At 72.0% G+C, this 112731-nt stretch carries 103 protein-coding genes, 1 tRNA gene and 1 pseudogene (2 of these 105 running past the window's edge); 56 read left to right on the forward strand and 49 right to left on the reverse strand.

Features of this window, described 5'->3' with window-relative positions; all coding sequences use genetic code 11:
- From ACBJ59_RS19210 to ACBJ59_RS19230, 5 genes are all read left to right on the forward strand, one after another.
- Positions 1-372, forward strand: partial view of an SLC13 family permease gene (locus ACBJ59_RS19210; RefSeq protein ID WP_375111571.1) — the 3' end only. The gene continues 960 nt to the left of window position 1, outside the view; the window shows 372 of its 1332 coding nt (coding positions 961-1332); the start codon falls outside the window, past its left edge; it ends in the stop codon at positions 370-372.
- Between the two features lie 98 nt (positions 373-470).
- Positions 471-608: a hypothetical protein gene (locus ACBJ59_RS19215; RefSeq protein ID WP_375111572.1), complete on the forward strand. Its 138-nt coding sequence runs from the start codon at positions 471-473 to the stop codon at positions 606-608.
- 132 nt (positions 609-740) lie between these two features.
- Complete coding sequence (locus tag ACBJ59_RS19220; protein ID WP_364123660.1) at positions 741-1052, forward strand: EthD family reductase; 312 nt, start codon at positions 741-743, stop codon at positions 1050-1052.
- A 273-nt stretch (positions 1053-1325) separates the two neighbouring features.
- Positions 1326-1709, forward strand: coding sequence for a hypothetical protein (locus ACBJ59_RS19225; protein ID WP_375111573.1), 384 nt, complete (start codon positions 1326-1328; stop codon positions 1707-1709).
- A gap of 227 nt (positions 1710-1936) precedes the next feature.
- Entirely contained in the window at positions 1937-2980 is a 1044-nt protein-coding gene (locus tag ACBJ59_RS19230) for an NBR1-Ig-like domain-containing protein (protein ID WP_375111574.1), read from the forward strand.
- 12 nt (positions 2981-2992) lie between these two features.
- Here ACBJ59_RS19230 and ACBJ59_RS19235 read toward each other — a convergent pair whose 3' ends face one another.
- Positions 2993-4015 carry an RNA polymerase subunit sigma-70 gene (locus ACBJ59_RS19235; RefSeq protein WP_375111575.1) on the reverse strand — a complete coding sequence of 341 codons (1023 nt, stop codon included), beginning with the start codon at positions 4013-4015 and terminating at the stop codon, positions 2993-2995.
- A gap of 208 nt (positions 4016-4223) precedes the next feature.
- On the opposite strand from ACBJ59_RS19235, the gene ACBJ59_RS19240 reads away from it, so the two are divergent.
- From ACBJ59_RS19240 to ACBJ59_RS19260, 5 genes are all read left to right on the forward strand, one after another.
- On the forward strand, positions 4224-4832 hold the full coding sequence (locus tag ACBJ59_RS19240; RefSeq protein WP_375111576.1) for a dihydrofolate reductase family protein: 609 nt from the start codon (positions 4224-4226) through the stop codon (positions 4830-4832).
- A 3-nt stretch (positions 4833-4835) separates the two neighbouring features.
- Positions 4836-5423, forward strand: a complete 588-nt coding sequence (locus ACBJ59_RS19245) for a dihydrofolate reductase family protein (RefSeq protein ID WP_375111577.1) — start codon at positions 4836-4838, stop codon at positions 5421-5423.
- A gap of 290 nt (positions 5424-5713) precedes the next feature.
- On the forward strand, positions 5714-6352 hold the full coding sequence (locus ACBJ59_RS19250; protein WP_375111578.1) for an HNH endonuclease family protein: 639 nt from the start codon (positions 5714-5716) through the stop codon (positions 6350-6352).
- A gap of 133 nt (positions 6353-6485) precedes the next feature.
- On the forward strand, positions 6486-9017 hold the full coding sequence (locus ACBJ59_RS19255; RefSeq protein WP_375111579.1) for a hypothetical protein: 2532 nt from the start codon (positions 6486-6488) through the stop codon (positions 9015-9017).
- 9 nt (positions 9018-9026) lie between these two features.
- Positions 9027-9713: a TetR/AcrR family transcriptional regulator gene (locus tag ACBJ59_RS19260; protein WP_375111580.1), complete on the forward strand. Its 687-nt coding sequence runs from the start codon at positions 9027-9029 to the stop codon at positions 9711-9713.
- 119 nt (positions 9714-9832) lie between these two features.
- Here ACBJ59_RS19260 and ACBJ59_RS19265 read toward each other — a convergent pair whose 3' ends face one another.
- A complete protein-coding gene (locus tag ACBJ59_RS19265; protein ID WP_375111581.1) occupies positions 9833-10384 on the reverse strand; it encodes a hypothetical protein in 552 nt (183 codons plus the stop codon).
- A gap of 59 nt (positions 10385-10443) precedes the next feature.
- Entirely contained in the window at positions 10444-10977 is a 534-nt protein-coding gene (locus ACBJ59_RS19270; protein WP_375111582.1) for a hypothetical protein, read from the reverse strand.
- 114 nt (positions 10978-11091) lie between these two features.
- Here ACBJ59_RS19270 and ACBJ59_RS19275 point away from each other — a divergent pair, with 114 nt between their 5' ends.
- The 3 genes from ACBJ59_RS19275 (at position 11092) to ACBJ59_RS19285 (ending at position 13504) form a co-directional block, all read left to right on the forward strand.
- Positions 11092-11457, forward strand: coding sequence for a hypothetical protein (locus ACBJ59_RS19275; protein ID WP_375111583.1), 366 nt, complete (start codon positions 11092-11094; stop codon positions 11455-11457).
- 208 nt (positions 11458-11665) lie between these two features.
- On the forward strand, positions 11666-12886 hold the full coding sequence (locus ACBJ59_RS19280; RefSeq protein ID WP_375111584.1) for a hypothetical protein: 1221 nt from the start codon (positions 11666-11668) through the stop codon (positions 12884-12886).
- Positions 12887-12982: 96 nt separating this feature from the next.
- Positions 12983-13504, forward strand: coding sequence for a snapalysin family zinc-dependent metalloprotease (locus ACBJ59_RS19285; protein ID WP_364123638.1), 522 nt, complete (start codon positions 12983-12985; stop codon positions 13502-13504).
- 190 nt (positions 13505-13694) lie between these two features.
- On the opposite strand, the gene ACBJ59_RS19290 is transcribed toward ACBJ59_RS19285, so the two are convergent.
- A complete protein-coding gene (locus tag ACBJ59_RS19290; protein ID WP_375111585.1) occupies positions 13695-16136 on the reverse strand; it encodes a glycoside hydrolase family 3 N-terminal domain-containing protein in 2442 nt (813 codons plus the stop codon).
- A 250-nt stretch (positions 16137-16386) separates the two neighbouring features.
- On the opposite strand from ACBJ59_RS19290, the gene ACBJ59_RS19295 reads away from it, so the two are divergent.
- The 4 genes from ACBJ59_RS19295 (at position 16387) to ACBJ59_RS19310 (ending at position 21596) form a co-directional block, all read left to right on the forward strand.
- Positions 16387-17337: a polysaccharide lyase family 1 protein gene (locus ACBJ59_RS19295; RefSeq protein ID WP_375111586.1), complete on the forward strand. Its 951-nt coding sequence runs from the start codon at positions 16387-16389 to the stop codon at positions 17335-17337.
- 116 nt (positions 17338-17453) lie between these two features.
- Entirely contained in the window at positions 17454-19922 is a 2469-nt protein-coding gene (locus tag ACBJ59_RS19300) for a polysaccharide lyase 8 family protein (protein WP_375111587.1), read from the forward strand.
- A gap of 118 nt (positions 19923-20040) precedes the next feature.
- Entirely contained in the window at positions 20041-20202 is a 162-nt protein-coding gene (locus ACBJ59_RS19305) for a hypothetical protein (RefSeq protein WP_375111588.1), read from the forward strand.
- Between the two features lie 11 nt (positions 20203-20213).
- Entirely contained in the window at positions 20214-21596 is a 1383-nt protein-coding gene (locus ACBJ59_RS19310; RefSeq protein ID WP_375111589.1) for a glycosyltransferase, read from the forward strand.
- 7 nt (positions 21597-21603) lie between these two features.
- Here ACBJ59_RS19310 and ACBJ59_RS19315 read toward each other — a convergent pair whose 3' ends face one another.
- Complete coding sequence (locus tag ACBJ59_RS19315; protein ID WP_375111590.1) at positions 21604-22194, reverse strand: TetR/AcrR family transcriptional regulator; 591 nt, start codon at positions 22192-22194, stop codon at positions 21604-21606.
- An 84-nt stretch (positions 22195-22278) separates the two neighbouring features.
- On the opposite strand from ACBJ59_RS19315, the gene ACBJ59_RS19320 reads away from it, so the two are divergent.
- Both ACBJ59_RS19320 and ACBJ59_RS19325 read left to right on the forward strand, forming a co-directional pair.
- Positions 22279-23304, forward strand: a complete 1026-nt coding sequence (locus ACBJ59_RS19320) for a saccharopine dehydrogenase NADP-binding domain-containing protein (protein WP_375111591.1) — start codon at positions 22279-22281, stop codon at positions 23302-23304.
- Complete coding sequence (locus tag ACBJ59_RS19325) at positions 23301-24140, forward strand: NAD(P)H-binding protein (protein WP_375111592.1); 840 nt, start codon at positions 23301-23303, stop codon at positions 24138-24140. Before ACBJ59_RS19320 ends, ACBJ59_RS19325 begins: the two co-directional genes overlap by 4 nt.
- 47 nt (positions 24141-24187) lie before the next feature.
- On the opposite strand, the gene ACBJ59_RS19330 is transcribed toward ACBJ59_RS19325, so the two are convergent.
- From ACBJ59_RS19330 to ACBJ59_RS19350, 5 genes are all read right to left on the reverse strand, one after another.
- Positions 24188-25903: an ABC transporter family substrate-binding protein gene (locus tag ACBJ59_RS19330; protein ID WP_375111593.1), complete on the reverse strand. Its 1716-nt coding sequence runs from the start codon at positions 25901-25903 to the stop codon at positions 24188-24190.
- Positions 25900-27969 (reverse strand): dipeptide ABC transporter ATP-binding protein, encoded by a 2070-nt coding sequence (locus ACBJ59_RS19335; RefSeq protein WP_375111594.1) that lies wholly within the window; start codon positions 27967-27969, stop codon positions 25900-25902. Before ACBJ59_RS19335 ends, ACBJ59_RS19330 begins: the two co-directional genes overlap by 4 nt.
- Positions 27966-28805: an ABC transporter permease gene (locus ACBJ59_RS19340; RefSeq protein ID WP_364136263.1), complete on the reverse strand. Its 840-nt coding sequence runs from the start codon at positions 28803-28805 to the stop codon at positions 27966-27968. The genes ACBJ59_RS19335 and ACBJ59_RS19340 overlap by 4 nt, the downstream gene beginning before the upstream one ends.
- A 1-nt stretch (position 28806) precedes the next feature.
- Positions 28807-29784, reverse strand: a complete 978-nt coding sequence (locus tag ACBJ59_RS19345; protein WP_375111595.1) for an ABC transporter permease — start codon at positions 29782-29784, stop codon at positions 28807-28809.
- A 355-nt stretch (positions 29785-30139) separates the two neighbouring features.
- Positions 30140-31120 (reverse strand): phosphotransferase family protein, encoded by a 981-nt coding sequence (locus ACBJ59_RS19350; RefSeq protein ID WP_375111596.1) that lies wholly within the window; start codon positions 31118-31120, stop codon positions 30140-30142.
- Between the two features lie 122 nt (positions 31121-31242).
- Here ACBJ59_RS19350 and ACBJ59_RS19355 point away from each other — a divergent pair, with 122 nt between their 5' ends.
- From ACBJ59_RS19355 to ACBJ59_RS19380, 6 genes are read left to right on the forward strand one after another with little or no spacing between them, the layout of a single operon-like run.
- A complete protein-coding gene (locus ACBJ59_RS19355) occupies positions 31243-31959 on the forward strand; it encodes a FadR/GntR family transcriptional regulator (RefSeq protein ID WP_375111597.1) in 717 nt (238 codons plus the stop codon).
- Positions 31960-31992: 33 nt separating this feature from the next.
- Positions 31993-32757, forward strand: a complete 765-nt coding sequence (locus ACBJ59_RS19360; protein ID WP_375111598.1) for an enoyl-CoA hydratase/isomerase family protein — start codon at positions 31993-31995, stop codon at positions 32755-32757.
- Position 32758: 1 nt separating this feature from the next.
- Complete coding sequence (locus tag ACBJ59_RS19365) at positions 32759-33949, forward strand: CaiB/BaiF CoA transferase family protein (RefSeq protein ID WP_375111599.1); 1191 nt, start codon at positions 32759-32761, stop codon at positions 33947-33949.
- Positions 33937-34971, forward strand: coding sequence for a hypothetical protein (locus tag ACBJ59_RS19370; protein WP_375111600.1), 1035 nt, complete (start codon positions 33937-33939; stop codon positions 34969-34971). Before ACBJ59_RS19365 ends, ACBJ59_RS19370 begins: the two co-directional genes overlap by 13 nt.
- Positions 34968-35672, forward strand: a complete 705-nt coding sequence (locus tag ACBJ59_RS19375) for an SDR family NAD(P)-dependent oxidoreductase (RefSeq protein WP_375111601.1) — start codon at positions 34968-34970, stop codon at positions 35670-35672. Before ACBJ59_RS19370 ends, ACBJ59_RS19375 begins: the two co-directional genes overlap by 4 nt.
- Positions 35669-36718: an aldose 1-epimerase family protein gene (locus tag ACBJ59_RS19380; protein WP_375111602.1), complete on the forward strand. Its 1050-nt coding sequence runs from the start codon at positions 35669-35671 to the stop codon at positions 36716-36718. The genes ACBJ59_RS19375 and ACBJ59_RS19380 overlap by 4 nt, the downstream gene beginning before the upstream one ends.
- Here ACBJ59_RS19380 and ACBJ59_RS19385 read toward each other — a convergent pair.
- On the reverse strand, positions 36715-37554 hold the full coding sequence (locus tag ACBJ59_RS19385) for an amidohydrolase family protein (RefSeq protein WP_375111603.1): 840 nt from the start codon (positions 37552-37554) through the stop codon (positions 36715-36717). The two genes, ACBJ59_RS19380 and ACBJ59_RS19385, sit on opposite strands and share 4 nt — an antisense overlap.
- 52 nt (positions 37555-37606) lie before the next feature.
- Between ACBJ59_RS19385 and ACBJ59_RS19390 the strand changes: the two genes are divergently transcribed.
- Positions 37607-40021, forward strand: a complete 2415-nt coding sequence (locus ACBJ59_RS19390) for a glycoside hydrolase N-terminal domain-containing protein (protein WP_375111604.1) — start codon at positions 37607-37609, stop codon at positions 40019-40021.
- 223 nt (positions 40022-40244) lie between these two features.
- Here the strand turns inward: ACBJ59_RS19390 and ACBJ59_RS19395 are convergent, their stop codons facing one another.
- Positions 40245-41369: an FCD domain-containing protein gene (locus ACBJ59_RS19395; protein WP_375111605.1), complete on the reverse strand. Its 1125-nt coding sequence runs from the start codon at positions 41367-41369 to the stop codon at positions 40245-40247.
- A 161-nt stretch (positions 41370-41530) separates the two neighbouring features.
- Between ACBJ59_RS19395 and ACBJ59_RS19400 the strand changes: the two genes are divergently transcribed.
- From ACBJ59_RS19400 to ACBJ59_RS19435, 8 genes are all read left to right on the forward strand, one after another.
- Positions 41531-42802, forward strand: a complete 1272-nt coding sequence (locus ACBJ59_RS19400) for an ABC transporter substrate-binding protein (protein ID WP_375111606.1) — start codon at positions 41531-41533, stop codon at positions 42800-42802.
- Positions 42799-43731, forward strand: coding sequence for a carbohydrate ABC transporter permease (locus ACBJ59_RS19405; protein WP_375111607.1), 933 nt, complete (start codon positions 42799-42801; stop codon positions 43729-43731). Before ACBJ59_RS19400 ends, ACBJ59_RS19405 begins: the two co-directional genes overlap by 4 nt.
- Entirely contained in the window at positions 43728-44537 is an 810-nt protein-coding gene (locus ACBJ59_RS19410) for a carbohydrate ABC transporter permease (RefSeq protein WP_375111608.1), read from the forward strand. The genes ACBJ59_RS19405 and ACBJ59_RS19410 overlap by 4 nt, the downstream gene beginning before the upstream one ends.
- A gap of 2 nt (positions 44538-44539) precedes the next feature.
- Positions 44540-46447 (forward strand): hypothetical protein, encoded by a 1908-nt coding sequence (locus ACBJ59_RS19415; RefSeq protein WP_375111609.1) that lies wholly within the window; start codon positions 44540-44542, stop codon positions 46445-46447.
- 84 nt (positions 46448-46531) lie between these two features.
- On the forward strand, positions 46532-47299 hold the full coding sequence (locus ACBJ59_RS19420; protein WP_375111610.1) for a hypothetical protein: 768 nt from the start codon (positions 46532-46534) through the stop codon (positions 47297-47299).
- Between the two features lie 41 nt (positions 47300-47340).
- A complete protein-coding gene (locus tag ACBJ59_RS19425; RefSeq protein WP_375111611.1) occupies positions 47341-49110 on the forward strand; it encodes a right-handed parallel beta-helix repeat-containing protein in 1770 nt (589 codons plus the stop codon).
- Positions 49111-49205: 95 nt separating this feature from the next.
- Complete coding sequence (locus ACBJ59_RS19430) at positions 49206-49403, forward strand: hypothetical protein (RefSeq protein WP_375111612.1); 198 nt, start codon at positions 49206-49208, stop codon at positions 49401-49403.
- Positions 49400-49972 (forward strand): hypothetical protein, encoded by a 573-nt coding sequence (locus ACBJ59_RS19435; protein WP_375111613.1) that lies wholly within the window; start codon positions 49400-49402, stop codon positions 49970-49972. Before ACBJ59_RS19430 ends, ACBJ59_RS19435 begins: the two co-directional genes overlap by 4 nt.
- A 4-nt stretch (positions 49973-49976) precedes the next feature.
- On the opposite strand, the gene ACBJ59_RS19440 is transcribed toward ACBJ59_RS19435, so the two are convergent.
- Positions 49977-50846, reverse strand: coding sequence for a hypothetical protein (locus tag ACBJ59_RS19440; RefSeq protein ID WP_375111614.1), 870 nt, complete (start codon positions 50844-50846; stop codon positions 49977-49979).
- 93 nt (positions 50847-50939) lie between these two features.
- A complete protein-coding gene (locus ACBJ59_RS19445) occupies positions 50940-51098 on the reverse strand; it encodes a hypothetical protein (protein WP_375111615.1) in 159 nt (52 codons plus the stop codon).
- A gap of 298 nt (positions 51099-51396) precedes the next feature.
- Here ACBJ59_RS19445 and ACBJ59_RS19450 point away from each other — a divergent pair, with 298 nt between their 5' ends.
- The 3 genes from ACBJ59_RS19450 to ACBJ59_RS19460 all read left to right on the forward strand — a co-directional run bounded on the left by ACBJ59_RS19450 (position 51397) and on the right by ACBJ59_RS19460 (position 53465).
- Positions 51397-51666: a GntR family transcriptional regulator gene (locus ACBJ59_RS19450; protein ID WP_375111616.1), complete on the forward strand. Its 270-nt coding sequence runs from the start codon at positions 51397-51399 to the stop codon at positions 51664-51666.
- 945 nt (positions 51667-52611) lie between these two features.
- Positions 52612-53091: a hypothetical protein gene (locus ACBJ59_RS19455; protein WP_375111617.1), complete on the forward strand. Its 480-nt coding sequence runs from the start codon at positions 52612-52614 to the stop codon at positions 53089-53091.
- A gap of 17 nt (positions 53092-53108) precedes the next feature.
- On the forward strand, positions 53109-53465 hold the full coding sequence (locus ACBJ59_RS19460) for a VOC family protein (protein ID WP_375111618.1): 357 nt from the start codon (positions 53109-53111) through the stop codon (positions 53463-53465).
- Between the two features lie 22 nt (positions 53466-53487).
- Here the strand turns inward: ACBJ59_RS19460 and ACBJ59_RS19465 are convergent, their stop codons facing one another.
- Positions 53488-54018 carry a hypothetical protein gene (locus ACBJ59_RS19465; protein ID WP_375111619.1) on the reverse strand — a complete coding sequence of 177 codons (531 nt, stop codon included), beginning with the start codon at positions 54016-54018 and terminating at the stop codon, positions 53488-53490.
- A 53-nt stretch (positions 54019-54071) separates the two neighbouring features.
- Here ACBJ59_RS19465 and ACBJ59_RS19470 point away from each other — a divergent pair, with 53 nt between their 5' ends.
- On the forward strand, positions 54072-54227 hold the full coding sequence (locus tag ACBJ59_RS19470) for a hypothetical protein (protein ID WP_375111620.1): 156 nt from the start codon (positions 54072-54074) through the stop codon (positions 54225-54227).
- Between the two features lie 1563 nt (positions 54228-55790).
- Here ACBJ59_RS19470 and ACBJ59_RS19475 read toward each other — a convergent pair.
- Both ACBJ59_RS19475 and ACBJ59_RS19480 read right to left on the reverse strand, forming a co-directional pair.
- A pseudogene (locus ACBJ59_RS19475) lies at positions 55791-55946 on the reverse strand (DapH/DapD/GlmU-related protein); the annotation flags it as partial.
- Positions 55947-56381: 435 nt separating this feature from the next.
- Positions 56382-59690, reverse strand: coding sequence for a glycoside hydrolase family 2 TIM barrel-domain containing protein (locus ACBJ59_RS19480; RefSeq protein ID WP_375111621.1), 3309 nt, complete (start codon positions 59688-59690; stop codon positions 56382-56384).
- Positions 59691-60176: 486 nt separating this feature from the next.
- Here ACBJ59_RS19480 and ACBJ59_RS19485 point away from each other — a divergent pair, with 486 nt between their 5' ends.
- Positions 60177-62204 carry a serine/threonine protein kinase gene (locus ACBJ59_RS19485; RefSeq protein ID WP_375111622.1) on the forward strand — a complete coding sequence of 676 codons (2028 nt, stop codon included), beginning with the start codon at positions 60177-60179 and terminating at the stop codon, positions 62202-62204.
- Here ACBJ59_RS19485 and ACBJ59_RS19490 read toward each other — a convergent pair.
- Positions 62192-63478, reverse strand: coding sequence for an SLC13 family permease (locus ACBJ59_RS19490; protein ID WP_375111981.1), 1287 nt, complete (start codon positions 63476-63478; stop codon positions 62192-62194). The two genes, ACBJ59_RS19485 and ACBJ59_RS19490, sit on opposite strands and share 13 nt — an antisense overlap.
- A gap of 153 nt (positions 63479-63631) precedes the next feature.
- Positions 63632-64090, reverse strand: a complete 459-nt coding sequence (locus ACBJ59_RS19495; RefSeq protein WP_375111623.1) for a CBS domain-containing protein — start codon at positions 64088-64090, stop codon at positions 63632-63634.
- 257 nt (positions 64091-64347) lie between these two features.
- Here ACBJ59_RS19495 and ACBJ59_RS19500 point away from each other — a divergent pair, with 257 nt between their 5' ends.
- On the forward strand, positions 64348-65397 hold the full coding sequence (locus ACBJ59_RS19500) for a histidine kinase (RefSeq protein ID WP_375111624.1): 1050 nt from the start codon (positions 64348-64350) through the stop codon (positions 65395-65397).
- On the forward strand, positions 65394-66044 hold the full coding sequence (locus ACBJ59_RS19505) for a response regulator (protein ID WP_375111625.1): 651 nt from the start codon (positions 65394-65396) through the stop codon (positions 66042-66044). Before ACBJ59_RS19500 ends, ACBJ59_RS19505 begins: the two co-directional genes overlap by 4 nt.
- A 31-nt stretch (positions 66045-66075) precedes the next feature.
- On the opposite strand, the gene ACBJ59_RS19510 is transcribed toward ACBJ59_RS19505, so the two are convergent.
- The gene (locus ACBJ59_RS19510) at positions 66076-67182 is read right to left on the reverse strand and encodes an NAD(P)/FAD-dependent oxidoreductase (protein ID WP_375111626.1); all 1107 of its coding nucleotides are present in this window, start codon (positions 67180-67182) and stop codon (positions 66076-66078) included.
- Positions 67183-67274: 92 nt separating this feature from the next.
- On the opposite strand from ACBJ59_RS19510, the gene ACBJ59_RS19515 reads away from it, so the two are divergent.
- On the forward strand, positions 67275-67622 hold the full coding sequence (locus ACBJ59_RS19515) for a helix-turn-helix domain-containing protein (RefSeq protein WP_364122293.1): 348 nt from the start codon (positions 67275-67277) through the stop codon (positions 67620-67622).
- Between the two features lie 7 nt (positions 67623-67629).
- On the opposite strand, the gene nrfD is transcribed toward ACBJ59_RS19515, so the two are convergent.
- The 9 genes from nrfD to ACBJ59_RS19560 all read right to left on the reverse strand — a co-directional run bounded on the left by nrfD (position 67630) and on the right by ACBJ59_RS19560 (position 77652).
- Positions 67630-68532, reverse strand: a complete 903-nt coding sequence (gene nrfD / locus ACBJ59_RS19520) for an NrfD/PsrC family molybdoenzyme membrane anchor subunit (RefSeq protein ID WP_375111627.1) — start codon at positions 68530-68532, stop codon at positions 67630-67632.
- The gene (locus ACBJ59_RS19525; RefSeq protein WP_375111628.1) at positions 68525-69352 is read right to left on the reverse strand and encodes a 4Fe-4S dicluster domain-containing protein; all 828 of its coding nucleotides are present in this window, start codon (positions 69350-69352) and stop codon (positions 68525-68527) included. Before ACBJ59_RS19525 ends, nrfD begins: the two co-directional genes overlap by 8 nt.
- Before the next feature lies 1 nt (position 69353).
- The gene (gene fdhE / locus ACBJ59_RS19530; RefSeq protein WP_375111629.1) at positions 69354-70139 is read right to left on the reverse strand and encodes a formate dehydrogenase accessory protein FdhE; all 786 of its coding nucleotides are present in this window, start codon (positions 70137-70139) and stop codon (positions 69354-69356) included.
- Positions 70139-72562, reverse strand: a complete 2424-nt coding sequence (gene fdnG, locus ACBJ59_RS19535; protein ID WP_375111630.1) for a formate dehydrogenase-N subunit alpha — start codon at positions 72560-72562, stop codon at positions 70139-70141. The genes fdhE and fdnG overlap by 1 nt, the downstream gene beginning before the upstream one ends.
- 12 nt (positions 72563-72574) lie before the next feature.
- The gene (locus tag ACBJ59_RS19540) at positions 72575-73150 is read right to left on the reverse strand and encodes a hypothetical protein (protein WP_375111631.1); all 576 of its coding nucleotides are present in this window, start codon (positions 73148-73150) and stop codon (positions 72575-72577) included.
- Positions 73151-73245: 95 nt separating this feature from the next.
- Positions 73246-73896, reverse strand: coding sequence for a hypothetical protein (locus tag ACBJ59_RS19545; RefSeq protein WP_375111632.1), 651 nt, complete (start codon positions 73894-73896; stop codon positions 73246-73248).
- 118 nt (positions 73897-74014) lie between these two features.
- Positions 74015-75913, reverse strand: a complete 1899-nt coding sequence (gene selB, locus ACBJ59_RS19550) for a selenocysteine-specific translation elongation factor (RefSeq protein WP_375111633.1) — start codon at positions 75911-75913, stop codon at positions 74015-74017.
- The gene (selA, locus tag ACBJ59_RS19555; RefSeq protein WP_375111634.1) at positions 75904-77544 is read right to left on the reverse strand and encodes an L-seryl-tRNA(Sec) selenium transferase; all 1641 of its coding nucleotides are present in this window, start codon (positions 77542-77544) and stop codon (positions 75904-75906) included. Before selA ends, selB begins: the two co-directional genes overlap by 10 nt.
- Positions 77545-77559: 15 nt before the next feature.
- A tRNA-Sec gene (locus ACBJ59_RS19560) sits at positions 77560-77652 on the reverse strand.
- A gap of 22 nt (positions 77653-77674) precedes the next feature.
- On the opposite strand from ACBJ59_RS19560, the gene selD reads away from it, so the two are divergent.
- Both selD and ACBJ59_RS19570 read left to right on the forward strand, forming a co-directional pair.
- On the forward strand, positions 77675-78733 hold the full coding sequence (selD, locus tag ACBJ59_RS19565; RefSeq protein WP_375111635.1) for a selenide, water dikinase SelD: 1059 nt from the start codon (positions 77675-77677) through the stop codon (positions 78731-78733).
- Between the two features lie 87 nt (positions 78734-78820).
- The gene (locus tag ACBJ59_RS19570) at positions 78821-79360 is read left to right on the forward strand and encodes a hypothetical protein (protein ID WP_375111636.1); all 540 of its coding nucleotides are present in this window, start codon (positions 78821-78823) and stop codon (positions 79358-79360) included.
- A gap of 5 nt (positions 79361-79365) precedes the next feature.
- Here the strand turns inward: ACBJ59_RS19570 and ACBJ59_RS19575 are convergent, their stop codons facing one another.
- Positions 79366-80253, reverse strand: a complete 888-nt coding sequence (locus tag ACBJ59_RS19575; protein ID WP_375111637.1) for a MurR/RpiR family transcriptional regulator — start codon at positions 80251-80253, stop codon at positions 79366-79368.
- A gap of 156 nt (positions 80254-80409) precedes the next feature.
- Here ACBJ59_RS19575 and ACBJ59_RS19580 point away from each other — a divergent pair, with 156 nt between their 5' ends.
- The 5 genes from ACBJ59_RS19580 to ACBJ59_RS19600 all read left to right on the forward strand — a co-directional run bounded on the left by ACBJ59_RS19580 (position 80410) and on the right by ACBJ59_RS19600 (position 84914).
- Positions 80410-81786 (forward strand): MFS transporter, encoded by a 1377-nt coding sequence (locus ACBJ59_RS19580; RefSeq protein WP_375111638.1) that lies wholly within the window; start codon positions 80410-80412, stop codon positions 81784-81786.
- On the forward strand, positions 81783-82214 hold the full coding sequence (locus ACBJ59_RS19585) for a GAF domain-containing protein (RefSeq protein ID WP_375111639.1): 432 nt from the start codon (positions 81783-81785) through the stop codon (positions 82212-82214). The genes ACBJ59_RS19580 and ACBJ59_RS19585 overlap by 4 nt, the downstream gene beginning before the upstream one ends.
- Positions 82211-83416: an amidohydrolase family protein gene (locus ACBJ59_RS19590; RefSeq protein ID WP_375111640.1), complete on the forward strand. Its 1206-nt coding sequence runs from the start codon at positions 82211-82213 to the stop codon at positions 83414-83416. The genes ACBJ59_RS19585 and ACBJ59_RS19590 overlap by 4 nt, the downstream gene beginning before the upstream one ends.
- A 51-nt stretch (positions 83417-83467) precedes the next feature.
- Positions 83468-84262, forward strand: a complete 795-nt coding sequence (locus tag ACBJ59_RS19595) for an alpha/beta hydrolase (RefSeq protein ID WP_375111641.1) — start codon at positions 83468-83470, stop codon at positions 84260-84262.
- 73 nt (positions 84263-84335) lie between these two features.
- Complete coding sequence (locus ACBJ59_RS19600) at positions 84336-84914, forward strand: hypothetical protein (protein ID WP_375111642.1); 579 nt, start codon at positions 84336-84338, stop codon at positions 84912-84914.
- 100 nt (positions 84915-85014) lie between these two features.
- Here the strand turns inward: ACBJ59_RS19600 and ACBJ59_RS19605 are convergent, their stop codons facing one another.
- Entirely contained in the window at positions 85015-85686 is a 672-nt protein-coding gene (locus ACBJ59_RS19605) for a GntR family transcriptional regulator (RefSeq protein ID WP_375111643.1), read from the reverse strand.
- Positions 85683-85991: an aldehyde dehydrogenase family protein gene (locus ACBJ59_RS19610; RefSeq protein WP_375111644.1), complete on the reverse strand. Its 309-nt coding sequence runs from the start codon at positions 85989-85991 to the stop codon at positions 85683-85685. Before ACBJ59_RS19610 ends, ACBJ59_RS19605 begins: the two co-directional genes overlap by 4 nt.
- Positions 85992-86060: 69 nt before the next feature.
- On the opposite strand from ACBJ59_RS19610, the gene ACBJ59_RS19615 reads away from it, so the two are divergent.
- Complete coding sequence (locus ACBJ59_RS19615) at positions 86061-87224, forward strand: acyl-CoA dehydrogenase family protein (RefSeq protein WP_375111645.1); 1164 nt, start codon at positions 86061-86063, stop codon at positions 87222-87224.
- A 6-nt stretch (positions 87225-87230) separates the two neighbouring features.
- Here the strand turns inward: ACBJ59_RS19615 and ACBJ59_RS19620 are convergent, their stop codons facing one another.
- The 3 genes from ACBJ59_RS19620 to ACBJ59_RS19630 form a co-directional block, all read right to left on the reverse strand.
- Positions 87231-88295, reverse strand: a complete 1065-nt coding sequence (locus ACBJ59_RS19620; protein WP_375111646.1) for a C45 family autoproteolytic acyltransferase/hydolase — start codon at positions 88293-88295, stop codon at positions 87231-87233.
- A complete protein-coding gene (locus tag ACBJ59_RS19625) occupies positions 88295-88555 on the reverse strand; it encodes a hypothetical protein (protein WP_375111647.1) in 261 nt (86 codons plus the stop codon). Before ACBJ59_RS19625 ends, ACBJ59_RS19620 begins: the two co-directional genes overlap by 1 nt.
- A 273-nt stretch (positions 88556-88828) precedes the next feature.
- Positions 88829-89494 (reverse strand): lytic polysaccharide monooxygenase, encoded by a 666-nt coding sequence (locus ACBJ59_RS19630; RefSeq protein WP_364122219.1) that lies wholly within the window; start codon positions 89492-89494, stop codon positions 88829-88831.
- Between the two features lie 369 nt (positions 89495-89863).
- Between ACBJ59_RS19630 and ACBJ59_RS19635 the strand changes: the two genes are divergently transcribed.
- Entirely contained in the window at positions 89864-90439 is a 576-nt protein-coding gene (locus ACBJ59_RS19635; protein ID WP_375111982.1) for a Uma2 family endonuclease, read from the forward strand.
- Between the two features lie 56 nt (positions 90440-90495).
- Here ACBJ59_RS19635 and ACBJ59_RS19640 read toward each other — a convergent pair whose 3' ends face one another.
- The 3 genes from ACBJ59_RS19640 to ACBJ59_RS19650 are packed head-to-tail and all read right to left on the reverse strand — an operon-like array spanning position 90496 to position 93457.
- Positions 90496-91191 (reverse strand): helix-turn-helix transcriptional regulator, encoded by a 696-nt coding sequence (locus ACBJ59_RS19640; RefSeq protein WP_375111648.1) that lies wholly within the window; start codon positions 91189-91191, stop codon positions 90496-90498.
- The gene (locus ACBJ59_RS19645; protein ID WP_364122211.1) at positions 91188-92306 is read right to left on the reverse strand and encodes a hypothetical protein; all 1119 of its coding nucleotides are present in this window, start codon (positions 92304-92306) and stop codon (positions 91188-91190) included. Before ACBJ59_RS19645 ends, ACBJ59_RS19640 begins: the two co-directional genes overlap by 4 nt.
- Positions 92303-93457 carry a sensor histidine kinase gene (locus ACBJ59_RS19650; RefSeq protein ID WP_375111649.1) on the reverse strand — a complete coding sequence of 385 codons (1155 nt, stop codon included), beginning with the start codon at positions 93455-93457 and terminating at the stop codon, positions 92303-92305. Before ACBJ59_RS19650 ends, ACBJ59_RS19645 begins: the two co-directional genes overlap by 4 nt.
- 316 nt (positions 93458-93773) lie before the next feature.
- Here ACBJ59_RS19650 and ACBJ59_RS19655 point away from each other — a divergent pair, with 316 nt between their 5' ends.
- The 3 genes from ACBJ59_RS19655 to ACBJ59_RS19665 all read left to right on the forward strand — a co-directional run bounded on the left by ACBJ59_RS19655 (position 93774) and on the right by ACBJ59_RS19665 (position 96457).
- Positions 93774-94538 (forward strand): protein phosphatase 2C domain-containing protein, encoded by a 765-nt coding sequence (locus ACBJ59_RS19655; protein ID WP_375111650.1) that lies wholly within the window; start codon positions 93774-93776, stop codon positions 94536-94538.
- Positions 94539-94564: 26 nt separating this feature from the next.
- The gene (locus ACBJ59_RS19660; RefSeq protein WP_375111651.1) at positions 94565-95356 is read left to right on the forward strand and encodes an SAM-dependent methyltransferase; all 792 of its coding nucleotides are present in this window, start codon (positions 94565-94567) and stop codon (positions 95354-95356) included.
- 111 nt (positions 95357-95467) lie between these two features.
- The gene (locus ACBJ59_RS19665; protein ID WP_375111652.1) at positions 95468-96457 is read left to right on the forward strand and encodes an endonuclease/exonuclease/phosphatase family protein; all 990 of its coding nucleotides are present in this window, start codon (positions 95468-95470) and stop codon (positions 96455-96457) included.
- 39 nt (positions 96458-96496) lie between these two features.
- Here the strand turns inward: ACBJ59_RS19665 and ACBJ59_RS19670 are convergent, their stop codons facing one another.
- Positions 96497-98824: a beta-glucosidase gene (locus tag ACBJ59_RS19670; protein WP_375111653.1), complete on the reverse strand. Its 2328-nt coding sequence runs from the start codon at positions 98822-98824 to the stop codon at positions 96497-96499.
- Positions 98825-99142: 318 nt separating this feature from the next.
- Between ACBJ59_RS19670 and ACBJ59_RS19675 the strand changes: the two genes are divergently transcribed.
- A complete protein-coding gene (locus ACBJ59_RS19675; protein WP_375111654.1) occupies positions 99143-100573 on the forward strand; it encodes a vanadium-dependent haloperoxidase in 1431 nt (476 codons plus the stop codon).
- 173 nt (positions 100574-100746) lie between these two features.
- Here the strand turns inward: ACBJ59_RS19675 and ACBJ59_RS19680 are convergent, their stop codons facing one another.
- Positions 100747-100935: a hypothetical protein gene (locus ACBJ59_RS19680; protein ID WP_364122190.1), complete on the reverse strand. Its 189-nt coding sequence runs from the start codon at positions 100933-100935 to the stop codon at positions 100747-100749.
- A 159-nt stretch (positions 100936-101094) separates the two neighbouring features.
- Between ACBJ59_RS19680 and ACBJ59_RS19685 the strand changes: the two genes are divergently transcribed.
- Entirely contained in the window at positions 101095-101649 is a 555-nt protein-coding gene (locus tag ACBJ59_RS19685; protein ID WP_375111655.1) for a DUF6461 domain-containing protein, read from the forward strand.
- Between the two features lie 272 nt (positions 101650-101921).
- On the opposite strand, the gene ACBJ59_RS19690 is transcribed toward ACBJ59_RS19685, so the two are convergent.
- The 9 genes from ACBJ59_RS19690 to ACBJ59_RS19730 form a co-directional block, all read right to left on the reverse strand.
- Positions 101922-102665: a class I SAM-dependent methyltransferase gene (locus ACBJ59_RS19690; RefSeq protein WP_375111656.1), complete on the reverse strand. Its 744-nt coding sequence runs from the start codon at positions 102663-102665 to the stop codon at positions 101922-101924.
- Positions 102666-102755: 90 nt separating this feature from the next.
- Positions 102756-103799, reverse strand: coding sequence for a LacI family DNA-binding transcriptional regulator (locus ACBJ59_RS19695; protein WP_375111657.1), 1044 nt, complete (start codon positions 103797-103799; stop codon positions 102756-102758).
- Positions 103800-103804: 5 nt separating this feature from the next.
- On the reverse strand, positions 103805-107761 hold the full coding sequence (locus ACBJ59_RS19700) for a carboxypeptidase regulatory-like domain-containing protein (RefSeq protein ID WP_375111658.1): 3957 nt from the start codon (positions 107759-107761) through the stop codon (positions 103805-103807).
- A 52-nt stretch (positions 107762-107813) separates the two neighbouring features.
- The gene (locus ACBJ59_RS19705) at positions 107814-108527 is read right to left on the reverse strand and encodes a cupin domain-containing protein (protein WP_375111659.1); all 714 of its coding nucleotides are present in this window, start codon (positions 108525-108527) and stop codon (positions 107814-107816) included.
- Entirely contained in the window at positions 108524-109426 is a 903-nt protein-coding gene (locus tag ACBJ59_RS19710; protein WP_375111660.1) for a PmoA family protein, read from the reverse strand. The genes ACBJ59_RS19705 and ACBJ59_RS19710 overlap by 4 nt, the downstream gene beginning before the upstream one ends.
- A complete protein-coding gene (locus ACBJ59_RS19715) occupies positions 109423-110514 on the reverse strand; it encodes a Gfo/Idh/MocA family protein (RefSeq protein ID WP_375111661.1) in 1092 nt (363 codons plus the stop codon). The genes ACBJ59_RS19710 and ACBJ59_RS19715 overlap by 4 nt, the downstream gene beginning before the upstream one ends.
- Positions 110515-110548: 34 nt before the next feature.
- Positions 110549-111832: an ABC transporter substrate-binding protein gene (locus tag ACBJ59_RS19720; RefSeq protein WP_375111662.1), complete on the reverse strand. Its 1284-nt coding sequence runs from the start codon at positions 111830-111832 to the stop codon at positions 110549-110551.
- A 22-nt stretch (positions 111833-111854) separates the two neighbouring features.
- A complete protein-coding gene (locus tag ACBJ59_RS19725) occupies positions 111855-112682 on the reverse strand; it encodes a carbohydrate ABC transporter permease (RefSeq protein WP_375111663.1) in 828 nt (275 codons plus the stop codon).
- Positions 112675-112731, reverse strand: partial view of a carbohydrate ABC transporter permease gene (locus tag ACBJ59_RS19730; RefSeq protein WP_375111983.1) — the 3' end only. It continues 846 nt past the right edge of the window; only the last 57 of its 903 coding nucleotides appear in the window; its start codon lies beyond the right edge, outside the window — the gene reads right to left on this strand; the stop codon is at positions 112675-112677. Before ACBJ59_RS19730 ends, ACBJ59_RS19725 begins: the two co-directional genes overlap by 8 nt.

The following is a 112731-nucleotide window of genomic DNA, read 5'->3' on the forward strand; positions in this document are numbered from 1 at the left end:
GACTACGTCGGCTCGGCGGTGGCCGCGATCGGCATCCCGCTGCTGGTGGCGCTGCTCATCTGTTACGTCGGCGGCGTCGTGTCGGCCTTCGCCTCGACCGTGGGCATCCTGGGCGCGCTGGTGCCGCTGGCCGTGCCGCTGCTGTCGCAGGGCACGCTGGGGCCGATCGCGATGATCGCGGCGCTGTCGGTGTCGTCGGCGATCGTGGACGTCAGCCCGTTCTCCACGACGGGCGCGCTGCTGGTGGCCAACGTCCGGGGCATGCCGCGGGACGACTTCTACCGCAGGCTGCTGGCGTACGGGGGTGTGATCGTGCTGGTGGGGCCGCTGGCGGCCTGGGCCGTCCTGGTGGTGCCCGGCTGGCTCGGCTGACCGGGGACGGTGGCGCGGGAGCGCTCGGCCCACGAGATCATTCCGTGGTCGCGAACCGCCAGGTTTCCCCTGCATTCGCCGATCGCGGAGGAACCCCCTTGAGGAAACGTCTCGTCGCCGCCACCGTCCCGGTGGTCCTGGCCGCCGCGCTCACCGGCGGCGCACAGGCCCACGCCACCGCCACCGCGGGGTCGACCAGGACGGCAAGAAGGTCGAGGAGACGTTCCACCCCGTGACCGACACCCGCTACACCGGCTGGGGCACGAAGGTGAAGATCGTGCTCTGAAACGGCCGCCACCAGGGCCCTTTCGCGCGGGCGCCGGCGGGGGTTTCATCGAAGGGCACATCCCCGACCATGGAGGCGGACAGTGGCTTTCCAGCTCATCGTGCTCTACCACCACCCCGAGAGCACCGCGGCCTTCGACAAGCACTACGACGAGACGCACGCGCCGCTCGCGGCCCGGCTGCCCGGGCTGCGGGCGTACACGGTCATGCGGCCCGCTCCGGCGCAGGGCGCGCAGCCGGCGTACCACCTCGTCGCCGTGCTGACCTTCGACGATCAGCAGGCGTTCAACACGGCCATGGCCGGCGAGGAAGGCCAGGCCGCCGTCGCCGACCTGGCGAACTTCGCCGGAGCCGGCGTCACCATGCTCACCGGGCCGGCCGGCGCGGTCCTCTGACGACGCGGGCGGGTCGCACGGCTCATTCCATACGCGCCGCGATCCGCCCACGGTGTACGCGAGGCTTTCATCGGCCACGGCCCGGCCGTCACTGAATTCCGGCACCACGGCCACCATTTCCCCCCGCCGCTGACCTGGGCATTCGATTGTCCAAAGGCCGATGGAAAATGCTCGGACAATTGTCGGACGGCAATTGCTTGGCACCGTGTCCGGCGGCAGGCAAAAGTGTTGGGCAGAAAGAACGGCAAGCCCAACGAAATGGGGGGAAGTCCCATGAGAATTCGTACGAAGGCCACGTTCGCCATGGCTTCCATGGCTGCCACGATGCTCACCTGCTCGGCGGCGGCCACGGCGGCGCCCGTCACAGCGGCGCCCGTCACGGCAGCCCCGGCCGTCTCCGCGCAGACGCAGCTGAGCGCGCTCGACGTCGTCCGGGGAAAGACGCGGTGCTTCAGCTACTCGTACGGCGACGACGGCACCACGAGCGTCACCGTCTACTTCCACAACCGGTGCAAGCACTCCCGGGGCATCAAGATCCGCGTCGCGCAGGCCAAGGACGCCTGCATCTGGGTGCGTGGCGGCGACTTCGACAAGAAGAAGTTCAAGGGCGCGCACCCGACCGTCCAGTCCATCAAGGAAGTCTCCCACTGCGGCTGACGCCTGATCGCCCAGGCGTCCGCCGCTCGGGGCGCCCTGGGGTCTCAGGTGAGGCGGTTTTGCGGTGGCATCCGCGTCGCCTGGGGCTCCGGGGTCCCGCTCTCCACTTATGACGTGGTTGTCGCCCCTTGACGGATCGTTCACCGGAGATGGCTTTGGTAACCTCCTTTGGTCTTGGCGTGGTGCGGCGCAGGCCGTACGAAGCGGTCGACCGAAGCAGAGGTGGGATGGCGGAGTCGCCCGGATCGCAGGACGAGGGCACGGGGGCGCGGCGGGGGCGCCGGCCGATCCGGCCGGATCCTGAGTCCGGCCCCGTCGCGCTGCTCGCGCACCGTCTCTGGGAGCTCAAGGAGCAGGCGGGTGACCCGTCCTTCGCGGACATGGCCTCCCGCCTCGGGGCGGCGGCCTCGAAGTCGTCGCTGGCCGCGGCGGCCCGGGGCAGCGCGCTGCCGAGCTGGGAGACGACGTGGGAGTTCGTCCGGGTGCTGGCCGTCGACCGGCTGGGCCGGGATCCGGCGGAGGTCCGGCGCGAGTGGCGGGCGTACTGGGAGCAGGCCGCGAACACCGCGTACGCGGAGAATGAGGCCCCCATGCCCGAATCCCACCCATCCTCCCCTGACAGCCGTCCACCGGCCGGGGACGTCGGCCCCAGAGGTGGCCCGCACGGTGGCCCGCACGGTGGCCCGCACGGTGGCCCGCACGGTGGCCCGCACGGTGGCCCGCACGGTGGCCCGCACGGTGGCCCGCACGGTGGCCCGCACGGCGGCCCACACGGCGGCCGCCGGCCGTCCGGCAGGAGGACGGCCGTGCTGGCGACGGTCACCGGCGTGGTCGGCGTCGCCGCCGTCCTCGTCGGCTGGGTCCTGCCGATGATCATGGAGAACGCGAAGAGCGAGCCCGACCCCCCGGCCGTCCCGTCCCCGTCCGCCTCGCCGCACGACGACTCCGCCTTCGAGGGCGACGTGACATACCCGGACGGGACCGTGGTCAAGGGCGGCACGTCCTTCGACAAGACCTGGCGCCTGCGCAACGCGGGCAACGTCCCGTGGCAGGGGCGCTATCTCACCCGCATGAACGACACCCCGTGCAAGGCTCCCAAACGGGTCGGGATCGGCCCGGTCCTGCCGGGCGAGTCCGTCGACATCACCGTACGCGTGCGCGCCTCCGAGACCCCCGGCCGGTGCAAGATCTTCTGGAAGATGACCGACGAGGACGGCACCCCGCTGCTCGCCGCGAAGAAACCCATCTTCCTCGACGTCACCGTCGCCTGACCGCTTCCCTCATCAGGTCAGGACGGCCGGCAGCCCGAACCGGGCGAACAACGACGGCTGCTCGAAGGCGGCGACGTCGACCAGCGCGCCCTGGTCGAAGCGCAGCAGCGTGAGCACGAACGGCACGAACACGCTTTCGCCCGGACGGCGTACGTAACCGGCGACGCCGGGCTGCCCGTTGGCCGGGATCGGCAGCAGCCGCCAGCGGCCGAGGGAGTTCATGCCGCGGCGCAGCGCGGCGGCCACGTCGTCGCGGCCGCGCCATTCGCCGACCCGGGAGATGGCCAGCCGGATGTCGTGGCGGAGCACCGCGATCAGCATCTCCGGATCGGCCTGCTCGTGGGCCTCGATGTAGGTCTGCAGCAGCCGGCGTTGCCCCGGGTCGGACCGGGCGGCCGGCGCCCACTCCAGCCGCCCGCCCGGCCACTGGTCGCGCAGCGTGGCGCGGGCGCGTTGCAGCGCGCTGTTGATCGCGGGGACGGTCATGTCGAGCAGGCCGGCGGTCTCCGCGGCCGACCAGCCGCCCACGTCGCGCAGGATCACCACGGCCCGCTGGCGCGGCGGCAGCAGCTGGATCGTCGCCAGGAAGGCCAGCGACATCGTCTCCCTGTTCACCGCGACCGCCTCAGGGCCCGGCTGGTCGTCGGCCAGCTCGTCCAGCAGGTGGTCCGGATAGGGCTGCAACCAGGGCATCCCGGCGACCGACGGGCCGAGGCCGACCGACGGCCCCGGCGATGCGGGCACGGCCCGGCGGGCGTCCCTGCGCAGCGTGTCCAGGCACGCGTTGGTGGCGATGCGATACAGCCAGGTGCGTACGCTCGACCGGCCCTCGAAGTCCTCCCGGGACCGCCAGGCCCGCAGCAGCACGTCCTGGACATGGTCCTCGGCCTCCTCGAAGGAGCCGAGCAGGCGGTAGCAGAGCACGTGCAGCTCGCGGCGATGGCGGCGGACCAGCTCGGCGAAGTCGTCGGCCTCCGGTCCCGACGACGGGACCTCCAGGTCCGCGGCGCTCCCGGCCTGCTCGCTCGCGCCCACCGTTCTCCTCACACCCGGCCAAGGGATCACCACCGTACCGTGCGCGCCGCCACCACAAGGCGCACATTAACCGGACATTTCACGATCCCTGGCTATTTTCTCCGCGGACCGATGAGTTCTTCCGGACGGCACGTCAGTACCGACGACACCCGCCCCACCGTGGCCGCCCGTCCGGCGCGGCGGCCACCTCTGACGAAGGAGCCGGAACATGCCGATCACCGACAGCAAGGTCGTCCTCTACATGTCCATGTCCCTGGACGGCTTCATCGCCGGCCCGGACGACAAAGTGGGTCGAGGACTCGGGACAGGCGGCGAGCGGCTGCACGACTGGGTGCCCGCGAGCGGCGGGGACCCGCGTTCGCGCCGGCCCGCCGACGGGGCCGGCGCCACCGTGTTCGACGAGCTGATGGCCACGGGCGCGGTGATCACCGGTCGGCGTACCTTCGAGCTCGCGGGCGGCTGGGCCGGTGACCACCACGACGGGGTCCCGATCTTCGTGCTGACCCGTGCCGCGCCCGGCGAGCCCGCGCCGGGGCACGCGCGATACGTCACCGACGGCATCGCGTCCTGCGTCGCGCAGGCCAGGGCCGCGGCCGGTGGCCGGGACATCCTGCTGCACGGCGCCGCGACCGCACGGGCGTGCCTTCGCGCCGGGCTGCTGGACGAGATGGAGCTGCAGCTGATCCCCGTGCTGCTCGGGCAGGGGCGGCGGCTGTTCGAGGACATGCCGCCCGACCACATCGAGCTCGAACCGCTCCGCGCCCTGGACGGGCCGGACGCCCTGCACCTGCGCTACCGCGTGCGATCGGAGGCCTGACCGATGGCGATCATCCGGCTGTACATGACCATGTCCCTGGACGGCTACGTCGCCGGGCCGGACGACAGCGCGGACGCGCCGCTGGGCATCGGCGGGTTCCGCCTGTTCGACTGGCTCGACCGGCGCGCCGAGCCGGGGCCGAGCGGCCAGGTGTTCAACGAGGCGATGTCCACCCGTGCCGTCGTCTCGGGCCGCCGTACGTACGAGCTGGCCGGCCGCTGGCAGGGCGACCACCACGACGGCGTACCGATCTTCATGCTGACCCACGACGTCCCGGACGACCCGCCGCCCGGCAGCGTCCGCTACGTCACCGACGTGGTCGAGTGCGCCGAGCAGGCGCGCGCGGCCGCCGGGGACGGCGACGTGATGGTGCACGGCGCCGGAGCGGCCCAGGCGCTGCTGCGCGCCGGGCAGCTCGACGAGCTGGAGCTGCACGTCGTACCGGTCCTGCTCGGGCAGGGGCGGCGGCTGTTCGACAACCTGCCGGCGGAGCGCGTGGAGCTCGACCTGGTCCGCCGGTTGAGCACGCCCGATACCGAGGCGCCCGCGCAGCGCGTCACGCACCTGCGCTACCGCGTCCGCCGCCCGTGACCCCGTGCCGTCGCCGCCCGTCGCCGCCCGTCGCCTCCCGTCGTGCGACGGCACCACCCTGTCGCACCGCCCTTCTGACCCGCCGGTGAACGCCGTCCCAACCTTGACGGACTCACCGGTAGCGCCATGACGACCAATGTCAGGAATCGATCAACACCTTCCCGGCAGCTCGGCAAACCTGGCCATATATGGACCAAGCGGACGCTGGCACCGTCGAGATGCCCGCCCTCCTCGCTCCCTGACCGGTAGTTGCGCCGGTCCGAGGACGGCGGCAGAAGGGCCGATCCCCCATGCATCGCGACCGCGCGTTACCCGCTGCCCTGACGCTCGCCTGCACCGCCGCCCTGACCCTGACGATCAGCACCCAGCCCGCCGCCGCCATCCCCCCGAACATCCCCTCCGCCTCCACCGCCGCCTCCCGCCTGGCCGCGCTGACGGTGTCCGCCGAGTCGCACGGCAGCACGTACAACCGGGACCTGTTCCCGCACTGGACCACCGTCAGCGGCACCTGCAACACCCGCGAGGAGGTGCTCAAGCGGGACGGCACCGGCGTCGTGACGGACTCCTCCTGCGCGGCCACCTCCGGCTCCTGGTACAGCCCGTACGACGGCGCCACCTGGACCGCCGCGAGCGACGTGGACATCGACCACATGGTCCCCCTGGCCGAGGCGTGGGCCTCGGGCGCGTGGTCCTGGACCACCTCCCGCCGCCAGCAGTTCGCCAACGACCTGGGCGGGCCGCAGCTGTGGGCCGTGACGGACAACGTCAACCAGTCGAAGTCGGACCAGGACCCGGCGCAGTGGCAGCCGCCGCGCACGGCCGAGCGCTGCCGGTACGCCCGCGCCTGGATCCAGGTCAAGTGGTACTGGGGCCTGACCACCGACAGCGCCGAGAAGTCGGCTCTGAACAGCATGCTCTCGACCTGCTGATACCCGCCACCGGGACCCGGCCGGCATGGCCGGGCCGGGTCCCGGTGCGGCGAGGTTCCGGCGACCCCCGTCGCTGGATCACAATTTGCACACATCAAACGACAGAGAGCGACCAAGCGGTAAAGATGTCGCCGTGCCCTTCCGAAAGCCCCGATGGCAGACCGTCACCGTCGTAATGGTCGGCGTGGCGCTGGCCTCCCTGGTCGTCCTGGTCGTCACCGCGGTGCGGCCCGAGGCCGAGGTCAGCCTCGCCGACGCCGTCGCCGTCCTGGTGGCCGCCGCCACGGCCGTGGTCGCGACGGCCGTCTGGAGCCACCGCTCGGCCACGACCGCCCCGACCCGCGCCGAGGCGGACGCCGCCGCCCAGGAACTGGCCGAGCTGGTCGATCGCCAGTGGCGGGCGGAAGCGCGCCACCGCCTCCTCCACGACCCCGAGCCGATCCCGGTCCTCTGGCGGCTCACCGCCGACGAGAAGGTGATGAGCCCGGCCCGGCTGGTCACCGGCACGGCGGAGCCGGCGACCTTCACCGGCAGCGCGACCGACATCGCCGCCCTCGCCCGCGCCTTCCAGGCGCTGCCCCGGCACTGCCTGGTCATCACCGGCGGCCCCGGCATGGGCAAGACCACCCTGGCCGTGCAACTGCTGCTGCAACTCCTGGCCACCCGCGCGGCCGACCTCGCCGGGGCGGAGCCCGGCGAGGTCGTGCCCGTGCCGGTGCTGCTGCCGGTCAGCGGATGGGACGTCGACGCGTACCCCCGCCTGCACGACTGGCTGGCGGTGCGGCTGGCCCAGGACTACCCGTCGCTGGCGGGCGCGCGAGCGCGCTCCATACCGGCGGGCGTGCGGACGGGCCCCCTGGGCGTCCGGGTCCGCCGCCGCCTCGGGACCGCGGCCACGCTCGCGTACGACGGTCACATCCTGCCCGTCCTGGACGGCCTGGACGAGATCGGCGGGAGCGCCCGCGCCAAGGTGATCAGTGCGCTCAACGCCTCGCTCACCTCCCGCGACCAGCTCATCCTGACCAGCCGGAGCGTCGAGTTCGGCACCGCCGTCCGCCAGGCGGGCCGCCCGCTGACGGGCGCCGCGGTCATCGCGCCCAAGCGCCTGAGCCCCGAGACGGCCGCGGGCTACCTGCGAGACTGCCTGCCCGCCACGCCCACGGAGCCCTGGCAGAAGGTGCTGGCCGCGCTGTCCGCGCGTGCCGCGCCGGGCCTGACCGCGCTGGCCGGCACTCCCCTGGGCCTGTGGCTGATCCGCACCGTCTACGTCGCGCCCGGCGCCGACCCCTCGCCGCTGACCGGCCACGTGGGGGCCGACCTCGGCACGCTCCGTACCCACCTGCTGGACCGCCTCATCCCCGCGCTGATCGAGACCCGCCCGCCCAGCGCCGACCCCGCCGACCACTTCCGGCCCCGCCGCCGCCTCGACCCGGACGACGTACGCCGCCACCTGGGACACCTCGCCCGCCACTTCCACGCCACCCGGGACATCGCCTGGTGGCGCATCGCCCGCACCGCGCCCCGGTTCCCGCTCGTGGCCTGGCCGGTGATCTGGGTCTCGACCGTGATCGTGTGCATGGCGCTGTGCGCGCTCGTGTCCGGGGTGGCGGCCGGCGTGGTGCCGGGGCCGGGGACCGGGCCGCTGTTCGGGATGTTCACCGGGCTGATCGACGGGTCGGTCATCGGCCTGGGGTTCGGGCTCGCGATCGGCGTGGCGGCCCTGCTCGGGACGGCACGCGACCGACGGGCCGGGAGCGGCGGCCGAACGGTCGGGAGCGGCCGGACGAGCCGGGGTGCCCGCCTGCGCTCGCTCGCGCGTCATGTCGGGGTGCGGCTCGCGGCCGGGGCCACGTTCGGGCTGGTGTTCGGGGCGATCATCACCCTGGTCGACTCGTTGCTCACCGGGCTGCTCCTCGGGATCAGCACCGGCTTCGCGGTGGCGCTGGCGATCCACGGTTCGTGGCTGGACGAGACGCCCGGCCACGCGGACCTCCGCCTGCGCCGGCGAGGGGCCATCACCGCTCTGGGCCGGGGCCTCGCGCACGGCCTGGTGTTCGGGCTGACAGCCGGGATGGCGTTCGGGCTGGTGCTCTTCGTGGCGATCGGCGTGCTGATCGGGATGACGGACCCGCTCACCCACGGGCTGCCGTTCGCCCTCAGGGGCGGCCTGGTCTTCGGGCTGGTCTTCGGGGTCGCCGTCGGCCTGATCAAGTGGGCGGAGCAGCCGAAGCTCGTCTCCTTCAGCACGCCCCGCAGCACCTGGCGCGCCGACAGGACGCTCACGCTCTTCCGCGGGGTGGCGATCTCGCTGATGTTCGGGCTGGTGATGGCCCTGACCGCGGGGCTCTGGCTGCGGGAGGGGACCACCACCTCCGTCGCGGTGATGACGGAAGTGGTGATCGAGGGCGGCCTGCAGTTCGGGCTGGTGTACGGGCTCGTCGCCGGCCGGCACCATGCCTGGCTGGCGTGCCTCGTGGCCATGGTCCGCCTGGCCGTCACGGGGCGGCTGCCCTGGCGCGTCATGCGCTTCCTCGACGACGTGCACCGGCTCGGCCTGCTGCGCACGGTGGGCCCGGTCTACCAGTTCCGCCACGCCGACCTGCACGACCACCTCGCCGCCACCGCCCCGACCCGCCGTCACCGCCGACCGTCCGGCACCCGCTAGGTTGTCCTCATGCCGCGCGACACGTTGACCCGGGAGCAGATCGTCCGGGCCGCGGTGGCGGTGCTGGACGCGGAGGGCGTCCACGGCCTGAACATGCGACGCCTGGGCACCCAGCTCGGGGCGGCGGCCACGGCGATGTACTGGCACGTCAAGAGCAAGGACGAGCTGGTCGTGCTGGCCGCCGACCACGTGTGGGGCGAGATCGAGCTGCCGGATCCCGCCGCGATCGGCTGGCGGGCGGCCGCGGCCGCGCTGGCCGCCGGCGCCCACGGCATGATCAGCCGGCACTTCTGGATCGTGCCCGCCATGAGCACCCACCTCGTGTACGGCCCCGGCAAGGCCCGCTACGACGACCACTGCCTGGCCGTCTACGAAACCGCCGGGTTCGCCCCCGCCGACGCCGACCAGGCGGCGGCCACGGTGCTCATGTTCGTGGTCGGCGCCGCCCACGGCGAGGCCGGTGAGCTGGCCTGGCGCGCCCGGTTGCGCCGGACCGGGGCGGACGAGGAGCAGCAGTTGCGCGACACCGTCGCGCGGATCGAGGAGATAGCGCAGCAGTTCCCCCACCTGCGCGCCCGCACCATGCCGTCGGTGTACGAGGCCGCGGCCCTCCCGGACGAGGACACGTTCGCGTTCGGCCTGAACGCCATCCTCGACGGCCTGGAAGCCCGGCTGGCCGCCGGCGGCACGCCCTGACGGCCGACGGCCAAGGCAGCCGCCCCCAGTCCGTTCTCCCATCCCCGCTCGCCGGCCGGCTCGCGATCGAGCGCCTCATGCGGGGACGCGAACCATCGGTCGGCGGCCCGGAGCACGCGCTAACCGCCGAAGTACACGCCGGCGGCGGGGGTGGCCAGCAGGACGATCACCAGCAACGAGCCCAGGGTGGTGAGCGCGAAACGGATCAGGATCACGGGCCGGAGCCAGGCGGGGAACGCCCGCGCGGCCGCGTCCGCCACGGCCCCGCCGTCGAGACCCCGTACGGCCGGATCGGCCGACCGCCGGAGAACGGCCACGACGACCCGGCGGGCGAACACCTGGCTGCCGGTTACCAGCCCCCCGCCGGTGAGCAGCAGCCCGGCGGCACCCCACGACAGGATCCGTCCAGCACTGACACCGCCCAGGACGAGCCCGCCCAGCGCGAGCAGCACCACCGCGATGGACACCGGGAACATCAACTCCAGCACGCTCTCCGCGAACTTGATCCGATGCTTCGCCAGAGCCTCGGCCGGAACTCCGTGCCTGGCCAGGACCCCTTCGGCGGCGCGCTGTACGCGGTCCCCGTGGGTGTGGACGGCGAGCGGGACGGCGAGAAAGGTCGCCGCGAGCAGAAACTGCAACGTCGCGGCGACGACGACGGGAACCGGCATGTGAAGAGCCTCCTGGGCGACGACATCTGACTTGAACTTTGTTCAAGCAAGTCCCGACCCTAGGCCGTACTTGAACAATGTGCAAGTAGTTGACCGCCGGAGCCGTCGCGGGCGCTGGCGCGTTCGAGGGAGTCGTGGAAGTCGGGGTCGTCGTAGGCGACCAGCTCCACCCGGCTGGTCAGGCCGTAGAGGCGCTCCTCGCTGAGGCGGGCGATCTGCGGGGTGAGGCGGGACTGCGCCCAGCCGGCCCCGGCCTGCGTCGCCGTGCGCAGCACCGCCGCCGCGCCGACCAGCGCCAGGCTGGGCAGCGCCGCCACCACGCGGTCGGGCGTCGGGCCCTCGCTGAACAGGGCGGTCAGCACGCCGGTGGTGGCCAGCAGGCCGAACGCGGTGAACACACCGCCGAGCAGGTTGAGCACGACCGTGGCCACCGCGTCGCGCGGGCTCGCCTGCCAGGCCATCCGCAGCGCCTGGGAGACGAGCGAGGGCAGCCTCCTGGCGATGGCCAGGAAGCCCACCTCCGCCATCTTGTCGGTGTGGGCGTACCAGTCGGGGACGGAGATCTCGCCGAGTTCCAGCGGCTCGTTCTGCATGCACTGAGTGTGCGCGCGGATACCTACAGTTTTGAGTGGCGCGAGGGGGCGGATCCGGTGGAACGAGATGGAACGCCTCCAAGGCGAGGCTTTCGACCCCGGAAGGAGTCACACATGTCGTCGACGGACGAACCGCGACGGGAGCTCAAGAAGGAGTTCCCCTGGGGGTACGGCGTCCTGTGCGTGCTGGCCACCACGCTGATGGCCGCGCTCATGACGCAGCAGCGCGGCCTCGTGCCGGGGATCGTGGCCGGGGCGGCGATCGGCGCGATGACGCTGCCCTCCGTCGTGTCCACCGCGCACGCCAACGCCTGGGCCGCCCGCCGCCCCCTGATCGGCGCGGCGATGTACACCGTGGCCTTCTTCCTGGTGTTCTCGCTGTTCCCGGGCTACACGCTGATCCACTCGGCGGCGGTGGGCGTGGTGGCGGGCGTGCTGTTCGGCCTGTTCCTGTACGTACGCAACCGCCGCAGCACGTGAACCCCGGTCGACAAGGGGCTGTCATGTAAGTTTCACGGCTTGTTGACGACCCGATTTGAACGTTGCAATACTCCGCACGAATCAGCCGCCGCATTGCCCCGGTTCGCCATCCCACTCGCGCACGTCATCCCAGGTCAGACGCTTGACGCTTAATGAATCGATTCAGCGGCCGGGGACAGGTGGCCCACCCCCACCACAGGAGCGGAGTATGCGAAGCACCAGCAAGCGCCGGATCGCCCTCACGGCCGGGCTCACCGCGATGGCGCTCATGACGGCCGGTCTGTCCGGCGCCGCGGCGCAGGGCCGTACCGGCGGCTCCGGGACCGGAGGCTCAGGCACCGGCAGCTCGGGGACCGGCGCGACGGGCGCGCGGACGCTGGCGTGCGGCGACGGCTCGTACAACGCGGAGGCGGTGCTCAGCGGCAGCACCTGGACCGCCCGCAACGGCGGCAGGACCGTCTACACCGGCACCAGCATGCTCTCGGCCATGCAGGCCGCCGTGGGCAGCCTCACCGCGGGCCGCACCGCCAAGCAGCGGGTCGTGGTGCGCGGCTCGGGCTCGATGAGCGCCGGCTCGCGGCTGTCCCTGCCGAGCTACACGGTCCTGGACGTCTGCGGCACCGTCAACGTGACCGGCTCCGGCTCCGGCGACCAGGCCGTCGTGTACGCCAGGGGCGTGACGGACGTCGAGGTCCAGCACCTGAACGTCACCGGCGCCCCGCTGTACGGCATCTTCGTGCGCAACGGCGTCAACATCACGCTCGGCCAGATCGACATGCGCCTGTCGGGCGGCCTGGGCATCCGGATCGACAACCACGGCGACCGCAGCGTCCGCACCAGGAACGTACGCGTCGACAACGTCTACGTCTCGGGCACCGGCACCCACGGCGTGGAGACGTACGGCGTGGACGGCCTCACCGTCGGCACCGTCACCGCCCGCAACACCGGCCACTCCGGCCTGCTGCTGAACGACACCGTCAACGCCACGGTGAACACGGTGGACGCCCAGGGCGCAGGCACCGGCACCGGCTACGCCGCCTTCCGCATGGCCAACAGGAACGGCCGGATCGGCAGCGGCTACCCCACCAACATCCGTGTCAACCAGGTGATCGCGCGCGGCGGTGGACGCGGCGTCTTCTGCGTCTCGGAGAGCGGCGGGGCGGTCATCAACCGCGTGGACATCGCGCAGACCGGCAACAACGCCATCCTCATCGAGAACTGCTACAACGTGAACATCGCCGCCCAGAGCGGCACCGTGACCGGCCCCGGCGACATCCGGCTGGCGGCCCGCTCGGAGTTCCCGAACACCTCGGACATCGTCATCCAGAACCTGACGGTGACCAACTCCGCCATCACGGAGAACCCGTGCGGCGTCAACACGACCTTCAGGAACAACACGCTCGTCAACAGCCGGCAGACCATCTGCTGAGGCCATATCACCGTGATAGGGGCAATCTGACACCTCTCCGGGAGTCACGGGGTGCGCATACCGTCACAGCACCCCCTAACTCCCGGAGGAGGATCCGTGTCAAGACCCCTTCGCTTCATCCTCTCCGTCGCCCTCAGCCTGGCGTTCCTGTGCGTCACCGCGCCCGCGCAGGCCACCGCCCTGGTCACGGTGCTCAGGTACGACGCCTCCAGAGCGGCCGAGTTCGTCACCACGGTGGACCAGGCCGCCCAGGTCTGGAACTCCAGCGTGGTCAACGTCCGGCTCGTCCGGGGCACCCCGGCCCACTTCGTCGTGTACGCCGACAACGGCTGGCCCCGGGCCCTGCCCACCAGCCTGGGCCGCGGCACGATCTGGATGGGCCGGCAGGCCGTCAACCAGGGCTACGACCGGTTACGGATCGCCACCCACGAGATCGGCCACATCCTGGGCCTGCCCGACCGGCGCACCGGGCGCTGCTCCGACCTGATGTCCGGCTCGAGCGCCCCGGTGAGCTGCACCAACGCGACCCCCAGCGCCGCCGAACGGGCCGAGGTGGACGCCAACTTCGCCGGCGGCACCCCACAGGTCGACTTCGGCCGCCTGCACGTGAACCGCTGACCCGGGCCCCGCCCCGAAGCGACCCACCCACCGCACGCGCCCGGCTGCGGTGCAAGAGCGGCGGGTGGGTTCAGGGGTGGCGGGCGACCGGCCACCCCGGCCCGCCCGCCACCCCTCACAGCGCCGCCCCCAACCGCGCGGGCAGCGCGGGGCCGCCCCGCCGCCCCTCACGGCGCCGCCCCGTCGCCGACTACGTGCAGGTGTAGCCGGAAGGCAGGGCGGTGCTGGTGTTCGGGCGGCTGGCCTGGAAGCCGAAGGAGGTGGTGGCGCCGGCGCTCAGGGAGCCGTTGTGCGGGGCGTTGCGGGCCGTGACGGTCTGGCCGGTCACCGTCAGGGTGGCGTTCCAGTGGCCGGTGAGCGTGTGGCCGGCGGGCAGGGTGAACGTGACCGTCCAGCCGTTCCGCGCCGACGTGCCGGTGTTGGTCACGGTCGCCTGGATGACGTACCCGTTGCCCCACTGGCTCTGCGCGGACGGGGCGACGGTGCAGCCGCCCGTGCCGCCCCCGCCGGTCGTCAACGTCACCGTGCCCGAGCGGGGCGAGCGGTTGCCGGCCGCGTCCTTGGCGTACACGGCGAAGGTGTAGGACGTGTTCGCCGCCAGGCCCGTGAGCGCGGCCGAGGCGGTCGCGGACGAGGCCGCCGCCGTCTCGGCCGTCCCCTGGACGCGCACCACGTCGTAGCCGGTCACGCCCACGTCGTCGGTGGCGGCGGCCCAAGTGAGGGTGGCCGAGGAGGAGGTGACGGCGGAGGCGACCGGCGTGCCGGGGGCGGTGGGCGGGCTGGTGTCGTCGCCCGTGGGCTCGTACGCCAGCCCGTACCCCTGCGCGAACAGCGGCGTCTTGCCGTCGCCCGCGTTGATCGGCTGCTGGGAGGCGGCGCTCATCCAGGTCATGGGCAGCTTGCCGGTCGGCTGCACGGCCCCGAACAACACGTCGGCGACGCCCTGCCCCTCGGTGCCCGGCAGCCAGGCGGCGACCAGGGCGTTCCAGCCGGACAGCTGGGAGGCGATGTCCAGGGGCCGGCCGGAGACGAGCACCACGACGACCGGCACGCCGGCGGCGCGCAGGGTGGCGATGGTGTTCAGGTCGGTGGTGTCCAGGCCCAGGCCGCCGGGGCGGTCGCCCTCGCCCTCGGCGTACGGGGTCTCGCCGACGACCGCGATCGCCACGCGGTAGGAGCCGTCGATCCCGCTGCCGTCCCGGCTGTAGGTGACGGTCGCGCCGGACCCGACGGTGTTCCTGATGCCCTGGAGGATCGTGGTGCCGGGGGTGATGTTCCCGGACGAGCCCTGCCAGGAGACCGTCCAGCCGCCGCTCTGGTTGCCGATGTCGTCCGCGCTCTTGCCCGCCACGAAGATCTTGCCGCCGGTCCTGGCGAGGGGCAGCAGGCCGCCGGCGTTCTTCAGCACGACCTGCGACCTGGCCACCGCCTCGCGGGCCAGCGCCCGGTGCGCGGAGCTGCCCACGCCCGCCGTGTACGACCGGTCGGTGAGCGGCTTCTCGAACAGCCCGAGCTCGAACTTCTTGGTCAGCACGCGCCGCACCGCGTCGTCCACCCGTGCCGTGCTGACCCGTCCGGCCTGCACCTCGGCGCGCAGGAGGTCGATGAAGCGCCGCCAGTCGGTGGGCACCATGGCCATGTCGATGCCGGCGTTCACGGCGGTGCGCACGTCGAGGGCGGACATGCCCGGGGCGCCGTCGATCTGGTCGATGCCGTTCCAGTCGGAGACCACGAAACCGTCGAAGCCCAGCTCGCCCTTGAGCACCGTGGTGATCAGGTACTGGTGGCCGTGCAGCTTGGTGCCGTTCCAGCTGCTGAACGAGATCATGACCGAGCCCACGCCGCGCTCCACGGCGGCCTCGAACGGCGGCAGGTGGACGGCCCGCAGCTCCGCCTCGGAAAGTTGCGTGTCGCCCTGGTCGGTGCCGCCGGTGGTGCCGCCGTCGCCGAGGTAGTGCTTGGCGGTGGCCAGCACGGAGGCGGGCCCGTTCAGCGCCGTGCCCTGCAGGCCGGTCACGATCGAGGCCATCGACGAGGGCAGGTCCGGCGTCTCGCCGAAGGACTCGTACGTACGCCCCCAGCGGTCGTTGCGCGCCACGCACAGGCAGGGCGCGAAGTTCCAGTCGATCCCGGTGCCGGCCACCTCCTCGGCCACGGCCCGCCCGATCCGCTGGGCCAGGGCGGGGTCGCGGGTGGCGCCGAGGCCGATGTTGTGCGGGAAGATCGTGGCGCCGACGACGTTGTTGTGCCCGTGCACGGCGTCCACGCCGTAGACGAGAGGGATGCCCAGCGGCGTGGCCAGGGCCGCGTTCTGGAACCTGTCGTACATGTCCGCCCAGCCGGTCGCGGTGTTGGGCGACGGCGCCGAGCCGCCGCCGGACAGCACGGAGCCGAGCCGGTAGGCGGTGATGTCGGAGTCGCTGACCGAGCCGCGCTCGGCCTGCGTCATCTGCCCCAGCTTCTCGTCCTGCGACATCCGGGACATGAGGTCGGCGACCCGGGTCGGGACGGGTAGGGCGGGGTCCTGGTAGGGGAAGGCGGCCATGGCGGTCGCCGGGGGCGCGAACAGGCTCGCCGCGACGAGCGCCAGCGCCGCCGCCCTGCTCGTCCATCTTCTGCTGGGGTTGCTCATCGCAGGCTGCTCCGGCTCGGCTCGAAGGGGTTTGGGAGCGCTCCCACAAGCACTCTAGGCGCCATCCCGCGACTTTCCCGGCCCCGCCGTCCGCCCCCTTCCGGACGACCTCCCGCACCAGCGGAAACGAGCCGCGAGCCGGTGAAACTTTCATCGCCGCTTTACCGCTTTCGAGACGATGTCGATAATGCGCTCAGGAAAGCGCTTTCCGAAGGACCGACCGACAGTTCCCCAGCGAGCGGAGAGCACCATGCCCTCGAGATGGATGGCCGCCCTGGCAGTGGCCGCCGCCCTCGTCCTGCACCCCCTCGGCGCGGAGGCGGCGGCCGACGCGCCGACCGGGTTCGCGGCCGTCAACGCGCTCGGCCAGAACGGCACCACCGGCGGCGCCGGCGGCCGGACCGTGACCGCCACGAACGCCGAGCAGTTCCTGGAGTACATCGACAGCCTCGAACCCCTGGTCATCCAGGTCTCCGGCACGATCGCGATCACCAGCAAGCAGGGGGTGCGCCCCAACAAGACCATCGAGGGCGTCGGGAACACCGGGCACATCACCGGCGGCGGCCTGGACTTCTACCGGTCGTACAACGTGATCGTCCGCAACCTCCGCTTCACGGACGCCGAGGACGACGCGGTCAACATCGGCCAGCAGTCGCACCACATCTGGATCGACCACAACACCTTCTCCGGCGCGGTGGACGGATCGGTGGACATCGTGCGGGGCGCCGACTACGTCACGGTCTCGTGGAACCACTTCGACCACGCCGACAAGGCGATGCTGATCAGCCACTCCGACGGCGCCGCCGGCACCGACGTGGGTCACCTCAAGGTGACGATCCATCACAACTTCTTCGACCACAGCCGCCAGCGGCACCCGCGCATCAGGTTCGGCGAGCCGGTGCACGTCTACAACAACTACTTCCTCGGCAACGAGCTGTACGGCGTGGCCTCCACGGAGAACGCCGGGGCCGTGGTCGAGGGCAACTACTTCGAGAACGTGCCGCACCCGCTCTACTCGGCCGGCGGGTACGCCGACAGCGGCCCCGGCCGGGCCGTGCAGCGCAACAACATCTTCGTCAACTCCGGCACCCCCGAGGTGGCCGGAACCGTGGTCGAGCCGCGCACGTACTACGGATACACCGTCGATCCGCCGCAGAACGTCCCAGCGGCGGTGCGAGCGGGCGCCGGAGCCCGCCTATAGGGCATGAATCGGTCAGTAGTCGATCAATGCCCTTGACGTCGGCCCCGCTTGCGGGGTGATCGCTCTATATCGTCCCCGATGTCCGCAAGTAAGCACGATCGGCCTCGGGGGTCCTCATGGCGGGTGGATGGACGCGGCGCGCGCTCCTGCGTGCCGCGGGCGGGGCGGCGCTGGTCCCGGGGCTGCCCGCCCAGGCCACGGCGAAGGCCACGGCGAAGGCCACGGAAGCGGGCGCCCCGAAGTACGCGGAGCTGCGGGCGAGGTGGCGGACGCTGCTGCTCGGGGACGGCTTCGACCGGAAAACGGAGCCGTACCGGAGCCGGCTGGCCGAGCTGGGCCGGGCGGCTGCGGGCCACCGCGCGCGGATGACCCCCGAGCGGGGCGCGCTCTGGCGCGGCCTGGGATACGCGGGCTCGGACGAGCTGCCGCACGTGTCGTCGGGGCACCTGTACGAGAGCTTCACCAGGCTGCGCGTCATGGCCGAGGCGTACGCGCAGCCCGGCACCGGCGTGACCGGCCAGACCGAGCTGGGCCGGGCCGTGCTCGCGGGCCTGGACCACCTGCTCGCCGACGTGTACCACCCGGGCACCACCGCGTACGGGAACTGGTGGCACTGGCGGATCGGCGGCCCGCAGGCGCTGCTGGACACGGCGGTGCTGATGTCCGGGCGGCTGACGGAACGCCGGGCGGACGCCTGCTGCGCGGCGGTGGACGCGTTCGTCCCGGAGTCGGCGGTGGCCCGATACGAGGGCAACAGCACGGGCGCCAACCGGGTCGACCTGTGCCGCGTGCTGGCACTGCGCGGGGTCCTCGGGGGCGAGGGCGCGCGGATCCAGCTGGCCAGGAACGCGCTGGCCCCGGTGTTCGTCCCGGTCACCTCGGGCGACGGCTTCCACGCCGACGGCTCCTTCCTCCAGCACTCCTGCGTGCCGCACGTCGGCGGCTACGGCGCGGTGCTGCTGGGCGGGCTCGGGATGCTGGCCGCGCTGCTGCGCGGCTCGGACTGGGACCTGAACGGGCCGGAGCTGCGGGCGTTCCTCGGCGTGGTGGAGCGGGCGGTGCCGCCGTTCGTGTACAACGGGCTGGTCATGGACAACGTGGCCGGGCGCGGCATCAGCCGCGGCGGGTCGCCGGGCCGGCCGGACGACCACCGGCGCGCGCACGGCCTGCTCGCCTCGATGGCGCTGCTGGCCGACGCCATGGACGATGCCTCGGGTGATGCCGCGGACGATGCCTCGGGTGATGCCGCGGGCAAGGAGCGCGCGGAGCGCTGGCGGGCCATGGTCAAGGGCTGGCTGGAGCGCGGCCGGCCGGTGGCCGACAACCGGTCCCTGGGCATCGCCCGCGTGGCGCGGCTCCGGGCCGTGGCCGCCGCGAAGGTCCAGGCGGCGGCCGAGCCGGTGGAGCACCGGCTGTTCCCCGGCATGGACCGGGCCACCCACCGGCGGCCGGGCTGGGCGGCCTCGGTGAGCATGGCGTCGCGGCGGGTGGCGCACTACGAGTACGGCAACGGGGAGAACGCGCGCGGCTGGCACACGGGGGCCGGCTGGTTGTCGTGGTGGGGGGACGGGTTCGGGGAGGAGCAGTACGCGGACGCGTTCTGGGCGACCGCGGACCCGTACCGGCTGCCCGGGGTCACGGTCTCCACCAAACGCCTGGCGGACGGGGAGGGCGGCGAGTGGACGTTGCCCCGGCCGGACGCGGCGTGGGCAGGTGGCGCGACGGACGGGGAGTTCGCCGCGGTGGGGCAGGACCTGCGGGGGCTGGGCGGCACGCTGGCGGCCAGGAAGGCGTGGTTCTTCCTGGACGACTGCGTGGTGTGCCTGGGCGCGGGCATCACGTGCGCGGACGGGGTGCCGGTGGAGACGGTCGTGGACAACCGCAACCTGGGCGCGCGCGGCAGCGCCTTCGTCCGCGTGGACGGTGAGCCGGCGGGCGCCGCCCCGGGACGGCCGGCGCGGCGGCCCGGCGTCTCCTGGGCCCACGTCATGGGGCACGCCGGGTACGTCTTCCTCTCCCCCGCCGACCTGAACTTCCTGCTCGAGGAGCGGACAGGCTCCTGGCGCGACGTCAACGCCGGCGGCTCCCCCGCCCCGATCACCCGCCGGTACCTGACCATGTGGCTCGACCACGGCCCCGACCCGGCCGGCGCCTCCTACGCGTACGCGCTGATGCCCGGCGCCAACGTGGAGACCACCCGCGCCCGCGCGGTGGACGGCCGGGTGGAGGTCCTGGCCAACACGGCGGCCGTGCAGGCGATCAGGGTCCCGGAGCTGGGCCTGACCGCGGCGAACTTCTGGGCCCCCGGCCGGGCCGGCGGGATCTCGGTGAGCGCTCCCGCATGCGTGCTGGTCCGCGAGCGGTCCGACGGCACCGCCCTGCTGTGCGTCTCCGACCCGCCGCGTCAGGCGGCCGCGCTCGCCGTCACCTGGGAGCACCCGGTGCGCGCCGTGGTCTCCGCGCCGCCGGTCGTCACCGCCACCACAACGGGCCGGTCCTTGGGCCTGACGTTCGCCGACCTCCGGGGTACGGCCGGCGCCACCCAGTCGATCACCGTTGCCCTTGCTCCACCAGGAATTGAATGACATGCCGGTTTTTCGGGGAAATTGAGCGCTTGCAAATGCCTTTAAGTGGCGTGGGGATTACCAGAAAGTCCCTCCGGCGAAATTCACTGCGTTTATTCATGTCACCCAAGGAGGCCATATGGCATACGGGTCCCTGGCGGGCTTCGGCAGTGGCGTCGCCGTGGCCGCGCTGGCGGGCGGGCATCCCTGGCTGGTCGGGCTGTGCGTCACGCTCGTGCTGGCCGGCGCCTTCCTGGTGCGCTCCAGGTTCCGGCGCGGGCGGGGACCACTGTGCCCCTGACCGCTGGGCCCGTGACCGCGGCGGGAATCACCGCCCGGTACGCCGGTCACCGGAAACTGCTGGTCCTGGGGGCGCTTCCGGTCGCCGGATACGCCGCCTGGGGCATCGCCCATCTGGCCGCGCTGGCGGGGGCCGCCGACGGGCGCCCCCACGACGTGTCGGTCGCCTGGCTGACCTCCTTCCTGCTGTTGTGGTGGCTGCCGCTGGCCTGGTTCGAGCGGCCGGTCCGGGTCCCGCCCGGGCGGCGGGGGCCGCTCGCCGCGCTGCGGGTGACCGTCCAGGTCCCCGTCTACAACGAGGACCCCGAGGCGCTGCGCGCGTGCCTGCGCTCGGTGCTGGCGCAGAGCCGGCGGGTGAACCGGGTGCGGGTGGTGGACGACGGCTCCGCCGACCGGGTGACCGGGGAGCCCATCACGTACGACGAGGTGCGCCGCGAGTTCGAGGCCCAGGCCGCGGTGCGGGGCATCGAGACGACCTGGGACCGTACGGAGAACCGGGGCAAGCGCTTCGCCCAGATGCGCGCGCTGGCCGAGGACGACGGGGACATCTTCCTCACCCTGGACAGTGACTCCGTGCTCGACCGGCACGCGGTGCGGGAGGGGCTGGCGCCGTTCGCCGACCCGCGGGTGCGGTCGGTGGCCGGGCACGTGCTGGTGCTGAACCGCGCGGCCAACCTGCTCACCCGGATGACCTGCCTGGTGTACCTGCCCTTCACCCACGGCCTGCGCAGCGCCCAGTCGGTGCTGCGGAGCGTCACGATGAACTCCGGCGCGCTGGCCTTCTACCGCGCGGACGTGGTCCGCCGGGCCGCCGGCGCCTACGAGAACGAGCGCTTCCGCGGGCGTCCCATGCAGATGAACGACGACTCCATGCTCACCCTCTACTCGCTGCTCGCCGGCCGCACCGTGCACCAGCCGTCGTCGCTGGTCTTCACGTTGGCGCCCGAGCGGCTGGACCACTACGCGAAGCAGCAGCTGCGCTGGATGCGCGGCATCACGGTGCGGCACCTGTGGTGGTTGCGGTACCTGCCGCTGACCGGCGTGGTCTTCTGGACCACGGTGGCGGAGTACCTGCACCTCCTGCTCGCCCTGGCCATCCCGATCGTGCTGGTCGCCGACCCGGCCTGCCGGGCGCACCTGGGTGAGCTCTCGGTGGCGGCGGCGCAGATCGGGCTGGCCATGAACTACCTGATGGCGCTGCGGCTGTTCACCGTGCGCCGGAGCGACGAGAGCACGGGGGCGCGGCTGCTGCTGTTCGCGCTCGCGCCGCTGGCCTCGGTCTGGCGGCTGCTGGTGCTGCGCCCGCTGTACCTCTACGCGGTCCTGACCTGCTGGCGGGTCAACCGCTGGGGCACCCGCGGCGGCGTGGAGGTCTCGCTCGCCGCCTCGGTGTAGCGCCCGGTCACACCCTCAGCGCGGCCAGGAACCGGTCGGCCTCCGCGGCGATCCGCGGCAGGTCGGCCGCCGGGTCCTCGGACCGGGCCAGCAACATGCCGCCCTCGCACAGCGCGCCGAAGACGAGCTGCGCGCGGGCGGCCAGGTCGCCGTCGGGGGCCTGCCCGGCCGCCACGGCCACGCGCAGCCCGTCGAGCAGGACGCGCAGCATGTGGTCGTGCTCGATCTCGCGGACCCGCTCCCAGCCCAGCACCGAGGACGCGTCCAGCAGCACGATCCGCCGGAACCGGGGGTCGAGGCAGTGCTCCAGGAACGTGCGGCAGCCGCGCCGCAGCGCCGCCCACGGGTCGCTCTCCTCCGCGGCGACCCGCAGGAGCCGGGCGTCGACCGCCTCCAGCTCCGCCACGAACGTGGCCAGGAACAGCTCCGCCTTCCCGCCGAAGTGGTGGTAGGCGGCCCCCTTGGTGACCCCGGCCGCGGCCGCGACCGCGTCGATCGAGGTGGGCGCGTATCCGTGGGTCCCGAACAGCTCACGTGCGGCCAGCACCAGCCGCCCCGTGGTCTCGTCCGAACGTTCTGCCTGGGTACGGCGGATCATCGTGCTCCCCATTGACTTACATACTCGCGGTACGTAACTTCGAGACTAGTTACGTACGCCGAGTATGCAACATGGAGGTGAGTCATGTCCTCACCGCACTTCGCCGTCTACGGCGCCACGGGCCACACCGGGCGCCTGGTGGCGGCCGAGCTGCTGGCCCGCGGCCGGGAGGTCATCCTGGCCGGCCGCGACGGCGGCGCGCTCAAGGTCCTGTCCGACGAGCTCGGCGGGGCCCCCACGCACCAGGCCGCGATCGACGACCCCGGCGCGTTACGGGAGCTCGCCGGCCGGGCGGCCGTGCTGATCCACTGCGCCGGCCCGTTCACACACACCGGCCGGCCCCTGGCCACCGCCGCGGCCGAGGCCGGCTGCCACTACGTGGACCACGCCCTGGAGCAGCACCACACGAAATGGATGTTCGACGCCATGCGGGAGCCCGCGCGGCGGGCGGGCATCACCATGCTCACGGCGACCAGCTTCTACGGCGGGCTGGGCGACCTGCTCGCCGGCGCGGTGGCCGCCGGCATGACCGGGATCGAGCGGGTGATCACCGCGTACGCGGTGAGCGGCTGGCGCCTGACGACGGGGGCCAGGAAGACCGCCGAACTGCTGTTCGCCGACACCCAGCGGATCACGTACACCGACGGCGCCCAGCACGTCGGCTACGTCGAGCCGCGCAACGCCGTCTTCCCGTTCCCGCCGCCGCTCGGGCCGCGCACGATGATCGCCCCCGTGCCGTTCTCCGAGGTCGTCACCGTGCCCAGGCACGTGGCCACGCCGCGGGTGGAGGCGCAGCTCACGGCGCACACGTTCGAGGAGGAGCAGGCGTTCTCGAGCGAGCACGTGGACGCGGCCACCCGGGCGGGCTCCGCCTTCACGGTCGCCGCGCAGGTGATCGCGGCGGGCGGCGGCCGGGCCGGGCAGGCGCGCGGGCACGACCTGTGGCGCATGAGCGCCCTGACCTCCGTCGAGGCCGCGGTCCGGCTGGCCGGCGGCCAGGGCCCCGGCCCCGGCGTGTTCGGCCCGGCCGAGGCGTTCCCCGCCGAGGCGTTCCTGCGTGACCTGGAGCGGCTCGGCCTGTTCACCCTCAACCTTCCGGAGGAGAAATGATCCTGGTGACGGGCGCGGCCGGAGGGCTGCAGGGATCGACCGGGCGGCACGTCGTCGACCTGCTGCTGGAGCGCGGCGAGGCGGTGCGGGCGTTCGTGCGCTCCGACGACCAGCGGGCCGCGGAGCTGCGCAAGCTCGGCGCGGAGGTGGTGGTGGGCGACCTGCGCGAGATCTCGTCGGTGCGGCCGGCCATGCGCGGGGTCACGCGGGCGTTCTTCACCTATCCGGTGACGGCCGGCCTGCTGGACGCCGCCGCCGCGTTCGCCGCGGCGGCCAGGGAGGAAGGCGTGGCACGCGTCGTCGAGGTGTCGCAGCTCGACGCCTCGCCCGAGGCGGCCACGCCCCGGATGCGCCGGCACTGGGTGGCCGAGCAGGTCTTCGACTGGGCCGGGGTGGGCGCGGTGCACCTGCGGGCCGGGGTGTTCTTCGAGAACCTGGCCGTCGTGGTGGCCGCCGCCGGGCGGCTGGCGCTGCCGCTGGGCGCTCCGGACACGTGGATCCCGCTGGTCGCGGGCCAGGACGTGGCCCGGGTGGGCGCGGGGCTCCTGCTCGATCCCGCTCCGGCCGATCCGGTGTGCCTGGTCAACGGGCAGATGGCGACGGTGGGCGAGGCGGCGGAGGCGTTCGGGGTGGAGTACGCCGACGTGCCGCCGGAGGCGTGGGCGGCGCGGGCGATGGAGGTGTACGGCGACGAGGTCGCCGTCGAGCACCTGTCCCACCTGTGGGCGCTCTTCCGCTTCATCGGCCACGGCGACCACCCGCTCTACCGGGTCACGGAGAGCATCGAGCGCTACGGCGGCCGGCCGCCGATGACCCTGCGCGAGTTCACCGGATAAGCGAAGACCCCCGGCCGGAGACGGCCGGGGGTCATGCCAGGACGGGATCAGCCGGTGAAGCCGACGGCCGTCCAGTCGTAGTACTTGTAACCGCGAGCGCCGAAGTTGGCGAGCGTCTTCTTGGCCGCCCAGATGTCAGGACGCTGGTACAGCGGGATGGTGTGCACCATGTCCCAGATCAGCTTGTCCGCGGCGTTGGCCAGCTCGATGGCCTTGGCCGGGTCCATCTCGTCCACGGCCGCCTGGATGGCGGCGTCCACGGCCGGGTCACTGGCCTTCGGGAAGTTGCTCTCGGAGCCGGTCTTGTAGATCTGCGGCATCGAGCCCAGCGGCAGCGGCGTGCCGATCCAGGAGAACGGCACCAGGTCGAAGTCACCCTTGATGATGAAGTCGTTGAAGAACTTGTCGACGGGGACCGGGCGGATCGTGACCTTGATCCCGGCCTCCTTCAGCATGGCCTGGGTGAGCTCACCCTCGGTCTGCGAGACCGGGGTCGCCGTCGGGATGACGAAGCTCAGCGCGAGCTCCTTGCCGTCCTTCTTGCGGTATTCACCCTCCTGCTTCCAGCCGGCCGCGTCGAGCAGCTGCTTGGCCTTCTCCAGGTTGTACTTGCCGAGGTCGCCGGAGTTGTCGACGTAGCCCTTGTGGTTGTTCATGAAGACGTGGTTGCCGAGCGTCTGCAGCGGCCACTCCATGTCCTTCAGGTCGGACTGGGTGATCACGTCACGGTTGATCGCGTACTGGACGGCCTGGCGGACCGTCTTCTCCTTCAGGAACTCGCTCTGGTTGTTGACCGTGATGTGCCGCCAGTTCGGGCTGAGCGCCTTGCGGATCTCGGCGTTCGGCACCTCCTTGGCGCGCTTCAGGTCGGCCGGGGCACCGGCGGCGATCTCCACGGCGTCGATCTCACCGTTGGCGAACGCGTTCACCTCGGCGGCCGGGTCGGGGATCGCCCGGTAGATGAGCTTGTCGAGCTTGGCCTTCTTGCCCCACCACTTGTCGTCACGCACGAGGGTGAGCGTCTTGGTGCCCTCGTCGAGGGACTCCACCTTGAAGGGACCCGCGGTCGCCGGGATCTTCTGGTTGTAGTCGTTGTCGTACGCGTCGGGCGACGAGATGTGCTCGGCCGGGAACAGGTGCGAGGTGCCCCGGTTGAACAGGCCCTGCCACTCCGAGTACGGCTTCTTGAAGGTGATGACGGCGACCTTGTCGGAGTCACCCTTCTCGACCGACTCGATCTTGTCCCAGCCGTCCGTGGAGGCCGGCTTGAACTTCTTGTTCTCGCCGTTGTTGGCCTTCCACGCCGCCTCGAGGTCCTTCCACGTCATCGGCGTGCCGTCCGACCACGTGGCCTTCTCGTTGATCGTGTAGGTGACGACCTGCTTGCCCGACGACATGTCGTTCTTCACGTCGGTCAGGTAGTCGGGGTTCGGCGTGAAGGTGGCGTTCTCGTCCGCCATCATCAGCTGGGGCATGATCGGGTCCAGCATCGTCGCCGTGTCGGCCTGGTTGCCGTCGACGTGGTTGCCGTTCCACTGCGTCGGCCACTGCCCGATGGACAGGGTGAGCGTGCCGCCGTCCTTGACCTGCTCGTACGGGACGGGGTTGATGCTGATGGACGGGGTTTCCGCCATCTGCTGCTGAGCCTGCTTCGACTGCTCGGTGCTCGGCTGCTTGTTCTCGGTGCCGCCGCCTCCGCCACAGGCCGCCACGGCCATGGCCAGGACCGCCAGCCCAGCGGCCGCACGGTAACGAACCTTCACTCTTCCTCCTGATTGTCCGAGGCCGTGATGACCTCGATCTCCTCCGCGTAGTGGCAGGCTGCGCCGTGGTCCACGGCGTTCGCCAGCCGGGCAACCGAGGGCTCCTCGTCCACACAACGCCGCCGTTCCGCCTCACTGAGCTGGGCGAACTTGGGGCAACGGGTGCGGAATCTGCACCCGGACGGGGGGTCCGCCGGGCTCGGCAGGTCGCCTTCGAGCAGGATCCGCTTGCGGGTGCGCTCCATCTCGGGGTCGGGCAGCGGGATCGCCGAGAGCAGTGCCTGCGTGTAGGGGTGGGCGGGGTGGTCGTAGACGTTCTCGACCGTCCCGATCTCGGCGATCCTGCCCAGGTACATGACGGCCACCCGGTCGGCCAGGTGCCGGACCACGGCCAGGTCGTGCGCCACGAACAGGTAGGACAGGCCCAGCCTGTTCTTCAGCTCCTCCAGCAGGTTGATCACGCCCGCCTGGATGGACACGTCGAGCGCCGACACCGGCTCGTCCAGCACCAGCAGCTTCGGCTCCAGCGCGAGCGCGCGGGCGATGCCGATGCGCTGGCGCTGACCGCCGGAGAACTGCTGCGGGTAGCGCTCCGCGTGCTCGGGCGCGAGCCCGACGAGCTGCAGCAACTCGGCCACCTTGGCGGACACGTCCTTCTTGCCGTGCGCCCGCAGCGGCTCGGCGATGATGTCGCCGATCGGCATGCGGGGGTCGAGGGCGGCCATCGGGTCCTGGAAGACGATCTGCAGGTCGCCGCGGAGCGCCTTGCGCCCCGCCTTGTCCAGCGTGGCGCTGTCCCTGCCGAGCACGACGACCCGGCCGCCCTGCGGCGGCTGGAGCTGCATGATCTGCTGCAGCGTGGTGGTCTTGCCACAGCCGGACTCGCCCACCAGGGCCAGCGTCTCGCCCTCGGCGATGTCGAGGCTGATGCCGTCCACGGCGAACACCGTGCCGACGCGGCGCTTGAAGACCGCGCCCTTCATCAGCGGGTAGTGCCGGATCAGCTGGTCGAGCTCCAGGACGGTGGCGCGCTCGGTGCGCGGCACGCGGACCACGTCGTTCGGCGGGATGACCGGCACCGGGAACACGTCGGCCCCGGTCAGGCCCTTGTGCTCGATCTCGTGCGAGCGGATGCAGGCCACGTGGCGCCCGCCGCCGAAGGGGGTCAGCGGCGGCTCCTCGTCGTCGCACATCTCCACCTTCATCGGGCAGCGCGGCGCGAACGGGCAGCCCGGCGGCAGCGACGCCGGCGACGGCGGGTTGCCCTCGATGGGGACGAGCGCCCCCTCCTCGCCGTCGATCCTGGGGATCGAGGCGAGCAACCCCATCGTGTACGGCATCCGCGGCCGGTAGTAGATGTCGTCCACGGGCCCCTGCTCGACCGGCCGGCCCGCGTACATGACCAGCACCCGGTCCGCCATGCCCGCGATGACGCCCAGGTCATGGGTGATCATCACGATGCCGGCGCCCGTCTCCTGTTGCGCGGTCTTGAGCACCTCCAGGACCTGCGCCTGGATGGTGACGTCGAGCGCGGTGGTCGGCTCGTCGCAGATCAGCAGGTCGGGGTCGTTGGCGATGGCCATGGCGATCATCGCGCGCTGCCGCATGCCGCCGGAGAACTCGTGCGGGAACGCCTTGGCCCGCAGGTTCGGGTTCGGGATGCCGACGAGGTCGAGCAGCTCCACGGCCCGCTTGGCGGCCTTGTCCTTGCCCATCTTCTGGTGGACGCGCACGGCCTCGGCGATCTGGTCGCCGATGGTGAACACGGGCGTGAAGGCCGACAGCGGATCCTGGAAGATCATGCTGATCGCCTTGCCGCGCACCTTGATCAGCTCGTCTTCCTTCAGCCCGAGCAGCTCCTGGCCGTGCAGCTTGACCGACCCGCTGACCGCGGCGTTGCGCGGCAGCAGGCCCATGACGGCCAGCGAGGTCACGGACTTGCCGGAGCCGGACTCGCCCACGATGCCGAGCACCTCACCGCGCTCGACCTCGTAGCTGACGCCGCGCACGGCCTCGATGCCGCCGGGGAAGGTGACGGTGAGGTCCCTGACCTCCAAGATGCTCACGAGTTGCTCCCCGGGTCGAGTGCGTCACGCAGGCCGTCGCCGATCAGGTTCACGCTGAGCACCAGGGCGACCAGCAGGCCGGCGGGGAAGGCGAACAGCCATGGGTAGCCGGTGGCGTTGCCGGAGCCCTGCGCGATGAGCGTGCCCAGCGAGACGTCGGGCGGCTGGATGCCGAAGCCGAAGAAGGACAGCGCCGCCTCGCCGATGACCGCGCCACTGACGTTGAGCGTGGCGTCGATGATCAGCAGCGAGGACAGGTTGGGCACGATGTGCCGGAAGATGATCTTCCAGCGCGGGATGCCCATGTAGACGGCGGCCTGGACGTACTCCCGCTCGCGGAGCGAGAGCGTCATGCTGCGCACCACCCTGGAGGTGATCATCCAGGAGAACGCGGCGAGCAGCACCACGAACCAGATCCAGGAGCCGTCCCGCAGCCGCGGCGAGATGATCGCGATGACCAGGAAGCTCGGGAGGACCAGGAGCAGGTCCACACCCCACATGAGCACCTTGTCCACCCAGCCACCGAAATATCCGGCGAACGCGCCCACGATGGCCGCCAGGCCGGTCGAGATCAGCGCCACCAGCAGGCCGATGACGATGGACTTCTGCATGCCGCGGAGCGTGACCGCGTACATGTCCTGGCCGATCGACGTGGTGCCCCACCAGTGGTCGCCGTCCGGCGGCGACAGGAAGGACAGGAAGTCCTTGTCGGTCCACTCGTACGAGCCGAAATACGGCCCGACGTACGCCAGCCCCACCAGCAGGACCAGCGCGATGAACCCGTAGCGGGCCTGCTTGTTGCGCAGCAGGCGCCTGAGGACGACTTTCGAGCGCATGTCAGCTCACCCGCACCCGAGGATCGAGGGCCGCGACCAGGAGGTCCGAGAGGAAGGCGGCGGCCAGGATGCACACGGCCGCGAAGAAGGTGACCGCGGCGACGGAGTTGACGTCGTTCTGGTTGATCGAGTCGACCAGCCAGGCGCCCATGCCGTGCCAGGCGAAGATCTTCTCGGTGAAGGTGGCTCCGGTGAACATCGTCCCGAACGCGAAGGCGAAGTACGTGGCCGAGGGGATCAGCGCGGTGCGCAGCGCGTGCTTCGTCAGCGCCGTCCTGCGGCGCAGGCCCTTGGCCATGGCCGTGCGGACGAAGTCCTGGCCGAGCACGTCGAGCATCATGTTGCGCTGGATCCGGCTGTAGAAGGCGATCGAGCCGAGGCTGAGCGAGATCGTCGGCAGGATCAGGTGGTTCAACCGGTTGACGAACTGGTCCCAGCCGGACAGGCGCGGGTTGTACTCGCCGGTGTACTCGATCAGCGTGAACCCGAGCCCTCTGTTCAGGTTGTACGTGGCGATCGCGAGCAGCGTCGCCAGCACGAACACGGGGATCGCCATGATCACGAAGGAGCTGACACCTATTAACCGGTCACTGGGCTTGTACTGCTTCACCGCGGAGAGCGCGCCCAGCGCCACACCCAGGGCGAAGCCCACGATCGTGCCGATGAGCAGGAGCCGGAGGCTGACCATGATCCGACGGCCCATCTCGCCGTTGACCGAGCCGCCGTTCCAGGTCCTGCCGAAGTCTCCGGTGACGACGCCCTTCGCCCAGGTCCCGTAGCGAACCAGCACGGGGGTCTTGTCGTTCAGGTTGTAGGCATCGAGTGTGGCGTCGATGACGGACTCGGCGACCGGGGGCTGGCGGCCCTCGTACGCGGCTCGCGGGTTCATGGTGGTGGCCGCGAGCATGTACGCCAGACTGGCCGCGATGGCGACCAGGATCACGTTTATTGCCAACCTGCGGAGCAGGTACTTGCCCATTACTCTCCGTTCGCGCTGACCGAGGGCGCGAGCTTCCGGATGGAGAGAAGCGCCCCCTCAACGAAAACCCATCCCGCCTCGTGAAATTCACTTGTCGGCGGGATGGCGATCAACGCGCAGAATATAAGCAAAGATATAACAGTCAGAAACTGGGGAATATAACAGTCAGGTCACTCACAAAAGATCGCCGACCCCTGTCAGCCCCCGGCAAACAGCGGCTCTACCTGCGGAAACTCCCCCTACCACATGGCCGCGAACGCCACCCGCAGAAGCGTCTGTGTCACAGGATCCGGACATAAATTGACGGCCGGCCCGGGTGATCCACATCATATTCGGTGGCGCGTGAGTGTGAGTGTCAATCGATCTCGGCGAGCACGGCGGCCACGGCGTCATAGGACTCCCTGACCCGCTCGGCGTGTCCGTGGCGGTGCCGCTCCAGCCGGACGGCGCCGAGATGGCGGATCTCGTAGATCGACGAGCGCCACGCCGCCGCCGGAGCGCGGTCCGGCTCGCCGTAAGCCTCCCAGAACGCCAGGCGCTCGTCCTGCCTGGCGGCGGCCATCCGGATGGTCCAGTCGGCGGCGGGGTCGCCCCACCAGGTGCGGTCCAGGTCGAGCACCCCGGTGACCGTGGGCTCGGGGGCCTCGGCGGCGATCATGACGTTGACCGTCCACAGGTCTCCGGTGAGCAGGCGGGGCTCGGTGATCTCGTCCAGCACGTCGTGCCGGTCGGCCGCCAGGTCGGCGGCCTTGCGCAGGTCGGCGCCATCGAGGCCGGCGTTCTCCAGGTCGGCCGCGATCTCGGTCAGGGAGCCCGTGACGGCCTGGCTCCAGGTGTCGTACCGGGGGTCGGCGACCGGGCCGAACCGCGGGCCCCGTACGTCGTGCACGGATCGGGTGATCTCCCCCAGGCGGCGGTAGAAGCCCGTCCAGAGCGGGCGCGGGTAGCCGGGCAGGCGCTCCGGGGCGGGGACCCCGTCGAGGAGCGTCTGGACCAGGTAGTCGCGGCCGATCAGGTCGTGCGACCAGTCGGCCGCCACGATGCGCGGCATGAGCGGGGCGATCACCGAGAGGTACGGCACGGTGGCGTACTCGTTGCGCATGAGCTGCCGCTCGGAGGCGAACTGGCGGGCCGGCTCCGGCGCGAACCGCACGACCACCGGGCGGTCCTGCCCGGCGACGGTGACCTTGTAGGTGTTGTTGTACATGCCGAGGCCCAGCTCGACGGCGGAAAGGGCGTCCCGGCCGAAGACGCGGCGGCTGATCTCCTGGAGGTGGCGGGCGGTCACGGGCTGCTGGAACGCCTCGCCGGGGCGCTCTATCGGCTGGAAGTCCATCGCGCCATCATGCCCGAGGCGCGGAGGAAGAAGTCGCCCCCGATCACTTCATCAGATGAAAATCTAACTTCATCCGATGAAAGGCTATGAAAACCGGCGCGCCCGGGATAGCGTGCGGAGCCGTGGCAACTGATCCTCAGCGGGACTCGGCCCGGCACGTCCAGGTCGTCCAGGCCCTCGGCGCCCGCATCGTCGGCGGCTCGCTCGCTCCCGGCACGGCCATCCCCATCGAGGAGGAGCTGGTCGGCGAGCTCGGTGTGGGCCGCTCCGCCGTGCGGGAGGGCGTGAAGGTCCTGGCCGGCAAGGGCCTGCTGGAGACCAGGAGGAGCGCGGGCACGATCGTGCGCCCCCGCGAGTCCTGGAGCCTGCTGGACGCCGACGTGCTGAGCTGGCGGTTCGAGCCGGAGCCCCGGCCCGAGGACATCCGGGTGCTGGCCGACCTGCGGGTCGCGCTGGAGCCCGGCGCCGCCAGGGTGGCGGCCGAGCGGGCGGACGCGGCGGCCGTGCGGCGCATCGACGAGGCGCTGGCCGCGCTCTACGCCACGGCCGACGACCCCGAGCCGTTCATCGAGGCCGACCTGGCCTTCCACCAGGCGGTCTTCGCCGCCGCCGACAACGACCTGCTGCTCTACGTCTACGAAATGATCAGCATCGCCCTGCGGTCCGTGCGCCAGGTGCACACCCGCTCGGTGGCGCACAACAAGGAAACGCTGCCCGGTCACGAGCGCGTGGCCCAGGCGATCAGGCGCCGCCACCACCGCAAGGCCGAGGAGGCCATGCGCACGGTGGTCGAGGTCGCCCGCGCCGACGCCGAGCAGCACGTACGTCTCTGCTGCTAGAAGCTGTCACCAGCTGTGAGAAAAGAGCTCCACTTGGACGTCCTCCTCGACGTCGACGGCCCGGTCGCCGTCGTCACCCTCAACAGACCCGCCAAGCTCAACGCCATCACCCCCGACATGGCCGCCGCGCTGCGCGCGTGCCTCGCCCGGGTGGACGCCGACCCGGACCTCCGGGTGGTCGTGCTCACCGGGGCGGGCGAGCGCTCCTTCTGCGTCGGCAGCGACATCCGCGAGCTCGACGAGTACGCCACCCCGTGGGAGTTCCGCAACCGGGGCGACTACGGCGACGCCGTACGCGCCCTGCGCAAGCCGATCATCGCGGCCGTCAACGGCTACGCCTACGGCGGCGGCCTGGAGCTGGCCATGGCCTGCGACATCCGGCTGGCCGCCGAGACCGCCACGTTCGCGGCGCCGGAGATCAAGCTGGGCTGGATCGGCGGCAGCGGCCAGTCCGCCCTGCTGGCGCACGCCGTCGGCCCGACCAACGCGGCCACCATGCTGCTCACCGGCGACCCGGTCGACGCCGCCCGCGCGCAGGCGTGGGGGCTGGTCACGGACGTGCACCCGCAGGCCGAGCTCATGAAGGCGGCCAGGACGCTGGCCGGCACCATCGCCAGGCGCCCGCCGATCGCCGCCCAGACCGCCAAGGCCAACCTCAGGGCGGCCTACTCGATGCCGCTCGACCAGGCCATCCAGTACGAGCGCGACCTGCAGACCGTCTGTTTCGCCACCGCCGACGCGGCCGAGGGCAGGGCCGCCTTCGCCGAGCGCCGCGAGCCCGTCTTCGAGGGGCGCTGACATGGGCGTGCTCGACGGCTACCGCGTGATCGACCTGTCCATCGCGATGGCCGGCCCGCTGGCCGCCATGCGGCTGGGCGACCTGGGCGCGGACGTGGTCAAGGTGGAGCCGGTGACCGGCGAGTGGCAGCGGCACGCCCCCGCGGGCGGCGCCGCCGGCAACCGGGTCAACGCCTCGTTCCTGTCGCTCAACCGCAACAAGCGCAGCCTCGCCGTCAACCTCAAGTCCGACGAGGGCCGCGAGATCGTGCACCGGCTGGCCGCGACGGCGGACGTCTTCCTGCAGAACTACCGGCCCGGCGTGGCCGAGCGGCTCGGCATGGACTACGACACGATCAGCGCGCTCAACCCGTCCATCGTGTACGTCTCCATGTCCGGCTACGGCGAGACCGGCCCGTACATCTCGCGCCCCGGCCAGGACCTGCTGCTGCAGGCCATGAGCGGCGCGATGCTGAGCACGGGCCGCGAGGGCGACCCGCCCGCGCCCGCCGGCTCGTACGCGATCGACGCCATCACCGCCTACAGCGCCTTCGAGGGCGCGCTGGCCGCGCTGCTGCACCGCGAGCGCACCGGCGAGGGCCAGCGGGTGAGCGTCAACATGCTGGACGCGGCCGTCGCCGTGCAGATGCAGGAGCTGTCGATCTACACGGTCGGCGGGGTGCCGCAGCGGCGCGGGCGCGAGCCGCACGGCCACACCTACATCCGCGCCCCCTACGGCGTGTTCGCCACCAAGGACGGCTTCATCGCGCTCGGCATGCCGCGGCTGGACGGCCTGGCCGTGGCGCTGGACCTGCCCGAACTGGCCGCGATGGACGGGGACGCCGACGGCCACACGCGGCGCGACGAGATCACCGCGCTCGTGGCCGCCCGCCTGCCCGAGCGCACGACGGCCGAGTGGCTGGAGATCTGCGCCCGCCACGACCTGTGGGCCGGCCCCGTGTACGGCTACGCCGACCTGGTGAACGACCCCCAGGTCAAGCACAACGGCTCGTTCGTCACCTACGAGCACCCCACCGAGGGCACGGTCACCACGCCCGGCTTCCCGTACGGCCTCAGCGCCTCCCCGCCCCAGGTGCGCAGGGGTGCCCCGCTCGTGGGCGAGCACACCAGGGAGCTGCTGGCGGAGCTCGGCTACTCCGGGGAGCGCACGGCCGAGCTGGTGGCGGAGGGCGTGCTGGCATGCGAGGGCTGACCTGGGACCACCCGCGCGGCTACGCCCCGCTGGACGAGCTGACCCGGCTCGACCTGGCCGGGGACAACCCGTACGGGCCGGTCCCGGAGCCGATCGAGTGGGACCGCCAGCCGCTCGAAGGCTTCGAGTCGGAGCCGATCGCGAAGCTGTGCGAGACGTACGACGTGCTGGTGATCGACCATCCGGGGCTGGGCGCGGCGGTGGACGCGCTGGTGCCGATGGAGGAGCTGTTCGCGCCGGAGGAGCTGGCCGGGCTGCGGTTCGCGGGCCGCTCCTACGAGAGCTACCACCTGGACGGCCGCCAGTGGGCGCTGCCCCTCGACGCCGCCACCCAGGTGGCCGCGGCCCGGCACGGCGTGACCGTGCCGGGGACATGGCCGGAGGTGGCGGAGCCGGCGCGCGGGACGCGGATGGCGCTGTGCCTGGGCGGGCCGCACGCGTTCCTGATGTTCTGCGCGCTGTGCTCGGGCGACTTCCTCGACCGGCAGGCGGGCGAGCGGGCGCTGGAGCTGATGGCGGAGCTGCTCGCGTCGGCCGACCGGGACGTGTCGCTGCTCAACCCGATCGGCGTGCTGGACGCGATGGCGGCGGGGGCCGTGGACTGCTGCCCCCTGCTCTACGGCTACGCCGGTTACCCGCTGGCCTTCTCCGACGCGCCCGCCTGGCCCGGACAGGCGCCGGGAAGCGTGCTCGGCGGCACGGGGCTGGTGGTCTCGCGGCGGCGGGCCGGGGAGATCCGCGAGGCCGTCCGCGCCCACCTGCGCCGCCTGGTGTCGGAGCCGGTGCAGACCGGGCTGTTCCCGGCCACCGGCGGACAGCCCGCCGCGGCCGCGGCCTGGGCGAGCGGCGGCTTCTACCGCGCCACCCGGGCCACCATGGACGCCGCCTGGATCAGGCCGCGCTTCCCCGGCTACATCGCCCTGCAGGAGCGGTCGTCGGCGCTGATCCGCGACGGGCTGCTCGCGAAGAAGCCCGCCCGCGACCTGCTCACGGAGCTGCACGAGGAATGGAGGAACACATGACCACGGCGCTCGTCACCGGCGCCGCCGGCGCGCTCGGCCGCGCGATCGTCCGCCGCCTGACCGCCGACGGCCACCAGGTCGCCGCGCTCGACGTGGACGCGGGCGGCCTCGAAGGCGCGCTCAACCTCAAGTCCGACCTGCGTGACCCGGCGGCCATCGAGGCCGCGTTCGCCGAGACGGCCGCGCGGCTCGGCGACGTCGGCATCCTGGTCAACAACGCGGCCGTCTACCCGGCCCGGCCGTTCCTGGAGGTGCCGCCGGCCGAGTACGACGACGTCGTGGCGGTCAACCAGCGCGCCTACTGGCTCTGCGCCCAGCACGCGGCCCGGCACATGACCGGGCTGGGCGGCGGCGCCATCGTCAACATCGCCTCGATCACCATGCACGGCGGCTGGTCGGACCTGGCCGCGTACGTGTCCACGAAGGGCGCGGCGGCCGCCCTCACCAGAGCGCTGGCCCGGGAGCTGGGCCCGCGCGAGATCCGGGTCAACTGCGTCTCCCCCGGCGCCTTCCCGACGGCGGCCGAGGAGATCCACGAGGACCCCGAGGCGTACAACCGGATGGTCCTGGAGCGGCAGTCGCTCCAGCGGCGCGGCACGCCGGAGGAGCTGGCGGCCGTGGTGTCGTTCCTGACCGGGCCGGACGCCTCGTTCGTCACCGGGCAGAGCATCGAAGTCAACGGAGGGTGGGTGATGGCATGAGGCCGAACCGCAGGCGGCTGGCCGAGCTGACGGGCGACCTGAGCGCGGCCGGCGGCGTCCGGCTGGTGACGCTGGGCGACGGGGTCGAGCGCGGGATCAGGACGCTGGAGTTCAGGACCGGCACCGGGCTGGCGTTCGACGTGCTGGTGGACAGGTGCATGGACATCGGGCACGCCGAGCACGCCGGGCGGTCGTTCGGCTGGCGCTCCCCCACCGGCTTCCGGCACCCGGGGCTGCACGAGAACGGCGACGAGGACGGGCTGTCGTGGCTGCGCTCGTTCTCCGGGCTGATCGTCACGGCGGGGCTGGACCACACGCTGTTCGGGGGCGAGGTGCCCGCCGACGGCTACCGGTACCCGCCGCGCGAGTCCGTACGTCACGGGCTGCACGGCCGCGCCGGCAACCTGCCCGCCCGGCTGAGCGGCTACGGCGAGCGGTGGGACGGCGAGCGCTGCGTGCTCTGGGCCGAGGGCGAGGTGCGCCAGGCCGCGGTGTTCGCCGAGAACCTGCGCCTGGTCCGCCGGATCGAGGCCGACCTCGGCGGCGACGAGATCCGGCTGGTGGACACGGTCACCAACGCCGGGTTCGAGCCGGCGCCGCACATGTACCTGTACCACATCAACCTGGGCTGGCCACTGCTCGACGAGGGCGCCCGGTTGGAGGCCGACATCCGCGAGACGCTCTGGCAGAGCGACAGCGTGGCCGAGCAGAAGGCCGACCACGTCACCTTCCCCGGGCCGGTGCCGGGGTTCGTGGAGCAGGTGTACGAGCACGCGCTCGTCCCCCGGCCCGACGGGCTGCACCGCGTGGCCGTGGTCAACGAGCGGCTGGGCATGCGGGTGGCCGTGGAGTGGCAGGCCTCCGAGTTCCCGTACTTCTTCGAGTGGCTGAACCTGCGCTCCGGCAACTACGCGGTCGGGCTGGAGCCGTCCACGCACCACGTGTCGGGCGACGCGGCGGCCCGGCAGGACGGCAGCATGATCTGGCTCGGAGCGCAGGAGTCACGCACGTACCACACGACGTTCCGTGTCGAGTCCGCGTCCTAGAGCCGGCTCTGGAGCCGGTACGCCCGGCGCGCCGTCCCGGCGAAGACGTCGGCCCGCTCGCTCTCCGACAGCCCGGCGCACAGCTCGTCCGCGGCCCCGGCGACCCGCTCGTACCCGGCCGCGAGCAGGCAGACGGGCCAGTCGGAGCCGAACATCACCCGATCGGGACCGAACTCCTCCAGCACCACCTCCGCGAACGGCCGCAGGTCCGCCACCTGCCAGCCCTCCCAGTCGGCCTCGGTGACCATGCCGGACAGCTTGCAGTAGACGTTCGGCCGGGCGGCCAGCTCGCGGATCCGGCCGCGCCACGGCTCCAGCTCGCCGGCCGCGATCGGCGGCTTGGACAGGTGGTCGAGCACGAACGTCAGCTCGGGCAGGGCGGTCACCGTGTCGATGGCGGCCGGGAGCTGGTGCGGCAGGGTGAGCAGGTCGTACGCGAGCCCGGCGGCGGCCACGGCGGCCAGCCCGCGGCGCACGTCGGGCCGGTTGAGCCAGGCGGGGTCGGGCTCGGACTGCACCCCGTGGCGCACGCCCACCAGCCCCGGCGGCAGGGCGGCCAGCGTGCCGGCGACGTCGGGCGCGGTCAGGTCGATCCATCCGACCACTCCGGCGACCAGCTCGGACCCGGCCGCCAGGGCCAGGAACTCGCGGGTCTCGCCGAGGTCGGGCAGCACCTGCACCAGCACGGTCGCCTCCACGCCCGCGGCGGCGGCGGGGCCGGCCAGGTCGTCGAGCGTGAACGTGCGGCGTAGGGGTGCCAACTTCGCGGAGTCCAGCCAGGCGTGCGGGCGGACGGACAGGTCCCAGACGTGGTGGTGGGCATCGATGCGACTCACAGCACGCAAGTTAGCAGACATCCCATGTATTCCCCCAGGAACAGGAGCAACCGTGACCAACGACGGCTACACACGGCGAGGCGTACTCACCACCGGGTTAAGCGCCGCGGCCGGATCCCTGCTCGTGAGCGGCGTCGCCGCCGGCCCGGCCCGGGCGGGCACGCAGGGCGACCCGCTCACCCTCTGGTACGCCCGCCCGGCCGCGCAGTGGCTGGAGGCCCTGCCGGTCGGCTGCGGGCGGCTCGGCGCGATGGTCTTCGGCGGCGTGGAGAGCGAGCGGCTGCAGCTCAACGAGGACAGCATCTGGGCCGGCGGGCCGCACACCTACGACAACCCCGAGGCGCTGGCCGCCCTCCCGCAGATCAGGCAGTGGGTGTGGGAGGACAGGTGGCAGGCGGCGCAGAACCTGGCCGACCAGAAGTTCCTGGGCAGGCCCAGCGAGCAGGCGCCGTACCAGGTGCTGGGCGACCTCACGCTGACCTTCCCCGGGCCGGCCGAGTTCACCGACTACCGCCGCGAGCTCGACCTCACCAGGGCCGTCACGACCGTGACGTTCGTCCGTGACGGCGTGCGGCACACCCGCGAGGTCTTCGCCAGCAACCCCGACCAGGTCATCGTCGTCCGGCACACGGCCGACAAGCCCGGCTCGGTGACGTTCCGGGCGGCCTTCTCCAGCCCGCAGACCTCGACCGCGTCGTCCACCGGCCGCGCCACGATCGCGATCGACGGGATCAGCGGCGACACCCAGGGCCTGAAGGGCGAGGTCCGCTTCCGCGCGCTGGCCAGGGCCGAGGCGAAGGGCGGCACGGTCACCTCCGACGGGGGCACGCTGGACGTGGCGGGCGCGGACGAGGTCACGCTGCTGATCTCCATGGGCTCCAGCTACCGCAGCTTCAAGGACGTCGGCGGCGACCCGGAGGAGGTGGCCGGGCGGCATCTGGTGCGGGCGAGCGGGCAGCCGTACGAGGTGCTGCGGCGCAGGCACGTACGCGACTACCAGGAGCTGTTCGGGCGGGTCGAGATCGACCTGGGCACCTCGGAGGCGGTCGCGCTGCCGACCGACGAGCGCATCGCCCGCAGGCAGCTCGACACCGACCCGCAGCTCGCCGCCCTGTACTTCCAGTACGGCCGCTACCTGCTCATCTCCTCCTCCCGCTCCCCCGGGTACGCCGCCAACCTCCAGGGCATCTGGAACGACTCGCTCACGCCCGCGTGGGAGTCGAAGTACACCATCAACATCAACTGCGAGATGAACTACTGGCCGGCCGCGCCCGGCAACCTCATCGAGTGCATGGACCCGCTGTTCGACCTGATCAAGGATCTGGCGGAGACGGGCGCGCAGACCGCGCGCACGCAGTACGGGGCCAAGGGCTGGGTGGCCCACCACAACACCGACGGCTGGCGCGGGACGGCGCCCGTGGACTTCGCCTTCTACGGCGTCTGGCCGACCGGCGGCGCGTGGCTCTGCCTGACGTTGTGGGAGCACTACCTCTACACCGGTGACGAGCGGCGGTTGCGCGAGCACTTCCCGCTGATCAAGGGCTCGGTGGAGTTCTTCCTGGACACGCTGCAGACCGACCCCAGGACCGGATACCTGGTGACCAACCCGTCTCACTCGCCCGAGGTCGGCCACCACGAGGACGGCGGCGAGAACGTCAGCATCTGCGCGGGCCCGACCATGGACATGCAGATCCTGCGGGACCTGTTCGGGGCCTTCGAGGAGGCGTCGGAGGTGCTCGGGGTCGAGGCCGGCATGCGGGCCCGGGTCAAGGAGGCGCGGGGGCGGTTCGTGCCCAACCAGGTGGGGCACCTCGGGCAGATCCAGGAGTGGCAGGAGGACTACCGGGGCGACGCCGCCCTGTCGCGCAGCCGGCACATCTCGCACCTGTGGGGGCTGTTCCCGGGACACCAGATCGACCCCCGCCTGTCCCCGTCCCTCGCCGCCGCCGCGCGGCGCACCCTGGAGCTCCGGGGGGAGGCGGGGGCGGGGTGGTCGCTGGCCTGGAAGATCAACTTCTGGGCGCGGCTGCTGGACGCGGCGGAGGCGTACAAGCGGCTGGGGAACCTGCTGGTGCCCGCCCGTACGGCGCCGAACATGTTCGACCTGCACCCGCCGTTCCAGATCGACGGCAACTTCGGCGGCACCTCGGGGATCACGGAGATGCTCCTCCAGAGCCACGGGGACCAGGTGCACCTCCTCCCCGCCCTGCCGGCCGCCTGGCCCGCCGGGTCGTACCGTGGCCTGCTCGCGCGGGGCGGCTTCGAGCTGGACGTGGAGTGGGCCGGCGGTGCGCTCCGGCGGGCCCGCATCCGCTCCACCCTCGGCCGCCGCCTCACCCTCCGCACGGCCGGGGCGGTCACGGTCACCGAACACGGCCGCCCGGTCAAGGTGGAACGACCGGAGGCGGGGGTGGCGGTGCTCGAAACCCGCCGCGGGGCGACGTACGAGGTCACCCCGTCGGCCTGACGGCACCTCAGCCACCCCGGAGACCGCAACTCACGCCCACCTTGCCCCCCATCCCCCGCCCGATCGCCACGCCACGGCGCGAAGCATGCACGCCCCCGCAGGCGGGGAGCCAGCCCAGCTCCCAGCCCGCGGTGGGCGCGAAGCCTGCGCGCGCACGCAGGGTGCCGCACGTGCGGGCGCGGAGGCGTGGGCGTGGGACGGCGAAGGGGGCGACGGCGGGTGGCTACGGTGGCGGGGCCGCGCCGGATCCCGGGGTCAATCCCGCGCCCGATCCCGGGTCCGGGGTCGGGCGGGGGCGGGGGCGGGTGCGCGAGGCCTCGCCCCGGGCGTGGGCGGCGAAGAGGCGGGCGGCCTCGTCGGGGTCGCCGGAGGCCAGGGCCGCCACCAGGTCCTCGTGGTGACCCGCCATCGCCGACCAGTCCCCGTCGTACAGCGGGTTGCCCACCACGTGCAGGCTCCACAGGTTCGACTCGATCGTCCGCCACAGCCGCAGCAGGAAGGAGTTGCCGCAGGCCGCGCACACCCGCCGGTGGAAGGCCAGGTCCGCGTCGCGGAAGGCGCCGATGTCGCCGTCACCGGCCGCCTTCCGCATGGCCAGCACGTCGGCCGAGAGCTGCCGCAACGTGTCGGGCTGGATGCGGGCGGCGGCGCCCCTTGCGGCATACTCCTCCAGCAACACCCTGATGTCGCGAACCTCCCGGGCCTGCTCGTCGGAGATCTCCGCGACGTAGCTGCCCCGGTTGGGATAGGAGATGACCAGCCCCTCGTGCGCCAACCGCTTGATCGCCTCCCGCGCAGGAGCCTGGCTGGTGCCGACCCGGCGCGCGATCTCGGCCTCCACCAGCCGCTGCCCCGCCACCAGCTCGCCCGAGACGATCCAGCCGCGCAGCAGCGCGTAGACCCGGTCCGACAGCAGCTCCCTGGGCAGCAGCCGGGCGGCGGGGGGCGCGACCTGCTGCTCCTGCCAGATGCGCGCCACCGTGGACTGCGACAGCCCGAGCTGGGCGGCCATGGTCCGGGTGGAGGGCACGGCGGCGCCCCCGGCCGCGGCGGCGATCACCCGCTCGGCCTCCTCCCGCTCCGCGCTGCGCGGCCGCCCCGGCCGGGGCGCGTCCGAGAGGCCGTCGAGGCCGCGCTCCACGAAGCGGGCCCGCCATTTCGCCACGGTCGCCGGGCTCACCGCCAGCCGCGTGGCGACCTCCTTGCGGGGCAGCCCGTCGGCGCACGCCAGCACGATGCGGCTGCGCAGCGCCAGCCCTCCCCCGGACTCCCGGGAGGCCCACTCCCGCAGGGTCGACAGCTCCTCGGCGCCCATTACCAGCCGGTTGTCGGCTTCACGTCCTGCCACGCGCCCACCTTAACGTATTTATGACTCAGCAACCCGCTGTACACGTATTTGTAGCGTCGCATTTCCCCTTGACGGGCCCATGTGACCAACGTATTAAATAATCGCTAATCGAGTAACGACCCATTAAAAGGCGTCGCAGATCTCGCCCCCTTGGAGGTGCGATGCGTTCCCCCCGTCCATCCCTCGCCCTGACCGCCGCCGGCTTCCTGTTCCTGCTCACCGGCTGCGGCGGGGGCGGCTTCGCCGGCGACTCCCAGGCACAGCAGAGCGAGGGCGGCCCGGTCACCGTCCGGATGCTGGTCAACATCAGCCCGAACCTCACCCAGGCGTACTGGGACGGCCTGGTCAAGCCGTTCGAGCAGGCCAACCCCGGCATCGACGTCAAGATCGAGGCGCCGACCGGCAAGGGCGTGGCCGACACGCTGCCGCAGCAGCTCGCCGCCGGCAACGCGCCCGACGTGGTCGAGACGCTGATGGCGGACGAGACGCTGGCCAAGCAGATGCTCGACCTGACCGACCAGCCGTGGACGAAGGACACGCCGCTGGCCGAGCAGGCCAAGCTGGGCGGCAAGGTCTACTCGGTCGGGGTCGGCATCCAGGCCCAGTCGCTGGTCTTCTACAACAGGGCGGCCTTCGACAAGGCCGGGATCAAGACGCCGCCGACCACGTTCGACGAGTTCGACGCGGCCATGGGCAAGCTCAAGGACGCCGGCTACCTGCCGCTGCAGACGGGCGGCGACTTCCTCACCGGCCTGCAACTGCTGCAGCTGTCCAACCCGAGCCGGGCGCAGACCCACCCGGCCTGGCAGCAGGACATCAAGGCGGGCAAGCTCAAGGCGGGCGAGTCGCTGCTGCCGTACCTGGAGCGCTACCGCACCTGGATCGACAAGGGGTACGTCGACAAGAACGCCCTCGGCATGAAGTACGCCGACGCCGAGACCGCGTTCCTGTCGGGCAAGTCGGCCATGTACGTCATGGGCAGCTGGTTCACCGCCACCGAGGCCAAGGCCGAGAAGGACTTCGAGGTCGGCGTCTTCCCCGCCCCGGTCGACAAGGGCCAGACGTACCCGGGCCCGCAGGGCGCCACGCTCGCGGCCCCGTACATGATCCTCAAGTCCACCCCGCAGAAGGACGCGGCGCTCAAGCTCGTCCAGTGGCTGGTCACCGATCCGGCGGCGGTCAAGAGCCAGCTGGCCCAGGACGGCAACTTCCGCACCGGCGTGGAGCGCGAGTTCACCCCGCTGGAGAAGCAGGTGCAGGAGATCCTGGACAAGGCTCCCCAAGGCGTCCCCCAGGGCGAGGGGTACGGCGACGCCACCCTCCCCAAGGGCTTCAACGCCGCCTGGAACACCGAGGTCCAGGGCCTGTACGTGGGCAAGTCGCCCAAGGAAGTGGCCGAGGGCGTGGACCGCTGGCTGGCCGGACGCTCATGACCCTCACCCGGGAAGCACCCACCGTCGCGACGGCGCGGCCGGCGCCCCCCAGAAGGCGCGGGTTCGACGGGCTGGCCAACACCCTCATGGTCGCCCCGGCCACGATCCTCTACGTCGTGATGCTGATCGTCCCGGTCGGCCTGGCCCTCTACCTGAGCCTGACCGACTGGGACGGCTTCAGCGCCGACCCCGCCTTCGTCGGCGCCGCCAACTACGCCGACCTGCTGAGCGACCCCGAGCTGCGGCGCGCCTCGCTGGTCACCCTGCTGGTCGCGGCGGCCGGCACGGCCGGGCTGAACCTCCTCGGCCTCGGCTTCGCCCTCCTGGTCAACGGCGCCTCGAAGGCGAACACGTTCTTCCGGATCGTGCTGTTCTACCCGCACGTGCTCAGCGCCCTGGTGGTCGGCTTCCTCTGGTCGGCCATCCTCGGCACCACCGGTGCGGTCAACAACCTGGTCACCACCTGGGGCGGCGAGGTGATCCCGTTCCTGTCGGACCCGACCTGGGCCACGGTCACCATGATCGCCGTCCTGGTGTGGGCCGGGTTCGGCGTCAACGTGGTCCTCTACCTCGCGGGCCTCCAGGCGGTGCCGCACTCGCTCGTCGAGGCGGCGCGGATCGACGGGGCCACGCGCCGGCAGGTGTTCAGGAACGTGACGCTGCCCGCGCTGGGCCCGTCCGTGACCGTGAACATCGTGCTGTCGCTGGTGACGCTGCTGAAGACGTACGACCTGGTGGTCTCGCTGACGGCGGGCGGCCCGGCCGGGCAGACCCAGACCGTCGCCTACCTCATCCTGTGGAACTCCTTCCACGACGCCCGCCTCGGCTTCGGCTCCGCGCAGTCGGTGATCCTGATGCTGGTGACGGCGGCGCTGGCGTTCGTGGTGACGAGGCTGCGCAGGCGCGGCGAGCTGGCGGTGCACCAATGACGAGAAAGACCTTCCTCTGGGCGACCGTCGCCTTCATGCTCATCCCCCTGTACGTGCTGACCGTCAACGCGTTCAAGGGCCAGCAGGACATCCTGGCCAACCCGTTCGGCCTCGGCGGCCTGACCCTCGAACCCCTGGGCAGGGCGCTGACGAACCCGCAGTTCAACGTGGTCAAGGGGTACGCGATCACGCTGCTGTTCGTGGTGGCGGTCAACGTGCTGTCGGTGGGGCTGGCCGCCCCGGCCGCATACGTGATCGCGCGCAGCCCCAGGCGCCGCTTCCGCCTGCTCATGCTCTTCTTCCTGGCCGGCACGTTCATCCCCGGCCAGGTGCTGGTCATCCCCGTCGTGTACGTGCTCAAGACCCTGGGCCTGATGGGCACCATCCGCGGGTTCGTGCTGTTCGAGACCACGCTCACGCTCCCGTTCTCGATCTTCCTGTACGCGGGCTACATCGCCACCATCCCGGCCGTGCTCGACCAGGCGGCGGCGGTGGACGGGGCGGGCCGGCTGCGTACGTTCTGGCAGGTCGTCTTCCCGCTGATGCGGCCCGCGGTCGCCACGATGGTCATCCTCAACACCTTCTCGGTGTGGAACGACTTCGTGAACCCGCAGATCATCCTGGGCCCCGGCAGCGGCCTCTACACCGTCACCACCGGCGTCTACGCGGCGGTCAGCCAGTACTCCACCGACTACACGGTCGTCTTCCCGACGCTGCTGCTGGCCATCGCACCCCTGCTCGTCTTCTTCGTCTTCATGCAACGGCACATCATCAGCGGCCTCACGGCAGGAGCCACGAAAGGGTGATCATGCGCGAGATCAGAGCGACGGTGCCGCTCGGTGTGCCGCCGGCCTGGGCGGTGCTGGAGCGCAGGCTGTTCGACGCCCTCGACGAGGCGTGGCGGGCCTTCGCCGCGCGCTACTGCGGCCCCGACGGGCGGCTCGTCTACCACGGCCCGGCCGCGGACCGCGACGGGGCCGACGACTTCTACGAGGCGTTCTTCAACTGGCCGACGCTCTACCAGCTCGGCGGCGCCGACGACCTGCTCGACGCCGCCAAGCACCACTGGGAGGGCGTCACCGCGCAGCTCACCGAGCTGGGTTACCTGGTCGACGAGTACGAGCGCGGCTACGACTGGTTCCACCAGGGCGAGTCGATGCTGCTGTTCTACGGCATCTGCGCGGCCGACCCGCGCGACGAGCGCTTCCGCGAGCGGGCCCGCCGCTTCGCCGACCTGTACCTGCCCGGCTCGGCCAACTACGACCCCGAGCACGACATCATCCGCGCCCCGCACAACGGCGCCGGCGGCCCCCGCTACGGCCTGCAGCGGGAGTGGGCCTCCTACCACGCCGACCTGGTCAGCATGCGGCCGTTCGGCCTGCCGCTGCGCGACCTGCCGGGCATCACGGAGTGGCGGGACCTGGCCGACCCGAGCAACGCCGCGCGGATGGGCGCAGCGATGAGCGAGCGCATCGGCCGCGGCGACGTGGCCGTCAACCTGGCCGCGACCAGCCTGGCCGTCAACGCCTGGCTGTACGACGGCGACGACCGCTACCGCGACTGGGCGCTGCGCTACATCGGCGCCTGGCAGGGCAGGGCCGAGGCCAACGGCGGGATCCTGCCCGACAACGTGGGCCCGTCCGGCGTGGTCGGCGAGCTGCACGGCGGCCGCTGGTACGGCGGCAACTACGGCTGGCAGTGGCCGCACGGCCTCTACAGCGTCGGTGCCGCCGCCGCGATCGCGGCGGTCAACGCCCACCTGCTGACCGGCGACGACGACGCGCTCGCCATCGGCCGCGACCCCCTGGAGATCGTGTACGGCCGCGCGACCCGGGCCGCCGTGACCGAGACGGACATGAGCATCAGCGACCGCTGGCTGGCGGAGCTGGGCGACGAGGCCGGCAAGCCCACGATGCTGGTGCCCAACCGGCACGACGACCACGGCTGGTTCGACTTCCAGCCCCCGCAGCTCGGCCTGCCGGTCTGGCTCTGGCACATGACCCTCGCGCAGGGGGACGCCGACCGGCTCGACCGGGTACGCCGGGGCTCGGGCTACGACTGGACGACGGTGCGGCCGTTCCGCAACAAGGAGGAGGCCGGACACGAGGCGCCCTGGCTGGAATACCTGCGCGGCGCCAACCCCGCCTTCCCCGAGCGGATGTTCACCACCGCGCTCGGCCAGGTGCAGCGCCGCATGGCGCTCATCGAGACGGACGCGGCGGACCTGGCCACCGTCCACGTGCACCACTGGCAGCGGCTCAACCCCGTGGTCACCGAGGCGCTGCTGCAGCTCGTCACCGGCACCCCGCAGGTGCTCTACAACGGCGGGCTGCTGCCGGCCCGGCTGGCCTACTTCGACGCCGACCGCCACCGCCCGGGGCTGCCCGAGGACGTGGCCGCGCTGGTCGGCTCCGTACGCCCCGACGGCACCGCCGTGGAGCTGGTCAACCTGAGCCTCAGCCGGACCCGCAGGGTGATCGTGCAGGCCGGCCAGTTCGGCGAGCACCGCATCGACCGCGCGACCGTCACCGCCCACGCGGACGACGGCTACCCCGGCGACCCGCGCGCCTACACCGCGCCCTCCGTCACCGAGACCGAGCAGGAGGTGACGGTGGACGGCCCGCGCCTGCTCGTGGAGCTGCCCCCCGGCCGCCGCATCCGGCTCGACCTGCACACGACCGCGCGCGTCCACACGCCGTCGCACCAGCACTACTGACCCGCGCGAGCACCACCGACCCGCACCAGGACCACTGACCCGCGCGAGCACCACCGACCCGCGCCGGCACTACTGAGGAGTTACATGGACGACGCCATCTGGGATCTGCCCGTTCGCGGGAAGCTGCCCGCCGAACCCGATCCCGCCCTCGTGGAGAGACTGTCCCGGATCAGCTCGGCCACCGCCTGCGCCAAGTTGCACGCGCAGGGCATCCGGCGGACCTTCGTCGAGGGGCCGCGTCCCATCGCGGCGGGGCAGAAGGTCGCCGGCCGGGTCCGCACGCTGCAGTTCATGCCGCAGCGCGAGGACATCGCCTCCGGGCTCGGCCAGGAGTACGTCGAGCGGCACACGGCCCTGTGGCACGTGCTGGAGGACATCCGGCCCGGCGACGTGCTCGTCGTGCAGGCGTACGGCAGCGCGTACACCGGCTGCTTCGGCGACATGCTGGTGCGCTACTTCAAGCGCAAGGGCGGCGCCGCCATCGTCGTGGACGGCCGGATCAGGGACCTGCCCCGGGTGAGCGGGCTCGGGGTGCCGATCTGGTGCACGGGCGCCACCCCGCACTACGCCTCGCAGGCGGAGCTCTTCCCGTGGGCGTACGACGTGCCGGTGGCCGTCGGCGGCGCGCTCGCGCTGCCCGGCGACCTGTGCGTGGCCGACGACGACGGCGCCGTGGTGGTGCCGCTGCGCCGGGCCGGCACGGTGCTCGACGCCGCCGCCGACCACGAGCAGTGGGAGCGCTACAGCCGCGCCCGCATCGAGGAGGGCGGGGCGCTTTCCGACTACTACCCACTCACCCCCGAGACCCGCGCCGACTTCGAACGGTGGCGGGACATTAAGGAGAGCCAGTGATCCTCAGGTCCGTAGGCGCGGTCGTCTTACTGGTAGGCGGCTTGACGACCCCCACGCCGTCGGCGGCCCGGCCCAACTGCGACTACTACGTCTCCACCGCGGGCACCGACCGCGGCGACGGCAGCGCCAGGAGCCCGTGGAAGACCATCGAGCAGGCCCGCGACGCGCTCAGGGCCAAGAAGAACCACCAGAACTGCGACATCGTCGTCAACGTCAAGGCCGGCGACTACGTGGTGGACAAGACCATCGAGTTCACCGAGGCCGACTCCGGTCAGAACGGCCACAGGATCACCTATCGCAGCGCGGACGGCCCGGGCAAGGCCCGCCTGCTGGGTGCCAGGCCGGTGACGGGATGGCAGAAGTACAAGGACAACATCTACAAGACCAAGATGGATCGTACCTTCTACACGCTGTTCGAGGACGGCAAGCGCGCCACCACCGCCCGCCACCCGAACCGGACCAGCGACGACCTGTGGTCGCCGTACCTGTTCTCGGTGCTCGGCGAGCCGGAGAAGGAGGCGGTGCGCCAGTGGCTGTACTTCAAGCCGGAGGACGTGCCCAAGGAGTGGGACGCCGACTTCGACCGGAACTCGCAGATCGTGGTGTGGTCGGGCGGCTCGTGGAGCTGGTTCACCGACACCGTGCCGCTGGGCGGCGCCGACTTCCGCAAGAACTTCTTCACGCTCAACCACTGGGCCAGGTACGCGTTCGTCAACAGCCGCAGCGGCTCGCGCTACTTCCTGCAGAACACGCTGCGCTTCCTCGACCAGCCCGGTGAGTACTACTTCGACTTCGCCAACAGCGAGGTCTACTACTGGCCGCGCGGGTCCATCGACCAGGTCGTGGCCCCCACGGTGAGGACGATCCTCTCGCTCAAGGGCAGCACCCCCGACCAGCGCGTGCAGAACCTGGCCTTCGACGGCCTGGCCCTGCAGTACAGCGACTTCGTGGACTGGTATCGGGCCGGCTGGATCAGCGAGGGCGACTCGGGCTACGAGCACAAGTACCCCGTCTACGACCGGCAGATCGAGATGCCGCGCAACCGGTTCGGCATGATCACGCTGACGAACACCCGCGACATCGACCTGACCGGGCTCAACCTGTCCGACAGCGGCTACATGGGCATCTACCTGCTCTTCGCCAACGAGCGGGTCAAGGTCTCGGACAGCCTGCTGGAGAACATCGGCGCCGACGGCATCAAGGTCGAGGGCGGCTATCCCGGCGAGGGCGACATCTCCGGGCACCACACGATCACGAACAACTACATCCACCACGTCGGCGAGCTCGTGCCCGGCGACGCGTCCGGCATCGAGCTGATGAGCACGGGCAACAACACGGTCAGCAACATCAACGTCAGGCACAGCGCCAGGTACGGCATCAGCCTGGAGGTCCGGCCCGAGATCAAGCCGGCGGACAACTACGCCCGCAACAACTCCTTCTCCTACATCAAGCTGGAGGAGACCGGCCTGGACAGCGGTGACATGGGGGCCTTCTACACCTACGGCGTCAGCAACGTCGAGCCGCACCCCATGGACAACCACGTCAAGCAGATGGTGATCACGGACGTCATCAACGACCCGGCCGGCGCCATGCCGGACAGCGGCACCCGGGGCGTGCACATGGACGCCGGCGGCTGCGGCTTCACCTTCGACAACATCGAAGTGGGCAAGGTCAGCGACGACAAGTACCAGAGCTACCAGTGCAACCAGGTCACCAACGCGAACTGGGCCGCGGGCTTCGACGCCTCGAAGATGGAGTACGACAAGATCGGCGTGACCGGCGCGTTCCCGTACCCGATCCCGAGCAAGTGAGCTGACGACCCGGCCACTGACCGGGGCGCCGGGCCGGCCGTCCCGGCGCCCCGTCCATCCGGCCACCCCCGCAGGACGGGCTTCCTGGAGCGCCCGTGAACGACCCGACGCACCACGGCCCCCCTTCCCCCCACCCTCGCCGCCTATCGCTGACCCGCCTCGGCTTCCTCGCGCTCGGCACCGCCACCACCGTCACACTCGCCCTCGCCCCCTCCCCCGCCACCGCGGCCGGCCCCACCGGCGACTGGTTCGCCCGGCCCCCAACGAGCACGGCCGAATCCGCCTACGCGTGACCCTGCAACCGGCCCAGGCCCGGATCATCGCCATCGGCCGCCCCAGCCTGTTCGGCGACAGAACCGGCACACGCCCGCACGTGGTGACCACAGACGCGGACGCGGTGAGATTCGACGGCCGCCACCTGACGATCCGCGCCACGCACGCCGCCGCCTGCACCACGACTCTCTCCGACGGCCGCTCGATCACCAGCGCCATCGGCCCGGTCCCCTCCCCCATCCCCCTGACCTCATGGCACCTCACGGTGAAGGACTGGCGCCCGGTCTCGAAGATCGCCCACTCCCTGACCCTCGACCCCCTGGTCCCCTGGTCGGCGATCCCCGAACTGGCCGACGCGTCAGGCGTAGGGACGTACACCACAACCGTCGACCTGACCGACACGTCGGCCTACCTGGAGCTGGGCGAGATCACGGACACTTGCCGGGTCCGCGTCAACGGCCGCCCCCTCGCCCCGGTGGACCAGATCCACCCCGTCATCGACCTCGCCGGAGTGCTGTCACGCCAACCGTACGGCCTCCTCGGCCCGGTACGACTGGTGCCGTACGCGGAGGCCGAGGTGCAGACCTGAGCCGCTAAGGATGCTCTTCGAACAGATCCTGAACAGTCCGCGCGGTAACCGCACGAGTGGCCCAGGCTTCAAGCTGAGCGAGGTCGGTGCAGCCGGCGATGCGGTCGCGGATGTCATCCGGCACGTCGAGTCCACGCGTGGCCAGCACAAGCAGAACCACCTTGGCCTCTCCCCTGGCCTCGCCTCTGGCTTCCCCTCTCGCTTCCCCTCTGGCCTCGCCTTCTTTGAGGCCACGGCCATAGTGTTCACGGGCGAAGGGACTGTAGACCGGCCAGGCTGTGGACGTCATGATCTCCTCCAGGAGACACCGGATCTCGGGCGCCGCCATGCTGTAGGCGTATTCATAGTACTTCGTAGCGTGTTCATCAGGGGCGTCGCGCAGCGCTGCCGCGAACGATTCGACCACCTTGCGCTCGCGGCCGTGCACCATGACAGACATGACCGCGAGCCCCATGTGGGCGACCGCCTCCTGCGGGTCGGTGATGGCAGGAACACCGTCCGGCCCCAGCACCCGGGCCCGCAGCCGAAAGCCGTCCACCCCCGTCTCGATCGGCTGCGCATAATAGGTGGCTGCCGCACGGTCGGGACAGACGACCAGGACGGTGACGTTGCAATCGAGGAGTAGCCAGACCGCTGCGGCATAACGGGCAAGCTGCCGGGGATCCTTGGAGGTGCCCTGCTGGATCTCCACGATGACGGCGTGCGCGGGGCTCTGCGGTGGCCCCAGGGTGAGGACCAGATCGGCCTCGATGTCGTCGGAAGGACGGGTGTTGAACGTGCGTTCCTCCTGCCGGATCAGCGGAGTGTCGGGCAGTTCCACACCCAGCTGGTCACGCAGAATGTCCACCGCCAATTGAGGGCAGTCGGCGAACATCTGAACGAGAGCGTCATGTCGGGGGGACGGCATGACGCTCATTGTTACACGTGCGTCACGTTGTGTGACGGATGCTTCCTCGAACGTGCTCGGCTACCGTGCATCCCCTTCAAGAAGGTCGTTCCACAGCTGCTTCGCCTCCGCCGCCCCCGCCCACGGGCTCTCACTGATCCGATCACCGCCGCCCACCTTCTCCGTCCGGCGAATGCAGCCCTTGCCGTCCGCCGTGCACAGCGCGTACACCTCGGTCATGCACTCGCACGTATGACTCCGCACCCTGATGGCGCAGTCTCTGGGCGCCGGCTCCGACCAGTCGATCGCGACGCATCCCTCCTTCGGCGGCTTCGGATGCGGGCCGTGAAATCCCTCCATGTCCATGCGAACCTCCCAGGTCATCGTTCGATCACGCTGCGGAAAGGAAGCGCTCCACCACAACGTTTGTGGTTGTCTCGCTACAAGAAGACATCCTAAGACCTCTTAAGACTTCAGGAAGCGTCTTGGGAGGTAGCCGTTCGTTACAGCAAGTCATGGGTCCCGTAGGGTCTGGCTCATGGCTCTGCAGGATAAAAGCGACCGAATCGACCATGATGGACCGAAGCTGGTGTGGCAGCAGGTCGCCGAGGACGTCGAAGCCGAGATCGCTTCCGGCAAGCTCCTCCCCGGCGCCAAGATGCCGGCCGAGCTTGAGATAGCGAGCCAGTACGGCGTGTCCCGGGTCACCATCCGCCGCGCCATCAAGGAACTGGCCGAACGCGACCTGCTCATCGTCGTCCACGGCCGCGGCACCTTCGTCGCCCACGGCGCCACTCCATCGACGTGACAACCAGACAGACCGGAGGAGTTGCAGGCCCGCGATCGTACGGTCCGCCGTCGCCGTGGACAGCGCTTAGCCTTGCACCGTGAGTGGCGAACGCGGGCGCGCGCTGCGCCGGCAATACCCGGAGCTGGCCTCCGACCTGGCCAGGTTGTTGACCGAACACGGCGAAGCAGGCTTGGCCGACCTCGTCGCGCACCTCAGCGAGTCCAGCACCGAGGGCATGCGGGATCTCGTCAACGGGCTGCGGCGAGACCGGCGGGCCCACCCTTATCGCGGACTCAGGGAATACTCCCGCCACATCCGGGACGTGCTCGACTATGGCCGGCGCGCACTGCAGGACGGCCACGCGGATGCCGTACGCGACCATCTTCGTCGCGCCGTCGAACGCGTCACCGACGCGCTCACGAGTATGGACGACTCCTCCGGGATCGTCGGCGACGACCTGTCCGAGCTCATGAGTTTGTATGCGAGCACCTGCACGGCCGCCCCGCCGCCCGCGCCACGTCTGGCTGCCTGGCTCGTGGACATGAAGCTCGACGGCCCCGGCTGGCCGGCGATACGGCTTCGCGACCTCGCCCCGGCACTCGGCCCGGACGGGCTGGCCGAGTGCGCCCGCCTGGTCGACGAGCGCCGCTCCGCGACCGACCCCGATTCGTGGACGGCCACTTGGGGCATCCGGGACATACGCGAACAACTCGCCGAGCTCAGTGACGACGTCGACTCCTACGTCGCCGTGCTCGCGGAGGATCTGCGGAGCACCGCCCAGTTCGTGACGATCGTGACGGCGCTGCACGGGAGCGGGGTGCGCCTCCGACGCCGAACACTGGGCGCGTCGCGGCCTCGCCGAATCAGCCCATCCCACCGACTCGGAGAAGCTCCGCGACCTGCTGGTCGGTCGGGCGGCGGGTCGGGGTGCCGTGCGAAGACGTGCTGTTCCAGGACTGCGACATGCGGTACCGGTACGGGTCCGTCGCCGTCGGCACGGACACGACCGGCGGGTTCGGGAACGTGTTCATGCGCCGCTACCGCTGGGGCGGGCTGGGCCGCTATTTCGGGCTCTACATCAAGACGAACTCGGTGCGCGGCGGCTTCGTGGAGAACGTCTTCGTCGAGGACGTGGAGATCAGCGAGCTGACCAAGGAGGCCGTCTCGATCGACCTGTACCACGGGGACGGGCACACCGGCGACGATCCCCCGCCGGTGCGCAACATCCACGTGGCCGGGGTGCACAGCGACCGGACGCGGAGCGCGTACCTGCTGCGGGGGTATTCCGAGCAACCGCTGCGGGACATCACGATCAGGGACAGCTCGTTCGCGCGGGTGCTGCGGGCTGATGTGGCCGGCAACGTGGTGGGGTTGTCGGTCGCGCGGGTCACGGTGGGAGGTGCCGGACCGGGCCACAATCCGGCAGCAAATCATCCGGAATAGCGATTATGTTGCCTGACATGGCTATCGGTCGTTTCCCAGGCATCGTCATAGATTGTCCGGATCCAGGGGCCCTTGCCGCCTTCTACGCCGCGGTACTGGGCTGGAAGGTCAAGGCGGCCCCGGACTGGGTGGAGCTGCGGTCGGATGACGGCGACTGCATCTGCTTCCAACAGGTGGAGGGTTATGTCGCGCCCACGTGGCCGACCCAGGACGTGCCCCAGCAGATGCACTACGACATCGTCGTCGACGATCTCGACGTCGCAGAGGCGGCGGTGCTCGAACTCGGGGCGGTCAAGCACGAGCACCAGCCCGGTACGACCTTCCGGGTGTTCCTCGACCCGGCGGGGCATCCCTTCTGCCTGTGCCTGACCTGACCCCGGCCGGCGGTGGCCGGAGTCAGTGCATCGGGGCCCAGACCGTCATCGGACCCGCACCGCGGTTGGCCCAGGCGTAGTACGGGACAACGTGAGCTCGACCGGGCCCGCGTACTCCGGCTCCCGGGGTCCGGTCGCGGTGCGGTTGGGAAATCGTCGTCGTCCGGCCGGTGCTCGTGGGCCCGGCCCCGGGCCGGGACCGGGACCACCTCGGCGGGCAGGCCGGGAACCGGGGGCCGTCGCGCAGGTCGGGGGAGGCCACGCACAGGTCGTCCACGATGAACCCCGGGGGGTCGGTCCGCTCCAGGCAGTAGACCAGGGGGCCGCGCTCGACCGCCACCCCGGCCCCGGGCCACGTCGAGGCGGGGCACGGCGGTGGTGAGGCGGGGGCGGACGGCGAAGCCCAGGGTGATCCGGTCGCCGGGCTGCCAGGACGACGAGCACCGAGGTCGCGGCGGGCCGCGAGTACCGGGTGCGCTGGCGCGGCGACGATGTGATCGGCATCAGCCCCTAGGGGACCGCCCGGCCGATGTACACCGGGCGCAAGGTCCATCCCACGCCGTCCAGACGCGAATACGCGCTCACCCGCCCGGTGACGGATTGGACGTGGTCTTGATGGGCTGGTCGCTCCCCGAGGTGCCCTCCTCCGCGCGGCTGTGGCCGTACGACCTGCGCCGCGAGCACCGCCGCACCCGCTCGGCATCGGCACCCCACGCCCCGGCGGGCCACCGGATCAGAGTGCACGGCCCCGGCGGGGTTTAGTAGGCGGCCTGGATCGCGCACGACCCCGAGACCGAACCACCCTTCGAGCCGCCCACCGACGACCGCGAGCCCCGCACCGCCCGCACGGCGCACCTGCCGTCGCCCCGCTGCTTCCGGCGGGAGGTCGGCCTGCGGCCGGCGACCGCCGTCCGGATCGCCTGCACCGCCCGCGGCCTGTACGAGCTGCGCGTCAACGGCCACCGCGTGGGCGACGGCGAGCTGACCCCCGGATACCGACTACCAGCAGCGCGTCGCCCGTCCATGTGCCGAACGATGGACCCCGCGTCGGTCCGCGAGTCCGGGGGACCGGTGGCCGGGATCGCCCGGACCGGCGGGTCGGTTCTGGTGTGCTGGGCCGGGGCCGGGCGGCATTCGTTCACCGCGGCGTGCAATCGATGACGCTCAGGCCGGGTGGTGGATCGCCGGCTCCGGGCGGTGGACGCCCCGGGGGCGGTAGCCGAGGGTGCCGGAGATGCCCAGGTAGTCGGCCAGCAGCCAGATGATGGCCAGCCACATCTCCGTACCCTGCAGGCCGGGCGTGCGCGCCGCCCCGCTCCCCCGGGTCAGGGCGAAGCTGAGGCCCGCGCCGTCGTGCCAGCCGCCCAGCGCGCGAGCCAGGTTCTCCCTGGCCCACGCCTCGCCCTCCTCCCTGCGGTGCCGGGTCTGCCGGCCCGCCAGCCACAGGGGGTGGATGACGTCGAGGACGTTGCAGGCGTTGCCGGTGTCCGGGCCGAAGTAGCGGGGGTCGCGGGCCTGGGCGAGCACGGTGTCCACGGCCCGCTCCGGGTACGGCAGCGGCAGCCCGAACTGCGCGAAGGTGCCCCTCGTCAGCCGGTAGAAGCCGTTGACCACCTGGAGCCAGCCGGCGTCCCCGTCCGGCTCGCCCCACATGCCGTGGGCCTGGCGGCACCGGGTCAGCAGCCAGCCGTACAGGGTCTCCAGGTTCTCGCCGCCGAGGCCGAAGCCGGCGAGGTTGCGGTAGAGGCCCGTGCCGAACGCGTCCACCCACGACCCCGCCGTCCACGCCTGGCGTGCCCAGTCGAGGCCGTCCAGGGTGCTGATCAGGTCCTTCGGCGCCAGGTCGGACACCACGCGGATCGGGTGGCGGAAGCGGGTGCCGAGCAGGTCGAGCGCGTACCCGACGGACAGGATGTGGTACGCGGCGACGCCCTCCAGCTCGGGCCGCCCGACGTCCGCCCGCTCCCGCGCGTCGTCCGCCTGTTTCCCCCCGGCATCCGCCTGCTCCCGCCCGGCGACCGCCGCCTCCGGTGAGCCCGGGGCGCCGATCTCCGGGACCAGGCCGGTGGCCGGGTCCTGGCGGTCGCGCAGGAAGGCGATGACCTCCTCGCGGGCCGGGGCCGGCGGCGGGCCGCCGAGCAGCAGGTCGGCGATCTCCACGGCGTCGCACCACGCCCGCACGGTCGGCTCGGCGCCGGGGCGGTCCACGTACCGCTCGCCGGTCCAGCAGCGGGCGAGCACGTCCTCGGCCTGCTCCCTGGCGCGGTCGGCGAACGCGGTGAGCCGCCCCTCCACGTCCTCCCCCGCGGCGGGCCGCGCGCCGCGGCGGTCGCGGATCGGGCGGGCCGGGTTGCCCGCCACCATGGCCCACGCGGGCACGTCCTTGGTGACGACCGAGCCCGCGCCGATGACGGCGTGGTCGCCGATCGTCACGCCGTCGAGCACGACGACGTTCGAGCCGATCCACACGTCGTCGCCGACGCGGATGCCCTTCGAGGTGATCGTCTGGCGGAAGACCGGCCGGTCCGGCGCGGTCCCGTGGTTGAAGCCGAGCAGCGACGTGTGCGCGCCGATCCGCACCGCCGTCCCGAGCACCACGTCCCCCCGCACCACCGCGTACGGGTTGACCGTGCAGTCGTCGCCCATCGTGATGTCGTCGGTGACGTACGCGTGCGCCGCGATGTAGCAGAAGTCGCCCATCCGCAGGCGATCGGTGTGCACGGCGGCCAGCGGGGAGACGAACGCCTTCCCCGCGGTGTCGAGTCCGGCCCTGGCCCGCAGCCCGCCCAGGTGGCTCTCCTGGGCGCGACGCTCCTCCTCGCTCGCGTGGTCCCAGAACAGCCACGGGCAGAAGTCGAACTTGGACGGTTCTGTCATGCCGTCAGCATCCTCTCGGCTCGATCCATCAAGAACGGCTCAATCCACCACGGACAGCGTCATCGACCAGGTGTAGGGCCGGACCGCCAGCCGGTACCGCCCGGGCAGCGCCGGGCCGCAGGAGGCGCTGCCGATGCCCTGCTGGCCGTGGTCGAGGTTCAGCCAGACGCGGCCGGAGTCGGTCAGGTCGTGCGGGCGGCGGGCGGCCGTCAGCGCCTCGCTCGTCCAGCGGCGGGCGGTGAAGTCCAGGTACGGCTCGCCGTCCACGCGCAGGATCGGCAGGCCGGGGCCCGACAGCTCCAGCCAGCGGGTCTCGACGTGGTTGCCGTTCTCCTGGGGGACGACGTACGGGGTCTGGAGGGCGTCGATCGAACGGGCGTAGCGGCCGACCCGGGCGGCGGCCCGGCTGTCGGCGTACGACTCGCCCGGGCCCCGGCCGAACCACATCACGTCGGTGTAGCCGCCGGGCAGGGCGAACCGGGCTCCCACGCGGGGCGGGCTCACGGTGAGGTGCCCGTAGGCGGTGTTGTGCCAGTCGCCCACGGGATCGGCCTCGATCCGGAGGTGGAGCGCGCCGTCCTGCCAGCGGTAGGTGCAGGTGGTGCGGAAGCCGAGGGTACGGGTGGCGGGACCGCTCCGGCCGCGGACGACGATCGTGCCGTCGTCGGGTCGCTCGATGCCGCCGCCGCGGTGCAGGAACCGGTCGAGGCCGACCGCTTCCCAGTCGGCTGCCAGGGCGTTCCTGGGGCCCTGGCCGAGGTCGTTCTCGGTGGGGGCGCGCCACACGTCTAACGTGGGACCGTCCAGCTCCAGGCCGCCGAGGCGGCGCAACCGCCCGGTCCCGGCATCGAACGCCGCCCCGCCCAGCCGTAATCCCCCCGGCCCGCTCCCCCGGGCACCGGCGTCCCGGTCGCCGGGCCGGGAGCCGTCCGGTGAGACCGGGCTCTGGGCGCGCTGCGGGTCCCTGGCCGGGTCGAGGCGGTCGACGGCGGCGAGGCGATCGGTGACGGCGTCGAGGTGGCCGCTGGCGACGCCGGGGCGATCGGTGACGGCGTCGACGTGGCTGCTGACGGCATCGGGGCGATCGGTGACGGCCCCGGGGCGGTCGGTGACGGCGTCGGGATGCCGGTCCGGCGGGGTGAGGTGGCGGCCGGGTGGGGTGAGGCGGCGGCCGGACAGGTTGCGGCGGCGGCCGGGGGGCCGGCGGCGGCGGGGGAACGTGCCGAGGCGGGCCTGGCCGAAGGCGATCACGTGGCCCGCCGGCGCCCAGCGGGTGCCGGCGGCGAGCACCGCCTCGACCGTGAGCCAAACCTCCCCACCCGCCACCACCCCGGGCGCCGCCTGACCAGGGGCCGCCGCCTCACCGGGGGACGCCTGGCCGGGGGACGCCTGGCCGGGGGACGCCTGGCCAAGAGACGTCCCGGGCCGGGAATCGTCCGGGATCGCGGCGGCCGGAAGTGGCACGCGGACCGACGATCGGGCCGGGCAGTGGGGCACGGTGAGCGGACCGGTGGCCGACCGTACCCCGTCCACCTCCACCCGCCACCGGAACTCCAGGTGCCCGAGCGAGACCGCGTCGTACTTGTTGGCGACCACCACCGACGCCCCCTCCACGGTGATCCCGACCGGTTCGATCGCCTTGCGCAGCTCCCCCAGCCCAGGTGACGGGGTGCGGTCCGGGAACAGGAGCCCGTCCAGGCAGTACCGCTCCCCGTTCGGCCGGGCGTCGACGTCCCCTCCGTGCCGGAAGTACGGGCGTCCGAGCGCGTCGTGCCCCGTCAGCCCGTGGTCGATCCACTCCCACACGAACGCCCCGCAGAACCGCTCGTACGACTCCAGGATCGTCTGGTAGTCGACCAGTGAGCCGGGCCCGTTGCCCATCGCGTGGGCGTACTCGCACAGCAGGAACGGCAGCCCCCGCCGCCGCACGTCCTCCTCCGACCCCACGGCCACCCCCGACGGCGTATCCTCCTTCCGCTGCCCGATGTGCTCCAGGTCGTCCAGGGACGGGTACCTGAGGCTGTAGAAGTCGGAGTGGCGGTAAGTGGGGTCGCGTTCGTAGTGGAGCGGCCGGGTGGGGTCGCGCCGCCGGATCCAGTCGTCGATGTCGGCGAACGCGGGGCCGCTGCCGCTCTCGTTCCCCAGGGACCAGACGACCACGCTGGGGTGGTTCTTGTCGCGCTCCACCATGCGCCGGGCGCGGTCGAGCAGGGCCTCGCGCCACATCGGCTCGGCGGGCGGGTTGCCCTCCCAGCCCGCGTAGACGAAGCCGTGGGTCTCGATGTCGCACTCGTCGACCACCCACAGGCCGTACTCGTCGCACAGCCGCAGGAACTCGGGGTGCGGCGGGTAGTGGGCGGTGCGGACGGCGTTGACGTTGTGCCGCTTCATCAGCTCGATGTCGCGGATCATGGTGTCCCGGTCGAGGGCGCGGCCGCGGTCGGGGTGGTGCTCGTGCCGGTTGACGCCGCGGAACAGCACCGGCGCCCCGTTGATCAGCAGCCGGCCGCCGGAGATCTCGACGGTCCTGAAGCCGACGGCCAGGTCGATGGTCTCCCCGGCGGCGGACAGGGTGCCGCGGTAGAGGCGGGGGTGCTCGGCGCTCCACGGCTGCACGTCCGGGACGGTGACCTGCTCTCCCGTGGCGACGGCGAGCCCGAGCTCGGGAATCTCCACCAGGCCGGGGGCGTCGGCGGTGATCAGCAGCGTCCCGGCGCCGGACGCGTACGAGGCGCGCACGGTGAAGTCGTCGATGCCGCCCTCCGGCCGGGACAGCAGCTCCACGTCGCGGAAGATGCCCGGCAGCCACCACATGTCCTGGTCCTCCAGGTAGCTGCCGGACGACCAGCGCTGCACGCGCACGGCCAGCAGGTTCCCGCGCGGCCGGAGCAGCCCCGTGACGTCGAACTCGAACGGCAGCCTGCTCCCCTTCGAGTGCCCGAGCAGTTCGCCGTTCAGCCAGACGGTGCCGCAGGAGTCCACCCCCTGGAAGCGCAGCACGCCACGGCCGGGTGGCCAGCCGGGCGGCAGGTCGAAGCGGAGGCGGTAGTCGCCGGTGGGGTTGTGGTCCGGCAGGTACGGCGGGTCGATGGGGAACGGGTAGGCGGTGTTGGTGTAGAGCGGCCGGTCGTGTCCCTCCAGCACCCAGTGCGACGGCACCGGGATCGTCTCCCATCCGGTGTCGTCCAGTGCCGGGTCCGGCAGCGTGGGGCCGGTGCCGGCGGCCGTGCCGGAGAGCCGGAAACGCCACCGGCCGTTGAGCGCCAGCCGGGGCGCGTCTGAGACGAAGTCGGCCCGTGCCGCCCGCCGCCCGGAACCCGGCCCGGGATCCTCATGGAATTCGGCCATCCAGATGCCCTCTCCAGTGAAGACAAAACGTTTTAACTTTAACCGGAAAGATCCACCCACACCATCCCCATTTCCGTCGAACGCTCGACCTGAAGACGAAACAGGGACGCAACAAAAGGGTCCGGATACCTCAAAATGTTGGCTTGAATAAATACATCCCCGACAAAATCGTTTTAGTACGGGTAATGAAATGACCCGATTCCAGCCCGACTGGGAGTCGCTGCGCGCGCACCAGATCCCCCATGGTTCGGCGAGGCGACGTTCGGCATCTGGTCGCACTGGGGCCCGCAGTCCGTGGCCCGCTCAGGCGACTGGTGGGTGATGTTCTACTCCGGGCTCTCCTTCGACGGGCACGCCCGACGACGCCTACGCGCACAAGCCCGCCGTCGTCTCCCGCGACGGCTTCGAGCTGCGCAACGTGTGGGGTCGCCGGCCGCCGCGTCTGAGGGCCGCAACCGATCCGCCCCGCTCGTAGTCCAATCGCGCATGGGGAGCGCACTCATCGACGGGGACCCGCAGCGGATCGGCGGCTACTGGCTGGCCGGTCGCCTCGGCGCGGGCGGCCAGGGGGTCGTCTACGAGGGATACGACCAGGCCGGCGCGCGGGTGGCGATCAAGGTGCTGCGCGGCGATCCCGTGGGGCAGCCCGAGCTGCGCGACCGGCTGGCGAAGGAGGCCGTCTCGGCTCAGCGGGTGGCCTCGTTCTGCACGGCCAGGGTGCTCGGCGCGGACCTGGAGGGGCCCCGGCCGTACGTCGTCAGCGAGTACGTCGAGAGCCCCAGCCTGCGCACCCTGGAGATGTCGCTCACCTCGACCGGGCAGCTCACGGGCACGCCCGGCTACATGGCGCCCGAGGTGTTCTCCGGCGAGCGGGCGGGGTCCGCCGCCGACGTGTTCGCGTGGGGCGCGGTCGTGCTGTACGCCGCCACCGGCCGGGACCCGTTCACCGGCGAGGCGCTCGGCGCGGTCATGCACCGCGTGCTCTCCCACGATCCCGACCTGGACGTCCTGCCCGCCTCGCTGCGCGGGCCCGTGCGCGCCGCGCTGTCGAAGGACCCGGCGCTCCGCCCGGCGGCCCGCGAGCTGCTGCTCGGGCTGGTCAGCGGTGACGGGAGCCTGAACACCCCGCGGCTGCTCGCCCGGGGCGCCGACGACGGCCGCCGGGTCGGGACCGCCGACGACGACCCGGCGCTCGGCGTCATCGCCGAGGACGCCTACGCCGCGCTCGACCCCGCCGGCAAGGAGCTGGTGCCCGAGCTGTTCCTGCGGCTGGTCACCGTGACCGACGAGGGCGAGCTGGCGCTGCGCGAGCCGCACAGGGCCGAGCTGCCCGCCGGGGTGGACCGGGTGCTGGACGCGTTCACGTACCTGGTGTCCGGCACCGACCCCGTACGCCTGCTGCGCCCCGCCCTGCCGCTGGCCTGGCCCCGGCTGCGGGCCTGGATCGCGGCAGGGGCGGCGCGTCGGCCCCGAGGTCGCTCTCACGGACAGCGCGCGGTCGGTCGCTTTCACCGCCGGCTCCGCGGAGGTGCTGGCCGTCGGCCGGGACGGGCGGCTGACCCGGCTGCCGACGGCGCTCGCGCCGCTGGTCGCGGCCGTGTGCGCGCGGGCGGGCCGGGAGCTGACCGAGGCGGAGTGGCGGCGCCACCTGCCCGGCCGGACCTACGAGCCGGCCTGCCGGGCCACGCCCTGAGCCGCTCAACGCGTGGCGGCGCCTTCTCCGGCTCTGGCAGGCGCGGCGGCTGCGCCCTCTCCGACTCTGGCGGACGTGGCGGCGCCCTCTCCGGCTCCGACCGGCGTGGCGGCGCCGCCCAGCCCTCCGGACGGTCCCCGGCCCAGCAGCAGGGTGCCCAGCCACATCACCGCCATCCCGACGGCGACCAGGGCCGAGCCCCTGCCCTCCTGGAACGTGGCCACCGCCAGCAGCACCACGCCCCCGGCGGTGACGGCGGCGCTGACGGGCGTGACCCGGCGCAGCACGGCCAGGATGACCGCCAGGACGAGCAACGCGGCGAAGAAGACCTGCGCCCCGGGCCCGTAGATGACCAGCTCGACCCCCGGATAGCCCTTCACCTGCTCCATCAGCGCCCGCATCGCCTCCCCGTCCGCCGCGGCGAACCCGGCGTACAGGTCGATGGCCAGCTGTACCACGTTGGCCGCCACGCCGAGCAGCGCGACCCCCGTGACCGCCTCGACCGCCACCCGTCTCCCGCCACCGAGCGGCCCCGCCAGGCCGCGCATGGCCAGCGTCATGAGGCCGAACACCAGGAAGGCGGCCAGCCACACCGCGTGCGCGGCCGTCCACCACGGTCCCGGCACGAGATCGCCGTCGATGGGACGCATGAGGAACCAGCCGCCGAGCAGGGCGGCGGGCCCGGCGGTGAAGGAGATCTGGGCGAGACGGTTAGCGGGGTTCATGTTGGCCACAATGCCCCGCACCGGCCGGTCCGATCATCGGTGAACGTCCCTGATTTTCCCCTGGCTCCGGATCAGGGACGGGGTCAGGTGAAGTAGCGCAGCCACACGTACAACCAGGCCAGCACCGTGCTCAGGACGGTGACGACGATGCCGTACCTGGTGAACTGCCAGAAGCTGATCTTGTGTCCGTTGCGCGCGGCGATGCCGATGGCCACCACGTTGGCGCTGGCCGCGACCGCGGTGCCGTTCCCGCCGAAGTCGGCGCCCAGGGCGAAGGCCCACCACAGCGCCTGGCCGGTCTGCGGGTCGGGGGCCGCGGCGACCACGTCCTCGACGATGGGGGCGGTCGTGGCGACGTACGGGATGTTGTCGAAGAACGCGCCCAGCGCGCTGGAGCCGAACAGCAGCGCCGTCGCGGCGACGAAGTAGTCGTCGCCCAGCGTGTCCACCGCCCACGTGCCGATCGCCGCGATCACGCCGGTGTGCACCAGGCCCGCGACCATGACGAACAGCCCCATGAAGAAGACCAGCGTGGGCCACTCGACCTCGCTCAGCACCTCGGAGACGCTCGCGCGGGAGACCAGCAGCATCACCCCGGCGCCCACCAGCGCCACGATCGACGGCTCGACGTGCACCACCGCGTGCAGCCCGAACCCGGCCACGACCGCGCCCAGCACCACCAGGCAGCGCGCCAGCAGGCGCGGGTCGGTGATGGCCCGCCGCTCCTGCAAGGCCATCACCTCGGCGACGTGCTCGGCGTCGTACTGGAAGGAGTCACGGAACAGCACCCGCGTGAACAGCACGAACACCGCGAAGATGACCACCACGATCGGCGCCATGTGCACCAGGAAGTCGTTGAAGGTCAGCCCGGCACGGCTGCCGATGATGATGTTCGGCGGGTCCCCGATGAGCGTGGCCGCGCCGCCGATGTTGGAGGCGAGGACCTCCGCGATCAGGTACGGCTGCGCGGCGATCCGCAGCCGGTTGCACACCACGATGGTGACCGGCGCGACCAGCATGATCGTGGTGACGTTGTCCAGGAACGGCGAGGCGACGGCGGTGATCACCATGAGCATGACCATCAGCCGGTACGGGCGGCCCTTCGACCTCTTGGCGGCCCAGATGGCGAGGTAGTCGAAGACGCCCGTCTGCTTGATCACACCGACGATGATCATCATGCCGAGCAGCAGGAAGATGACGTTCCAGTCGATGCCCTCGTGCTCGGAGTAGAACACCTCCGCCCCCGGGATCAGGCCCAGCACGGCCATCAGCCCCGCGGCGACGAGCACCACCTTGACCTTGTCGGCCTTCTCGGTGGCGATGAGGAAGAAGGCCACCAGGAAGATCGCCAGTGCGGCGAGGGCGCTCATCCGTCCTGCCCCGGCGGCCCGGCCTGCCTGCGGCGCTGGTCTGGGCATGACGACATGGCGGGGTGTTCGGGGAACACGGCGATGACCTCCGTACGGTGAGCATGCTGAGGCCGGGCGAGGCCGGTGGCGCGCGCCCGGTCGGGTCGGGGTGTCTCAGTCCTCCGGGCCGGAGAGGGCCAGGCTGGTCAGCAGCCGCTCCAGGGTGATCGCCCCGACGAGGACACCGTCGCGGCCGACGACCGCGACGATGGGGCTGCGCAGCCGGGCCATGAGTGCGGCCACCTCGAGCAGGGTCGCGTCCGGTGGCACGGTCGCCGGCCTGGCCGGCCGGCTCGGCAGGCAGTCGCCCACCGTCAGCTCACCCAGCTCACCCCAGAACAGGTCCGCGTGGGCCTCGTCGATCGTCCGGCAGAGCGCCGGATCCTCCTGGTACGCCCCCGGCACCGCCAGCCGCAGGACCTGCGTCCCCGGCAGCACGCTCGACGGCCGGCCCCGGTCGTCCACCACGATCAGGCCGGGCATCCGGCCCAGCGCCATGATCCGTACGGCCTTGGTGACGGGGTCGTGCACAGTCACGGTCGGCAGGTTCACGGCGATATTGCTGGCATGCATGACATCATCCCGTTCGACGAGGCGTCCGGGCATCCCCGGCGAGGTCATGGCGCCGCTCCGGTGATCTCCGCGATCGTTCGGGTGACGTCCATGTCGCTGACTCCAATCCGGCTCCGCTCAAGTCTCTGGGCGGGCGCGGTCCGGACACCATCGGGTCCGGCACCCATCTGGGCAGGGATAGAACATGTAGGGACGGAAACCCCAATTGGGGTCAGACCGCATGGACAACGGCACCCGGCGACGAAGAGGCTGATGGGATGAACGACCGCGCGGAGGGAGCGGGGGGCACGCCACGCGCCCCCGCCCAGAGCTCCCCGGCCCCCACGGGCGCGCCGCGCCCTCCCGCGCAGGCGCTGTTCCGGCGGCTGGTGCTGATCAACGGGCTGGTGTTCGCGGCCGGCACGATCGTGCTCGCGCTCTCCCCCGCCACGGTGTCCTCGCCGGTCCTGCTGACCGAGGTGCCGGTGCTGGTGGTGGGCCTGGTGGTGATGCTGGCCGCCAACGCGCTGCTGCTGCGCCGCAGCCTGGCCCCGCTGGACGCGCTGACCACGCTGATGCAGCGGGTGGACCTGCTGCGCACCGGCGACCGGCTGACCGACAGCGGCAACAGCGACCTCACCCACCTGATCGACACGTTCAACGCGATGCTGGACCGGCTGGAGGCCGAGCGCAGCGCGAGCAGCGCCCACGCGCTGGCCGCGCAGGAGGGCGAGCGCAGCCGCATCGCCCGCGAGCTGCACGACGAGATCGGTCAGAGCCTGACCGTGGTGCTCCTCGGCCTGAAGCGGGTGGTCGACCGCGCCCCCGCCGACCTGCGGGAGGAGCTGCACGGCGTGCAGGAGACCGTACGCGCCAGCCTGGACGAGGTACGCCAGGTCGCCCGCCGCCTGCGTCCCGGCGTGCTGGAGGACCTCGGCCTGCACAGCGCGCTCAGCGCCCTGGCCACCGACGTCTCGCGGATGAGCGGCATCCCGGTGACCCGCGCCGTCGCGCCGGACCTCCCGGAGCTGGGCACCGACGTCGAGCTGGTCCTCTACCGGATCGCGCAGGAGAGCCTGACCAACATCGCCAGGCACGCCCGCGCCACGCGCGCCGAGCTGTCACTCGCGATCGAGGACGGCCATCTGGTCCTGCGCGTCTCCGACGACGGGCGGGGAGGAGCGATCCAGGACGGCGCCGGGATCCGGGGCATGCGCGAGCGCGCCCTGCTCATCGGCGCCCGCCTGACCGTCGACTCCCCGCCAGGCGCGGGCACCCGCGTCAGCCTGGCCATCCCGGACATCGCGAATGGGAGCACAACGCCGTGAAGAAAACCCGGATCCTGCTGGCCGACGACCACGCGCTCGTCCGCAGGGGGCTGAGGCTGATCCTGGACGCCGAGCCCGACCTCGAGGTGGTCGCCGAGGCCGCCGACGGCGCGCAGGCCGTGGCGGCGGCCTCGGAGGACACGGTGGACCTGGCCATCCTCGACATCGCGATGCCGCGCATGACCGGGCTGCAGGCGGCCAGGGAGATCTCCCGCCGGGCGCCCGGCATCCGCATCCTGATCCTGTCGATGTACGACAACGAGCAGTACTTCTTCGAGTCGCTCAAGGTCGGCGCGTCCGGCTACGTGCTCAAGTCGGTCGCCGACCAGGACCTGCTGGAGGCGTGCCGGGCCACGATGCGCGGGGAGCCGTTCCTGTACCCGGGGGCGGTGACCGCGCTCATCCGCGACTACCTGCAGCGGGACCGGGAGGGCGAGCGCATGCCGGAGAGCATCCTGACGCCCCGGGAGGAGGAGATCGTCAAGCTGATCGCGGAGGGCAACTCGGCCAAGGATATCGCCGAGACGCTGGTCATCAGCGTGAAGACGGTCGATCGGCACCGGGCGAACATCCTGCAGAAGCTCGGCATGCGTGACCGCCTCGAACTCACCCGCTACGCCATCCGCGCCGGCCTCGTCGAACCCTGACCCCCCGCCTGACCCAAGGGCGGGGTCGGGGTCACGCCGGGTCGGGGGCGTTGAAGTGCACGGACTGGTACTCCACCAGCATGGCCCGGCCCTTGATCTCCGAGGCCGCCTCGGCGCCGAAGACGCCCTGGCCGGGGAGCTGGCCGGCGCCGCCGTCCGGACCGAGCGGCACGATGATCATCGCGGGCTGCCGCTCGTACGCGACCGTCTCGCCCTCCCGCGTGATCGCCGCACGAAGGTTCGCCGCCAGCAGCTCCCCCTGCCGGCCCGCGTACGCGGCCATGTTGCGGTCGGCGTCGGTGATGTCGCCGATGGCGTACACCCGCTCCTGCCCCCGGACCCGCAGCTGCTCGTCCACCCGCACGTATCCCCGCTCGTCCCTGGCCTCCGCGAGGGCTCCCCGCAGGTAGTCCGTGCGGGGCACGACGCCGAAGCAGCGGTACCAGACGTCGGCCGTCAGCTTGTCGCCCGCCTCGGTCGCGATCGCGATCGGCGCGGCGCTGGCGGGCGGGGCGCTGGGGAGCTCGCGCAGCGGGCTGCCGAGCTTGAGCTCGACGCCGAGCTCGACGAGCTGCCGGTGCAGCTCGTCGCGCAGCTCCTGGTCGAACGGGCCGGGCAGGATGTCGGGCGCGACGTCGGCGAGGATGACGTGCTTGCCGGGGAACGACGCCTTGATCTCCCCGGCGAGCTCCAGCCCGACCGGGCCGGCGCCGACCAGCAGCACCCGCTCGGCGCCGGCCAGCACCTCGTGCGCGGCCCGCAGCTCGGCCTTGGCCGCCGCCACGTCCGGCTTGCCGGCCTTGGCCGGGAACGGGTACGACGAGCCCGTGGCCAGCACCAGGTAGTCGGGCTCGAGGGTGTCCCCCGAGGCGAGCGTCACGCGGCGGCCGTCCACGGCCACGGCGGCATCCCGGACGAAGCGGCCGTGCACCAGCAGGCGGCGGTACGGCAGGAAGATCTGGTCCAGCCACTCGGGCTCGACCAGCGCCCGCCAGGACGCCACGTTGTGCATGAACGCGTCGGACGGATCGACCAGCGTCACGTCGGCCACGTCGTCGAGCAGCTTGGCGACCTTGTAGCCGCCGTACCCGCCGCCCAGCACCACGACGCTCGGACGCACGTCTGCATTCTGGCTCATCAGTTCTCCCCCACTAGGTATCGAGATGCGGCTAGGCTATGACTACTCGCTTCGAAAATCAAAGCAGCAGTTTTTCTGCTAGTTTGGGGGGCATGGCGACGGCACCTACGCGACACGACGTGGAAAGCTGCGAACGCAGCGACGTCGCGCTGACGCGCGCGTTCACGCTCCTCGGCAAGCGCTGGAGCGGCGTGGTGCTCGGCAGCCTCCGGGCGGGGCCGGCCGGCTTCCGCGAGCTGTCCCGGGCGATCGACGGGCTCAGCGACTCGGTGCTCTCCGACCGGCTGTCCGAGCTGACCAAGGAGGGCCTGATCGCGCGCACCGTGGACGAGGGTCCGCCCGTGGCGGTCACCTACGAGCTGACCGAGAGCGGCAAGGCCCTCATGCCGGCGCTCCAGCAGATCTCCGCGTGGGCCGAGGAGCACCTCCCACCGCGCTAGGCCAGGGTCAGAGCTGGACGCTGAAGATGATCGCGGCTCGCAGGGCGAGCACCCCGGCCAGCACCAGCAGCGGCAGCACGACCGAATACCGCAGGGCCGCCGCGCCGCCCGCCGACAGGCGCTCGGTGGCCAGCCCGTACAGACCCGGCAGCAGCCCGGCCAGGACCACCACCCACAGCAGCGACCACGGCAGGCCGAAGACGATGTCCTGCGTCCCGGCCGCGATCAGCGTCACCGCGAACGCCGCGATCAGCGCCAGCTCCAGCAGCGAGTACAACCGCTCCGAGATCGACAGCATGGGGGCGCTGGGCCGGGCCTCGGGCCGGTAGCGGGCCAGGAGCAGCATCAACGCCGCCGACCCCGCCAGCCCGGAGGCCAGGAAGAGCCCGCCCAGTGCCCACGTGTCGCTCCACACCGGCTGGTTCGACACCGACAGCAGCACGCCCGTGTACCCCGCGATGAACAGCCCGAACAGGGACCCGACCACGTTGAAGGCCCGGCCGTCCAGCCACGCGACGAGCGGGAGCCGGAGCTTGCCGTCCCGTACGAGCGCCGCCGCGAACGACACCGTGGTGATCCCCCCGAACACGACCAGCGCCCACGACCCGATCGACATCGGCGACCAGTACTTGAAGTTGAGGCCGAAGCCGCCGGGGGTGGTGTTGACCAGCATGTGCCAGAACCGCAGCGGCTGGCCGAGGTCGAGGGCGAGCAGCACGGGCGCGATGAGCATCGGCGGGAACGCGATGTAGTAGCCGATCCTGGCCATCGGCTCGTCGCCGGGGGCGTTGCGCAGCCTGAGCAGGGTGGCCAGCACGTACGAGCCGCCGGAGAGCCCGGCGAGGAAGAAGTAGAACAGGATGTACCACAGCCAGTCCGGCGGGCCGGCGAAGTGCTGGACGTCATCCATCGGTGGCTTCCTCCGCCTTCTCCACCTTCTCCTTGCGGTGGCGCAGCGCGATCAGGCCGCCGAGCACGCCCAGCACGGCCGTGACGGCGGCGGTCAGGTAGCCGCCCACGTTGTTGCGGCTGGGCAGGACGGCGTTGCGCTCGTCCGGCAGGCCGTACTTCCGGGGCTCGTCCATGAGCAGGAAGAACGCGTTCAGGCCGCCGTACACCTTCTCGTCGTGCCCGTAGAGCCGGGCCTCGGTGACGCCCTGCCCGCGCAGGATCTCCAGCCGCTTGGCCGCCGTCCGGCGCAGCTCGGAGACCGGGCCGAACTTGATCGACTCGGTGGGGCAGGCCTTGGCGCAGGCCGGGGTCATGTCGTTCTGCAGGCGGTCGTAGCACAGCGTGCACTTCTGCGCGATGCCGGTCGTCTCGCTGGCGCCGATCACGTCGTACGGGCAGGCCGCGATGCAGTTGCGGCAGCCGTTGCAGACGTCGGGCTGGATGAAGACGGAGTCGAACTCGGTACGGATGATCGCGTTGGTCGGGCAGACCTCCATGCAGCTGGCCTCTTTGCAGTGCTTGCAGACGTCCGACATCATCAGCCACGCCTTGCCGTTGCCGGGCGTGACGCCCTCGTCGGGCACGTTGTCGTGGAACTGGACGTGCCGCCAGGTCTCGGCGTCCAGCCTGCCGGTGTTGTCGAAGCCGTCCAGGAACGACGGGGCGTTGCCCTCCAGCTGGTTCCACTGCTTGCAGGCCACCTCGCAGGCCTTGCAGCCGATGCACACGCTGGTGTCGGTGAAGAACCCGTACGCCTGTCCCGGTGTGATGTGCGGCATGTCAGAACCCCATGAGGTTGGGCGTGATCTTGGTGTAGCCCTGGCCGGTGAGGTGCAGGTCGATGGGCACCGCGGCCAGCTCGTCCACCCGCGGCACCGCCCGGGGGTCGCGGCCCAGGTCGACGTCGATCAGGTAGCTTCGGCAGGTCTGGCAGGACTCGGCCCGCAGGTGCGGGAAGACCGACCGGTCGTCGGGGGCGGCGCGGCCCACGTGCGGCGCTTCCGTTGCCGCGTGGGTCTCGGCGTGCACGGTGCGCTTGCCGGTCTCGCCGCAGTTCGGGCAGGTGGTGGCGGAGAAGTTCCACTCGTGCGGGCACTTGGCGCAGGCGAGCATGCGACGGCCGCTCACCAGCGGGTCGTCGCTCGCCGTCCGGTAGCTGAGCTGCGCCGCCCCGCCGCACGCGGCGCACCGCCCGCCCGATCTGGCGCCGGCCCGGGCCGTCCAGGCCTTGGGCGGGACGACGTGCATGGTGGCGCGGGCCAGGTAACGCTCGACCGGGGTGAGGTCCTCGTCCGCGGCCCAGGCGTCGAGGAGCCCGGTGCCGGTCGCCGCCGCCCCGGCCGCGGTGATCGCGTCGGCCAGCGGGCGGGGGCCGGCGGCGGCGGTCGCCGCCAGGACGCGCGGCAGCACGTTCGCCTCGGCCCACTCCAGCGCCCCGTCGGCCGGAACGTCGTCGCCGACCGACTCCCACACCTCCACCAGCGCCAGGTAGAGCCCCAGCACCCCGGCCGCGTGCGGGTACCGGTCGCGCAGCTCCCCGGCCCGTACGCGCTCCCTCCCGTACATCAGAGCTTCTCGATGTCGACCAGGAACGCCTTGTACTCCGGCGTCCGCGCGCTGGCGTCACCCACGAACGGGGTCAGGGCGTTGGCCAGCCAGTGCTGCCCGGTGTTGATCCCGACGAACCCCCAGTGGATCGGGATGCCGATCTGGTACACCTGCCTGCCGTCGATCTCCAGCGGGCCGAGCCGCTTGGTCACCACGGCCCGTACCTCGAGCTTGCCGCGCCTGGAGGACACGCGCACCCGGTCGCCCGTCTCGATGCCCTTCTCCCTGGCCAGCCCGGCGGGCACCTCGACGAACGCCTCCGGCTGCAGCTGGACGAGGTGCTCGACGTTCTGGGTGACGTAGTGCTCGTGCTCGGTGAGCCGGTAGGAGGTGGCGACGTACGGGTAGTCGGCGACGGTGCCGAAGCGGTTCGGGCGGCCGGCGCGCTCGTCGTACCGGTAGGCCACCGGGGTCGCCGACACCTGCGGGTGCAGCGGGTTCTGGATCGGCGACTCGATGGGCTCGTAGTGCTCGGGGAACGGCCCGTCGGCCACGGCGTTGCTGAACAGGCGGCCCACGCCCTCGCCCGTCATGATGAACGGCAGCGGCGCGTCCGGTCCCGGCCCGGTCGTCGGCGGGTAGTCGGGCACGTCGCCCTCCCACTTGCCGTTGACCCAGGCGATGCCGGGGCGTTCGGGGTCCCAGGGGCGGCCGTTCTCGTCGGCGGAGGCGCGGTTGTAGAGGATGCGGCGGTTGGCGGGCCAGCTCCACGCCCAGCTCGGGTAGAGGCCCATGCCGCTGGGGTCGTTCCTGCCGGGGTCCTGGACGCCGTCGCGCCGCTTGGCCAGGTTGCCCTCCTCCGGGTAGTGGCCGGTGTAGATCCAGTCCCCGGCGCTGGTGGTGCCGTCGTCCTTGAGGTCGACGAAGGTCATCAGCCGGCGGCCGTTCTTCAGGTCCCGGCCGTTGATCTCCTGCGCGATCTCGTCCAGCTCGGGCTTCCTCGGGTTCAGGTACGGCAGCGTCATCCTCAGCACCGGGTCGGGGAACTTGCCGCCCTGGGACTGGTAGAGGTCGCGTACCCGCTGGAAGAGCTCGGCGAGGATCCAGTGGTCGTGCCGGGCCTCGCCCTCCGGCGGCAGCACCTGCTCCTTCCACTGCACCCAGCGGCCGCTGTTGGTGAACGAGCCGTCCTTCTCGATCCAGTGGGTGGCGGGCAGCATGAACACCTCGGTCTGGATCTGCGACGGATCCATGCCGGGTGCCTGCCAGAACTCCGAGCTGGTGGTCGCGAAGGGGTCCATGACGCACAGCCACTTGAGGTTCGACAGCGCCTGGAGCACCTGGTTGGAGTCGGGGCCGATGCTGGTCGCGGTCATCCCGGAGAGCATCACCCCCTGCATCTTGCCTCTCAGCGCCTGGTCGAAGATCGAGATCCAGGAGGCGTTGGCGGCCGGTTTGGGCAGGTAGTCGAAGGCGAACTCGTTGTCCTTCGTGGCGGCGTCGCCGTACCAGGCCTTGAGCAGGCTGACCAGGTAACGGAGGTAGTTCTCGCCGAAGAAGTTCACCGCTCTGGGGTGGTGCTTGATGCTGGCGCTCTCGTCCAGGTACGCCTTGATGTCCTTCTGGCCCGGGGCGGGGATGCGCAGGTAACCGGGCAGGATGTCCCACGAGATGGCGTGGTCGGTGTTGCCCTGGATGTTGGCGTGGCCGCGTTCGGCGTTCATGCCGCCGCCGGGGCGGCCCATGTTGCCGAGCAGCAGTTGCAGGATGGCGCCCGAGCGGATGAGCTGCACGCCGGTGGTGTGGTGGGTGAGGCCGACGGCGTACACGATGGTCATGACCTTGTCCGGCCGTCCCATCTCGCCGACCAGCCTGGCCACCTGGAGGAACTGCTCGCGCGGGATGCCGGTGATGCGGGCCACCGTGTCGGGGTCGTAGCGCTGGTAGTGGGCGCGGAGCAGGTTGAGGACCGAGCGCGGGTGGTCGAGGTCGATCTTGGCGTGGCCGTTCGCGTCGGTCTCGTACGCCCAGAGCTTGGTGTTGTAGACGCCCTGCTCCTGGTCGTAGCCGTTGAACATGCCGTCCTTGAAGGCGTACCCCTCCTTGACCACGAAGCCGGCGTTGGTGGCCCACCGTACGTACTCGTCGTGGTGCAGGCGATTGGCCAGGACGTAGTTGATGAGGCCGCCGAAGTAGGCGACGTCCGTGCCCGTACGGATCCTGATGTACGTGTCCGCCACCGCCGAGGTCCGCGTGAACCGCGGATCCGCGTGGATGATCTTCGCGCCCCGGTCGAGCTTGGCGCGCATGAGCCATCTGAAACCCACCGGATGGGCCTCCGCCGGGTTGGCCCCGTTGACCAGGATGAGATCGGCATGCCTGATGTCACGCCAGTGGTTGGTCATGGCCCCTCGGCCGAACGTGGCAGCCAAACTGACCACCGTGGGACCGTGTCAAACACGGGCCTGTTGTTCGAGGTGAACCAGGCCCAACCCCCTCATCAGCTTCGTGGCGAGATATCCCTCTTCCGAGCTGAACGCCGCCCCTCCCGCGAAGGCGATGCCCTCGCAGCGGTTGACGACGTTGCCGTCGGCGTCCTGGGTGACGAACGTGGCGTCGCGCGACGCCTTGATGTTCCTGGCCAGGCGGTCGAGCGCGAACTCCCAGGAGACCTGCTTCCACTCGGCCGCTCCTGGGGCGCGGTAGAGCGGGTGCGGCACCCGCCTGCGCGATACGGCCAGTTGCAGCGACGTCGCGCCCTTGGGGCACAGCGTGCCCTCGTTGACCGGGCTGTCCGGATCGCCCTCGATCTGCAGCAGCTCGGTTCTGCCGTTCGCGGCCTTCTTGGTGTAGGCGACGAGCGAGCATCCGACCGCGCAGTACGGGCACAACGAGTGGGACAGCGTGGCGCCTTCGATGCGCAGGCGCTGCTGGACCCGGATCGACTCGGTCAGGTCGAACCCCAGGGCCGAGCCACCGAGCACGCCCACCGGGCCGATGCTCAGGAACCGCCGCCGGCTGACCTCCATACCGGACTCCCCTCAGCTGCAGCCGTGGGTACCGTTATTTCACCGTATGGTCCGTCGTTGTGCGCGTCTAGCCCCGAGGGCGTCGATAGTCGAGATCATCCCTGGGCAAGCTGGAGATCATGCCGCCCACCCGGGTCCTCGGGATTCCGTAACAGGTCCAGCAACCTGGGGTCGGCGGGCACGAGCACACCGCGATCGCCCCGCTCGGCCGCCTCCCGCAACACCTCCCGCCACGGACCCCGCCCGCCCGGCACCCCCGCAGCCGCCCACCGCCCGCCGGTGCCGCCTTCCCGATAGCCCCCGTCCGCCAGCCGCACAACCGTCCGCACCGATCCCGCCCGCCCCGCCCTCGCCTCCTGCCCGGCCCCGTCCCCGGCGTCGGGGTCGCCGACGAGCTCTTCGGAGTCGCCGGTGCGCTCTTCGAAGTCTCTGATCAGCACGAGCCGCCCCCGGCTCAGCCGCTCCACGGTGGCCAGCGCGTGGGACCACGCCTCGCCGGACTCCTCCCCCGCCCGCTGCGCCACCGCCACGACCAGCAGCGATCGGTACGTGACGGCAGCCAGCGCGGCCGTCAGCGTGAGCGGGTCGAGCGCGGGCGCCGAGCCATGCTCCACCCACAGGGCGTCGGCCCCGGCAGCCTCGAACGCCACGGCGTCGGTGAGCCACTCCCCCGGATCCCCCTGCGGCCTGGGCAGGACGATCCCCACCCCGACGCCATCGCCGGACCGCCCCAGCTCGCCCGTCATATCGCTCGCCTCCCGCACCTCGCTGCCCGATGACGCCGATCCCGCCGCTGACGTGCCCGCCCCTCTGTCATGACGCCCCCTCCTCCATGACGCACCCTCTGTCATGACGCCCCCTCTGTCATGACGCCCCCTCCTCCTCCGACCCCGAGCGCAAGCCTTCCTCCCCCTGTCCGGATCCGGTGACGACGCGGTGGCGGTCGTCGAGGCGGCGGGTGAGGCGGAGCCGGTCCAGGTGCTCCAGCAGCGGGATCACGACGCGCCGGTTGGTGCCGAGCGCCGCCCGCGCGTCGCCGGCCGTGAACGGCTGCGGCAGTCCCGCCAGGATCCGTACCGCCGCCCTGTCCGCCCCGGGCAGCAGCACGACGCCGTCGGCGAGCCGCAGCACCAGCCCGGCCCGTGCGGCCAGCGCGACCACCTGCCGGCTGAGCCCGAGCTCGGGCAGCCGCGCCGCCTCCGGCGCCAGGTACGGCGCTCCGGCCAGCTCGGCACGCAACCGCTCGACCGCGCCGGCGACCTCCTCCGGCACCCCGCGGCCGTCGATCCGCCCATCGGCCACGCGCAACGGCGGACATGCCCTGACCAGCGCCTCGACCAGCTCCCGCACCGGTAACCCGAGTGCGGTCCGCGCCGCGTCCACCGGAATGCCCGGCTGCTCCGCCACCATCGCGCCGAGCCGCTCGCCCAGCTCCTTCCACCGCCCACCGTCGACCATCCAGTCCCCGGCACCGGGCACATCGAGCGGACGAGGGTCGAGCCCCATGGCGACCAGCTCCGACCGCCGTACCATCCCCCGCCACCCCAGCACCGTCCCCGCGTCGGGCAACCGCCCCACCATCCCGCCGCCTACCGCCCGCCCTTCCGGCCGGCCACCGGAGACCGCACCCACCGGCCCGCCACCGGCCATGCGGTTCGCCGTCCCTGCCATCGCCCCGCCCGGCCCGGCGAACGGCGCCAGCTGCACCGCCCGCCTCGCCGCCGCGCCCCGGCGACGGAGCACCGGTGGCCGTACGTCCAGCACCAGCACGCCGGCGATCGGCCGGCCGGAGCAGCGCAGCAGCGCCCGGTCACCGACGCGCAGCGGAAGCGCCCGGGCCAGCCCGAGCCTGGCCACCCCCGCAGCCGAATCGGCCCCATCCGGGCCGGAGGCGAAGGGGCGTATTCGAGCCGGGACCGAGGCCGACCCGATGTGGAGAACGGCCTCCCGCGGCAGGTCGGCGTCCACCCCATCCAGCCGTACGTCCACCACACCCGTCTCCACCCAAGCCCCAGGCGTGAGCAACGTCTTCCCCCGGGCCACCCGCTCCAGCTCGACCCCCCGCAGGTTGACCGCCACCCGAGCCGCGGCCCTGACCTCCTCCACCGGCTCCCCCGCGACCTGCAACGCCTTCACCCGCACCCGCTCCCCGTCCAGGACGAGCGCGTCCCCGGCACGCAGGGTCCCGGCGGCGAGCGTGCCGGTGACCACGGTCCCCGCGCCCCTGATGGTGAAGGCCCGGTCGATCCACAGCCTCACCGGGGCACGCGGGTCGGGCGAGGGCAGCGAGGACACCAGCCGGTCGAGCCCGCGCCGGAGCTCGTCGAGCCCTTCACCCGTCGTGCCGCTCACCGTGACCGCCGGCCAGGAGACCCGTTCCCTGGCCTCCTCCAGCGCCAGTGCCGGATCCATCAGGTCGCACCGGGTCACCACCAGCAGCCCCCGCTCCACCCCGAGGGCCTCGATCGCCTCCCAGTGCTCCTGCGACTGCGCCTGCCACCCCTGGTCCGCCGCCAGCACGAACATCACCGCCGGCACCGGCCCGAGCCCCGCCAGCATGTTGGTGACGAACCGCTCGTGCCCGGGCACGTCCACGAAGGCGAGCCTGCGGCCGGAGGGCAGCGTGGTCCAGGCGAAGCCGAGGTCGATGGTCATGCCGCGGCGGCGTTCCTCGGCCCACCGGTCGGGCTCGATGCCCGTCAGGGCGCGGACCAGCGTGGACTTCCCGTGGTCGACGTGCCCGGCCGTGGCGATCACGTACATGCCAGCACCGCCCGCGCCAGCTCCTCGTCCAGGTGGGGCGGCACGGACCGCAGGTCGAGCAGCAGCCGCCCGCCCACGACCCGCCCGACCACCGCCGGATCGCCCAGCCGGAGCGGAAGGGCGAGCCGCTCGGGCAGCGCCAGCGCCACGCTGGGCAGCTCGCAACCCGGCGCACCACCCCCACCCACCACGCACACACTGCTCACCACCTCGACCTCCAGCCCCCCACCGTCCGAAGACCGGAAGGACCGCGCGAAAGGGGCGTCGTCGGGGGGCGAGGCGTCGTCGAAACGCTGGCCAGCATCGGCAGGCCCCCCAGCGTCGGCGAGCCCGATGCCATCGCTGGGCGGGGCACCGTCGGCGCGCCGGGCACCCTCGGCAGGCGCGGCACCCTCGGCGGGACGAGTGGGCGGTGAGGGATCGGCGGGCCCGAGGGAGTCGGCGGGCCCGACGGAATCGGCCGGGCGGATGGAGTCGGCGGGACCGAGGGAGTCGGCGGGGGCGACGGGTGGGGTGCCGTTCGGGAGCTCGGCAGGGGAGGCGCAGGGGGTGGGGTGAGTGGTGGTGAGGCGGGTGAGGAGGGCTTGGGCGCGGTGCTGGAGGTCGGCGGGGGCGGTGTGGAGGGCGAGGCGTATCGGTGGGTCGGTGCGGAGGGTGGCCTCCAGGGCGGCGAGGGTCAGCTTGTCGACGCGCAGTGCGCGGGCCAGCGGATGCCGGCGCAGCCGCCGTACGAGGTCGGCTCGGCCCAGGATGAGGCCCGCCTGCGGCCCCCCGAGCAGCTTGTCGCCGCTCGCGGTCACCAGGGCCGCGCCGTCGCGCAGCGCCGTACGGGCATCGGGCTCCTCGGGGAGCAGCGGCTCGGGTTCGAGGAGGCCGGAGCCGATGTCCACCACGACGGGCACCGGCAGCGCGCTCAGGTCGGCGATCGAGGCGGAGGCGGTGAAGCCCTCGACGCGGAAGTTGGACGGATGGACCTTCAGCACGAACCCGGTCGCGTCCCCGACGGCGTCGGCGTAGTCGCGGGCGGTGGTGCGGTTCGTGGTGCCGACCTCGCGCAGCCGCGCCCCGGTGGACTCCAGCAGCTCCGGGAGCCGGAAGCCGGCACCGATCTCCACCATCTCGCCGCGGCTGATGACGATCTCGCGCCCGGCCGCCAGCGCGGTCGCCGCCAGCACCAGCGCGGCGGCGTTGTTGTTGACGACGTGTACGTCCTCCGCGTCCGGCACGGCCGCCCCCAGCGCCGCCATCGCGGTCCGCCCGCGCCCGGCCCGCTCGCCCGTCACCAGGTCGAACTCCACGTCCGTGCCCCCCGCGGCCGCCTCCACGGCCGCCATGGCGGCGGATGAGAGCGGGGCGCGCCCCAGGTTGGTGTGCACCAGGACGCCGGTGGCGTTGATCACCCGGCGGGGTCCGGCCGCGAGGGCGGACACGGTGGCCGTCACGACGTCCTCGGGCGCGATCCGCCCCTCCCTGGCCTGCTGCTGTGCCGAGAGGACCGCGGCCTTCACGACGGTACGGCCCGCGCCCCCGGCCGCCCGCACCACCCGCGGATCCGCCAGGACGGTGTCGGTGCGGGGGATGTGGCGGCGCGGGTCACCGGCCCGGCCGGTCCGGCCCGGCTGCGGGGTCATGGCGAGCCTCGGGGCGCGGAGGCGCACGGGGATCGAACCCGCCGGCGACGCCGCGCGCCGCCCACCGGTTTTGAAGACCGGGGTGCCCACCAGAACACACGCGCCTCCAAAGGAAGACGATACTCACGATATGACGGATCTCAGGCTCACGCAGTACGCCCGTGGTGGCGGATGCAGCTGCAAGATCCCGCCCGGGGAGTTGGAGGCGGTACTGGCCGGGTTCCCCGTGCTGGGCGGCGCCGGGTTCCCCGACGCGGGCGGCGCCGGGTTCCCCGACGCGGGCGTGGCCGGGTTCACCGGCCCGACGGGGACCGGGGAGATGCTGATCGGGCTCGAGCACGGTGACGACGCGGCCGTCGTCCGGCTCGACGGCGACCGCGCGCTCGTCTCGACGGTCGACTTCTTCGCCCCGGTCGTCGACGACCCGTACGACTTCGGGCGGATCGCCGCCGCCAACGCGCTCTCCGACGTCTACGCCGTCGGCGGCGAGCCCCTGGTGGCCCTGAACCTGCTCGGCTGGCCCCGCGACCTGCTCCCCATGGAGGCGGCCCGGGAGGTGCTGCGCGGCGGGGTGGACGTGGCCGGGCAGGCGGGGTGCGCCGTCGCGGGCGGTCACAGCATCGACGACGCCGAGCCCAAGTACGGCCTGGCCGTCACGGGCCTGGCCGACCCGGCGAGCCTGCTGCGCCTCGACGCCGGCCGTCCCGGGCTGCCGCTGTGCCTGAGCAAGCCGCTGGGCGTCGGCGTGCTGAACTCCCGGCACAAGGCCACCGGCGACGTCTTCCCCGAGGCGGTCGCGTCCATGACGGCACTCAACCGCGACGCCTCCCGCCACGCCCGCGCCGCGGGGGCTCGCTGCGCCACCGACGTGACCGGGTTCGGGCTGCTGGGGCACCTGTTCAAGCTGGCCAGGGCGAGCGGGGTCACGGCCGTCGTGTCGGCGGGCGCGGTGCCGTACCTGGAGGGGGCCCGGGAGGCCGTGCGGGACGGGTACGTGAGCGGCGGCACCCGGCGCAACCTGGCCTGGGTGGCGCCGCACCTTTCCGCCGGCGGGATGCCGGAGGAGGAGCTGCTGCTGCTGGCGGACGCCCAGACCTCGGGCGGGCTGCTGGTGGCGGGGGAGATTCCCGGGGCGGTGGTGATCGGTGAGCTGGTGGCCCGTGGCGAGCAGGCCCTGATCGTGCGGTGAGGGCGGCGTCACGTGTTGATCGTCCCGTGGGGCTCGGTGTTACGTTGGGTGAGGCGTGCCCGACACCTGCGAAGGACGTGGTTTCCCGTGCTCTACCTCTTCGGATTCGACCGGATCGGCGTGGCCGTGAGCGACATCTACTTCGTCGACCCCAACCCCACCCCGGGCCAGGAGGGGGCGGAGCGCGGGGTGCGGCTGGAGCTGCGCCGGCTGGAGCCGGGCGAGCTCAAGGGCTCGATCTACTCGGCCCGCCCCATCACCGTCGACCGGCCGATCTGGCGGGTGGACCTGCTGGAGTCGGTCTCGGGGACGCCCGGGAGCTTCGACCGGACCCATCACCACCCCGGGGTGAAGGGGTGGGAGCCGGGGCGGCGGGTGTTCGACTCGCGGTTGTCGGAGGAGCCGCTGAAGTGGCTGGCGGAGCGGCTGGGCGATCTCGAAGGGGTGCTCGACCAGGCCGGGGTGGGGCGTGACGAGGTGAGCCCGGCTGATGTGAGCGGTCTGCGCGAGCGGGCGCCGGAGATCGTGGAGGCCGTCGGCCGCCTGCTCGACACCGTACGCACCGCCGCCCCGGAGACCCCGGCCGGTGCCGAGTCCGCCACGAGCGTCCGGGCCAGCTGGTTGTAACCGGCTCAGCCGGGCTCGCCCGAGGTGGGGCGGCGGTGCAGCAGGCCGAACTTGGTCCACATGGCCTCGGCCGCCTCGATCGAGGCCCCCGTACGCGCCGGGTCCACCGCGGCGAGCTGCGTGACCAGTGCCTGCGCCACCGCCATCCCGGCCGTCAGCGAGGGGAAGAACGCCTCCCCCTCCGCCGGCACCATCACGACCTGCTCCGCCGCGCTGGCCAGGGCGGGGCTGGCCGCGTCCGTCAGGGCGAACACCCGCACGCCGCGTGACCGGGCCTCGTTGGCCGCCAGGACCGTGCTCTCGTACAGCCGCCAGAAGCTGATCGCGATCAGCACGTCCCCGGCCTGGATCGCGGCGATCGTGTTCGCCAGCTCCGCGTCCCCGGCCGTCACCGCCGTCACCGGGTAGCCCGCCAGCCGGGCGTTGTGCGCGAGCGCCAGCCCGACGGCCGCGTAGCTGCCGTCGGCGACGATCACCGTGCGGCGCGCGCTTGCGATGGCCTCCGCGATCGTGAGCAGCACCGCCTCGTCCAGGCGCCGGTTGAGCAGCGCCAGGCTGTCGAGGTCGCGGCGCAGGGAGCGGGAGCTGGGCGAGCCGGTGCCACGGTGCTCGGCGGCGACCTGGCCGGCGCTGAGCGAGGACAGGTAGCGGGCGCGCAACTCCTGTTGCAGCGCCGGCCAGCCGGCGAAACCGAGCGCCTGCGCCGTACGGGTGACCGTCGCCACGTTGACCCCGGCGAGCTGGGCCAGCTCGCCCGCCGACCCGAACGAGGCCCGGCGCGGCTGCGAGAGCAGGAGCTCGAGCACGGCGGCCGCCTTGCCGCGCAGCCCGCGCACCGGCATCCGCTCGCGCAGCCAGTCCTCGAAGCTGTCCGTGGTGACGTGCTCTGTCACAGGCTCCCTCTCCCACCCGGCCGTCCACCGGCCGGGAACATGCTACGCGCTTGTAACAAGGCAAACCTGCAAAGACCATTGCAATTTTGACGATCCGCACTATATGTTGCTTCGCAATTGACCTGCAGGGCCATGACCTGGGGAAAGGTGTGTCCAATGACCTTGTTGGCCCGTCTGGACCGGCTCCCGCTGAGCCGTCCGCACTATGTCCTGCTCCTGATCGGCGGGCTGGGCTACACCTTCGACGGCATGGACTCGGCCGTCGTCGCGTTCCTGCTGCCGAGCGCGCAGGAGGTCTGGGGCCTGTCCAACGGCCAGCTCGGCTTCATCGGGTCGGCGACGCCGTTCGGGTTCCTGTTCGGCGCGACCGTGGCGGGCCTGCTCGGCGACCGCATCGGCCGCAAGAAGGTGATGATGTACGCGCTCGCCTTCTACGCCGTCTTCTCCGTGGTGGCCGCGTTCGCCCCGAACTATGAGGTGTTCCTCGGGGCCCGCGTGCTGGCCGGAGCGGGGGCCGGGGCGGAGAGTGCGATCATCGCGCCGTTCCTGTCGGAGTTCGTGCCCGCCAAGCGGCGCGGGTGGTTCATCGGCGCGCTGGCCGGGTTCTTCTCGTTCGGGTTCGTGATGGCCGCGCTGATCGGGCGGTTCGTGGTGCCGACGATGGACGACGGCTGGCGGATCGCCCAGCTGATCACCGCGCTGCCGATCGTGATGCTGCTGTGGTGGCGCCGCTCGCTGCCCGAGTCGCCGCGCTTCCTGCTGCAGCAGGGCCGTACGGCGGAGGCCGAGGCGGTGGTCGCCGACCTGGAGCGCCGGGTCGAGCGGGCCACGGGCGAGCCGCTGCCGCCGGTGCCCGAGACCGCCACCGCCCCGGCCACCGAGACGCCGAAGGTGAACCTGCTCAGCGCGCTGCGGTTCCTGTGGAGCCCGGTGATGGCCCGGCGCACCGCGGTGATCTGGCTGGTGTGGTTCGTGATCACGTTCTCGTACTACGGGTTCTTCTCCTGGATCCCCACGCTGCTGGTGCAGCGCGGCATCACCGTCACCAAGAGCTTCGAGTTCTCGATCATCATCTATCTGGCGCAGATCCCCGGCTACTTCTCGGCGGCCTGGCTGTCGGAGCGGCTGGACCGCAAGAACACGATCGCGATCTACCTCGCCGGTTCGGCGGTCAGCGCGTTCTGGCTCTCGCAGATGGACACGCCCGTCACGATCACGCTCGCCGGCGCGGTGCTGTCGTTCTTCCTGAACGGCACGTACGCCGGCGTCTACTCCTACACCCCCGAGGTCTTCCCCACCTGGATCCGCGCCACCGGCACCGGCCTGTCGAGCGCGTTCGGGCGGGTCGGCAGCATCCTGGCCCCGACGATCATCGGATTGTCGGCCGCGAAACTGGGCTTCGGCGGCGTGTTCGGGCTCACCACGGCCGTGCTGGTGGCCGGGGTGGTGTGCGTGGTCGTGTTCGGCCTGGCCACGGCCGGGCGATCGCTGGAAGAGCTGACGGAACCCACGACTGAGGAGGCGACCAGGTGAAGGACCTGAACGAGCTGGAGGAGACGGTACGCCGGGAGGTGGGCGTGCGGCTGTTCACCGTGCTGGCCTGGGTGCCGGAACGGCGGGCGCTGCGCCGCGTCCACAGCAGCCATCCCGGGCCGTACCCGGTGGGCGGCGAGAAGACCGTCGAGGTCGCCCAGGACTGGCTGGCCACCTGCATCGAGGGGCGGCGGCCGTACTTCGGGCCGGACAAGGCCGCCGTACGGGAGATCTTCGCCGACCATGAGCTGATCGAGAGCCTCGGGTGCGGTTCGATCATCAACGTGCCCGTGATCGGGGAGGAGGGCGAGGTGCTCGGCGTGCTGAACATCCTCGACGCCGAGGGTAGCTACGACGAGAGGTCCGTGGCCGCCGCGCAGTCGATCGCCGGGCAGGTCACTCCCGCCCTGCTCGGAGGTGCCGCATGAGCCTGCTGCTGCGTAACGCCCTGCTGCTCGACGTCGCGACCGGCGAGTACGCCGAAGGCGACCTGCGCTGCGCCGACGGCCGCATCGCCGAGACCGGCCGCGGGCTCGGCGCGCCCGACGGGACGCGGGTGATCGACCTGGCGGGCGCCCGGGTCGTACCCGGGCTGATCGACGCGCACGTGCACGTCACCGCCTCGACCGCGAATCTCGGCACGCTCGGCTCCATGTCCCCCTCGTACGTCGCCGCCCACAGCGCCCGCATCATGGGCGGCATGCTGGACCGCGGCTTCACCACGGTCCGCGACGCCTCCGGCGCCGACTTCGGGCTGGCCGACGCGCAGGCGGAGGGCCTCATCCGGGGCCCGCGCCTGCTGTTCTGCGGCAAGGGGCTCAGCCAGACCGGCGGCCACGCCGACTTCCGCGGCCGGGGCGAGCACCTGCGCGACGACCACCCGTGCTGCGCGGGCGTCGGGCGGGTGGCCGACGGCGTGGACGCGGTCCGCGCCGCCGCCCGCGACGAGCTGCGCAAGGGCGCGCACCACATCAAGGTCATGGCCTCCGGCGGCGTGGCCTCGCCGACCGACCGCATCGACTCGACCCAATACTCGATGGACGAGCTGCGCGCGATCGTCGACGAGGCCGCGGCCGCCAACCGGTACGTCGCCGCCCACGCCTACACCGCGCGGGCCGTCAACCGGGCCCTGGAGGCCGGGGTGCGCTCCATCGAGCACGGCAACCTGATCGACGACACCAGCGTCGAGCTGTTCCTGCGGCACGACGCGTTCCTGGTGCCGACGCTGGTGACGTACTGGGCGCTCAAGGAGGAGGGCCGGGAGTTCGGCCTGCCCGAGCGGAGCTGGCGCAAGGTGGACGAGGTGCTGGAGGCGGGCCTGGCCGCGCTGGAGCGGGCGGCGCGCGGCGGGGTGCGGCTGGCGTACGGGACCGACCTGCTGGGTGGCATGCACCGGCACCAGAGCCAGGAGTTCCGGCTCCGGGCCGAGGTCCAGCGGCCGATCGACGTGCTGCGGGCGGCCACGACGGGCGCGGCGGAGCTGGTGGGGCTGGCGGGCGAGATCGGCACGCTGGCCGTGGGCGCGCACGCCGACCTGCTGGTGCTGGACGGGGATCCGCTGGAGGACGCCGGCGTGCTGGCCGATCAGAAGCACCTGCGCCACGTCGTCCAGGCGGGCACGATCGTCTGACGTCCCGAGGCGCGATCGCCGGACGTCCGGCAGGTGCGTACCTTGGTGTGCGTGACGACGCTGACGCGCACCGCCCTGGTGGTCGCCGCGGTGCTGATCCTGCTGCTCGGGCTGCTGTGGGTGTTCCAGCGGCGGCTCATCTACCTCCCCGACGGCAGGCCGGTGCCGCCGGCCGCCGCGGTGATCCCGGGCGCCCGCGACGTGTCGTTCACGACGCGCGACGGGCTCCGGCTCGCCGCCTGGTACGTGCCCGGCGACCACGACGTGACCGTGCTGGTCACGGGCGGCAACGCGGGCAACCGGCTGCACCGCGCGCCGCTGGCCCGCGCGCTGGCGGCGCACGGGCTGCCGGTGCTGCTGATGGACTACCGCGGCTACGGCGGCAACCCGGGCAGCCCCACGGAGGAGGGTCTCCTCCTCGACGCCCTGGCCGCCCGCGCCTCGATCCGCAGCCCGCGGGTCGTCTACTTCGGCGAGAGCCTGGGCGCGGCGGTCGCGACCAGGCTCGCGCTGGAGCAGCCTCCCGACGGGCTGGTGCTGCGCTCGCCCTTCACCGACCTGGCCGCGGCGGGCCAGGTCAACTACCCCTTCCTGCCCGTACGCGTCCTGCTGCGCGACCGTTTCCCCGTCGCGGACCGCATCGGCGAGGTGGGGGCGCCGGTGGTGGTCGTCTACGGCAGCCGCGACACGATCGTGCCCCCGCGCCTGAGCAGGACGGTCGCCGAGGCCGCGCGGGCCACGACCGTGGAGGTGGCCGGGGCCGGGCACAACGATCTTGCCCTGCTGGACGGCCACGAGCTCGTCGGCGCGGTCGTGCGGCTGGCCGAACGCGTCCGCAGGCCCTGATGGCATGACGTCCCCGGACCGATCTGGAAGGATCTGATGAAGTCGGCCTCCTCCGGAAGGCAAGGTACCGACGATGAGACCCGTGGACCGCGCTGAATATCTCGGCTACACCCCCGCCACCGAGAGCCACCGGCTGATCATCCACGGCCTGCCGAAGGAGCTGCCGGAGACGCTCGGCGGCCGGCACCGGTTCACCCCGCTCTCCCTGTACGTCGGGGAGCGCCTGGCGGCCACGGCCTTCGCGCGGCTCGACGACGTCGGGCGGTTCTGGTTCGACGTCTGGCTGCTCTCGCCGAAGCCCGGCGGGCGCTGGAGCCTGCGTACCGGGAGCACCACCGCGGCCGGCCCGGAGGACGAGGACGTGCTGCGCCCGCGCCCCGGGGCCGCCACGCTCAACGGGCACGCGCGGCCCGGGGAGAGCTCCCTGTTCAACGCCAGCCCGGTGCCGTGGCTGCGCCGCCCCTCCAGGTGGGTGGCCTTCGGCCTCGTGCGGCTGTCGGCCGAGGTGGGCGTCGTGCGGCTGGAGGAACGGGAGATCGCCGTCCCCGACCACGGCCTGCAGGCGCTGGCCTGGCGCGCCGGCCGCGCGGGCAAGGAGCTGGGCCTGCTCGGCCACCGGGGCGAGCACCTGTCGGCCCTCGACCTGCGCTAGCGACCCTTCCCGCCAAACACCTGCCCGCCAAACACCTGCCCGCCAAACACCTGCCCGCCAAACACCTGCCCGCCGGGCACCTGCCGGCCCTGGACCCGCGTCAGCGACCCTGCACGTCGAGCAGCGGCTCCAGCTCGGCCACCGCGTGGTCCCGGTGCACGTCGAGCGTGGCCACGGCCTCGTCGGCGGACCGGCGGCGCAGGGCGTCGAGGGTGGCGCGGTGTTCCTTGACCACCCGCTCCCGGTTGCCCGAGTCGCCGTAGTACATCGACCGGTAGGCGTCGGTCGTGTCCCAGAGTGTCCTGATCAGCCGGGCCAGGCGCGGCATCCCGGCGCAGTCGAACAACGTCATGTGGAACACCCGGTTGGCGGTGGCCATCGCGGGCACGTCGCCCGCCGCGGCGGCCCGCTCCACCTCGTCCTGCGCCGCCTCCAGCCGCGCGAGGTCGTCGTCGCCGAGCCTGGGGACGGCCCGGCGCACGGCCTCCTCCTCCAGCAGCTGCCTGATGCGGTAGACCTCGCGCAGGTCGTCGAGCGAGAGCGTGGCGACGCAGTAGCCCTTGTGCGCCTTGTACGTGACCAGCCCCTCGCCTTCGAGGATCTTGAGCGCCTCGCGCAGGGGAACCCGGCTGACCTGCAGCTCCTCGGCCAGCGCGTCCTGCCGGATGGGGGCGCCGGGCCGCAGCCGGCCGGTGGTGATGGCACGGCGCAGCTCGGCCAGCACGAACTGCTGAGCCGTGGGGGGCCTGCGTCGCGCCTCTTCCGGACTCACGGCCCCAATATCTCACGAACCCACGCCTCGTCCTGCCCGAGCGCCGGCGGCGGGCGGTGGTAGGCGGGCGGGGTGGCGCTCAGGCGCAGCGGGTTGGCGACCAGGACGGCGGCGCGGGCGTGGTGCGGGGTCGCGGCCCAGCCGGGCGCGGCCGCACGGGCCGCCGCGACGGCCCGCTCCACTTCGGGCACGGAGGCGAACCGGCCGCGCGCCACCACCTCGGAGGGGCGCGCGGGGTTCGTGTCGGCGAACTCCGCGCCCTCTCCCCCGACCCAGCGACCGGCGATGAGACTCAGAACGTCCATGGTCAACGCACTCTAACTATGCAATATTGGATTTTCAATATTGGATCCAAAATACAGAGAGGCTGCTCCATGATCGCACCCACCGCGCTGTTCGCCCTGGACACGCTGCTGACCGAGGAGGAACGCGAGATCAGGAACACGGTCCGGCGCGTGTGCGACCGCGAGATCCGCCCGCACGTCGCGAGCTGGTTCGAGACCGGAGAGCTGCCCGCCCGCGAGCTGGCCCGCACGCTCGGCTCGGTCGGCGTGCTCGGCATGCACCTCGACGGCTACGGCTGCGCCGGCATGGGCGCGGTCGCGTACGGGCTGGCCTGCCTGGAGCTGGAGGCCGCCGACTCCGGCCTGCGCAGCCTGGTGTCGGTGCAGGGCTCCCTGGCGATGTACGCGATCTGGAAGTACGGCAGCGAGGAGCAGAAGCAGGAGTGGCTGCCCGCGATGGCGGCCGGCGAGCGCATCGGCTGCTTCGGCCTGACCGAGCCGGACTTCGGCTCCGACCCGGGCGGCATGCGCACCACGGCCAAGCGCGAGGGCGGCGACTGGGTGCTCGACGGCACCAAGATGTGGATCACCAACGGCTCGGTGTCGGACGTGGCGGTGGTGTGGGCGCGTACCGACGAGGGCGTCAGGGGCTTCCTGGTCCCGGCGGGCACCCCGGGCTTCACCGTCAACGACATCAAGCACAAGATCTCGCTGCGCGCGAGCGTGACGAGCGAGCTGGTGCTCGACGGCGTACGCCTGCCCGCCGGCGCGATGCTGCCCGGCGCCAGGGGCCTGTCCGGGCCGCTCGGCTGCCTGAACGAGGCCCGGTTCGGGATCGTGTTCGGGGCGATGGGGGCGGCGCTGGACTGCCTGGAGACGGCCATCGCCTACACGGCCGAGCGCGAGGTGTTCGCCAAGCCGCTGGCGGCGTACCAGCTGACCCAGGAGAAGCTCGCGGACATGGCGCTGGAGCTGGGCAAGGGCCTGCTGCTGGCGCTGCACCTGGGCCGGCTGAAGGAGGCCGGCACGCTCACCCCCGAGCAGGTGAGCCTGGGCAAGCTGAACAACGTGCGCGAGGCCCTGGAGATCGCCAGGAAGTGCCGCACGCTGCTCGGCGCGAGCGGCATCACCCTCGAATATCCCGTGATCAGGCACGCGGTGAACCTCGAGTCCGTGCTGACCTACGAGGGCACCTCGGAGATCCACTCGCTGGTCATCGGCAAGGCGCTGACCGGGATCCCGGCCTTCAAGTAGCGGCACTCAGAACGTCTGCCAGGTCGCCTCGGTGACCTGGCAGGGCCCGCCCTGGTGCACCCGCAGCCGCCCGGCGGGCAGGTCGAGCCCGATGGTGGCCAGGGTCTCCCACCGCTGGTTGAGCGGCTGGGTGAGGTCGGGGTGGGCGCAGACGGGCGCGTCGTCGGGGGCGTGGCTGAGCATGGCCAGCGCCCGGCCGTTCTGGTCCGCCACGCTCAGCCCCTCGACGTTGTCGCGCAGGTGCCGCAGGCGATCGTAGGTGCCGGGCCGCTCGGTGGCGTGCCGCTCCCCCGCCGCAAGGTCCTCGTCCAGGAAGTGGTTGCAGTGCAGCAGGACCCCGTCGGGGCCGGGCGGGATGACGGCCACCCCGGCCGGTGAAATCTCGATGGACGCCGCGGCGGACCCGGTCACGGCCGTGATGACGGTGGAGGCCGAGACCGTGGCCGAGCGGGCGATGTCCGCGGCCTCCTCGACGGTGGTGGCCTCGTCCAGGATCCGGCGGGCGATCAGGTGCACCGGCACGCCCACGTCGGTGGTGTCGGAGTCGTGGCGCAGGATGTTGAAGTGCACGCCCAGGCCGGCCGAGTTGACGCCGATCTTGGCCAGCGTCCCGGCCTCGGTGAACGTGCGCACGACGTGCCCGGGACGCGGTTCGAGCTCCCACAGCACCGGCGCGTCGCGCAGGTGGTCGTGCCAGTCCCAGGTCTGCACCGTGCGCGCGGGGCCGTCCGCCGGAAGGACGACGGAGGTCGAGCACTCGCCATGGCCGACCGCGTCGATGGCGGCCAGGATCTCCGTGCGCGCGTTCACCACGGCGACCTGCCAGGGCTCCAGCCCGGCGCCGGCCGCGATGCCGGTGATCTCGTCCGCCAGCTGCGGCGCCCAGGCGGCGCTGCGCTCCAGCGCCACCTCGCCCCACGCGCGCACCTGCGCGTCCGTGGCGCCGGCGACCGCGAACAGGTCGGCGTATCCGGAGAGGTTGCCGAGCACCTGCTCGCGCAGGTGGGTGCCCAGCTCCTTGCCACGGGCCCGGGGGTTGCTCTGGCTGGACGTGAAAGTGGGAAAAGTCATTACCTATCCATCATGTCGGCGAGCCGCGGATTCTCGGCGGCGAAGGAGTCGCGGACACGGGTGTACCGCTCGGGGTCGATGTCCTGGCTCAGCTTGAACATGCTCTGCTCGGTACGCACGTGCACCCGGAAAGCCCTTACCCCAGGCAGCAGCGCGCGGAACCTGTCCCTGGAGGCCGGGGTCGCCCGCCAGGACGGCGAGCGCAGCGACTCCAGCGCCTCGACCGTGCACTCCACGACCTCCATGGCGTCGTCGAGCACGACACGAGCTGCAGCTCATCCCACCTGGTCCGGTTGTCCCGGCGGGCCAGCAACTCGTCGCTCACGCCCGCCGCGGCGGCCAGCCCGTGCACCGAGCCGCCGGCCAGGCAGATGGCGTCGTTCGACGCGACGGGCGACTGAGATCCGCGCCTCGACCTGCCCCCGCCACTAGAGACGGGCCACCGGAGGCGTCCGGCGGCAGGCGGGCGGTGGACGTGGCCGCGCTGCCAGACGCGCGTGGGGGCGGTCCGGCGGCGCGGAGGGCGGGGGCGGTCAGCTGAAGGTGACGTCGCTGCAGAAGTAGTACGTCTGGTCCATGTGCGAGGCCTTCCAGATCGTGTAGACCACGTGGCGGCCGGTGCGTGAGCCCTTGTTGATGCCGCTGATCATGTACGTCCCGGCGGGCGCGTACCGGGGAGTCTCGCGGACCAGTTCCAGGTGGTTCCAGCCGAGCGGCGTGGTCGTGGCGTCGTAGCCCTGGCGGGTGATGTACACCCGGATGTAGTCCGCGCCGTGGTAGGCTTGGTCGGTCAGGCGGATGTCGAACGTGGCGGCGAGGCTCGTCGTCTTCCAGGCGCCCGGCGTGTCCATGGAGCGGTAGCGGGCGCCCTGCGTCTGGCCGGCGCTGCAGAGCTGGCCGTTGGGGATGGCGGCCTGGTGGTTGCCGCCGACACCGTCACGGTAGAGGCCGTTCCAGTTCCACATGGCGTTCGTGTTGTCCTGCCATGCCTGCCAGCACATGGGGTCCTGCTGCTGCATGGTGGGGTTCTGGAAATCGCTGCCCCAGCGCAGCCAGCAGCCGTAGTTGCGGGAGGCCGGGTCGGTGACCGACCCGTGCGCCGACGCGGTGCCGGTCAGGGGGATGACGACGAGCATCATGATGGACGTCAGCAGTACCAGGGCGCGCTTCGCCCAGCGACTAGGTGCGACTTGGGGCATAGTGCGGTCTCCGTGTTCCGGTCGGGGTTCCGGTGGTGGGGAGCGCTCCTGGTGGGCGACGGTATCTGACGGCATTAATCCGTACAAATGACGGGTTGTGTCAACGTCCGGCTCGACTGTCGTGAGCCCTGGTCAATGTGCTTGGTGAGCAGCGGAAAGGGCTTTCCAGAGCACCCCGAAAACAGGTGAAAGTTTCAGAACAGATCGCCCTTGTCGAATTGTTCAAACGAAATACCGATACATATGGTCCCCTTTTTCGCCATGGCGCTGGAGCCGCAAGCGTGACCATTCCATGACTTTGGGTGACGGATTTTGGGCAAGTAGCATGTGGGCGAGGGCGAGGCTCCCGATACTGAGTGGGTGACCGCAATGGCGACGATCGAACCGGCCGGACCACGCGTCTTTCCCCTGGGGAACGCGCCGTACACGGTCGACGACCTGCTCAAGTTCCCTGACGACGGGAACCGCTACGAGCTCTTCAACGGGAGCCTACTGGTGAGCCCTGCCCCCACCATCCACCACCAGGTGGCCATAACGAATGCGATGCGCATTCTCCTGGGCGCCGTCCCGGACGACATGATGATCTTGACGTACGTCAACTTCCGCGTGTCGGACAAGGACTACTACATTCCCGATTTCGTCGTCGTGTCGAGAAGTGCCGCAGTGCGCGGTGGGCTCATGTTCTCGCCTCGCGACATGCTGCTCGCCGGAGAGGTCGTCAGCCCGAGCACCCGGAAACAGGACAAAGGTCTCAAGCCCCTGGCCTATGCGGAGGCGGGCGTCCCCGTCTATTGGCGACTGGAGCTGGACGAAGGCCCGACCCTCTACGTCTACGAGCTCAACGGCGACAGCTACGACCCACCCACTGCCTGCAAGGCCGGCACCGTGGCGGAGCTGACGAAGCCGTTCCCCGTGAGCTTCGACCCCGCCGCGTTCGTGGAGTGACCTGGACCCCGGCTCTGCCGGCCCCCTCCAGCCGGGAGTGCCGGGGTCCAGGAGCTTCATCCCTCCTCTGGCGGGCTCTTGGCGGCCAGGGAGGTGTAGACGGTCACCTCGTCAGGGCGCACCAGGCCGTCCTGGATCGCGCAGATGAGCAGCTTCTCCTTGGTGGGCGCGGGTCTTCCGGCCGCCGCGTATTTGACCCGCGCCCGGTCTATGTACTGCCGCACGGTCCGTTCCTTGATCCCCATGCGCGCCGCCACCGACGCCTTGGACATGGACTGGAACCAGTACAGCAGCGCCGCCCGCTCCTTGTCGGAGAGCTGCGGCCGGTGGGGGCCCTCGTCGGTCGCGATCGCCTGCGCCATCGGCGGCGTGACGAAGGGGCGGTCGGCGGCCACCTCCAGGATGGTCTCCAGGCACGACTCGCGGGTCGCCCGGCCCTTGCCGATGAAGGCGGAGGCGCCGGCGTCCAGCACCGCGCGTACCGTCTCCGGCTCCTCGTGCTCGGAGAAGACGATCACCCGCTGCCCGCCCGCGCACAGCTCGGCGACCCGGTCCACGACCATGGTGCCGTTGAGGTTGAGGTCGAGCAGGAGCACGTCGGCGGCCGTGCCGCGGACGGACTCGATGGTGGGGCCCTGCGCGACGAGCGTGACGGGGCTCGGCGGGCCGAACCACGACCGTACGCCGTCCACCACGACCTGGTGGTCCTCCACCAGGGCGACCGACACGGGCCCCGACACGGGCCCCGTCATGGGCCCTGCCAGATGCTGTTGACCCACACCTCACCTCCCAGCCGCTGGTAGCTGACGACCACCCCGCTGGCCTCCCGTACGGGAGTCGGGCTGACGGGCAGATCGTCGTTGTCTGCCACGACTGCCACGCTGACCATCGTCGACATCGCCGACACCGTTACCCTGGCCCGCGACCTGGCCCCGTCCAGTGCCCGGACGGGCGCTCTGAGCAGGTCCTCCCGCACGCCGTCCGGCAGGAGGGGCAGGTGCTCGCCGAACGGCGGGGCCGTCACGAGGACCTGGCGCCGCTCGGCCGCGTCGATGCGCTCGCGCAGCACCGACACCAGCTCGTCGGGCACGTCCTCGCGTTCGGTGATGAGCCGGCGCAGCCGCATGGCCCCGGCCGTGCAGTCCTCGCGTACGCGCGGGTCGCCGGGGTCGGCGCCGTTGGCGAGCTGCGTGAGCAGCGACTCGGCCACGTCGCGGATGGCCTCGTAGCGGCGTAGCCGGTCGGTGTGGATGCGCTGGGCCGACTCGCGCCAGGCGTCGTCGGCGGCCAGCCGGCGGGCCAGCAGCACGGTCTCCTCGGCGCGGGCGCGCAGCATGTGGCAGCCGGCCATGTAGCCGAGCTGCATGGTGACGCCGCCGGCGATGACGATCAGGTATTTGGCGATGGAGACGCGGTCGAGCGAGCCGGAGATCGCCATCGCGGCCAGCATGATGCCGGCGTTGGCGGACAGGAACGCGATCATCTCGGTACGCCAGCGCGGCCGGTTCCAGGTCAGCATGACGCCGAGCCAGCCGATCGAGCCCCAGCCCCAGTCGCTGATCCCCAGCAGCTCGCCCGGCCGGGAGGCCACGATCACCGCGACGTCCACGGCCAGCGCGGCGAGCGCGAGCGCGAGGATCCGGTCGGGGCCCCGGGAGGTGCGCGACAGCGACAGCGCGCCGATCACGAAGATCGCGGAGTACAGGACCCAGGCCGCCATCGCCACCAGCGGCCACCGGAAGGAGCTCCAGCCGGTGAGGGTGACGGTGAGGTCGTAGCCGAGGTGCCAGACGCCGGCGATGACCACGGCGCCGAGCGCGGTGTAGCGGGCGTAGCGCAGCGCGATCTGCTCGATCTCCTCGGTCATGGCCGCCACCACAGGCTCACCCGGGTGCCCCGGTCGCCGGAGGAGATGCGCGCGCCGCCGTTCGGCAGGGAGCGCATCGTGTCGAGGATCGAGCCGCGCACGCCGAACCGGTCGGTCGGTAACCGGTCCTGGTCGAAGCCCCGGCCGGTGTCGGCGACCTCGACCAGGATCTCCCCGTCGCGCCGGCCCGAGCTCAGCTCGGCCTCGCGCACGCCGGCGTGCAGGGCGATGTTCGCCAGGGCCTCGGTGACCGCGCGCGCGAAGCGCTCGGCGACGTCCCCCGGCACGGTCTCGGGCGTCAGGCGCCGGTGCACGTCCAGGCCGGTGGCCCGACCGGCCACCTCGTCCAGCAGCGTGTCCAGGGCGATGGGGGCGGAGAGGGCGCGCGGGGTGTCCCGCAGCTGCTCCAGCGCCGACAGGTCGGTGGCCACCTGGGCGCGCAGGGTGGGCGACGGCTCGTCGTAGGTGCCCTGGCCGACCATGGTGAGGGTGTGCAGCGACGTCTCGTGGATGCTGCTGACCTGCTTCAGCTCGTCCTCGCGGCGCAGCCGCTCCACCATGAGTGAGATGTCGGCGCGCGCGCTCTCCCGCAGGAAGGCGTCGGCCGAGGCGGCCGAGCGGCGCAGCAGCGTCATGAGCAGCACGATCGCGAGCAGCTGGACGAGGTGGATGCCGACGGTGCCGAGCACGTCGTGGGTGGGCGAGGCCAGCCGCACGCCCACCGCGAACGCCCCCGCCACGACCAGCCCGACGGGTACGGCCACCTTGGGGCGCCAGGTGACCCCGGCCATGACGACGGTCATCGTGACGAGTCCCGCCACCCAGCTCGACCCCGTGACGAGCGCCTCGACCGCCACGAGATGGACCTGCGCCAGGCACAGCGCGACAGTGATGGCCACATCACCGGCCACCAGCCAGCGGGGCAGCAGCTCCTTGCGCAGGAACACCCGCACGTGCAGGACCGTCCACACGAGGTGGATCGCCAGCATGGGCGCCAGCCAGCGGGCGGAGACGGGCGGGACCGCGCCGAAGAGGGCCGCCACGACGGCCACAGAGCCCACCGCGCCGCGCGCGCCGGCCCCCGTTCGTGCGACGGCCTTGTCCAGTTGCCTGGTGGCCGAGTCGTATCTCGTGGAGCCGGAGTGAACCATGAGCCGTCCGCACGCGATATGGGCACAAGACGGGTCTCACGATAACGCAGGGCAGGGTGGGTAAAAAGGAACGGAAACGCGTTTCTCCGGCAATCGCGGTGGATGACGTCATGGGTCGCATGGCTGTAGTCCTCGGGCCGGCTCTGCTGCGGTGGTTCACCGCCCTCCCCCGAACCCTGTCCCAGGCCGTCCCCGATGGCATGACGGCTGATCGGCCGTCAGGGCGCCACGACGGCCGATCAGCCGTCTGCCGCGTCCCTTGTGATGAGCGTCTACTGGGACGCGAGTGCCGCGATGATCGCGACGGGAGGGACTCATGACGGTGTTCGTGATCACGTTCCTGCTGGGCTGTCTGTCCGTGATGACGGTCCGGGGGCGTAAGGGGAACTGGCCGGCCGGCATGCCGGTGGCCCGGCCGAGGCTGGTGGCGGTGGGGGGCACGTACGAGGGCACGGACGGGTGGCCGTGCGACGCGTACGTCGTGCAGGAACGGATGATCGCGGCGGCCCGGGGGGCGGGCGGCACGCAGCTGGCCCACATGGCCGCCGCGCTGGCGCTGGGCGCGGTGGTCGCCGAGCGGCCGCAGCACGCGGGCACGCGGGAGGAGGACCTGGTCGAGTGCGCGCAGGCGGCGCACCGCGCCGTGCGTACGACGGCGCTGCGCGACGCCGCCATGCCCGACCTGGTCAGCACCCTCGACCTGGTCGTGCTCGACCGGACCGAGATCCCGCGGCTGCGCTTCGCGCACGTCGGCAACGGCGAGATCTGGCACTGCCCCAAGGGCGGGGAGCCGCACCGGCTCACGACGCCGCACGCGTTCGACGGCGGGCCGCTGCTGCGGGGGCTCGGCCTGCCGACGGCGCTCAACCCGGAGGTCGGCGCCGTGGCGCTGCGCCCCGGTGACCGGGTGGCGATCGTGACCGGGGGCGCGATCGCGGCGCTGGGGGTGGCGCGCATGAAGGAGCTGTTCACCGACGGGTCGTCGCCGGTCGCGTGCCTGGACCGGATGTACGACGAGATGGCGGCCGAGGAGCCGAAGGAGGACGCCACCGTGATCATCGCGGAATTCGTGACCGCGTGATACACGACCTGACCTAAGATCGTTCTGTGAGCTCATCACAGGGCATCAACCCGAACATCCCTCACTCCGCCCGCGTCTACGACTACTGGCTGGGCGGGAAGGACAACTTCGAGGCCGATCGCCGGGTGGCCGAGCAGACGATGGCGGCGGTGCCCGGCATCCGGGAGAGCGCCAGGAACAATCGCGCCTTCCTGGGCCGGGCCGTCCGCCACCTCTCGCAGCTGGGCGTCCGCCAGTTCCTCGACCTGGGCACCGGCATCCCCAGCCAGGGCAACACGCACGAGGTGGCGCAGGCGGAGGCTCCCGAGTCCCGCGTCGTCTACGTCGACAACGACCCCATCGTGATGGCGCACGCCAGAGCGCTGCTGACCAGCACCCCCGAGGGCAGGACGGCCTACATCGAGGCCGACGTGCGCGAGCCGCGCGCCATCCTGGAGCACCCCGACGTGCTGGAGACCCTCGACTTCACCCGGCCGATCGCGCTGGTCATGGTCGCCATCCTGATGCACATCCCCGACGCCGACGACCCGAAGCGGCTGGTCAAGGCATACGCGCAGGCGCTCCCGTCCGGCAGCTACCTGGTGCTGAGCCATCTGACGCTCGACCTGGTGTCCAAGGAGACGGCCGACGACTACCTGACGGCCACCCGGCCGCAGGCGATGCACCGGACGCCCAGGACGGGCGAGCAGATCGCCCGCTACTTCGACGGGTTCGAGCTGGTCGAGCCCGGTCTCGTGGCGGTCTCCGAGTGGCGCGACACGCCCCTGTTCCCGGACTCGGCGGCCTGGATGTACGCCGGGGTGGGCCGCAAACCGTAGGCGCCGGCCCGGCGCGGGCGCGACCCCGGGCGTCCCATCGGGATCGCGCCGTCTCGTTCCAAAGCCGTTTAAGGTTCAAGTTGTGGATCAGTTCGGGGACGGGACGGCGGAGTGAGCACAACGATCAGGACAGAGCGGGCCGCGGCGGGCGACCAGCCGAAACCGAAGCGGCGCCGCCGGCGCTGGTTCGGCTGGGCGGTCGTCGTGCTGCTGGCGCTGTGGGCCGTCATCAGGGTCGGCGGCTGGGAGCAGGGCTCGTTCGTCACGCAGCTCATGACCGTGACGCCGTACGGCGCGGGGCTGGCGGCGCTGACCGCGCTCCTGTCGCTGCTGCGGCGCAACCGTCCGGTGGCGCTCGTCGCGGCGATCGTGTGCGTGGTGATGGTCGCGGTCGTGGTGCCGCGCACGATCAGCGCCGAGCAGCCGGCGGCTCAGGGCGCGCCGCTCCGGGTGCTGGCGGTCAACCTGTTCGGCCGGGGCGACGCCCAGACCGTGGTGGACCTGGTCCGGAAGTACGACGTCGACGTGTTCAGCGCCCTGGAGCTGACCCACGCCGAGGCCGAGCGGCTGGACGCGGCCGGGCTCGGACGGCTGCTGCCGTACCGGGTGCTGGAGCCGGAGTTCGGGGCGACCGGCAGCGGCATCTACGCCAGGCACCCGGCGACGAAGCTGGACGGCCTGTTCACCCCGATCGGCCACAACATGCCGGCCGCCACCCTGACGCTGCCGGGGGGTGGCAAGGTCGAGTTCGTGGCCGTGCACCCGAACCCGCCGCTGGGCCGCATGGAGCAGGAGTGGAACGCCGCCCTGCGCGCCTTCCCCCCGGCCTCCTCCTCGGCGGTCCGGGTGCTGGCCGGAGACTTCAACGCCAGCCTGGACCACCGCGCGTTCCGCGACCTGCTGGCGCGGGGGTACGTGGACGCGGCCGAGCAGGTGGGCAAGGGCCTGACGCCCACCTGGCCGAACTTCCGGCCGATCCCGCCGATCATCTCCATCGACCACGTGGTGGCGGATCGGCGGGTGGCGGTGCGCCGGGTGGAGATCCTGGACGTGCCCGGAACCGACCACCGCGGCGTCTTCGCCGAACTCCGCCTCCCCTGACCGTCCGGCCGGGCGCCGGGTGGTAGCGCATGCGCGCGGTCACTCCTCCAGGAGCCGGGCCGGGGTGCCGAGCCGCCGCGCGGGGCCGAGGGTGACGGTGTCGCCGGTGACCCGGATGACCGCGCGCAGCGGCGGCTCGTCCGCGGAGGGGCCCGCGGAGAGCGTGACCGCCCCGGGCTCGACGATGCGGCGCAACTCGACGCCGGTGTAGGAGAACGCGTCCGCGGGCACGTCGAACGCCACCACCCGGGTCTGCCCCGGCTCCAGCGCCACCCGCGCGAACCCGATCAGCTGGATGGCCGGCCTGGCCACCTGCGCGACCGGGTCGGAGGCGTAGAGCTGCACGACCTCCTCCGCCGGCCGGTCGCCGGCGTTGCGCACCGTCACCCGGGCCTCGACCGAGCCGTCCGTGGCGCATTCCGCGCGGTCCGTCTCCAGGGCGACGTACTCGACCGCCGAGTACGACAGCCCGTGCCCGAACGCGAACGCCGGCGTCGGGTCCAGCACCGTGATGCCGTCCGCCCGCCTGCCCAGGGGTGCCTGGAGGTAGGTGGAGGGATTGATGGCGGGCGAGGCGGGGATCTGCACCGGCAGCCGTCCCGACGGGTTGACCCGGCCGCTCAGCACGCCGGCCAGCGCCGCTCCGCCCTCCACGCCGGGCAGGAACGCCTGGACGGCCGCCGCCACCCGGTCCTTGTACGCCCCCAGCGCGTACGGCCGCCCGGACACCACCACGAGCACCACCGGCGTGCCGCTGGCCAGGACCGCCTCGACCAGGTCCGGCTGGAGGCCGGGCAGCCGCAGGTCCGCCGCGTCACAGCCCTCGCCCGAGGTGCCGCCGCCGAACAGCCCGGCCCGGTCGCCCACGAACAGAAGCGCCAGGTCGGACCCGGCGGCCAGCTCCGCCGCCGCGGCGATCCCCGACCCGTCGTCGCCCGTCACGTCGGCGCCGAGCGCGTAGCCGAGCTCCGCCCCCGGGAACTCGGCCGCCAGCCGTTCCCTGACGGACGGGATGGGCAGGCCCATGCCGTGCTCGGGGTAGCGGTCGAGCACGTGGTTGGGGAAGGCGTAGCAGCCGAGCAGGGTACGCGGGTCGTCCGCGCACGGCCCGATGACCGCGATCTTCGAGGTCGTGGCGGGTTCGACGGGCAGGATCCCGCCGGGGTTGGCCAGGAGGACGATGGAACGTTCCGCCACGGTGGCGGCGAGGGCGCGGTTGCGCGGGCTGTCCAGGTCGAGGTCGTCGACGTCCGGGAAGTCGTGATCGTCGTCGAGGAGGCCGAGCTCGATCTTCTGCCGCAGCACCCGGCGTACCGACTCGTCCACCAGCGCCTCGTCCACCCGGCCCGCGCGGACGTGCGCCACCAGGTGCGCGCCGTAGCCGACGGTCTCGGGCAGCTCCACGTCGATGCCCGCGCGCATCGCGACCGCCCCCGCCGCCGCGTCGTCCTCGGCCACCCCGTGCATGGACGCCAGGAACGGGACCGCCCAGTAGTCGGCCACCACCGTCCCCTCGAACCCCCACTCCTCGCGCAGCAGCCGCCGCAGGAGGTCCGGGCTCGCGCCGACGGGCACGCCGTCGAGGTCGGTGTAGGAGTTCATCACCGACCGCGCCCCGCCCTCGCGCAGCGCCGCCTCGAACGGCGGCAGGATCACGTCGGCCAGCTCTCTCGGCCCGATGCTGACCGGCGCGTGGTTGCGCGCGGCGCGCGAGGCCGCGTAACCGGCGAAGTGCTTGAGCGTGGCGATGATCCCGGCGCCCTCCAGCCCGCGTACGTACGCCGCCCCGAGCCGCCCCACCAGGTACGGGTCCTCGCCGAGGGTCTCCTCCACCCGCCCCCACCGGTAGTCCCGGACCACGTCGAGGACGGGCGACAGCCCCTGGTGCACCCCGGCCGCGCGCAGGTCGGCGCCGATCGCCCCGGCCAGCCGCTCGATCAGGCCGGGGTCGAAGGTCGCCGCCCAGGCCAGCGGCGTCGGGTACGCGGTCGCCCCGTACGTGGCGAACCCGGTCAGGCACTCCTCGTGCGCGATCGCCGGGATCCCGAACCGGTTGGCGGCCATCACCTGCTCCTGCAGGGATCGCAGGCGGGCCGCGCCCTCGGCGGGGCCCACCGGGGCGGTGCCGTAGACGCGGGTGAGGTGCCCGAGCCCGTAGCGCAGCCGCTCCTCCAGCCCGCCGGCCGACATGAACAGGTCCTGCAAGGGTGCGACGCTGCCGGGCTCGTCCGTCTGGACCCAGACGGAGCCGAGCTGCGCGACCTTCTCCTCAAGGGTCAGCTCGGCCAGCAGGCTCTCCACGCGCTCGCCGGTCGTGCGAGCGGCGTCCCGCCAGGGCGCGAGGCCCGGCGCGTTGACAGATGTCATGGCTGCGACTTTCGAGAGATTCATCCCGATCATTAAGCCGGGACTTTAGGTGCCCTCCGCAAACTCGTCAAGAATATTTCGAACTGATACCGAAATTTTCGGCGACCGTTTATCGGCGCACCGGAAGGCAGCCTTCGCACCTGACCTTGACCAGCGAAGCCACCTCAGGCTCGGCGATGAAACTTTCAGGAAACTTGTTCCGGAAAGCAGTTGCCAGACGGGCCGGGGCAGGTCGATGTCACCTGTTGGCTACATCGAATGCGTGTTCGATTCTGGCATCGTCGCCCGGGGGCCCGTTGACGCTAGGAGAAGACACCCATGCCCGTTCGTTCCTTACGCACGATCGCGCTCGCTCTGGCGACCGCCGTCGCGCTCGTCCTGCCCGCCCTACCCTCCTCCGCCCAGGCCGCCACCGGCCCGAGCGTGGTGGTGAGGTGGAACCAGGCGCTGCTGGCGGCCGTACGCGGCGGCACGCTCGGCCCGCCGATGGTGGCCAGGGCGCTCGCGATCACCCACACCTGCGCCTATGACGCCTGGGCCGCCTACGACGCGATCGCGGTCGGCACCCGGCTGGGCGGCTCGCTGCGCCGGCCCGCGGCCGAGCGCACGAACGCGAACAAGACCGAGGCGATCAGCTTCGCCGCCCACCTGGCCGCGGTCGACCTCTACCCGGCGCAGCGAGCCGGGTTCGACGCGTTGATGGCCGAACTGGGCTACGACCCCGCCAACCCGTCGAGCCAGGCGGCCCGCACCGGCGTGGCCGCCTGCCAGGCGGTGCTCGACCACCACCGCACCGACGGCGCCAACCAGTCCGGCGGCTACGCGGACACCACCGGCTACGCGCCGGTCAACGCCCCGGTCGTGGTCGCCGATCCGCTGACCACGCTGAACGCGCCGGGCCGCTGGGCGCCGCTGACGTTCGTCAACCGGGCCGGGGCGCTCGTCACGCCGCCGTTCCTCGCGCCGCACTGGGGGCAGGTGACCTCCTTCAGCGGCACCGCCCGGTCCCTCGCCGACGGCGTGCCCGCGCCGTACGCGTACGGGTCCTCCGGGTTCCGCGCTCAGGCCGCCGAGATCGTGGCCGGCACGGCCGCGCTGACCGACCGGCAGAAGGCGATCTCCGAATACTGGTCCGACGGGCCGAGCAGCGAGACGCCGCCGGGGCACTGGTGCCTGTTCGCGCAGCAGGTCTCGGCCCGTGACCGGCACGGGATCGACCAGGACGCCAAGCTGTTCTTCGCCCTGGCCAACTCGGTCATGGACGCCGGGATCGCCTCGTGGGAGGTCAAGCGGGACCACGACTCGGCGCGGCCGATCACGGCGATCCGCTTCCTGTACGGGGGGCAGCAGATCCCGACGTGGGGCGGCCGGGTGGTCGACGGGGCCTCGTGGGTGCCGTACCAGGTGCCGACGTTCCCGACGCCGCCGTTCGCCGAGTACGTGTCGGGGCACAGCACGTTCAGCGCGGCGGCGGCCGAGGTGCTCAAGCGCTTCACCGGCGCCGACACGTTCGCCGGGCAGGCGCTGATCGCCAAGGGCTCGTCGCTGGTCGAGCCGGGGGTGACGCCGGCGCAGGACGTGACGCTGCGCTGGCGCTCGTTCAGCGAGGCGGCCGACGAGGCCGGGATCTCGCGCCGGTACGGCGGCATCCACTTCCGCTCCGGCGACCTGCAGGGCCGCACCCTGGGCCGTGCGGTCGGCTCGGCGGTGTGGGAACGCGCGACGGACTACTGGTCCGGACGCGGCTGACCGGCCTGACCGTCCTGACCTTTCCTGACCGGCCGGACCGTCCTGACCTTCCTGACCGGCCGGACCGTCCTGACCGGACGTCGCCCGCTCCCCTCGTGGCGGAGCGGGCGGCGTTCACGTCCGGAAGCGCCCGCTCCCCTGTACGGGAGCGGGGCGCCTTCGTGCTGCGGAGGTCAGGCCGCGCTCTCCTCGGCCTGCCGGTTGAGCGTCTCGAGGTCGAACGCGCCCGACTTGACGGCCGCGGTGAACGCCTCCCAGTCGTGGCGAGGTACTTCCAGCACCGCGTCCGGGTTGTCCGCGTGGATGACCTCCACGTGGTCGTTGATCCGCTTCGCCGCGACGCGGCTGGCGTCTTGCGTCATCTGCAGCACTCCTCTCGGTGCATTGCGGGTTCCGGCCCCGGCCACCCGTTCGCAGGAGGACCGGGGCGGTTGCGGGCAGCCTTGCATCCGGCGGGCCGCGTCGGCCACCGGTTCGGCGAGGGAGGCGGTGGAAAAAGTCCCCCCGCGGGAGTCGATCTCTTGCCCTCGGTACAACAAAGACCTCCGCCGTTCGTCGGACCCGCCGCGCCACAAGATCGTGTAGCTTTCGCTCACCCGTTCTGTTTCCCCGCCGAGGCGTTACGGCGGCTCGGCGTCGCCCCGGGGCCCGTCGCCGGCGACCACGGCTTCGGCGTCGCCGCCTACCGCGCCCGGGGCGGTGCCGTCCTGGTCGAGGTCGGCTGGGGGAACGTCTGCTACCACGGCGCGGCGGCGCTGTCGGCGGGGACGGTGGCCGCCGCGGTCTTCGCCGCCGGCAGCGACGCCGGCTTCATCCACTGCGCCGACGGCCGCGTGATCGCCGCCTTCGACCTGCACGCGTGCCGCACCCGGAGGGGCGAGGGCCCCGACCGCCTCCAGGCCCACCAGCGCGAGCTGGGGATGGAGACCTCCTACGAGGACCCGGGGTGGGCCGGCGCGCCCACGGCGGCCGCGCTCGCCCTCGCCGGGCGGGCCACCGGCGTGCACCTGTCCCGGGCCCGATACGCGGCCGACGCGCTGTTCGGCCCGACCGAGCACCTCGCCCCGTACGCGTGACCGGTTCCCGCCCCGAGGCGGGAGGTGCCGTCGCCGCGAGCCCGGCGACGCACCGCGTGATGTAAGGGACCGTCAAGTCAGGAGTTAGTGGAGTGGCGTAGCTTCCTCGATCGACGGCTGGACCTGAGCAGGGAAGAAAGCATCCAGGAATTTTGAAATGTCGCCGGTGCCCGTGCATCGCCGAGTTTCATGGGAGTGGTGAGCCGGATGGCCGCCGCAGACGTCTACGAGGGCGGCGGCTGGGGCGGGGCGTTCGTCATCCTCTCCGGGGCTCAGCGGGCCAGCAGCGCGAAGCGGTGGGCGGTGGCCCGCAGCGGCCGGCCGCGCCGCATGTCCGCGTGCAGGGCGCGCAGCCGCTCCTCGTAGGGGTGCGGGTCGAAGCCGGGCACCTGCCACGGGACGGCGCGCAGGAACAGCACCAGCGCCCCGATGTCATGGAATGTCGTGGTGAACCCCGCCTCCTGCCGCCAGATCACCTCAAGCCCGGCGCCTTCCAGGGCGGTGACCGCCGCGTCGAGGCCCCAGGCGGCGTCCTCGTGCGGCGGGCCGCCCAGCGCGGCGTTGAGCTCCTCGAGGTCGCGGCCGGCCACCTGCTGGGTCAGGAACGTGCCGCCGGGGGCCAGGAGGCGGCGGAGCTCGCGCGGGTCGTACGCCTCGTGGCGGTTGATGATGAGGTCGAAGGAGGTGTCCGGGAACGACCGGGTGTCCTCGGCGACCTCGACGCCCAGCGGCTCCAGGCGGGCGCGGGCGACCGGGAGGTTGGGCGGGTAGCCCTCGGTCGCGGCGGTGCGGGGCGGCAGCGGCGGGGCGAAGGAGGCGAGCAGCTCGCCGCCTCCCGTGCCCTGGTCGAGGAGGGAGCCGGCCCGGGAGAGGTGATCGCGGGCCAGCTGCTCGTAGTCCCACGGCAGGGCGCCGTCGTAGGTGACGCGGTCGCGGAAGAGCGAGAAGTCCCAGCCCTCGAACGAGGCGGTCCGCGCCTCGTGGATCAGCTCCTCGAAGTCCATGGTCGCGATCATGTCGCACCGCCGTGGCGGCTCGCATCGCGATAAAGCCGCCTTACGACCGCCTGAAGGCCTCAGGTCCGCATGAGATCGGCATGAGAGGTCTTACGCCCGCGGGCGCGGCGGGGTGCTGCCGCGGAGGACGACGGTGACCGGGAGGCACGGGTCCGCGGGCGCGTCGTCCGCCAGCGCCAGCCGCACGGCGCTCAGCCCGGCCTCCCGCAGCGGCACCGCCACCGAGGTCAGCGCCGGTACGACGTCCACCGCCGAGGCGATGTCGTCGAACCCCGCCACCCCGATGTCCGCCCCCGGCACCACCCCCGCCTCCCGGAACGCGGTCATCGCGCCGATCGCCATCACGTCGTTGACCGCGAACACCGCCTCCACGTCCTCGAAGCCCCGCTCCACCAGCCGCCGCGCCGCCTCGTGACCGCCCGCGCGGGTGAAGCCGGTCTCGATCGCGAGCGGCTCGGGCACCCCCGCCCCGTCGAGCCCGGACAGGAAGCCCTCGTGCCGGTCACGGGAGGTGCGGAGCGAGGGCGGGGCGTGGAAGACGGCGAAGCGGCGGTAGCCCGCGCCGAGCAGGGCGCGGGCCAGGGCGGCGGCCCCGCCGTGGTTGTCGATCGTGACGGTGCGGAACGGCAGGTCCCGCTGGCTGATCAGGACGACCCGGCCACCGGCGGTGCGGTATTCCTCCAGCTCCTGGACCAGCGCGTCCCTGGTCGGGGCCCCGTCGATGCGGCTGCCCGTCACGATGACGACGCGTGGCCGCCGGCCCCGCAGCGTCCTGACGATCTCCAGCTCGCGCTCCGGCGAGCCGCCGGCCACCGCCATGGTGACGATGAGCCCGGCCTCCTCCGCCGCCTGGGTGACCCCGGCGGCGATGGAGGAGAAGTAGGGGTCGGCCACGTCGCGCACCACCAGCGCGACGGTCCTGGTCGAGCCCTTGGCGATGGCCTGCGCCGACAGGTGCGGCTCGTAGTTGAGCCTGGCCGCGGCGGCGCGGACCCGGGAGACGTTCTCCGACCGGACGTTGCGCGCGCTGCCGTTGAGCGCGCGCGAGGCGGTGGCGATCGAGACGCCCGCCTCCCGGGCGACGTCGTGCAGGGTCGGCGGGGAGGCGGGGGCCGGGGCGGGCCCGTGATCCATGGCGGTCATTCTGTCACCACGGTCAAGGGTTCGCCCCTGGTCGTGCCGGCCTCGTTGACGAGCTCGGCGACGTACACGTGCGGGCCCGCCGGCCGGCCCGTGAGCACGGTGGCGGCGCTCTGGGCGGCCGGGGTGGCGGCGGCGAGCTGCTGGGTGTCGACGGGCACGCCGTCCTCGTAGAGGCGGTAGGCGGTGGCGTTGGTGCCCCACCACATGTTCATGCGGATGGTGTGGTCGCCGTCGCCGTCCCAGTTGTCGCTGCTGAGCACGGGCCTGCCCGGGTTCGCGTCGGTCACCTCGACCTTGACGGGCGTGGTGGCGGTGCGGCCGGCCTGGTTCAGCAGCTCGCCGGTGTAGATGTAGGTGCCGTTCTTCCGGGCGGTGACGGGCACCGTGGCCTTCTGGGCGGACGGGGTGTCCGGGGTCAGGTCGCGCCTGGCGATCTCCTTGCCGTTCTCGTAGAGGACGAGGACGCTGGCGTTGACGCCGTACCAGAGGTTCATGGTGACGTCGTACGTGCCGTCGTGCAGGCCGTGCGCCCAGCCGCTCGTGGTGGAGAGGGCCGCGCGGCCGGGCGGGGCGGTGGCGCCGTCCTGCGGGAGCTCGGGCTCCGGACGGGTGACCTCGACCCGGTACGTGGTGTCCGCCGTGCCGTCCTCCGCGACCACCCTGATCGCGATCTCGGTGTCGCCGACCGGGATGGGGATCGCGGGCGATGCGGTGCCGCTGGGGACCGGCCTGCCCTGGACCGTGATGGCGGACTTCGGGTTGAGCGCGGTGGGGGTGAAGGCGAGCTGGTCGCCCGGGACGGTCAGCCCGTACGTCAGGGTGTCGGGGGCGAAGGCCGGCTCCAGGGTGCCGGCGGAGGTGGTGAGGGCGGACAGGGTGGTGTCCTGGGCGAGGGGGCGGCGCCGGATCTGGAGGAGGTGGGTGGCCTCGGTGCCGTCCTCGGCGGTGACCACGATCCGCACCTCGGCCCCCGTGTCGCCGAGGGTGATCTCGCGGGTGGCCCGCGCCCCGTCGGCACGCTCGCCGTCGATGGCCACCGACCTGGCGAACGGGCTGCGCGCCACGGCCGTCACCTCGACCTGCGCCACCCGCGCGGGCACCTCCAGCACGCCGTCGGCGGAGGGGGCGCCCTGGCTGGTGTCCAGGCCGAGCAGTCCGGTCTCGTCGCGGGCGAGCCCGACGCCCTGCGAGACCCGGAGGTCGTCCAGGTCGATGCTGCCGTAGTTGGTGCTGGTCGCGGCGTACTCGATCTTCGCGACGGCGTCCACGCCGGTTCTGAAGGCGGCGTCGTCCAGCACCTTGCGGCCGTCGACGGTCAGGTCGAAGCGCTTGTTCACGGTGTCCATGACGGCGGCGACGTGGTACCAGCGGCCGGGCTCGTACGTGCCGACGGTCTTCGTGGCCGAGCCGGCGTAGGCCACGATCGTGTTCTTGGTGAAGGCGAGGCTGACCGCGTTCTGGCCGCTCGCGTCCTTGACGTAGGGGATGGACCACCAGTGGTTGCCCGAGCCGTAGGGCTGCTCGCTCATGACGTTCGTCTCGACGGTCACGACGCCCTTGAGCGCGAACTCCCGGGTGAGGCTGGTGACGCCGCTGTTCGTGGTGCGGGTCAGCCTGAGGTTCCGGTCGCCGCCGGACTCGACGATCTCCACCTTCCCGCCGCCGGCGCTGACCGCGAGGCCGTCGCCGCCCGCGTACGGGCCCGTGGGCAGGTCGTCGAAGTCGTGCACCACCACGTAGTCGGGGGTCGGGCGGACGAGGAGGAGCGATCCGGCGTCCGTCGCGGTGGCGGCCTCGACCTTCAGTCCGGTCCTGGTCTCCGGGACGAAGCCGCCGGCGGCTGCTCGGAGCGTGTACCCGTCGCCGATCGGGACGCTCTCGACGGTGAAGGCGCCGTCGGGGCCGCTGGTGGCGGTGGCCAGGGTCTGGTCGCCGTCCTCGACGGTGACGGCCGCGCCGGGCAGCGGCCGGGCGGCCTGGTCCAGCACGCGGCCGGTGACCGAGCCCACGGTGCTGGTCGAGGCCATGGTGAGGTGGACGGTGGCGACGTTGCCGGGGCGCACGTCGACCGTGCCGGTGGCCGTCGCGTAGCCGTTCCTGGTGGCGGTCACCTCGACGCCGTCGGCGAAGGGCAGGCTCCTGATCGCGAAGCGACCGTTCGCATCGGTGGTGGCCGTGCCCATGGTGGCCGCCGTCACGGTCGCTCCGGAGACGGGGGCGCCCGACGGGGTGCGCACGGTGCCGGTGACGGACTCGGTGGTGGCGCCCTCCGGGGTGACGTACTCGAAGGCGCCGAGGTCGGGGGCGCCGTTGTAGATCGGGGTGCCGGCGTAGTCGCGGCCGCCGTTGCCGGTGACCTCCGTGCCCCCGTCGGCGGCGTACGAGCCGGAGGTCACCCGCAGGCCGTGGGCCGTCTCCAGGGCCGGGCCGCTCTCCGGGGTGCCGTAGGGGCCGTCGAGCGGGGCGGCGGCGAACAGCGGGTCGCCGAGTACGGCGTTCGCGTCGCCGGCCGGCACCGGGAGGGTGGCGCCGCCGTAGAGGTTGTGGTCGTAGGCGATGGTGGGGCTGGTGGTCAGGACCGCGCCCGCCCTGGTGGAGTAGAGCAGGTTGTTGGTGATGTCGTAGCGGGCGTCGAGGTAGCTGCCGTACCCGTAGATGAGGTATCCGGATTTGTCGTTGTAAATGGTGTTGTTGTAGATCTTCGCGGTCGCCGCTTTGTCCGAGTGCAGGTAGATCTGGTAGCGGCTGTTGCCCGCGATGACGTTGTTCCTGACCACGGCGTCGCCGAAGCCGAACTGGCACAGCAGCACGCCGTCGCCGTTGCCGTGCAGGTAGTTGTACTGGACGACCTGCCGGGTGGTGCCCTTGTCGGGGTCGATGCCGTTGGAGTCGGCGCCGCCGGCCTTCTGCTGCGTCTCGTACACCTCGTTGAACTGGAACGTCACGTCGTCGGCGTAGTACGTCTCGATGCCCGAGGTGCCGGTGCGGTGGACGACGTTGCGCTCGATGAGGGCACCGCGCACGTTGGTGACGTACATGCCGTTGCACCCGTACGCGGTGCCGGCCTGGGTGATGTGGTTGTTCCTGATGACGATGTTCGTGTGCGGGGTGAACTTCGGGTCGTCCCGGTTCTCGCGGGTGCCCCAGCCGGTGGACTCGGCGATCGTCTCGCCCGCGTCGTTCTTGCCGTCGCCGGTGTACTGCTTGACCACGATCCCGGCGAACGAGGTGTTGGCGACGGTGGAGTTCTGGATCACCACGTCGTTCAGCACGGTCGCCCGCTCCGGCGGGGCGCCGATGTCGGGCACGGTCGTGTCGAACACGATGCCGCCGGTCTTCTTCGAGCCGTCCCAGCCGGTCTGGAAGCGTACGCCCGGCGCGTTGTTCTCGACGCTGCCGCCGATCCAGTTGACCTGCCCGGTGACGTCGTGCACGGCCACGCCGTCGATGACGAAGCCGTCGAGCGTCTGGCTGTTGTCGCCGGATACGTGGATGCCGCGCAGGTCGCGCAGGTTCTCGCCGGGGGTGCCGGTGGCCGGGACCTCGTTGGTGACCACCAGGTTGCGGATGGTCCAGAACTCCTGGTTGAACAGCCGCACGGCGTCGTTCACCTGGCCGGCGGCGTCGATGCGGGGCTTGGCGCCCTCGCCGTAGCGGTCGACGGTGATCGGGGCGCCGCTCTCGCCGGAGCCCTTGGGCCACAGTTGCTGCCCGCTCCACCGCTGCCCCGCCCGGAGCAGGATGCGGTCGCCGGGCCGGAACGTGGTCTCGCTGACCCTGGTCAGGCTCTTCCAGGGGTGTGCCTCGTCCTGGCCGGTGGCGGAGTCGTCACCGGCGGTGGCGTCGACGTAGTACGTGGTCCCGGCCTGGGCGGCGGCGGGCTGGACCGGGAGGGTGAAGGCGGCCACCATGGCGGCGGCCGTCAGCAGGGTCGGGAATCGGGCAGGGAACATCGCTGCTCCTCTTGGGTGGGGGGTGGGCGCCGAGACGCCGGCGTTCGGAAGGTCAGCGCGGGGTGTGGACGACGGGGTCGGCGACGTCGTGGGCGCGCAGGTGGCCGCACATGCCCCAGCGCTCCTGCGGCGGGCTCTCCATCAGGGCGGACTCCAGGAGGTGGGCGCCGTCGCCGCGCTCCAGGGCCTCGAGGACCTCGGCGGTGCGGCGGGTCTGCGCGGCGACCGTCGCCTCCCAGGTCTCCCGCCAGCCCGCCGCCTTCGGCCGGACCAGGGCTACCGCGCTGTCGTAGAAGCGCCGCACCGCCTCCGGACCGCCCTCGGCCAGCCGCAGGAACCCGGCCACGGCCAGCTCCCGCCGCCGCGCGACCGCCTCCTCGACCCCGACGGCGGGCAGGGCCGCGGCCTCGCGGTACCGGGCGGGATCGGCGACGACCTCCGGCGGGAACGTCATGACGGCGTCGCCCGCCTCGGGCAGCCCGGCGTTCGACATCACGACCACCACCTCCAGGCCGCCCCCATTTCCGGCGCGGTTGACGGCCCGGTGGATGGTGCCGGGCGTGAACCACACGGTCGAGCCCGGACCCAGCTCCGTCTCGCGCAGGCCGTTCACGTCGAGCGTCTGCAGCGCGCCGTGTCCCCCGACCACGACGTACGCCTCCGTGGAGGCGGTGTGCAGGTGCGGCGTGCCGCCCTCCAGGCCGTCGGCGCAGGCCCCGGTGTAAACGGTCAGCCGGCTGACCGACGTGCCGCCGGGGAACGTCATCGCAGCACGTCCCTGCCCTGCTTGGCGAGCAGCGCCGTGCCGTCCTCGCCCCGGTCGCCGTCGGCGATCACGACCGCGTACCGGAAGCGGATGGTCTCGCCGTCCGGCAGCGGCACCTCCTCGCTGAAGAACGGCGCCGGGTTCAGGCAGGCGAAGTGCTCGGTGCGGGCGAACCACCGCGGCGGGTGCCGCGGGTTGGCCGCGTCGTCGACCATGACGATCGTCGAGTGGTCGCCGCTCTCGTCGTGCCGGCCGCGGAAGCCGAACCACTCGGCCCGCAGGCCGCGCAGCTCGTCGCCGCCCGCCCCCTGCGGGGACTGGATGACGCCGTCGGTGAACGAGCGGGGGCCGCGCCAGAACAGGCCGCCGTAGCCGGCGTTCTCGCGGCCCTTGGTGGTCGGGGAGCCGAAGTCGATCGTGGCGCCCGACACGTTCGTCATCTCGGTCTCGAACAGCAGCGCCCAGGTAGCGTCGTCGATCAGCGTGGCGGCCAGCCCGCGCCGCTCCTCGATCACCGGGTCGCCGGACTGCGCGGTCCAGCCGAGCGTGTGCCCGATCTCGACCCGGTCCGCGGCGGCCGTCAGCGTGGTCATCTCGCGGTGCGTGGCGCTGCCGTTGTTGTCGAGCTGGACGTACTCGCCGGCGACGTACGTCGGCCCGCCCCAGAAGTTGTGCTCGCCCACGCACGGCAGCGACCAGGCGATGCCCTTGTGCCAGACGTGGTCGTGCGGCCGGTAGAGCGACACCAGGGCGCCGCCCCGGGTGCGGATCGGGTGCAGGTACGGCTTCGGCGACTCCAGCACCGGCGTGTCCGGGCTGTAGACGTAGGTGAACAGCTCGACGTCGCCCGCGGTGACGGCGACCGACCGGCCGAGCTCGTGGGTGGCCCGCAGGGTCACTGGTTCCTCCAAGGGGCGCCCGTGCCGTCCATGCGGCGGGCGAACGGGTTGTCGGCGGTGATCTGACCGGCGCGCACGCGCTCGCCGGTGAAGGCGGAGGCGTACAGGGCGGCGATGAACTCCATCGTGCGCCGGGTGTCCGAGGCGGTGACCGGCGGCGCCTGGCCCTGGTCGAGCGCGTCGAGCACGGCGGCCAGCCAGCCGCCGTGGCCGCTGGACCCCTCGCTGCGGTCCGCGGCCCAGAGGGGCCGCACGTCCTCCTGGCCCGGGGCGGGGGTGACGGTCCAGTGGTCGTCGGTGTAGCCGTACAGGTGCGCCACCTCGACCGTGGCGCGCTCGTAGTCGAAGCGCAGCTCGGAGGTCTGCCTCGGGGACACGACCGAGTTCACGACCGTGGCCACCGCGCCGCTCTCGAACGTCACCAGCGCCATCGACACGTCCTCGGTGTCCACCGGGCGGGCCTGCCGGGCGGCCACGGCGGTCACCTCGCTCCACGGGCCGAGCACCGACAGCAGCAGGTCGAACTGGTGGATGCCGTGGCCCATCGTGGGCCCGCCGCCCTCCGACTCCCACGTGCCCCGCCACGGGACCGCGTAGTAGTCCTCGTCGCGGTACCACTGGGTGACGCACGTGGCCAGCAGCGGGCGGCCCAGCGTGCCGGCCTCCGTCAGCCGCCGCAGCCGCACGGCGCCGGCGCCGAAGCGGTGCTGCAGGACGGTCGCGACGTGCCCGGCCGAGCGGCTCTCCGCCTCGATCAGGGTGTCGAACTCGGCCAGCGAGAGCGTGGGCGGCTTCTCCACCAGCGCCGTCACGCCGGCCTCCAGGCAGGCCAGGGCCAGCGGGGCGTGCAGCTGGGGCGGGGTGCACAGGTGCACGAAGTCCGGTTCCTCGGCCCGGAGCAGGTCCTCGGTGCCGGCGTAGCTGTTCGGGACGCCGTACTTGGCGGCGAACTCGCCCGCCCGCCCGGCGTCCACGTCGGCCACGGCCACGAGCTCCGCCCGGCCGCCGGACTCCGCCACGGCCTGGGCGTGCGCGTGGGCGATCCCGCCGGTGCCGACGATGGCGGCCCGGTACTTGCGTTGAGACATGTGTTCCTTCGTTGGCTGGTCGGGCTGGTGAGGGTCAGGCGCCGTCGATCTCGGCCTGCAGTTCCTTGATGAACGAGGCGGCCGCCTGCTCCGGCGTCTGCCGGTCGAACAGCACCTCTTCGGTGTGCCGCTTGATGATCGCCTCGATGGCGCTGGCGCCGTTCGGGGTCACCCTGGGGGCGGTGCCGACCTTGACCGCGTCGAGGTACTCGGCCGCCGCCTTGTCCGTCTCACCGAGCTTCGGGGTGATGGCCGCGCGGGTCTTCCTGTTGGCCGGGACGCCGCGGTCGGTCAGCATGACGTCGGCCGCCTCCTGGCTGTTGGCCAGGAAGTCCACGAACAGCGCGGCCTCCGCCGGGTGCTTGCTGCGCGAGGAGATCGACCAGTACATCGAGGGCTTGAAGTAGGCGGCCGGGGTGGACGCCTGCGACTCGCCGGGCAGCTTGAGCAGCTTCAGCTGCGACCCGCTGGCCGCCGCCAGCGACGGGAGCTGCGTGTTCCACCAGGTGCCGAAGGCCGAGGCGTTCGTGGCGGTGCCGGACTGGTCCAGCGAGCCGCCGGCCCGCTCGATGGTCACCGACGGCGCGGGGGCGACGCCGGACTTGGCCAGGTCCTTGATGTAGGCCCAGTAGCCGGCCAGCACGCCGGCCGGGACGGCGACCTTGCCGGCCTCGTCGAACAGCGCCGCGCCGTGCTGGCGGGCCCAGATGTTCAGGCTGCCCGCGTCGAAGCCGAACGACTGCACGCCGGTGATCTTGCCGCCGCCCGCCTTCGACACCTGGTCGCCGACCTTCTTCAGGTCGTCCCAGGTCCAGGTGTTGTCGTCGGGCAGCTTGATCTTGAGCTGGTCGAGCAGGCCGGTGTTGGCGACGATCGAGTACGTGGCCAGCCCGACGGGCAGCGCGTACTGCTTGCCCTTCACGATGCCGGTGTCCAGGGCGGGCTTGTCGAAGTCGGCGGTATTGAGGTGTTTCGTGGCCGTGCCGAGGTCGAGCAGGGCGCCGCGCTCGGCGTACGAGGAGAGGTAGAGCTCGTCCATCTGGATGACGTCGGGCGCGTCGTTGGCGGCCACGGTCGTCGCCAGGCTCTCCCAGTAGCCGTTCCAGTCCTTGAACTCGCCCTTGACCGTGATGTTCGGGTGCTTCTTCTGGAACAGGTCGATGACCTGCTGGGTGCGCTTGTGCCGCTCGTCGGCGCCCCACCAGGTGAAGCGGAGGGTGACGGGGTCCTTCGACAGCTCCTGGCCGGCGCTCCCGCCGCCGCTGCCGCACGCGCTGAGCATGAGTGCCGCCGCGGCGGCCAGGGCGATTCTTCTCATGATGATTCCTGTTCGCGGGGGGTTACTTGCCGCCGGTCGTGGCGATGCCTCGGATGAGGTAGCGCTGGCCGACGAGGAAGGCGAGGAAGACCGGCAGCAGGGACACCACGCTCATGGCGAACATGGATCCCCACGAGGTGGACACCGTGGCGTCCACGAACGAGCGCAGCGCCACCGGAACCGTGTACATCTCGGGGTCGGTCAGGTAGATGAGCTGGCTGAAGAAGTCGTTCCAGGTCCAGATGAAGGTGAAGATCACCGTCGTGGCCAGGGCCGGCAGCATCAGGGGCAGGATGATCCGGACGAAGATCCGGGCGTGGCCGCAGCCGTCGATCCTGGCCGCCTCGTCCAGCTCGCGCGGCAGCCCGCGGATGAACTGCACCATGAGGAAGACGAAGAACGCGTCCGTGGCCAGGAACTTCGGCACGACCAGCGGCAGGAACGTGTTCACCCAGTCGAGCTGGGAGAACAGGATGTACTGCGGCACGATGATCACGTGGATCGGCAACATGATGGTGCCGAGCATGATCGCGAACCACAGCCGCTTGCCGGTGAACTCCAGCCTGGCGAACGCGTACGCGGCCATCGAGCAGGACACCAGGTTGCCGATGATGCAGGCCAGCACGAGGATCGCCGAGTTGGCCAGGTAGTGGCCGAACGGGGAGGCGAGCGCGGTCCAGCCCTCGCCGTAGTTCTGGGTCTGCAGGCTGTCGAGGATCAGGCCGGGGCGGCGGAAGATCTCGTTGTCGGGGCGCAGGGAGCTGACCACCATCCACAGCACGGGATAGAGCATGACCAGCGCCAGCAGGATGAGTGCGGCGTGCTTGACCGCCTTGCGAAGGTCAGTCATCGTAAACGACCCAGAATCTCGCGGCCCAGAAGTTGACGGCGGTGAAGCC

Origin of the sequence: Nonomuraea sp. MTCD27, from assembly GCF_041950495.1 — a bacterium.
Lineage (GTDB): Bacteria > Actinomycetota > Actinomycetes > Streptosporangiales > Streptosporangiaceae > Nonomuraea.

Bases quoted from the DNA above. Each gene is read 5' to 3' on its own strand.
- ACBJ59_RS19305 (WP_375111588.1), top strand. From the start codon at position 20,041: ATGGCATACGGGTCCCTGGCGGGCTTCGGCAGTGGCGTCGCCGTGGCC.
- ACBJ59_RS19680 (WP_364122190.1), bottom strand. From the start codon at position 100,935: ATGACGCAAGACGCCAGCCGCGTCGCGGCGAAGCGGATCAACGACCAC.
- ACBJ59_RS19515 (WP_364122293.1), top strand. From the start codon at position 67,275: ATGGCGACGGCACCTACGCGACACGACGTGGAAAGCTGCGAACGCAGC.
- ACBJ59_RS19540 (WP_375111631.1), bottom strand. From the start codon at position 73,150: ATGGAGGTCAGCCGGCGGCGGTTCCTGAGCATCGGCCCGGTGGGCGTG.
- ACBJ59_RS19670 (WP_375111653.1), bottom strand. From the start codon at position 98,824: ATGACATCTGTCAACGCGCCGGGCCTCGCGCCCTGGCGGGACGCCGCT.
- ACBJ59_RS19245 (WP_375111577.1), top strand. From the start codon at position 4,836: ATGGCGATCATCCGGCTGTACATGACCATGTCCCTGGACGGCTACGTC.
- ACBJ59_RS19265 (WP_375111581.1), bottom strand. From the start codon at position 10,384: ATGCCGGTTCCCGTCGTCGTCGCCGCGACGTTGCAGTTTCTGCTCGCG.
- ACBJ59_RS19290 (WP_375111585.1), bottom strand. From the start codon at position 16,136: ATGAGCAACCCCAGCAGAAGATGGACGAGCAGGGCGGCGGCGCTGGCG.
- ACBJ59_RS19580 (WP_375111638.1), top strand. From the start codon at position 80,410: ATGACCTTGTTGGCCCGTCTGGACCGGCTCCCGCTGAGCCGTCCGCAC.
- ACBJ59_RS19280 (WP_375111584.1), top strand. From the start codon at position 11,666: ATGCGAAGCACCAGCAAGCGCCGGATCGCCCTCACGGCCGGGCTCACC.
- ACBJ59_RS19365 (WP_375111599.1), top strand. From the start codon at position 32,759: ATGGGCGTGCTCGACGGCTACCGCGTGATCGACCTGTCCATCGCGATG.
- ACBJ59_RS19450 (WP_375111616.1), top strand. From the start codon at position 51,397: ATGGCTCTGCAGGATAAAAGCGACCGAATCGACCATGATGGACCGAAG.
- ACBJ59_RS19490 (WP_375111981.1), bottom strand. From the start codon at position 63,478: ATGAGCGCCCTCGCCGCACTGGCGATCTTCCTGGTGGCCTTCTTCCTC.
- ACBJ59_RS19420 (WP_375111610.1), top strand. From the start codon at position 46,532: ATGGACGACGCCATCTGGGATCTGCCCGTTCGCGGGAAGCTGCCCGCC.
- ACBJ59_RS19525 (WP_375111628.1), bottom strand. From the start codon at position 69,352: ATGCCGCACATCACACCGGGACAGGCGTACGGGTTCTTCACCGACACC.
- ACBJ59_RS19445 (WP_375111615.1), bottom strand. From the start codon at position 51,098: ATGACCGAGGTGTACGCGCTGTGCACGGCGGACGGCAAGGGCTGCATT.
- ACBJ59_RS19655 (WP_375111650.1), top strand. From the start codon at position 93,774: ATGACGGTGTTCGTGATCACGTTCCTGCTGGGCTGTCTGTCCGTGATG.
- ACBJ59_RS19500 (WP_375111624.1), top strand. From the start codon at position 64,348: ATGAACGACCGCGCGGAGGGAGCGGGGGGCACGCCACGCGCCCCCGCC.
- selA (WP_375111634.1), bottom strand. From the start codon at position 77,544: ATGACCCCGCAGCCGGGCCGGACCGGCCGGGCCGGTGACCCGCGCCGC.
- ACBJ59_RS19675 (WP_375111654.1), top strand. From the start codon at position 99,143: ATGCCCGTTCGTTCCTTACGCACGATCGCGCTCGCTCTGGCGACCGCC.
- ACBJ59_RS19545 (WP_375111632.1), bottom strand. From the start codon at position 73,896: ATGACGGGCGAGCTGGGGCGGTCCGGCGATGGCGTCGGGGTGGGGATC.
- ACBJ59_RS19345 (WP_375111595.1), bottom strand. From the start codon at position 29,784: ATGGGCAAGTACCTGCTCCGCAGGTTGGCAATAAACGTGATCCTGGTC.
- ACBJ59_RS19635 (WP_375111982.1), top strand. From the start codon at position 89,864: ATGGCGACGATCGAACCGGCCGGACCACGCGTCTTTCCCCTGGGGAAC.
- ACBJ59_RS19240 (WP_375111576.1), top strand. From the start codon at position 4,224: ATGCCGATCACCGACAGCAAGGTCGTCCTCTACATGTCCATGTCCCTG.
- ACBJ59_RS19440 (WP_375111614.1), bottom strand. From the start codon at position 50,846: ATGTTCGCCGACTGCCCTCAATTGGCGGTGGACATTCTGCGTGACCAG.
- ACBJ59_RS19480 (WP_375111621.1), bottom strand. From the start codon at position 59,690: ATGGCCGAATTCCATGAGGATCCCGGGCCGGGTTCCGGGCGGCGGGCG.
- ACBJ59_RS19610 (WP_375111644.1), bottom strand. From the start codon at position 85,991: ATGGACGTTCTGAGTCTCATCGCCGGTCGCTGGGTCGGGGGAGAGGGC.
- ACBJ59_RS19600 (WP_375111642.1), top strand. From the start codon at position 84,336: ATGAGACCCGTGGACCGCGCTGAATATCTCGGCTACACCCCCGCCACC.
- ACBJ59_RS19270 (WP_375111582.1), bottom strand. From the start codon at position 10,977: ATGCAGAACGAGCCGCTGGAACTCGGCGAGATCTCCGTCCCCGACTGG.
- ACBJ59_RS19325 (WP_375111592.1), top strand. From the start codon at position 23,301: ATGATCCTGGTGACGGGCGCGGCCGGAGGGCTGCAGGGATCGACCGGG.
- selD (WP_375111635.1), top strand. From the start codon at position 77,675: ATGACGGATCTCAGGCTCACGCAGTACGCCCGTGGTGGCGGATGCAGC.
- ACBJ59_RS19320 (WP_375111591.1), top strand. From the start codon at position 22,279: ATGTCCTCACCGCACTTCGCCGTCTACGGCGCCACGGGCCACACCGGG.
- ACBJ59_RS19275 (WP_375111583.1), top strand. From the start codon at position 11,092: ATGTCGTCGACGGACGAACCGCGACGGGAGCTCAAGAAGGAGTTCCCC.
- ACBJ59_RS19225 (WP_375111573.1), top strand. From the start codon at position 1,326: ATGAGAATTCGTACGAAGGCCACGTTCGCCATGGCTTCCATGGCTGCC.
- selB (WP_375111633.1), bottom strand. From the start codon at position 75,913: ATGTACGTGATCGCCACGGCCGGGCACGTCGACCACGGGAAGTCCACG.
- ACBJ59_RS19230 (WP_375111574.1), top strand. From the start codon at position 1,937: ATGGCGGAGTCGCCCGGATCGCAGGACGAGGGCACGGGGGCGCGGCGG.
- ACBJ59_RS19465 (WP_375111619.1), bottom strand. From the start codon at position 54,018: ATGGACCTTGCGCCCGGTGTACATCGGCCGGGCGGTCCCCTAGGGGCT.
- ACBJ59_RS19630 (WP_364122219.1), bottom strand. From the start codon at position 89,494: ATGCCCCAAGTCGCACCTAGTCGCTGGGCGAAGCGCGCCCTGGTACTG.
- ACBJ59_RS19260 (WP_375111580.1), top strand. From the start codon at position 9,027: ATGCCGCGCGACACGTTGACCCGGGAGCAGATCGTCCGGGCCGCGGTG.
- ACBJ59_RS19315 (WP_375111590.1), bottom strand. From the start codon at position 22,194: ATGATCCGCCGTACCCAGGCAGAACGTTCGGACGAGACCACGGGGCGG.
- ACBJ59_RS19640 (WP_375111648.1), bottom strand. From the start codon at position 91,191: ATGACGGGGCCCGTGTCGGGGCCCGTGTCGGTCGCCCTGGTGGAGGAC.
- ACBJ59_RS19300 (WP_375111587.1), top strand. From the start codon at position 17,454: ATGGCGGGTGGATGGACGCGGCGCGCGCTCCTGCGTGCCGCGGGCGGG.
- ACBJ59_RS19460 (WP_375111618.1), top strand. From the start codon at position 53,109: ATGGCTATCGGTCGTTTCCCAGGCATCGTCATAGATTGTCCGGATCCA.
- ACBJ59_RS19510 (WP_375111626.1), bottom strand. From the start codon at position 67,182: ATGAGCCAGAATGCAGACGTGCGTCCGAGCGTCGTGGTGCTGGGCGGC.
- ACBJ59_RS19350 (WP_375111596.1), bottom strand. From the start codon at position 31,120: ATGGACTTCCAGCCGATAGAGCGCCCCGGCGAGGCGTTCCAGCAGCCC.
- ACBJ59_RS19415 (WP_375111609.1), top strand. From the start codon at position 44,540: ATGCGCGAGATCAGAGCGACGGTGCCGCTCGGTGTGCCGCCGGCCTGG.
- ACBJ59_RS19455 (WP_375111617.1), top strand. From the start codon at position 52,612: ATGCGGTACCGGTACGGGTCCGTCGCCGTCGGCACGGACACGACCGGC.
- ACBJ59_RS19295 (WP_375111586.1), top strand. From the start codon at position 16,387: ATGCCCTCGAGATGGATGGCCGCCCTGGCAGTGGCCGCCGCCCTCGTC.
- ACBJ59_RS19700 (WP_375111658.1), bottom strand. From the start codon at position 107,761: ATGTTCCCTGCCCGATTCCCGACCCTGCTGACGGCCGCCGCCATGGTG.
- ACBJ59_RS19720 (WP_375111662.1), bottom strand. From the start codon at position 111,832: ATGAGAAGAATCGCCCTGGCCGCCGCGGCGGCACTCATGCTCAGCGCG.
- ACBJ59_RS19645 (WP_364122211.1), bottom strand. From the start codon at position 92,306: ATGACCGAGGAGATCGAGCAGATCGCGCTGCGCTACGCCCGCTACACC.
- ACBJ59_RS19485 (WP_375111622.1), top strand. From the start codon at position 60,177: ATGGGGAGCGCACTCATCGACGGGGACCCGCAGCGGATCGGCGGCTAC.
- ACBJ59_RS19380 (WP_375111602.1), top strand. From the start codon at position 35,669: ATGAGGCCGAACCGCAGGCGGCTGGCCGAGCTGACGGGCGACCTGAGC.
- ACBJ59_RS19695 (WP_375111657.1), bottom strand. From the start codon at position 103,799: ATGGATCACGGGCCCGCCCCGGCCCCCGCCTCCCCGCCGACCCTGCAC.
- ACBJ59_RS19690 (WP_375111656.1), bottom strand. From the start codon at position 102,665: ATGATCGCGACCATGGACTTCGAGGAGCTGATCCACGAGGCGCGGACC.
- ACBJ59_RS19375 (WP_375111601.1), top strand. From the start codon at position 34,968: ATGACCACGGCGCTCGTCACCGGCGCCGCCGGCGCGCTCGGCCGCGCG.
- ACBJ59_RS19495 (WP_375111623.1), bottom strand. From the start codon at position 64,090: ATGCATGCCAGCAATATCGCCGTGAACCTGCCGACCGTGACTGTGCAC.
- nrfD (WP_375111627.1), bottom strand. From the start codon at position 68,532: ATGGATGACGTCCAGCACTTCGCCGGCCCGCCGGACTGGCTGTGGTAC.
- ACBJ59_RS19405 (WP_375111607.1), top strand. From the start codon at position 42,799: ATGACCCTCACCCGGGAAGCACCCACCGTCGCGACGGCGCGGCCGGCG.
- fdhE (WP_375111629.1), bottom strand. From the start codon at position 70,139: ATGTACGGGAGGGAGCGCGTACGGGCCGGGGAGCTGCGCGACCGGTAC.
- ACBJ59_RS19250 (WP_375111578.1), top strand. From the start codon at position 5,714: ATGCATCGCGACCGCGCGTTACCCGCTGCCCTGACGCTCGCCTGCACC.
- ACBJ59_RS19400 (WP_375111606.1), top strand. From the start codon at position 41,531: ATGCGTTCCCCCCGTCCATCCCTCGCCCTGACCGCCGCCGGCTTCCTG.
- ACBJ59_RS19705 (WP_375111659.1), bottom strand. From the start codon at position 108,527: ATGACGTTCCCCGGCGGCACGTCGGTCAGCCGGCTGACCGTTTACACC.
- ACBJ59_RS19410 (WP_375111608.1), top strand. From the start codon at position 43,728: ATGACGAGAAAGACCTTCCTCTGGGCGACCGTCGCCTTCATGCTCATC.
- ACBJ59_RS19590 (WP_375111640.1), top strand. From the start codon at position 82,211: ATGAGCCTGCTGCTGCGTAACGCCCTGCTGCTCGACGTCGCGACCGGC.
- ACBJ59_RS19370 (WP_375111600.1), top strand. From the start codon at position 33,937: ATGCGAGGGCTGACCTGGGACCACCCGCGCGGCTACGCCCCGCTGGAC.
- ACBJ59_RS19340 (WP_364136263.1), bottom strand. From the start codon at position 28,805: ATGCGCTCGAAAGTCGTCCTCAGGCGCCTGCTGCGCAACAAGCAGGCC.
- ACBJ59_RS19650 (WP_375111649.1), bottom strand. From the start codon at position 93,457: ATGGTTCACTCCGGCTCCACGAGATACGACTCGGCCACCAGGCAACTG.
- ACBJ59_RS19715 (WP_375111661.1), bottom strand. From the start codon at position 110,514: ATGTCTCAACGCAAGTACCGGGCCGCCATCGTCGGCACCGGCGGGATC.
- ACBJ59_RS19615 (WP_375111645.1), top strand. From the start codon at position 86,061: ATGATCGCACCCACCGCGCTGTTCGCCCTGGACACGCTGCTGACCGAG.
- ACBJ59_RS19725 (WP_375111663.1), bottom strand. From the start codon at position 112,682: ATGACTGACCTTCGCAAGGCGGTCAAGCACGCCGCACTCATCCTGCTG.
- ACBJ59_RS19620 (WP_375111646.1), bottom strand. From the start codon at position 88,295: ATGACTTTTCCCACTTTCACGTCCAGCCAGAGCAACCCCCGGGCCCGT.